Here is a 115,343-nt window from a genome sequence, read left to right on the forward strand (position 1 = left end):
TCAAATTGGAGCGCGAAGCGCATATCGCCAAACTCACGATTAGTAATCCGCCAGCGAACACTTGGACGCTTGAATCCCTAAATCAGCTCAAAGAGTTGGCGACTGAACTCAGTAATGATCGCTCTATTTATGCGTTGGTACTGACGGGCGAAGGCGAGAAATTCTTTTCTGCTGGAGCGGATCTCAACAACTTTGCATCGGGTGATAAATCACAAGCAGCAGACATGGCGTTCGCATTTGGTGAAACGTTTGAAGCGCTTTCTGCATTCGATGGGGTTTCTATCGCAGCGATTAATGGCTATGCGATGGGCGGCGGTCTGGAAGTGGCGATGGCGTGTGACATTCGTATCGCAGAAGAACAAGTACAAATGGCACTTCCTGAAGCATCGGTAGGTTTGTTGCCGTGTGCGGGAGGGACACAAAACCTGACCGCGTTGGTAGGTGAAGGTTGGGCGAAGCGTATGATTCTATGTGGCGAACGAGTGACGGCCGAGCGAGCGGAAAAAATTGGTTTAGTCGAAGAGGTGGTGGCGAAAGGTCAAGCACTCGAAGCGGCTATGGAACTAGCGCAGCGTGTTGCAGGTCAATCACCGAAATCTGTGTCAGCGTGCAAAACGCTCATTCAAGGTCGACGCAGCCAAACTCACGTGGCTGGATTGGTTTTAGAGCGTGAACTGTTCTTGCAGTTGTTCAATACACAAGATCAGACTGAGGGTGTAAACGCCTTCTTGCAAAAGCGTAAGCCACAATGGACAAACAGCTAGCGGAGGCCAAATGACAGGTACAGTAAATGTTTCAAAACTTGAGTGCGCTGATGGCTCTGTCATTGGTGTGTTGGAGCTTGATAATCCAGCCGCCCTTAACGCGCTGAGTTACGTAATGATTGAGAAGTTGTACAAACAGCTTAATGAATGGCAAACGGACGACAGCATCGTCGCGGTATTCTTGCATGCTCAAGGTGAAAAAGCGTTTTGTGCTGGTGGTGATATTCAAGCGATCTACCGTGCTTTAGAGAACAAAGAGCAAGACTTTGATTCTGCGTTTTCAGCGATGGAAACCTTCTTTGACCTCGAATATCGCTGTGATCATCTTATTCACACTTATCCAAAACCGATCATCGCGTGGGGGCATGGTTATCTGATGGGCGGCGGTGTGGGCTTATTTATGGGCGCAAGTCATCGCGTAGCAGAAACCACCACACGCTTTGCGATGCCAGAGATCAAGATCGGCCTTTACCCAGACGTAGGCGCGACGTACTTCCTAAATCAGCTGCCAAAACACTTGGCACTTTTCCTGAGTTTGACGGCTTGCCAAATCAACGCGACAGACATGAAAGCGTTGGGGTTAAGCCAATGGATTGCAAAGCCAGAAAGCAAACAAGCACTGTTGGATCTGCTCGCATCGGTAAGTTGGAAAGGTGAAGCGAACATCAACGAAAAAATCGCCACTACGCTACGTTCGGTACAAGTGGACGAGCCAAGCGAAGGGATGTTGATGCCATATGCGGGATTGATTGAGCAGCTTTGTTCGGGTGATTTAGATTCGATTGTTCGCGCAATCAGCAGTGCCGACGTTGATGATAAGTGGTTCATCAATGCGCAAAAAGCATTGAATTATGGCAGTCCGTTGTCGCTCAATATCACTTATCAGCAGCTAACGCAGTATCAAAACCTCTCTTTGAAAGCGTGTTTTGATATGGAATTTAATCTGACGTTACGTTGCGGCTTAGAAGGTGATTTTAGAGAAGGGGTTCGTGCGCTGATTATCGATAAAACCAATCAACCGACTTGGCAACATCGCACGGTTTCTGACGTAACGCCACAAGTTTTGGAACGCTTCTTCGCGCCAATTGATTCAGCAGAATACCCACTGACCGCATCCTCGGTTACCACTGTGGCACTTTAGACAAGGAAGAAATACGACATGGATAAAATTGCATTTATTGGCCTTGGCAACATGGGCGCGCCTATGGCTAAGAACCTACTCACAGCGGGCTTGAACGTCGAAGTGTATGATTTGAATCCAAACGCTGTAGCAGAACTTACCGCACTTGGTGCGTCGAGTGCAGATTCGGTAAAACAAGCCGTTCAAGGTGCGAGCGTGGTGGTCACCATGCTACCTGCTAGCCAACACGTTCAAAGTGTTTATCTTGGTCAAGACGGGATATTAGATAGCGTAGATTCTGGAACGCTGCTAATCGACTCTTCGACCATCGATCCAGCGACCGCTCGTTTGGTTGGCGAAAAGGCGCTGCAGCTTGGCATCAGCTTTGTTGATGCACCGGTGTCTGGCGGGGTTGCGGGCGCAGCAGCAGGCACGTTGACCTTTATTGTTGGCGGCTCACAAGAGAACTTTGTTCAAGCCAAGGTGGTGCTTAGCCGCATGGGCAAAAACATTTTCCATGCAGGGGATGCCGGAGCCGGTCAGGTGGCGAAGATCTGCAATAACATGATGTTGGGCATTTTGATGAGCGGCACTTGTGAAGCACTCAATTTAGGCATGGAAAACGGACTCGATCCCAAAGTGCTGTCTGACATCATGCTGCAAAGTTCAGGCCGTAACTGGGCGCTAGAGCTTTACAACCCGTGCCCAGGTGTGATGGAAAACACGCCTGCAAGCAATGGTTATCAGGGCGGCTTTATGAGTCACTTAATGGCGAAAGATCTCGGTCTTGCGATGGAAGCGGCGGTTGCCAGTCAAACATCAACACCAATGGGCAGCTTGGCTCGTAACCTGTTTAATTTTCACAACGGTCAGGGCAACGGACAAAAAGATTTTTCAAGCTTGTTTGAGTTCTACCAAAAGCAAAATCAGGCCTAAGGAGTGCTTATGGATCTAGCAAATAAGGTTATTGCGATCACAGGGGCCGGGCAGGGGCTTGGTAAACAAATGGCGCTGTCGCTAGCGGAAAGCGGTGTTCACCTTGCGCTTATAGACCTCAATTCAGACCAACTGGCTGAAACGAAAGCGGAGTGTGAATCTTTCGGCGTCACTACTCGTTTTTATGTAGCGAACGTGACGGAAGAACAAGAAGTGTGCGCTGCTTTTGAGCAAATTGAAGCGGATTTCAAACAGCTCAATGGCGTGATCAATAACGCAGGCATTATGCGCGATGGCATGTTCATCAAAGTTAAAGATGGTCAGGTTAACGCGATGTCGCTGGAACAATTTCGGTCTGTTATGGATGTGAATGTGACAGGCACTTTTCTTTGTGGCCGCGAAGCAAGCAAGGTAATGCTGAACACCGACAGTAAAGGCGTGTTGATCAACATATCGAGCGTCGCGCGTGCGGGGAATATTGGTCAAACTAACTATTCTGCATCCAAAGCGGCGGTAGCCACCATGGCGACGGTGTGGGCGAAAGAGTTAGGGCGTTTCGGAATTCGCTCAGTAGCGATTGCTCCGGGTGTCATCAAGACTGCCATGACGGACCAAATAAAACCTGAAGCGATGGAGCGTTTAGTCAAAATGATTCCTGTCGGACGCTTAGGTCTTGCTGATGAAATTTCTTCGACCATCAAATACGTGTTAACCAATGAGTTCGTGACTGGAAGAGTATTCGAAGTCGATGGCGGAATGCGAATGTAGCCCCTCCTCATATTAAAAAGGGGAGCGAGCTTGATTGTCCGCTTCCTTCCTCCTTTCTTATATTGTTTCTATCGATAATTTTTAATGGATGTTTTAGCAACGGCTGCTGTACCGATTACATTTACAACTCTTTTGTATTTTTGGTATGAATAAGTTCTCTCGTGTTAATTTTTATGTAAATGCATTAATTCACAATCAAGACAATTATTTGTCTCATTGATGAGATTTTGCTTCTTGGGGTATGAAAAACACTCTTATTGATTATATTGTGACCGAAAACCATTTCGACATCTAAAGATGGTGATTTATTATTCAGCGCAAAATACATGGGAATATGAGGCTGGCTGAATAACCTTCAGCTACCTTAATAATAAAATAACCAGAATTCTCTATTACACTGAAGTAACTACCCATTAGGGAAGAGCAATAATGTCACTATTTCATTCGCTTAGGACGATGCCACTACTATTGGGGTGTCTGTGTCTTTCTATTCAGGCATCCGCAGAAAAGGTTGAACAAGAAGGTAAGTTTTTACAGTCGCTAGAAGGCATTGAAAATCAAATTTACGCATTACCTCAGAGCTCTTTGGCTTTGATTGAGGCGTTAGAAGAAGACTCTCTACTACAAAATCAACCAACAGAGCTACTGGTACGTTATTGGCTTGCAAAGTCCACGGTTCTAGAGCTACTTGGGCGCGCGGAAGAGAGCCAAAACGTCGCACAAAAAGGGTTGGAACTTGTGCGTCCACAAAGCCATGAGTATCTCTTGTTTAAGTTGATTCTGATGCGAACTATGGTCGGAAAGAGCGATATCGATACCGCGCTGTCTTCGTTGGATAGTTTGTTGGAAACATCGCGTGAAAATGGCGATAAGCAGCTCGAGTCGGAGATCCTGTTGCTAAAAGGACGTTACTACGATGAGCAGGGCGAGTTTAAAAAATCCTATGCCGCAATTATGTCGTCAATGGATGCGGCTGAGTCCTCTGGCGTTCAAGGATTGGTCGAACGGGCGGCGCTAGAACTTGGTGACGTACTGGTCAAAATTCAGGGCTATGACCGTTCAGAAGCATTGTTGGAACAAGCGTACCGTTATTTTAGGGATAGACGCATGTCGTTCAATGAGCTGCTGAACGTCTTAACGATAGCAAAGCTTCATAAGGCACAGTTCCAATACGAAGAGGCGATTGTATCGTATCAGAGAGCGCTAAAGCTCGCGCAAATCATCGGTGGCGGGCGCTTTAGGTTTCGAGTTAACCTCGAGCTTGCTGCTTTATACCGTGAGACGAACCAAGAAAATAAGATGGTTCGCCACTTAAAGCTGGCGGAGAACTTACAATATAGAGAAACCTCTAGCGCCTACTTAGCGACATTTAAGCTGTTGCAAGCCGAATATATGCTAGAACAGAAGCAGTTTGAGACACTTCTAGCGATGATCGCGCCTATGTTGCCGGAAATTATCGAGAGCCGATATGTTAAGCAACAGCAAATGGAACTACTCAAAGTGGCTGCCATGGCCTACGCGGGAAGCAATGACTTTAAATTAGCGTATAAAACTTACGGCAACTATCACGATAAATTCATCCAATTTAGCAACCAAAGAGAAGTTGAAAATCTTGAGCGCCAGCAGACGTTATTTGAGTTGGAACGACTTGAATATGAGAACGAAGATCTCAACTGGAACAACGTGTTGCAGCGTATGGAACTGGAAAATAACCGTCGTACCTTTTATCTATTGGGTGAAGCGCTACTAGCACTCATTGGTGTTCTCTTTATGATGGCAGTGGTATTCCTTGTTGTGAATCGATCACGTTTAAGAATGCGCCGCCTAGCAAAGACAGATACGTTGACAGGGTTATTCAATCGCCGTTTTTTAGAAGATTGGTTCACTAAACCCGTAGAGACGAAACGTGAACGCAAAGAAAAGCCGACGCCTCAATCTAAGCAAGAAAAGGTGCAGCATTTTGTGTCTGAGCAAGTCGAGCAAGTTAAGTACGGCTACCTAGCTTTAAACAAATGGGTGGATAGCAAACTCGATAAACAGAAAATGGTGCCAAAGAAGCCGCAGTCGGGGCCGGTAAGTTTAGCGCTAATCGATGTAGATTATTTTAAACAGGTGAATGATACCTATGGGCATGTGTTCGGTGATGCCGTACTAACAGGCGTTGCCAAAGTGCTAGAAGAGACGGTGCGTGAAAATGACATTGTTGCACGCTTTGGTGGTGAGGAGTTTGTTGTTGTGATGCCCAATACCGATCATGAAGACTCTCTCATTACCGCTGAACGATTACGTAGCGCTTTATCCTTACATGGGTTCGTCACGGAACAGAATGAAGAAGTGAGAGTGACCTGTAGTTTTGGTGTTGTGACGACTGAAGATAGTGAGATGAATTTTAAATCACTCTGTGATCAGGCAGATAAATTACTTTATCAAGCTAAAGCGGATGGACGTAACTGCGTGAAAGGGAGCAAGCTGACCTAATAAAATCAAGAATGCAGGCTCATCAAACGGTGAGCCTGAACTCATCCTTCCTACTGATTACTTCAAAATCGCTTAGCTTAAGAGTATCGAATTACATACTCATAGCGTTCAGTATTTTCTACTCGTTTTATCTCCCACATTTTCAAAGTACTAATGTCACTTGTGTATACGAAGCTATAACACACGAGTATGTCTGTTTTTTATACAAACAAAGCCGATACAGGTGAAATGATTAGTGGTCGATGTAAAATTTTTCTGGTGTGGATTTTTGTGGCACGAAAAACAATTCTCTGAAAGGTGTGTTAAAAATTGATGCTTCAATAAGTTATTGGTTTGTTTGTGTTTTTATTTGGATTTTTAAACACATCTTTGACTTTTACGACAAGTTATCGCATAGAAATTTTGCGTACACCATCAACTTTCCTTCCTTTGTTAATAACCTTTTTCTTAAAAAATGATTTGAGTTCGAACTAATTTTCAGGCATTTTATATTTAACTAACCGTTCAATTAAAAATAACAAGGACGCAAAATGCCAAAGGTGGGGATGCCTGAAATCAGAAAACCACAGCTGGTGAAAGCGACAATGTCAGTGATTGATAGAGTCGGTTTACACGCTGCTAGTATTTCGTTGATCAGTAAAGAAGCAGGTGTATCAACGGGAATTATCAATCACTATTTTGGTGGTAAGCATGGGTTGTTGGAGGAAACGATGCGAGAGATCTTGCGTCAGCTTTCGTCCACTATCACACAGAAGTTACGTGAGCTGCCAAGCGATGCTCATCACCAAAGAATTAATGCCATCATTGACGGTAACTTTGTCGGCTATCAGGCAGAAAACCAAGTTGCGAAGACTTGGCTAGCGTTCTGGTCGTACTCAATGCATGACGAGCAGCTTAAGCGTTTGCAGCGTGTCAATGAACGACGTTTATTGTCCCACCTAAGAAAAGAACTCAAAGCATTATTAAATGCAGAGCAGGCCGAACTGGTTGCTCATGGTATTGCGTCACTTATCGATGGTATTTGGCTGCGCGGAACGCTCAACCCGCAAGGCATTGATGCAGAAAGAGCGAGAATCATCATCAACGATTATCTCGACAAACAACTTACGTTTTATTCTGAAAAAATATAAAAGTCACAGGTCTTCAAAATGGAAATGAAAGCACACTATATCAATGGTGCGATGTACAACGGGTGTTCAGATGAGCACTTCACCACTTACAATCCGGCGAATGGTGAGCCATTGGCCAACATTAAACAAGCGAACCAAGACGATCTCGAAGCGGCGATTGAGTCGGCAAAGAAAGGTTTTGCTGCATGGTCAGCAATGACTGCGATCGAGCGTAGCCGTATTTTACACAAAGCCGTTGCCATTTTACGTGAGCGTAATGACGAGCTGGCTGCATTGGAAGTGGCAGATACTGGTAAGCCAATTCAAGAAGCTATCGCGGTTGATATAACAACAGGTGCCGATGTTCTTGAGTACTATGCGGGTCTTGCTCCAAGCTTGCAAGGTGAACAGCAGCCACTCAGCGAAGACCAGTTTTTCTACACACGTCGCGAGCCATTGGGCATTTGCGCAGGTATTGGCGCTTGGAATTATCCAATCCAAATAGCGATGTGGAAATCGGCGCCAGCACTGGCTGCGGGCAACGCTATGATCTTCAAACCATCAGAAGAAACACCATTAACAGCGCTTAAGCTAGCAGAAATTTATTCAGAAGCGGGCATGCCAGATGGCGTATTTAATGTCGTACAAGGGGATTACCGAGTAGGGCAGATGCTAACGGCGCATCCTGACATCGCAAAAGTATCGTTCACGGGCGAATCAGGCACCGGTAAAGTCGTCATGAGTGACAGCGCTAAGACACTAAAACAAGTAACGATGGAGCTGGGTGGTAAGTCTCCACTGATTATTTTTGATGATGCAAAGTTAAACGATGCCGTTTCTGCGGCCATGGTGGCGAACTTCTACACGCAAGGTGAAGTTTGTACGCACGGTACACGCGTGTTTGTTCATGAAGGTATTTATGATGACTTTATCGCACAACTTAAAGCTCGAACTGAATTGTTAGTTGTCGGCGATCCGCTTGATGAGAACACGCAAATTGGCGCGCTGATCTCTAAAGATCATGAATCGAAAGTACTAGGAGCGATTGAAGCCGCGAAAGCGAGTGGCGCGACGTTACTGACTGGTGGCTACAAAGTAACAGAGAATGGCTTAGCCAATGGTAACTTTGTTGCTCCAACCGTATTTGTCGATTGCGATGATGACATGAGCCACGTTCAGCAAGAAATCTTTGGTCCGGTAATGTCAGTGCTGAAATTCCGTGATGAGTCGGAAGTGATTGCGCGTGCAAATGGCACCGATTATGGCTTGGCTGCAGGCGTATTTACTCAAAACCTATCTCGTGCCCACCGCGTGATTCATCAAATTCAAGCTGGTATTTGTTGGGTGAATACATGGGGCGACTCACCTGCGGAAATGCCAGTTGGTGGCTACAAACAATCAGGTGTTGGCCGTGAAAACGGTGTCGAAACCCTTAAACATTACACGCAAACGAAGAGTGTTCTGGTTCAGCTAAGCGACTTCGAAAGCCCTTACAAATGATACCAATCGTAGTAGATAACTGACCACTTTAGCTTGTTAAAATGCTCGATAACTGCGTTGTCAATTTTGATTGTAGGCTAACTACTTATCGAAAATTTCCGCCTTGTTCTCAAGCATTTTTCCTACGCTAATTTCGTTCACTTATCTACTGTGATTGGTATTAACTCCTAGGAGAATCAAATGCAACAACACTACGATTATATCATCGTCGGTGCGGGTTCGGCCGGCTGTGTGTTAGCGGATCGCTTAAGTGAAAGTGGTCAATATTCGGTCCTATTACTCGAAGCGGGTGGGTCGGATAAAAGTATTTTTATCCAAATGCCGACGGCGCTTTCTTACCCGATGAACACTGAAAAATACGCGTGGCAGTTTGAGACAGTTGAAGAGCAAGGGTTGGATGGCCGTCAACTTCATTGTCCTCGCGGGAAAGTTCTGGGCGGTAGTTCGTCGATCAACGGCATGGTTTACGTTCGTGGACACGCTTGTGACTTTGACCAGTGGGAAGAGGAAGGAGCTAAAGGCTGGAATTATCAATCGTGTTTGCCTTATTTCCGTAAAGCAGAGTCTTGGGTCGGTGGCGCAGATGAATACCGAGGCGATAATGGCCCAGTCGGCACATGTAACGGCAACGATATGAAGCTCAATCCGCTGTACCAAGCTTTTATTGATGCAGGTAAAGAAGCGGGCTACCCAGAAACAAAAGATTACAACGGTTATCAGCAAGAGGGCTTTGGCCCAATGCATATGACCGTTGACAAAGGCGTACGCGCTTCAACCTCTAATGCATACTTAAGCCGTGCTAAAAAACGCAAAAACTTCACCCTAATGAAGCGAGTGACGGTTCATCGCGTTTTACTAGAAGAAACAGGCGCAGAAGGCAAGAAAGCGGTTGGTGTTGAATTCGAAAAGTCAGGTTCAGTTCAGCAATGTTTTGCGAACCATGAAGTGGTTTCGAGTGCTGGCTCGGTAGGCTCGGTGCAGCTACTACAACTTTCAGGCATTGGCCCTAAAGCAGTATTAGAAAAAGCGGGCATTGAGGTGAAACATCCGTTGGAAGGGGTAGGTAAAAACCTGCAAGATCACTTAGAAGTGTACTTCCAATATCACTGTAAGCAACCTATCACACTCAACAGCAAATTAGGTTTGGTGAGCAAGGGCTTGATTGGCACTGAGTGGATATTAACTCGCAAAGGCCTTGGGGCTACTAACCACTTTGAATCATGTGCGTTTATCCGGTCTCGTGAGGGACTAAAGTGGCCAAATATTCAATATCACTTTTTGCCAGCGGCAATGCGTTATGACGGACAAGCTGCTTTTGACGGTCATGGTTTCCAAGTACATGTTGGACCTAACAAGCCCGAAAGTCGCGGTTCGGTCGAAGTTGTCTCTGCTAATCCGAATGATAAGCCGAAGATTGAGTTTAACTATATTTCCACTGAACAAGATAAGCAGGATTGGCGTGATTGTATTCGCCTTACTCGCGAGATCCTCAATCAGCCAGCCATGGATGAGTTTCGTGGTGATGAGATCCAGCCGGGTCTGAATATCACAACGGATGAGCAAATTGATGAATGGGTGAAGCAGAATGTCGAGAGTGCTTACCATCCATCTTGTACCTGCAAAATGGGCGCAGACAATGACCCATTAGCGGTTTTGAATGAGCGATGCCAAGTACGCGGTATTCAAGGCTTACGTGTGGTGGACTCTTCTATTTTCCCAACCATTCCGAACGGTAATTTAAATGCGCCAACTATTATGGTGGCAGAACGCGCCGCGGACATGATTTTGGATAACGCCCTGGAAACGTCGAACAACGCACCAGTTTGGATTGCACCGAACTGGCAAGAGATGCAACGAATGCATCCGCCAAAAAGAGATCTCGATTCGATCTCATAAAAACGAAAAAGTCAGTAATCATTACAAGGAATTCAATATGTCTAAGATGACAAAAATCTTCTCAACAATCGCACTAAGTACTTTAGCAACAGGCGCTTATGCCAACCAATGTGAAACGGTACGTTTTGCAGATGTAGGTTGGACCGACATTACGGCGACCACCGCCGTGACATCTGAGCTGCTAAAAGGGTTGGGGTACAAAACGAAGACCGATCTACTATCGGTACCTGTTACTTACTCTTCTATGGCCAATGGCGATATCGACATTTTCCTAGGTAACTGGATGCCAACGATGGAAGGTGACATCGCGAAATACCGTGATGCAGGTACCGTTGAAACCGTACGCGCGAACCTCGTCGGCGCAAAATACACACTCGCGGTTCCAAAGTACGTTTATGACGCAGGCGTGACCAACTTCGCTGACCTAGTAAAACATGCCGACAAATTTAAAGACCGCATTTACGGCATTGAACCAGGTAACGATGGTAACCGCTTAATTCAATCAATGATTGATAGCAACGCATTCGGCCTAAAAGACTTCAGCCTAGTTGAATCCAGTGAAGCTGGCATGGTGTCTCAAGTATCACGTGCTGCGCGCCGCAACCAATGGATTGTGTACCTAGGTTGGGCCCCGCACCCAATGAACAGCAACGTTGAAATGGAATACCTAGCGGGTGGTGACGACTTCTTCGGCCCTAACTACGGCGGTGCGAATGTGTACACAAACGTACGTAAAAACTACCTTGCTGAGTGTCCAAATGTAGGTCAGCTAGTGAAAAACCTAGAATTCAACCTAGAAATGGAAAACGAATTGATGGAAGCGATTCTCAACCAGAAGCAGAAACCGTCGAAAGCAGCGCAAGCATGGTTGAACGCAAACCAAGAACAAATTGAAGCGTGGCTAGAAGGCGTTAAGACGGTGGATGGTCAAGACGCAGTAACAGCAATTACAAACTATTTAAAAACTAACGCTTAATTAAGCAGTTTTTAAGCGCGTTTTTTTGAAAAAAAAGTGGGCAGTCATGCCCGCTTCATTAACACAAAGGTTTTATTTTGAATTTTATTACGGACAACAAACTACCGTTGGGCCAATGGATGGAAACTGGCGTCGATTGGTTAACCATCAATGCATCGGGTTTCTTCGATGCAATCTCTATTACACTTGAAACGATCATTCTTTTCGTGGTGGACATTTTTAAATGGATGCCACCTGCAGCGCCAATCATTATGACGGCGGCAATTGCTTGGTTCTTACACCGCAGCATTCCGCTTGTTGTATTCATCGTGTTGGCCTTGCTCGCAATTCTCAACCTTGGTTACTGGCAAGAAATGCTGGAAACCTTTGTCCTTGTGTTTGCAGCGACAACGATTTCCGTATTAATTGGCGTGCCGTTGGGCATTATGGCGGCACACCGTCCTTGGTTATACACCTTGTTGCGACCAATCCTCGATTTGATGCAGACCGTACCGACATTCGTTTACCTAATTCCAACTTTGGTTCTGTTTGGCTTAGGTATTGTCCCTGGCCTAATCTCGACCATCATTTTCGCTATCGCTGCGCCAATTCGATTGACGTACCTCGGTATTATTAAAGTGCCGGAGGAGCTACTTGAAGCGGGCAAAGCATTTGGTGCAAGCCGCATGAAGTTGCTGTTTAAGGTAGAGTTACCTGCGGCATTACCAAGTATTATGGCCGGTGTTACGCAATGTATTATGTTGTCTCTCTCTATGGTGGTCATTGCGGCACTTGTTGGTGCTGATGGACTTGGTAAGCCAGTCGTGCGTGCACTGAATACAGTAAACATCTCGCAAGGTTTTGAAGCGGGTTTAGCGATTGTACTGGTCGCCATCATTCTTGACCGCTTGTGTAAAGCACCAAACCAGAAGGAGGCTTAATCATGGACGCTATTACTATTCAAAATCTTGATGTGGTTTTCGGTCAGCAGCAGTCACAAGCGTTAGCACTACTAGACCAAGGCAAGTCTCGACAAGAAATCATCGACGAAACTGGCCAAGTGGTTGGGGTTGATAATGTTTCGCTGAACGTGAAACAGGGTGAGATCTGTGTTTTGATGGGGCTTTCAGGCTCGGGTAAATCAAGTTTGCTGCGAACAGTTAACGGGTTGAACGAAATTTCTCGTGGTTCTCTGAAAATTAAAGACGGCGACGACATGGTTGAGCTCTCTAACTGTGACGAACAGAAGTTGCGCCACCTTCGTACTCACCGCGTATCCATGGTGTTTCAGAAGTTTGCATTGATGCCATGGTTAACGGTATTAGATAACGTTGCGTTTGGTCTAGAAATGCAAGGCATTGGCAAAGCAGAGCGCCGTAAAAAAGCGCGTGAACAGCTCGAAATGGTCGGTTTGTCTGAGTGGGAAACGAAATTCCCGCACGAGCTCTCTGGTGGTATGCAGCAGCGTGTTGGCCTAGCGCGAGCGTTCGCGATGGACACAGATATCTTGTTAATGGATGAGCCGTTTTCAGCGCTTGACCCATTGATTCGTGCTCAGCTTCAAGATGAATTGATTCTGCTTCAAGAAAAGCTAAACAAAACCATTCTTTTTGTGAGCCACGACTTGGATGAAGCGCTTAAAATCGGTAACAACATCGCCATTATGGAATCAGGAAAGTTGATTCAACACGGCAAGCCAGAACAGATCATTCTTGCTCCAGAAAACGATTATGTGGCTGACTTTGTTGCCCACACTAATCCATTGAACGTACTTAAGGGACGCTCTTTGATGCGTGACGACTTAGTTCGTGAAGATGAGCGTGTTCTAATTTGCCCTGACAAAGATATTTGGGTGACCCAAGAGAGCAAAGGCTTAAGCTTAGCGGGTACAGATAAGTCGTTGGTTCAATGGAAGAGCGATTCTTCGAACCTTGATGAGGTAAACGAAAATTCGCTGGTTCAGGTTAGCCCGGAAATCAGTATGCGAGAAGCGATTGAGCTTAAGCAGCGCAGCAATCAGCCTCTGCTTATGGTGGAGGACAATCAGTTAGTTGGTGTGTTAAGCGACAACGAGCTTTACGATGCATTGCTTGGTAACTTTAAGTCCGAGCAAGTGGCATAAAGTTAGAGTAGAGTTGAAGCCAAGCTAAAAAAGAGCCGCACATTAGTGCGGCTCTTTTTGGTTTAAACAATGAGTTAAGTAGTTAAGCTAAGGAAACGGTCGACTATAGAGTCGTAATTACATCATCCATCGCAAGGCGAGCTTTTGGTAGACCATGATTATAATCTTCCCCGTCTTTGTGGTAGCCAATCGCCAGTGCAACTTCACAGACATGGCCTTCTAATTCTTCTTTGAATACTTCTCCAATCAGTGTTGGATCTACGCCTTCCATCGGCGTTGAGTCAATACCCAGACGAGCCAATGTGTGTAGTAGATTGCCTAGCGCTAAATAGACTTGTGCTTTTGTCCAGTTTCCGTTAAAGCCATTTTCGTCCGTATTTGCATCGGCAAAAGCGTAGGCGCCCATAAAGTTGTTGTACATTTCCTCCGGTAGGTGGCCAGACGTTACTTCGGCATCCACACGTTTCGCGAACTTCTCTTTGGTGAAGTTTGGATCGTACGCAAACAGAATCGTATGTGACGCGGCTTTAGCATGTGGCTGGTTAAATTGGTGCATATTTGCAAATGTATCGTGGAAACGTTGCTTGGCCTCATCACTTTCAATCACGATGAATTTCCACGGTTGCGAGTTAATCGAAGACGCTGAAAGACGGAGTGCTTCTTTGATGATTGCCATATCTTCTTGAGAAACGCGTTTAGTTTCGTCGTATTTTTTAGCAGTGTAGCGGCTGTTTAGATCAGTAATGATTTGATGAGACACGTTTGTATCCTTTTTATTTTTGTGACAAATGAGGATGCGCTTAGCATCGACAACCATGCGTACCTCGAATATGGATTCATAATACGGGATATTTTTTCATTGATAAGAGGGCGTTTATTTGAATCACTTTTTACTTTTTATTGAAAATTGGCGTGCTTCATAGGATTAGGCATCATCATTTAGATGCTTTTGATGATTATTAAATTACACTCATATTAAGAGAGTAATGGAGAGCAACATGAACGTGATTCAAGTTTTCAACGATAGTTATGAACGTTGTATCGCGAACCAAGGCTTTTTCGACTTGTTTTACAAGAATTTATGGTCAAAAAGTACAAGCTTCAGACAAAAGTTTGATGATGTCGACATGCACCAACAGGTGCGAATGCTTAGAGGATCTATCGTGTTTTTTATGATGGCCGATACCTCTAACGAGGCGCACAAGATGGTGGAGAAATATGGTAAGAAGCATGCGAGTTCCGATATTGGCATTGAACCACAGGATATTGATGTTTGGTTTGAAAGCCTTATCGAAACGGTTCAAGAGTGTGATTTTGAATACGACGATGATGTCGAAACAGCGTGGAGAGCTTGTTTTAACACAGGTTTGTCGGTAATGAAGCGGGAGTGCTCCAAACACTAAAAGAGAAACTAAATGCTCTTCGAAAACAAGCAAGTTAAAGCAAGGAAGTAACGTGTAAACAGCTTACTTCCTTGAGTATGGCTTTTATTTGTCTTGTGTCTCTTTATTCTTTTTTACCGCTTCGGCGATATCACTGACGGCTTCGACAAGATTGATCGGCATTGGGAAGATAATAGTCGATGTTTTGTCTGTCGTGATTTCCGTGAGTGTCTGCATGTAACGCAATTGCAGCGCATTCGGCGCTTCGTTGAGCATTTGAGCTGCCTCTTTTAATTTATTAGAAGCTTCTAACTCACCAGTAGCGTGAATGATTTTCGCACGACGGTTACGTTCTGCCTCAGCCTGACGCGCTAGCGCTCTGACCATGCTGTCATTTAAATCAACATGTTTGACTTCAACCGTGGCAATCTTGATGCCCCAGTCATCAGTCTGTTGATCGAGGATGGATTGTAAATCCTTATTGAGACGCTCGCGCTCTGATAGTAATTCATCCAGTTCATGTTGACCTAATACTGATCGCAGCGTGGTTTGCGCTAACTGGCTGGTGGCATCGCTGTAACTTTCGATGTTGTTAATTGCCATTTGAGGATCGACTACGCGAAAATAAACAACCGCATTGACGCGCACAGACACGTTATCTTTGGTTATCAAGTCTTGTGTCGGCACATCCAAAACGACAGTACGTAAATCCACCCGTACCATTTGTTGGATAAATGGGATAAGAATGATTAAGCCAGGGCCTTTTACTTCTTGAAAGCGACCAAGAAAGAATACAACCCCACGTTCATACTCTCTCAAAACCTTAAACATTTGGGTCGCAAGTGCGAACAACAGCACCACGATCACCGCAACAGTATAGAGCATCATAAAGCGCCTCCTATTTATTTTGGCGGTCATCAGGCATCACGGTTAAGGTCAGCCCTTTCACATTCACAATGGTGACATGATCACCTTGTTTGAGTTGTTGATGGTCTTTGGTTTTGGCTCGCCATAGCGCACCGTCAAGTTGAACGCGTCCTTCGCCATCGATAAAGTCATCGCTCACGACAGCGATTTTCCCAGGGTAAGTTTCTAAACCTGTTGTCACACGTCGTCGGCGTATTTTGAGCAGCAGGCCGACCGTCAACACGATCAGCGCGACAGAAAAGATGGAAATACCGAAAATTAAAGGAAGGGCGATCTGAAATCCTGGCAACTCACTGTCCATGAGGAAGATGGAACCGAGCACAAAGGCGACAACACCACCTAAGCCCAAAATGCCAAAGCTCGGGCTGAATGCTTCCGCGATCATCAGTGCAATTCCGAGTAACAGCAGACCAAGCCCAGCGTAGTTCACAGGCATCATTTGTAATGCGTACATGGCGAGGAGTAAACAAATACCACCCAACACGCCGGGTAAGCCAATGCCCGGGTTGTAAAACTCAAGAAGCAAACCGTAGATGCCAATGAGCATCAGGATGTAGGCGACGTTTGGGTTTGTGATAACGGCTAGCATTTCTGCTCGCCAATCGGGTGTTCTTTCAATCCATACGGGATTTTCCAGTGACAATGTCACATCACGATTGTTAACTTTAACTGTTTGTCCATCAATGGCTTTGACTAAATCCTCTGGTGAGTTGGCTATATAATCAATAACGTTTAATTCCAATGCCTCTGTGGCGTCCAAACTCGCTGCTTCGCTCACTGCTTTCTCTGCCCACTCTGAATTTCGGCCATGAAGCTTTGCTAAGCCTTTAATATAGGCTCTAGCATCATTAATCACCTTTTTCTCCATCGCGGTTTTCGCAGGAACTTTCTCTGAACTTTCGTTGGTTCCTTCTGACGTTTCTTCCGCGTTTTGATCTTTGCCATCATCCGATGAAGGGGGCTGAGGGGCACCACCTAACGCGACGGGTGTTGCCGCGCCAAGGTTGGTGGCTTCAGCCATGGCGGCAACGTGGCTGGCGAGTAAAATATATGTCCCTGCGCTAGCCGCTCTAGATCCTGACGGGCCAACCCAAGTCGCAATTGGAGTGGAGGAGGTGGTAATCGCGTGAATAATATCTCTCATTGCGCTGTCTAAGCCGCCAGGAGTGTCCATCTCTAAGATCACTAAACTGACACCGTTGAGTTGTGCCTCTTCTATCTCACGAGACAAATAGTCGCTGGTAGCAGGACCGATAGCGCCTTTGACGGGAACAATCCAGACAGTATTGGCCACTGCTTGACTAGCAAACAAAAGTAAAGGTAAGACCCATATCCATAGTCGTTTCATGCAGTCCTCCTTGTGCGGTCACAGGGACTTTTTGAAAACCTAATTCAAGTATATACGCAGTAATACTAGTGCAAATAAGTAATTGATCACTCGAATTAGTCATATCAGCATTTATCATGGCACATCTGAGGCTACGGGCCTTAATATGAATATCGGTAGTCACGAATCGTGGGGCGTCTGGTGTGAAGAGGTTCAACAAAAAGGCAAAGTGACGGTAATCACTTTGCCTTCCTAATGTGTTTTAGAGGAGAGAGACTAACTGTTTACGAGGCGAGAAAATTGAACGAGTGCTTGCTCGGCTGGCATCGGTTTGTGGAAGTAAAACCCTTGCAACTCATCAATATTCCAAACTTTAAGCTTGCGTACTTGGCTCGCGCTTTCAACACCTTCGGCGACAATAGTTAACCCTAATTCTTGAGACATGTTGGCAATGTTTCTTACCAGTGTTTTCGCTCTGTCATTGGTTTCAATCTCGTCGATATAAGATTTATCCAGCTTCACAATATCCAATGGAAAATTACATACGCTACTGAATGATGCGTATCCAGTACCAAAATCATCCAAAGCGAGTCCAACACCAAGTCGCTTGATGTCTTGAATGCTTTGGATAGATTCTACTTCTCCGCCCATCAACATACTTTCGGTAATTTCAAGCACAAGCTGGCCCGCAGAGAGGTTGTATTGAGCCATCACTTTTTTTAGGTAGGGTATCAGTCCTGCATGATAAAAGTGCTGCGCACTTAAGTTCACATGCACGCTTAACATCGACAGACCTTGCGCATGACGAACTCCGTTGAGCCGACTGATAAATTCGCACGATTGTTTGAGAATGGACTCTCCCAATTCGACGATAAGTTTTCCTTGTTCTGCCATCGGAATAAATACTTCTGGTGAAATCATCCCTAATGTTGGATGTTGCCAACGAGCAAGTGCTTCGAAGCTAATGACTTCAGTGGTTTTAGCATCCACGATAGGCTGGAAAAAAGGTTTAATCGCATCTTGTCTAATGGCATTTTCTAAATCGCGATTGATCACCATGGACGTTTCCGCCTGCTCTGATAGTTCTTCATCAATGACTAATACTTCGTGAGAGTGACGACCCTTAGCGGATTGCGATGAGAAACGTGCTGCAAGCAGTAAATGCTCGACAGACTGGTGAGTAATGTTTAGGTCCATCATCACCGCTTTACTGTCTAATGACATCATGATCCCGGAGAGCTGGACCTTATGTGACAAATGATTCAGTAATCGATTGGTAGCATCTATCGCTTTTTGGTGGTGCTCGATATCTGGAATCAAAACGATAAATTCATGCTCACTAATTCGGCCTATTTGGAATGCCCCTAATTGCTCGCGTATTGCGGATGCGATGTATTGAATCACTTCATCAAAAATGAGGTGACCGTATACCCCTGCAATTTGCTTGAGAGTTTTACTGTTAATGTACACAAACGAAAAATGGTTTGGCCGTGTCTCTACGAGCTCGTGCAGTGCATTGAGAATGACAGGACGATTACAGAAACCGGATACCGGATCAAAGTCGGTGAGTTTTTGGATCATTTCTGCTTGCTGTTTTGTCTCTCTCATATCCTGAAGCAACAACATCAGTGCACTCTGACCATGATGTTGAATGAGCGTGGCTTCTATCAAACAGTCGATTTCTTCGGTATTGCTATCGAGCACTTGCGCTTCGAATTGTGTTTTACCGTTTTTCAGCTCTCTGAACATGGCGTCAACTCGACATTCATCGTCCTCCGATGGGCACAAGGTGTCTAGAGGACGATCTATCAATTGCGATTTGCTGTAGCTCAACAGATCTAACGCTCGTTGATTTACATCGACAATTTTACGATCGATAACAATTAGCATGCCCAGTGAGGAGCTATGGTACAGAGCACCAAACTTTTCCATCGAGTCTTTCAATTGCAGTTGGGTTAACGATGTATTTTCAGAGAGCTTTTGTACCAGTTTTGTCGCTAACTCTAATTCGTCTACTTTTACAGAGTGTAAGCCTTCAAGCTGGTATTGAGAGGCGATTTCGCTTATTCCTTCAGCAAAATGATTAAAGCGAGTGGCGACCTTATTTTTAAACGTGATGTAGGTGCCGGCAGCGATGATTGATGCTACAACGCCAACCGTTGCAAACAGGTACATAAATAGCGTATTACCTTTCGCATAATGCTCTCGCTGTGTTTTCGTTTTTAGCCATGCGATTGGTTCACCAGATAAATCAGAGAGTGAGGCCCATTTTGTTATTGACCGCGAGGTCTTCTCTATATCCCGCATCTCACTACTGTTTGATCCACTTACCATCTGCGTCTCTAATGAGTTTTCCGCAGTTAAAATGGATTTAAAGTCTCCAGGAAAGCGCAAAGATAGGTTTCTTCCCCAAAGCATCCATCCGTTAGAAGGGCGGTCGCCTTCACTATTTCTAACTGGGCTGAGGCTAAGACCCCAAATAGTATCGTTGATTTTAAACAACCCTGAGATGCTCTCTCTATGGATATCAAGCTTGTGATTCATGGACTTGATGTAATCTTGAAGAGTAGGTTGATTCGCCATTTTAGCGGTGAGTTCTGAAGAAGTGTCGGGGTTATCCTCACGAGTTAAGGAGAGCAGGGTTTGCCCATTAGTCGTGATAAACGCCATCATATCGAGGTTTAACGCATCAATGCTCTCTGTGTAAAGGTTTCGCTCGGTATATTTCGCAATATCACGGTCAACAAACAGATCGTACGTTTCGTCCCAGTACGCCCAGTCGTATGAGGCGCTTTCTTGCTGGCTCACCATCATGTCTATGACAGCGAGTGCTTGCTGATTCGCATGGTTAATTTCCATGTCTTCGAGCTCATCTAAGCTATACAGGAAAAAATAACGGCTAATAAAAAGGAAGCTGATGACCATGCCCAGCAGTCCTAATGAAAAGTATAAGGCGGTTTTATAGCGAAGATTCAAGTTAAACAAGCGAAGTGTTTTCATTAAAAAATAGTTATAGATGTTAATTCACTGAAAGTGTACGACATGTTCTAACAGAAATTGTTGATATAGATTCAAATTATAGAGATAAAATGAAGGATTTGCTGAGCTGATATGGTAAGTGAAACGTTTGCTCTAATTACTAGATTTTCGTGTTTGCAATTAAAATGCTCAATAACGTACCGCGCATTCAAATTACGGTTTAATCGTTCAGCTAGTAAAGGTGTAAATCTTTTTATAAAACAGTCTATTAGTGTAACTAGTGCTTTTCTTCTGTATCTAAACTTCTTTTGTAATAGTAAACTGCGAAAAAATGATGGGTAATTATGATGTTTATTGTTCAACGCTTGGTCAAACTGGCCATTATCTGTGCCATTTTCTTTACTATCTTCGATCTCATCTCTTATGGTGAGATTACTTGGGTTCAAAGGTTGTTGGCTTCTATAAGCTAAATCTAGAATTCAATATGCACACATAACTCCACGAAGCGAGTCAATTCTTCGTTACTCGCCTTCGTCATTTGCTCCTTATCTGAGCTTTAAATAAAAGTCCCTCCGCGTGCAGTTCTGGTAACCGTTTTCCATTAATGGAAAAAACCTAAAAATGCAACTAACTTCATACTAATGGCAAGTGTAAGGTATGCAGTTGATGAGGCAATTCAGCATAATCACATTAGTTGTTGTGGCACTCATTTTGAGCCAAGCAACAATCGCAAGAAATGCTAAGGTGCTAGGTGATATTTCGTTAGTTCAGCCGATAGAAGGTGACCCTGTCGTAGATATTAAGCTGGCGAGAATTGGCTGGCATCTCTTTCGTGATCCTCAGCTATCTTCAAACGGTAGAGTCAGTTGTGCGACGTGCCACAACTTGCAAACCAATGGCGCTGAAAATACCCCCGTCTCTACAGGAGTGAAAGGTGATGGAACTCGAAACTCCATCACAGTGTTTAATGCAGCGTTAAATTATCGTTTTTTATGGGATGGTACCGAAAACACTTTGATGGCTCAGATTGATGGGCCAATCCACAATCCAATAGAAATGGACTCAAACTGGCAAACAATCGAGCAGTACGTGAAAGGAAACGAACGTTATCAAGCGCTATTTAGTCGTGATGGTGAGCTACCGATTAATATTAACAATATTAAGTCTGCCATTGTGGAGTTTGTCGAAGGGCTCCAAACTCCAGGTGCACCATTCGATGCCTACTTACTGGGTTACACCCATGTCCTCAGTGAGCAGCAAATTAGGGGGTGGAAAACATTTCAGTCTTCAGGTTGCGTACAGTGTCATCAGGGCAAAAATATTGGCGGAGCGATGATACAAAGGTTCGCCTATTTCAAAGATAAGCCAGTAGTAGAGGATTCGGGACGGCACCTGATTACGACGGAAAGTGAAGAACAATTCTATTTTAGAGTCGCCAGTTTACGTAATGTCGCCCTAACAAGCCCTTATTTTCATAACGGACGAGTTGACCAGTTATCTGAGGCGATACAGATTATGGCGAAAACGCAGCTCGGAATTACGATGAGCGATGAAAGTGTCGCTGATATTGAAGCGTTCTTACAGTCCTTGACAGCACCCAGACCCGTGATTTTAGAGGTGTTGGAAAATGAGTAAATTCAAACTGGTTAATCTCTGCTTTTTTATTGCCATGCTGACGTGTTGTGTATTGGCGTATATGTCACATGTGAATTCAAAAAGTGCACAAGAATTCCACGCGGAGTTGACGGATATTGGGCACAAGTTGATTGAAGAGCGCGATGTTATCGTGAATCGATATGCGGTTGAAGATAGGAAGAATTATGAACTGACGACATCTTTAGTAGATATAGAAGTCGCAGCTGAGAACTTGCTAAATTCATCAAGGGAGTCAGTTTGGTTCCCTGTGACGCCCAATCATAAAAAAGTTGAGGATACGCTCAATCTATTCAAAAACCGTGTGCTTGATACAACGCTGAAGCTCGATATGTTGATTGGCGTTCAGGTAGAGAATCAATACGCGTTATTAATGCTATTCAACTTATATCAGCAAGATATTTCTACCGATACCGGAAAGACGTTGAGTGGGCATCACTATTTTGAGTTTCTCAACCAACTGCTTTTGACACAAAACGTAGTTGAGAGTGAAAGTGAAGCCAATTTCTTAGATCGGCTTCAAGCGAGCGATAAAAGGATAGAACTACTCACGAATGAACTGCTTGATCATGGATACTTTGTTTTTATCGAGGATGCGGAGCATCGGCTACTCAATATTGCCCAAAGTGAAGCGCGTTTCACCTGGTTGTTTGTTTTTATTGCCGTGATGTTGTTAGTCAGTGCATTTTTGTATCAGTCGCAATATCGAATGTACAACTTGAAACAATTGAACCTCGAAATCGAGGAGGCTCGAAATAAAGCCGAGCGAGCAGCAAAAGCCAAATCAAGTTTTCTCGCCGCAATGAGTCACGAATTAAGAACGCCGATGAATGGTGTATTAGGCCTTTCTCAAATGATTGCAGAGGAAACCAAAGAGCCGACGACTAAAGAGTACGTGAAAGTCATTCTTGATTCTGGCCAACACTTGATGACGATTCTTAACGATATTTTGGATTTCTCTAAAGTTGAAGAAAACAAACTGGAATTTGAGCAGGCTAAGTTCAATTTAGACCAAGTCATTTCTCCTGTGTGTAGCGCAATAAAACCGCTCATCGATGAAAAAAATATCGAATTGATCGTGGAAAATGAAGTGCCTGAATACATTGAATTTACCGGAGACTGCGCACGGTTACGACAGATTTTGTTTAATCTTGCTGGCAACGCGGTGAAGTTTACCAGTGAAGGGCATGTGTTAATCAGAACGGAACTTGATAAGGTAAATCAGTGCTTGGTGATGATTGTGAGCGATACTGGTATTGGTATTGCGCTAGACAAGCAAGAACATGTTTTCAATTCGTTTGAGCAAGCCGATTCTTCAACTACCCGAAAATTTGGAGGCACAGGGCTTGGTTTGGCAATAGTTAAAAAATTAACTGGCTTGATGGATGGCAAGATTACATTGAAAAGTGTGGAGGGTGTCGGAAGTCAATTCATCGTCGAGCTGCCCATTCCTTGGGTTGAATGCGAACTTCCAAAGGCACAAGAGCCCCCAAAAACGCGCAAGAAAACACACAATTTGCAGATATTGCTTGCTGAAGATAATCGAGTGAACGCCATTGTGGCGAAAGGGTTTTGCGAAAAGTTGGGACATGAGGTCGATGTTGCTGAAAACGGATTGGTGGCGGTTAAAAAGGCGAGAGATAACGAATATGATCTGATTTTGATGGACAATCACATGCCTGAGATGAATGGTGTTGAAGCGACGCGTGTGATTCGACAAGAGTTAGGTATCAAAACATTACTCTTTGCCTATACGGCAGATGTCTTTCGTGAGGCGCATGATAGCTTTATTGAAGCCGGAGCGGATCATGTGCTTACAAAACCGCTACAGCAAGAGAGCTTTTCTGACGCTCTTAAACAGTTTGCGGCGAGGCTCGAACCAAAAGAGAATCTACCATTAACGAATGACAACAACGTTCTCCAGTTGCAGCGCAAGCCAATAGAGAAGTTACGGCTGACAGAAGAAGAGTTATCCAGTTCAGAGATGCTCATTTCTTTGCAAGAAGCGCCGGAAGCAATAGATGAGCTACTAAAAAGTATTATTGTCGATTTTGAATCATCGGTTGATGAACTTATTGATTATTTTATGGCTGAAGATTTCGCGTCTCTAGAAGACACGTTGCACAAAACAAAAGGTATGGCATTGAACCTTGGTTTGCCGATTTTAGCTGGACAAACGGAGGCGCTAGAAAACACGCTCAAAGCGAAGCAAACTCCTGAAATTGAGCGGTTACAGATGCTAATCAACCGATTACAAGTTAACATCCATCAGGCTAATCGACTTCTGGATGACATACAGAAAAAAAACGTCGATCCTCAACAAATTTTGTAACCTCTCTGAGTTCATGCGTTCCTTACCTTGTTTCGTTATGGTTTACTATGACGTGAATGGATGTGTTGATTCGTCAATGAGAAAATCAGGGAGTTAGAATGAGTAAGCATTCCGCTTTAATCGAATGGCATCGCGAAGCTGACGAAGTATTCAGTGATAACCAGTATAGTCGGGCGCACATTTGGAAGTTTGATGGCGGGTTGCAAGTCCCTGCGTCACCATCTCCACACGTAGTGCCGTTGCCATTATCTGTAGAAGAAAACGTTGATCCGGAAGAAGCATTTGTTGCGGCACTTTCCAGTTGTCACATGCTTGTTTTTCTTTCTATTGCGGCGAAACGACGTTACGTTGTGGATCGCTACCTAGATGAAGCAGTAGGGGAGCTGAAAAAAGGTGAAAATGGAAAAGAATGGGTGTCTAAGGTAACACTAAACCCTAAGATAACATTTGCTGGTGATAATCAACCGACACGATCTCAATTAGAAAAAATGCACCACATGGCTCATGAGAATTGTTTTATCGCCAATTCGGTTAAAACTGAAGTGACGACGCTTATTGCAGATTAAATGAAGCTCTTTGTCAAAGCGCAGTGTATCGCCGAATAGTGTTAAGCCAGCAGTCAGGCTGCTGGCTATTGTGAACTAAACGATGCCTTGCTCGATCATCGCATCAGCGACTCTTCTAAAGCCGGCAATGTTTGCGCCTAAAACTAAATTACCAGGTTGACCAAACTCTCGACTGGTTTCGTTTGCATTAATAAAGATGTTTTTCATGATGGTCTGTAACTGGCTATCGACTTGCTCAAAGGTCCAGTTTTGCATGCTGGCATTTTGTGCCATTTCAAGCTGACTGGTTGCAACGCCGCCTGCATTGGCTGCTTTCGCTGGCCCATAAGCCATTTCGGAATCCACGATGATATTGGCCGCATCACGAGTGGTTGGCATGTTTGCGCCTTCACTAATCAAAACACACCCATTATCGATAAGAGCAAGAGCATCGTTTGACGTTAGTTCATTTTGGGTCGCGCAAGGGAATGCGGCGTCAGCTTGATATCGCCATACAGCATGCCCTTCATTAGGATAGTCACCCAACGGCGTATACTCTGCTTCAGGGTAAGTGTCTAAATACTCTTCTAAACTTGCTCTTTTCACTTCTTTAAGTTGCTTGAGGAGCTGCAGGTCAATACCGTGCTCATGATAGATCGTGCCTCTAGAATCGCTGCATGTTACTGGGGTTGCTCCCATGTGGTATAGCTTTTCAATTGCATAGATAGCGACGTTACCTGCGCCAGAAACGAGGCAAGTTTTGCCTTTGAGTGAATCATTACGGTCATTGAGCATGCATTCCGCAAAATATACGGTTCCATATCCCGTTGCTTCTTTCCTAACAAGTGAGCCCCCCCCAAAGAAGGCTCTTGCCTGTAAGTACCCCTTCGTAGCGGCCCGTCAATCGCTTATATTGACCAAACATATAACCAATTTCACGCGCACCGACGCCGATATCGCCAGCAGGAACATCGGTAACAGGACCAATGTGGCGGTATAACTCGTTCATAAATGATTGGCAAAATCGCATGATTTCACCGTCAGATTTTCCTTTAGGATCGAAATTTGAACCGCCTTTTCCGCCACCAATTGGAAGGCCAGTAAGCGCGTTTTTAAAAATCTGTTCAAAGCCGAGGAACTTTATGATGCTCGCGTTCACTGAATGATGGAACCTCAGTCCGCCTTTGTATGGACCTAACGCGGAGTTAAACTCGACGCGGTAGCCTTTGTTTACTTGCACATTCCCTGCGTCATCGACCCAAGGAACTCGAAACATGATTTGACGTTCTGGTTCTACGATTCTTTGGATAATCGCTTGTTCTTTATATTTATTATTGCTTTCTATGACTGGAGCGAGAGAAGTTAATACTTCTTCTACGGCTTGGTAAAACTCTTTTTGAGCCGGGCTACTGTGTTGCAACGCAACAATAGTATCGTGTATGTGTGACATAGATCTCTTCCTTGATGTGAATAAACAATCAGTTTATATGAATTTATTTCCATTAAATAGTGATTTTGACCAATTCTCAATGGCGATAATGGTCTTTCCTGCGGATGAGAACGATCAATTTCCACCTTCTGTTCGTATTGATGAGGAAGATTAAGTGAGTGACATGAGTGGATAGTTGAGTGATCGGTTTCACATATAGCGAGCAGAAGCCAAATTAGTCGATATTGTTGTGCTGTCACGCAAACTGTTTTTGTTAACGTGGTGTTAACATCTGAGCGTGTTGACTCGAAAAAGATAAAAATATGCATGAGCTTAAGACTCTGGACTCGTTTATGCAGCAAGACGGTCTACCAGTGTTTGGCTATCTTGATGGGATTCCCACATCTTTACAGTTAGATAAGTTTACCTACCTTGATGAGATGGATAAGCCAGCGTCTAAGTGGCGCCGTTACTCTGATTATAAGCAGTTTCAGTTCGTTAATTTGGTCACACCTAACTACGTGATTGGGGTTGCGATTGCGGATATTAGGTATTTAGCATCTGGTTTTTGCTATTTGTTTGACATTCAAAATAATGAGTTAGTGGAGCAGCAGTGGTTAAAGCCTTTTAATATTGATTATCAAACTCAGCCTTCCAGTTGGTCTAGTCATGCCCATCTTGCTGACAAAAGTATTCAGTTTTCTATTCAGAATGGTATTTGGCACGTCCACTTTGTGACAAAGTCTGTCAATGCTGATCTCTACTTACGTCCAGAAAGTATGAGTTTGCCATTAATGTTATGTACACCAACCGGTTATGCGGGTTGGACTTATACGCAGAAGCACAATGCGTTAACGGTAGATGGCAATTTATTCATATTAGGAAAGGAACAAGATCTCTCAGAAGTGGCTGCTGGTTACGACTTTTCCGCTGGGTACATGCGACGGGAGACAAGCTGGCGGTGGGCGAGTATTAATTGCTTTGAAAGCGGCAGACGGTTGGGGCTGAACTTAGCTGCGGGTGTCAATGAAACGGGCTACTGTGAAAATGTATTCTGGATTAATGGTGAACGGCATTTTTTACAGCCTGTTCAGTTTCAATTTTCACGAAATGATGAAGGACAAAGGTGGCATATCACGTCGGAAGATAAACGGATTGACCTAGTATTCACGCCTTTAAATCGACGTTCAGAAAAGAAGAACTTTTGGTTTCTCAAAAGCAATTTTCGTCAATATATTGGCTATTTCTCTGGCTACATCGTTGATGGGAATGGTATCAAACATCAGTTAGAAGAAGTCATAGGTCTTACTGAAGATCACTATGCAAAATGGTAGAAACATAATGGATTGGACACAGTTGATGGAACGCCCTGAATTACTTCTGATGATTTTGGCGCCTGTTTTCTTTTTATGTATGGCTGCAGAGTACTGGTTTGGACAACGAAGGGGACGTTTGCCTGAAAGCGCGACGTATTATATTCCGGAAGTTGTATGTAATTTTGTGCTTGCGGGCTTACACCAAGCGACAGACATACTCACGGGTTTACTGATTGCTCAGTTATATTTGTGGTGGTTTGATTGGCGATTGTTTGATATCGAAATGAGCGTTTCAGCGTTTTTGTTACTTGTCGTTCTGCAAGACTTTTTCTATTACTGGTTTCATCGGGCTAGCCACCGTATTCGTTGGATGTGGGCTGCGCACGTGGTCCATCACAGCTCGGAGAGAATGAATTTCAGCACCGCGTTTCGTCAAAGCTTGATGTATCCGTTAGCGGGAATGTGGATTTTCTGGTTGCCTTTGGTGATTATTGGCTTTGATCCCAAGTGGGTCGTCTTCGTTGTGCTGTTTAATCTGGGCTTACAGTTTTTTGTTCATACTCAATCAATTCGCTCGCTTGGACCGCTAGAGTGGGTATTTAATACGCCATCTCATCATCGTGTTCATCATGGTATAAACCGTCAGTACATCGACAAAAATTACGCGGGAGTGTTGATTATCTGGGATCGGATGTTTGGAACGTTTGAACCAGAAGTGGAAACCGTTAGGTATGGAATTTCTAAACCTGTAAACAGCTTTAATCCCATTCGTGTGACGTTTGCAGAATGGAAAGATATGTTTTATGACGTAACACGACCAAATTTAACGTGGAAACAACGTTGGTGCTGTCTATTTGCTCCGCCATCGGATTCTTTTGAGTAGATTGAGATAAAAGAGATTGGAGCGGGCAGCGGGAATCGAACCCGCATCATCAGCTTGGAAGGCTGAGGTAATAGCCATTATACGATGCCCGCGCATCGATAGGACTCAGCTAATATGCCACACTGAACGAAAAAGAAAAGTCTTTTCTCATCAATTGTTTGTCAGGTGCCTAAAAAAGTAGCGTCTTGGTGTTAAAGTGTTCATTGTCTCTGTTTTTCAGGAGGGTCAGCGATTCCGCTTCTAAAATCGATGGCTGCTAATTAGGGGTAAACACACTGTCTACTAGCGTTTAGGCATTGATGATATTCAAGATTGTCAGTGTAAAGGTTAATCGCGTTTATTGAACAGTCAGGTTTCATGGTCAAGACTAGATATTGAAATGATTACTTTTTACTGCTGAAGCGTATGTATAGCACTACCGTAATTCCGCTGAAACAGTCAGCTTAACCAAAGGAGATTTAACATGTGGAAAGGTTTGATATTAGGGGCGGTGATGATGCTCGTGTCTGCTTGTACAACCGTAACGACGGATGTTGATAAGCAAGCCGATTTTTCAGCTTACAGAACGTTTGATTTCGGTGCCCAAGCAGAAGCCCCTACGAGTATTGATGGTCGACGTATTGAACAAGGATTGGCTGAACAGCTTGAAGACAAGGGCCTAATTAAAGTGAATAGTGGTGGGGACCTTTACGTTCATCATGATATCGTCGAAGAGTCCGAGCTTGTCTCTTCTGGGTCTTCGGTGAGTTTCGGTTATGGTTGGAATAGCTTTGGCGTGATCACTTCAAGCCCGGAACGATACAAAGAACGTAAGTATGGCAAACTGGTGGTAGAGCTTGTTGATGCAAAGGCTAATCAGGTTGTGTGGAAAGGTGTTTCAAGCAGGAAACTGTCTGAGTCTATGAGCTCTGAGAAAAGAGAATCTCTGATTGAAGAAGAAATTGCGAAAATGTTTGAAAACTACCCTTACGGTGAAAAATAATTAGTATTCTTAACGATTAAGAATACTAATTGCCAATCGTTACGCACAGGGTTAAAAGAACTTATTATTTTGGTTTTGGTTACCTTTGTGCGTACGACTCTGATTGCTTTACTCGGACTACTTTTCTGCTTGTTGGCTCCGAGCATGAGTCTGGCGCACTCATACCCAAATTTTCTTTCATTTCATAACCAGAATATTGCTGTTGACGCTAAGTCGAAGCACTTTTCAGAACACCCTGCCTCTCCAATACAACAAGACTATCCGAGTTTAAACAGCCGGAATATATTGAGGGTTAGCCATTCTAAGGAAACGAGCTCGAACGACGATGTAGAACTCGAATGGTTTGAAACGCTTGCTGTAGTTTGGTGGACACATCGTTCGGCAATTCACTCGATGGGGCTGCTAAAACGCATCGGCAATGAGGCTTTAGGTCGTTGTGTTGAAAGTATTTTTACTCATTCTAAATACAGAATCGGTGCGAGGAAAGAATCGAATCTCATATACCGCTTTATACATGCTCGCTAACACATTCCATGTTTTTACAATTTTTGGTTAGTTATGCTTAGGAGCGGTTTATGTTTGATTCGATAATTCAGGTCTTGAGTGCCTTTTGGCATCAAGATTTCACGGCGTTAATGGCGCCAGGCGGTGCAGGATTGGTTTATTTTGTTGTTGCTGCGCTTATCTTTTTGGAAAGTGGTTTTATTCCTGCTGCGCCATTCCCATGCGACAGTGTCGTCGTATTATCCGGTACGCTGGCGGCGGTTGGTGTCCTTGATCCAATAATGATCATGTTGGTGATAGCTGTTAGTGCGGGATTGGGAAGTTGGGCGGCTTACTTACAAGGCAAGTGGCTAAATCGCTTACCTAAGGTCCAAGGCTGGGTGAGCGCGGTTCCTCAAAAGCGTTTGGAACAGGTCGACGTATTACTCAGTAAACATGGATTGATCGCGCTTTTTTGTGCGCGGTTTATTCCGGTTGTTCGTTCCCTATTGCCATTAATGATGGGGTTGCGAGTGAAAGGTATTAGTAAATTCCATTACTTTGCGTGGCTGAGTGCGATTTTATGGACGCTGATATTATGCGGTTTTGGTTTATTGCTTCCCTTGTTACCAGAGAATATAAGCAAAACGATCACAATGCTATTAATGGCGGCCCCAATAATTACTCTCGTGATTGGGGGGCTTAGTTTCTTGTTTGTTAAAGCACGTCGAACGTTCTGTAAATCCAAGGATGTGTCAGAGTTTTCTCAGTAAGTTTACTTTGATTTGTACTTTTAAGCTTGTATACAGATTAGACATCTAATCGGCTGGTTTTTATCAGTAAAAAGAAAGGCGCAATGTATGCGCCTTTCTTTTTGAGTGTCGTTAGGGTTTCGAGTTTAATAGCCAATGCTATATAGGTACTCGCCAACCTCTTTACACTGAGACTTGTAGATAGTTTCTACTTCGGATTCATTCTTATCTGCTGCTTTAAATTCAAGCTCAGCAGAAGATAACTGGCTGAAACTATAGTTTCTTTCAGACATTAGGTAGTGTCTGAACATCGCTCTGTGTTCTGGAATCGCAATACGTGCATTAGAAACGTTGGCACACTCTAGCAGAGTCTCATTGCTCATTTCTTCTGGCTTTGCTTCTGTGTTAGCGAAGGCAGAGCCCGTTGCAAATAGTAATGCTAGTGCGATAGTCGTAGCGAATTTTGTCATTATATGGACCTCAAATTGGTTCTAGTAACAATGAGCGTATTGGTTCTCATCGTTACATTTCCGTGTTCTCTGTATGTCATAAAAAGTTAAACAACAGGGAAGGCGTTGCGACCATGAGTAAAGACGTACATCAAATTGGCTTCTTTTCTTCCTGAGAGTCGATAGAGAGAGCGTTTACTCATCAGCCCGCCATAACCATCAAGAGGTAAGCGAGATGCTTGTTTCGCCAATTCCAATAGTGGTGGGGAAGAGAAAGCAACAAGTAAAAAATAATCAGGAGTAAAATCAGATGATAAAACACCATCAGTGGCAGATGTTCGACGGCAGGAAACCAGCGCTAACAACTCGCGCTTTATGTGCAGATAATAACCTTCTGAGCCCCAAGAACTTGGAGAGGCAAATGTATGGAATTCGCTGTGTGCTAGTTCAAAATCGTCTTGTTGCGCGAGTTTAAGTAAGCGTTCAGAGGTGTAATGTTTAGTGTGGTGATACGTATGCGCATATGAGGCAGCGATGAACCCTGAAAATAGGGACAATGAAAGCATCAATAATATACGGTGTAGATAACGCAAGAAGTAACCCTAAACATATAACGTCATAGACTATCACTATACTATGACTATGGAATCTTAGTGACACTATGATAACAATGAAAATCGGTGTCTGACCAACTCAGCGTATACTAACGAGATGGAAGAGGGATGAACAGAGTTTTCTGATGTTATTTAGGTATAAGCTAATACCTAAATAATTTTAGCGTTGACGCAAGCGAAAACTGGAGAAACAGGTAAAGAAAGAGAGTCATGAGGCCTGGAAGCTTGAGTCAATCCGATTATTTGTTGGGGAAGAAATAGAGCATTCTTCCCCACATGAGTTGCACCCGTGTTATGCGCTTGCATAAATAACACTGCCGCCTTTTATGGTGTCAATGATCTCACGAGACAACTTCTTTGGCAGTGCAGGGCAACCCCAACTGCGCCCAAGGTAACCATTCTTCTTGATAAAAGAAGGGTTAGCATAGTCGGCACCGTGCACAACGATATAACGCTCGCGAGCTTTATCGTTCAACCCTGAGCTTAGACCATCTAATCGAAGTGAATAACCATTTGATCCGTAGTAGGTGGTGTCAGTCAAAAACGTACCCAGCGATGTTTTACGCGAGTTCACCACGTTTGAAAACTGCGTCGCTGTTTTCTTTCCACTGTTCACACCGTGAGAAACATAAGTATTGTAGATAAGCTTCTTTTTATCTAAATCAACCACATAAAAGCGTTTTTCAGTCGATGGTTTACTATAGTCGATGATGGTTAGTACTGATTTCTTTCTATCAGGTGTTTTTTGGTACGCGATGTAAGCGTCACGAAACAATTTAAAGTCTACTACGCCATCTAACTTTGCTTGTTTGAACACTTGTTCAATTTGATTCTGTGGTAGGTGACTTTTGACTTCGTTATCTGCTTGTTTTGCAAAGGCAAAAGGAGAGGCAGACAGAAATGTCCATATAAATAATAAAATTAACTTTTTCATCTTGGCTAAATAAAACTCTATGGTGTTACAAATTTACCGATTGCTTCATGCATTCGTTAAAACAACATGCACATCAATATAATTCTATTCCCAATGTTTCTTATTGTACGCTTAGGTACTTAATATTGGGTTAACGATAAGTTTTCAAGTTAAAAACTAACTGTTTGAAACTCAAATAAATTATGAGGTTAATCGATTGTTTCGATAAACTTCGGCATAAATAATATCTGATATGCGTAATTAATAAAACTGTGTTTAAGGATATTTGTGAGGTGGCGAATTTATAAAAACGACGTTTTATTTTTTCTAGATTAGAAACTCTTTTTATTTCAATATGTTTGTTTTTTGTACGTCTATTTAGCTTGCGTTTAGATTTGTGATTTGACTCGTAACAAATCGTAACGTCAACTCGTTATGTGTGTTAGTGCATTTTAAGTGAGTGGGTAAACAACAAGATGGATAAGAAAGGTAGATAAATACCGAGAAGAAGGGCATTTCCTGTTCACAAGTGATAAAGCTAAGTCTAAGTGGAGCCGACAAATGAGCTTCTACACGAATCATTTAAGCCGGTGATCAGCAGTACAAAAGTAAAGTTTGTCAGCTTTTACTTATTTCCTTATGTCTTCAATTAAAGAAGTAAAAACAGAACTAAACATACCAAAAAGTAATTCTATCGTTTTGATTAAATATTTAAATAACTGAGAGATTTCATCGAAAAATAATAATACCAAAAATTAACGTACGAACTTATGTGGTTGCTTATATTATTGAAACTAAGGGTAAAGTCTTGTTTCTATATTATATAAGTACAGCAGCCACATACATGGCTTCTGTACTTAATCTTTAATAAGGTGTCCCTTGAACAGTAATTGAACCTACTATGGAACCATCGAAGCGGCTATCGTCATTTGCGGATTGCCACCACAAATTCAGTTGTTCCTTACTCATTGGCTTACCAAATAAATAGCCTTGCATATAGTCACAGCGGTAGGCCGATAACCATTCATGCATAACATTGTGCTCAATACCTTCTGCGGTGACCGTTTTATTTTGAGCGTGGCATAGATCGATGATGGGTTTGATCACATGACCATTGTTGGTTTTCATCAATGTAACGAGGAACTCTCGGTCAAACTTGATCTTTTGAACTGGATATTGAACAAGTTGAGTCAGCGATGTATAGCCAGAGCCAAAGTCATCAATGGCGAGACGATAGCCACGCTTCGACAGCTCATCAAGTAACGCTGTACCTTGTTGTTCTGCGGCAAAGGTTTCTGTTATTTCTAACTCAATACATTCTGGTTTCACACCGTTTTTGCTTGCTTGGTCATGAATATAATTCGCCATTTCGATGGAGTTAAGTTCTGCTGAAGAGAGGTTAATCGAAAGGACAATGTCTTTGCCAAAAATATTTCTTAGCTGGTGATATTCTGCAGTTGCATTGGCGAAAACCCATCGATCAATTTTATCAAATAAGCCCGCCTGTTCCGCGATTGGGATAAACTCTTTCGGAGGCACGGGACCAATGCCTTCCGCTTCCCAGCGCAATAATACCTCTAGTCCTTCAATCTCGTTGTCCCGATTATTCATATAGGGTTGAAAAACGAGATGGAACTCTTCTTCCACGTTGCTTTTTCTGAGCGCTCGCTCAAGCTGACTGCGTCTTTGAGACTCAACATTGAGAGCAGCTGAGTAATAAGCGTACTGGTTTTTCCCGGCTCGTTTGGCTTGATACATTGCCGCATCGGCACTGGAGAGTAATTTCGCGACGTCTGTACCGTCTTGAGGGTACTGAGCGATACCTACGCTCGCAGTCACGGGGAATGAATTACTCCAAGATGGAATGAGATTGCTAATCGGTTTTAGCAACTCTGAGGCCAGCAAGTCAGGTAGGCGTTGTACATCCTGATTTGAGCTCAATAAAATAGCAAATTCGTCACCAGACAATCTTGCCGCAAAACAGGGACTATCGTAGTCGTGCGAGAATTTTTGACAGACATTTTTGATGTGTGATGAAAACACCTTTAATAAGTTGTCTCCCAGTTCATGCCCGTATTTGTCATTAACGTACTTAAAGTTATCGAGATCGACATAAATGACCCACAAATGCTGCGAAGGGGAGATGAGTTCACGAGTTGCAAGTTCATGGAAACGATGGCGATTAGCGAGTTGCGTTAGGTGATCCGTTTCAGCCAGGCGTTTTGTCTTCTTATATATGACGTTGAGCTCTTCATACATATCAAAAAAGCGTGAGGATAAGCGTCCTATTTCATCGTTTGTTTCTAGCTTTTCAATGTTGCCGCGTTGATTTGTTTCCAGCTCTTGTAGCTGTTTATCGAGGCGAGAAACGGGGTGTAATACATAACGATACAAAACCAAAACAATTAAGGTGATGGTGCAAAACGCCGCCACACCAAAGGAAAGGGCCAGTTCTAGCCACACTTTATCGACTTTATTCCACATCAAATATTCAGCGGGGGAGAGTACTGCATAAAAGTGTGGCAATAGTTCAATCGTCTGAGCGAGAGGAATATCGAGATAAATAGGCTTGTCGGCAAAAGTTATCACGCTATGCGTGTCGAACTCGATTTCGTGCTTGATCTCATTGAAGGCTTCGAGCGATACCGATACCACCACGAAAAAGACATTTTGCGGATCAAAACTTAGAGGTTGTGTCCCTGTTCGTTTGTCGATGAGTTCGTATTGCAGAAGAATACTTTGCCCGCTGGAATTGTAAATAAAGCCAGTATGGTTAAACGCTTCTCTCGTACTAAAGCTTCGCGAGATGTAATCCAATACCTTAGGGTCGACTACACCTGATGATTCGTAGTATTTATTTTCTGTGTAATAAAGAAGGTTTTGTTTCCCGTCGAGAATCGCCATGCTTGCATCGCCTGTATAGCCATGGCTTAACACATCTGCGGTTTCATCGAGTCGGTTAAATAACACGCGCTCACGATACGGATTGTTATGATTCACCAAGTAGTCTTGCAATACATCACTTTTGCTTAATGTGTATGCATAACTATTGAGGAATATGTTGGCTTGTCGGAACTGCCCTGCGAGCTTTTCCATTTGCAATTGGATATAGCTGTCTTCTCGCTTGATGAGCGTTACTTTTTGAATGCTGTAAATAATATAACTTGATACCAGCGCGCTTAATAAGATCACTGGCGCGACAAGCAAGATGACTCGATTGCTTAACTTCATTATGGCTTTTAGTTTCCGTTTGTGTCCCTACAAACGTCGCATACCATATAAGGTACTGAACGGATGATGTGTTTTGCAAATTGTAACCAGATTGTAAGGTGAGCGTTCTCCAAAATCAGACAACCATCCAAGAACTGTGATGATGTGTAAGGTTTCCATCTCATTAACTAGAGTGTTTCTCAGTAATGGGACGTATCTCTTTTTCAACTGTCTTTAAAAACCTCACTTCAAGTGTAGATTAAGCCAGCTATCGAAACGTTTCGATGGTAAAGTGTGACTCATGTACCTTTTTACTATTCGATGACCCGTTAATTACGGATCATTCTCACACCTTATCGATCTCACTCTGGTCAAATTACCACAACGAATTATTATTTCATCGAAACGTTTCGATGAGTTTTCTGTTAATAACGAAAACACTTTAAAACAGGCGCTCATGGTTGTATGAACGTGTAACCGAAAGGTCGATGAGATGAAAAAAAGTACCCTAATTAACTCAGATATTTCTTACTTGGTGGCGACGCTAGGCCACACCGATGAGATCACGATATGTGACGCTGGCCTGCCAATCCCTGAGCATGTACAGCGAATTGATTTGGCGCTAACGCATGGCGTACCAAGTTTTCTTGATACTGTTCGCGTGATTCTATCTGAGTCGCAAATCGAAGGGGTCATTATTGCGGAAGAGTTTTCTGATGTAAGCCCAGTTTTGCATCAAGCATTGCTTAACGAACTGAGCAAAGAGAGCGAAGAAACGGGTAAATCTATCGAGATCAGCTACGTGTCACATGAAGCATTTAAAGCACGCACGGCACAAAGCCGCGCTGTCGTTCGAACTGGCGAATGCTCGCCATACGCGAACGTTATCTTTCAAGCGGGCGTGGTTTTTTAAGCCAGAGATATTGAGGACAGATTATGACTCAAGCCATTCTACAACTGAGCGACATTGAGAAAGCGTTCCCGGGCGTGAAAGCACTGGACAAAGCGAGCCTGAATGTTTACCCAGGCCGTGTCATGGCGCTCATGGGAGAAAATGGAGCAGGCAAGTCAACATTGATGAAGGTGCTGACGGGCATCTATCACATGGATGCGGGTAGCATCCAATATCAAGGCCAACCTGCCGCGTTTAAAGGTCCGCGTGACTCACAGGAAGCGGGCATCAGTATTATTCACCAAGAATTGAACTTGATCCCTGAACTGACGATTGCTGAAAACATCTATCTAGGTCGTGAATTTACCGGCACGATGGGGCGTATTCAGTGGGGCAAAATGTACGACGAAGCGGATAAGCTTTTAAAGCGCCTCAATGTTAAACACTCATCGAAAACGTTGCTTGGTGATTTGAGCCTAGGTGAACAGCAAATGGTGGAGATCGCGAAAGCGCTTTCGTTTGAATCGAAAGTCATCATTATGGATGAGCCAACTGACGCGCTGACCGATACCGAGACGGAGTCACTATTTAAAGTGATCAACGAGCTTCGAGAGCAGGGCTGCGGCATCGTTTACATCTCACACCGTCTTAAAGAAATCTTTGAAATCTGTGACGACATTACGGTGCTTCGTGACGGTAAATTTATCGGTGAATGCAAAGTAGCAGACACTGATGAAGACGGCCTGATTGAAATGATGGTTGGTCGTAAGTTAGAAGAGCAATACCCACGTATTGATGTGCGGCATGGCGAAACTTGCCTTGAAGTGATTGGCCTGACAGGCTCTGGCGTTCACGATGTGAGCTTCACGCTGAAACGCGGTGAAATTTTGGGTATTTCTGGTTTGATGGGGGCAGGCCGCACCGAACTGATGAAAGTGATTTACGGCGCGTTGCCAAGTGAGCATGGTGTTATCAACCTCGATAACAAAACCATTAACCCGGTTAGCCCACAAGATGGCTTAGCAAATGGCATCGCTTATATCTCTGAAGACCGCAAAGGCGATGGCTTGGTGTTAGGTCTCTCGGTTAAGGAGAATATGTCACTTTGTTCGCTCAATCAGTTGACTAAAGGCTTCCAAATCCAACATAGCGATGAAGTGATTGCCGTGGAAGATTTTATCAAGCTATTTAATATCAAAACCCCTACGCGCGACCAAATCATTGGTAACTTATCCGGCGGTAACCAGCAAAAAGTGGCGATCGCGAAAGGGTTAATGACCAAACCTAAAGTTCTGATTCTCGATGAGCCAACACGTGGCGTCGATGTCGGTGCGAAAAAAGAAATTTATCAACTCATCAACAAGTTCAAAGCCGAAGGCATGAGCATCATCTTGGTGTCTTCCGAGATGCCAGAAGTGCTTGGTATGAGTGACCGCATTCTGGTTATGCATGAAGGTCGTATTACTGGCGAATTCGATGCGAAAGACGCCGATCAAGAAAAATTACTCGCCTGTGCCGTAGGCAAAAAGATCAATGAGGAAGCAGCATGAGTACTAATACCATGAGCAAACCAACCGAAGCTAGCAGCAAGAAGTTGTTCACAAAAGAGTGGTTGATTGAGCAAAAATCACTGATAGCACTGATTTTTTTGATTGTTGTTGTGTCATTTTTGAACCCGAACTTCTTTACGGTCGACAACATTCTCAACATTCTTCGTCAAACCTCAGTGAATGCCATTATCGCGGTAGGTATGACACTGGTTATTTTAACCGCAGGCATCGACTTGAGTGTTGGTTCCGTACTGGCGTTATGTGGTGCCTTTGCGGCAAGCATGATTGCGCTTGAAGTCCCGGTGCTGGTGGCGGTTCCGACTGCTTTAGTCGCAGGTGCAGCGTTAGGTGCAATTAGCGGCATCATCATTGCGAAGGGCAAAGTACAGGCTTTTATCGCTACGCTGGTTACCATGACGTTACTACGCGGTGTGACTATGGTGTACACCGAAGGCCGTCCAATCTCGACAGGTTTTACTGACACAGCTGATGCGTTTGCATGGTTTGGTACCGGCTACGCGCTAGGTATTCCAGTACCTGTTTGGTTAATGGTGGTTGTATTCGCTGCGGCTTGGTACCTACTTAACCACACTCGCTTTGGTCGCTACGTTTACGCACTAGGTGGCAACGAATCAGCGACTCGTCTATCTGGTATCAATGTAGACCGAGTGAAGATTGGTGTATACGCAATCTGCGGTATGCTGGCAGCGCTTGCAGGTATTATCGTAACTTCTCGTCTATCTTCCGCTCAGCCAACTGCAGGTATGGGTTACGAGTTAGATGCGATTGCTGCAGTTGTACTTGGCGGTACCAGCTTGATGGGCGGTAAAGGCCGCATCATGGGTACGCTAATTGGTGCGCTGATCATCGGTTTCTTAAACAACGCTCTTAACCTACTAGACGTTTCCTCATACTACCAAATGATTGCCAAAGCAGTGGTTATCTTGCTCGCAGTACTGGTAGACAACAAAAACAAATAATCCATAACCATTAAATCCTGAATACAAACCGAGCCAGTGGGCGTGTGCTGGCTCACCCTACACAAAGGACTAGAACGATGAAAAAACTTGCAACTCTTATCTCTGCTGCACTTCTTTCTTCCACTGTATCAGTAGCGGCACAAGCCCAAGATACGATGGCGATTGTGGTTTCGACGCTAAACAACCCGTTCTTCGTAACGATGAAAGACGGTGCGGAAGCTAAAGCGAAAGAATTGGGGTACGACTTAATTGTACTGGACTCGCAAAATGACCCGAGCAAAGAATTGTCGAACATCGAGGATTTAAGTATTCGCGGCGTAAAAGCTATTCTTATCAACCCAACGGATTCTGATGCTGTGTCTAATGCGATTCGTATGGCGAACCGTTCTAAGATCCCTGTATTGACACTAGACCGTGGCGCAAGCCGTGGTGAAGTCGTGAGTCACATCGCGTCCGACAACGTGATCGGTGGTGAAATGGCAGGCCACTACATCATGGAAAAAGTTGGCGAAAAAGCAAAAGTAATTCAGCTTGAAGGTATTGCGGGCACATCGGCGGCGCGCGAGCGTGGTGAAGGTTTCATGAATGCCGTGAAGGGGAGCGATATGGATCTTCTTGCCAGCCAGCCAGCAGACTTTGACCGTACTAAAGGCCTAAACGTGATGGAAAACCTACTCGCGGCTAACCCTGATGTACAAGCGGTGTTCGCACAGAATGATGAAATGGCGCTAGGTGCACTTCGCGCCGTTCAAGCTTCTGGTAAAGACGTCGTTATCGTTGGTTTTGATGGCACGGAAGACGGCATTGCCGCAGTTAACCGTGGCAAACTAGCAGCAACCATCGCACAGCAACCAGATCTTATCGGTGCTTTAGGTGTTGAAACGGCTGACAAAGTCTTGAAAGGTGAAAAAGTAGAAGAATACATTCCGGTACCACTAAAAGTAGTGACTAAATAAGTTTGACGTTCAATAAAGCGTCCTAATTTTTGCTCTCTCCTCCGTTTATATCTGTCGTTTAGGAGGAGAGGGCAAACATACCCAAGAGACTTAAAAATGCAGGGTATAGATGCCTTTGACTTTTTATCGTGACTCCTTCGTTAGGAAGAGAAGTTAAAGTCATCTAATGTATTTTCCAAAATAGTTTTTCAAAAAAAGGGTTCATTCAGAACCGAGGATAACCGTATGAATAAGTTAGTGGTGTTAGGTAGTGTAAACGCTGACCATGTTCTTCAAGTGCCTTCTTTCCCTCGCCCTGGCGAAACGCTACATGGTCGCAACTATCAAGTTATCCCAGGTGGCAAAGGTGCCAACCAAGCCGTCGCGGCGGCGCGATTAAATGCAGACATTGGTTTTATTGCTTGTGTAGGCGATGACTCTTTCGGCATCAATATTCGTGAAAACTTCAATATGGACGGCATCGACATCACAGGTGTGAAGATGCAACCAAACTGCCCAACTGGCATTGCGATGATTCAAGTGTCGGATAGTGGTGAAAACAGCATTTGTATTTCAGCAGAAGCGAATGCAAAATTGACAGCAGAAGCGATTGAGCCAGATTTAGATCGCATTCGCCAAGCGGATTACCTGCTGATGCAATTGGAAACGCCGATGTGCGGCATTGAGAAAGCCGCGCGAGTGGCGAAAGATGCAAAAACTAACGTCATTTTAAACCCTGCCCCTGCTCGTGAACTGTCAGACGAACTGCTTGCTTGTATTGATGTCATTACACCAAATGAAACCGAAGCTGAAGTGTTGACGGGGGTAACGGTAACGGATAATGACAGCGCGCAAGAAGCGGCGAATGTGCTTCATAGCAAAGGTATCGAAATTGTCATGATCACTCTCGGTGCGAAGGGTGTTTGGTTAAGTCAAAATGGTAGAGGTGAGCTCATCCCGGGGTTCCGTGTTGACGCGACCGATACCACCGCAGCAGGGGATACGTTTAATGGGGCATTCGTCACTGGTCTCTTAGAAGATTTACCTTTAGAATCAGCGATTAAGTTTGCACATGCGGCGGCTGCAATTTCTGTGACCCGCTTTGGCGCGCAGACGTCGATCCCAACTCGCGAAGAGGTGGACGCGTTTCTCGCCACACAATAGGGCTTAAACGCCTCATCAATTAGGAGTAATAACATGGCGACGATGAAAGACATCGCAAAACTGGCAGGGGTTTCCACTTCAACAGTGAGCCATGTTATTAACAAGACGCGTTTTGTGAGTGAAGAGATCTCCGAACGCGTCAATAATGCCGCAAAAGAACTCAACTACTATGCGCCATCAGCTTTGGCGCGTAGCCTCAAAGTCAATCGTACCAAAACCATTGGTATGCTAGTGACAACTTCAACCAACCCATTCTTTGGCGAAGTCGTAAAAGGCGTCGAACGCAGTTGCTATCACAAAGGTTATAGCCTCATTTTATGCAATACCGAAGGTGATAACGAACGCATGCGCCAATCCATTAATACGCTTTTGCAAAAGCGTGTCGATGGTTTGATCTTGATGTGCTCCTCGCTAGAGGGAGAGCGTATTGATGTATTTGAGCGTTATCCTGATATCCCTGTCGTGGTGATGGATTGGGGGCCGATGCTGTTTACGAGCGACAAAATTCAAGATAACTCGCTTCGTGGCGGTTACCTAGCGGCGAAATACCTGATTGATTGCGGCCACACAGAAATAGGATGTATCACCGGCCCTTTGATTAAACACCAAGCACAAATGCGATACGAAGGTTACAAACGTGCGATGAACGAAGCTGGCTTGGAATTTAATGCTAACTGGATAATTGAATCGGACTTCGAATGTGAAGGCGGATATCAAGCATTTATGAAAATGGCGCAGCGAGGCACCTTACCCAGCTCGATTTTCGTTTCCAATGATATGATGGCGATGGGTGTGATTAACGCCGCAAATGAGCTCAATATTAAAGTCCCGGAACAGATTTCAATCATCGGTTACGATGACATACATATCGCGAAGTTCATGTCGCCATCACTCACCACAATTCACCAGCCTAAATACCGTCTTGGGCAAGCTGCCGTGGAAACGCTTGTCCGAAAATTGGATGATAAATCAACAGAAGCGCAAGTCGTGCAATTAGAACCTACCTTAGTTGAACGAAAAAGTGTCAAGATATTAAAGTCAAGCAGCACTAGATGACCTGTGATGTTGAGCTAAAAAATCAAAAAAGTCGTTTCTCTTTATACTATAAAGCCTTACTATCACCATTGATTATAAATAAAAATATTAATTGTTGTCTGGCGGATTAGTTAAATGTTATCAAAAGGTTACGCTAAGTTCTCCGTAAAGCATCCTTGGTTTCACCGAGTTAATGTTATTGCGGTCATACTGATTTTTTTTGTGAGCTGTTATCAGCTCTTGGTGAATGAAGCATTCGAGTACGCAATTGGGTTTGTTATTACACTTTTGGCGTCAGCTTTATTTGCATCAGCTTCCGCATTCAAAAAGCGCTATTTAGGTTTGGATTCTTAGGCGTGTTAATTTCCAAGCGGTTCAATTGAGTCATTTATTGCTTTCAAGCAAATATTGAACTGAATTATGATCGAGTGCATCAAGAGGGGGACAAATGTCCTCCTTTTTGTTAGATGTCACGCCCTAATATAGGCATATTCCCAAACAAAATAATAAAGGACATCGACATGGACCTACTTGCCTTACTCGATATAAACAACACCCTGGTTAACATTCCAATTGGCGGCGGTTACGCAATGAGTTGGATCGAAGCTTTCGGTACGGTTTTTGGATTGCTTTGCATTTGGTTTGCTAGCCAAGAAAAAACCATCAACTACTTATTCGGTTTGCTGAATGTCACTCTTTTTGCCGTTATCTTTTTCCAAATTCAGTTATACGGATTATTACTTCTTCAACTGTTTTTCTTCTGTGCGAACATTTACGGTTGGTATGCGTGGACTCGTCCAAACGCGGAAGGTGAAACGCTGGAAGTACGCTGGTTAAACAAACAGAAACTCATCGCCACTGCTTCTATTAGCGTTGTGTCTATCGCGTTGTTAACCATCTACATCGACCCTTTTTTCTTTGCATTAGCAAACATTGCTGTTGATAGCTTGAATCTCTTTGGTGCAGGTTTGGCTGATCCGGTACTTGAACCTGATGCGTTCCCGTTTTGGGATGCAATCATGACAGTACTTTCTGTTGTTGCACAAATTCTGATGACACGTAAATATGTGGAAAACTGGATTCTTTGGGTTGTGATTAACATCATCAGTGTTGGCATCTACGCGACACAGGGTGTTTATGCGATGTCCGTTCAGTATGCGATTTTGATGTTCATTGCTGCCAATGGTACGCGTGAATGGGCCCGTAGCGCTAAGCGCAATGGCGATAAAACCTTAGCTCAAGCTGCAGCATAAGGAACGAAAAATGACGAAACAACCTCATATTGGTGTTGATGAAACACAAATCGCTCCTCTCGTCATTGTATGTGGTGAGCCAGACCGAGCTAATCGTATTGCCGCATTATTGGATGATGCAGAAATGATCTCGGAAAATCGCGAGTACCGAGTTTTTACTGGCAAATACAAAGACCAGCCTGTTTCAGTATGCAGCACAGGCATCGGCGCGCCATCGATGATCATCGCAGTTGAAGAGCTAAAACAGTGCGGTGTGACTCATGTGGTACGTGTCGGATCGGCAGGTGCGATGCAATCTGGGATTCAGCTTGGCGAGCTAATCACTGCCGAAGGAGCGGTAAGAGATGAAGGCGGCTCCAAAGCGTATGTGGATTCGGCTTATCCGGCGTACGCAAGCTTTTCCTTATTAAAGGAAGTTGAGCGTTACCTGTCAGTACAAGAGGCGCGTTATCATTTTGGTGTGGTACGTTCTCACGACAGTTTCTATACCGATGACGAAGATGCGATATGCCAATACTGGAACAAGAAGGGCGTCTTAGGTGCCGATATGGAAACCTCAGCTTTGTTTGCCGTTGGCCGATTACGTGGTCTTCATGTGGCTTCGATCTTAAATAACGTCGTTTTGTATCAACAAGATGTGAAAGAAGGGGTTGGCCAGTACGTGGATGAAGCGAAAGTAATGATGCAAGGTGAGAAGCTTGCTGCAACGACGGCGCTAGAAGCGTTGATTGCTCAGAGCTAGTCCGTACGAACTTCAGTCACTCTTATAAATCAATGAATGTAAAGCGACAGGCCACTGTCGCTTTTTTATTTGGTGTTACGGGGTACAATCCACCTGAGATAGTTATCAGTAACTTTTCTGAGAGAGCAGAGAATGAAAATCAGCCCGTATCCAACTGGCCGCTTCAAAACATACCTTGAAAAAAAGAGCGTTGCCTTTCGTGAGATGATCTATCAGTGTCAAATTAGTACGCGTTACTTTGATGCTGGGGAAGAAATTCTCCGTCAAGGTGAGCAACTTCAGTACTTATATGTTGTGCCAGTAGGTCGAGTGTCAATGAGCATATTGGCCGCGAATGGGCGACGCTTTCAATTAGGAGAGGCAAACTGCGACTACCATATCTATGGTGAAATGGAGTACTTCACTCAGACTCCTTGCCAATGGAATGTGATTGCAGATGAGCACATGCAGGTTGATGTCATCTGCATCCAAAAACTAACTGAAGCGCTACAAAAGCATCCAGAAATGATGGTGTTCTTTGCTTCAGCGTTGGCCGAAGATTATCAAGACTCTATGGATATCTATACCAATCGGTTATTGCATCCCATTACTTATAATATTGCGTATGATCTTTTCGTCCGTAATCAAACCAACACATTGCTCGGTGGCTTTGACAAAGTAAATCAAGAAGCTGAGCGATTTGGTACTTCTGGCCGTGTTTATCGACGTGCAGTTAAAGATTTGATTGAAAAGGGATTGATTGCAAAAACGGAAAACGGGTTGGAGATTATTGATGAGCTTGCACTCAAAGCATTTATCGAAGCGCATGAATGATACACCTAGATATTGCAATGAATGGTTTTTATAAGTCTTTGATATAGTTGAAGCTCGAATAAGCGTAACTAATGTAAAGTACCTTAAATTTTGTTGAATGCAGTAAAGAGTAACGCTATATTGCGAACGCGCATGATAATAGATCTCATTAAGGCTTAACAAAATGAAAAAATTCGTCGGTGCGGCTATGCTGTCGCTATTTACTGTTTCTCCTTCTTTCGCTGCTAAGGTTGTGATTGACCATTACATGGGTCAAACCGAGCTAGAACAATCACCAGAACGCGTGGTTGTGATTGGCTTTGGACCGCTAGATGCGCTGGACAACTTTGGTATCGATCCTGTTGCAGTTTCTAACTCTTCTAATCTGCCTAGCTACCTTTCAAAATACAGCAAAGATAACTACACCTCTGCGGGTAGCTTGTTTGAACCTGACTTTGAAACCATTTACATGCAAAAACCAGATTTGATATTGGTTGGTCCGCGAGCGTCTGCGAAATATGAAGAGCTGAGTGAAATTGCTCCTACGGTCGTTTTTGCTGCGAAAGAGAATCAAGGTTACTGGGAAGGTACGCAAGCACAGTGGCGCAATATTGGTAAAATCTTCAATATCGAAGAAAAAGTAGAGCAGAAAATTGAAGCGCTAGATGCTCAATTCAAAGCAATCCGTGACTACAATCAATCAAATAACAATGATGCGTTAACGATTTTAAGCATGGGTGACAACATCAGTGCGTTTGGAGCTCAGTCGCGATTTGGTGTGATTTATAACGATTTCGGTTTCTTGGAAACGGTTGAACACGTGAAAACGGGCACTCACGGAGATGTTATTTCTTATGAATTTATTCGTGAAGCTAACCCGAAAAATATACTCGTAGTTGACCGCAATTCGCTGAAAGGCACGCCAGATAACGATATTCGTAAGTCCATGGATAACGACTTAGTCAAAGCAACCGCTGCATATAAGAATCACAAAATCACTTATTTAGATGTGGACGCGTGGTACTTGTCGATGTCTGGTGTGACTGCAACAGAAAAAATGGTCAGTGAGATCAAGCAAACCGTTGAACTGTAATCCAAGATAGCAGAGGTTAACTTTGAAAAAGTTATTGCTAACCCTTGTGGTTTTAAGCACGGTTTCGTTATTTGTTGGGGTGGCAAACATGACGCCCCAACAGTTATTTTCGGGTGATGAGAAAGCGTTAGAGCTTTTCTTTACCAGCCGTATACCACGTTTATTCGCCATACTGCTTGCTGGTGCAGGCTTAAGTATTGCAGGCCTTATTATGCAGCAAATTAGCCAGAACCGATTTGCTGCACCTTCTACAACCGGTACGATCGAATGTGCCATGCTGGGCTACGTACTGAGCGTGGTTTTCTTTGGTAACGACAATCACCTTTGGCTCGTATTCGGCATCTCGGTATTTGGGACGTTAGCATTTATTTTCTTTATTCAACGCATTCAGTTTAAGAGTGTGGTCTTTGTGCCACTTGTCGGAATTATTTTCGGCAATGTCATCCAATCCATGACCACGTTTATCGCTTACAAATACGATGCACTTCAAAGTCTGAATGCTTGGACAGTCGCAAACTTCGCCAACATCTTGCGTGGTGATTTTGAACTGCTGTACATCGCGGTACCAATGGCTATTCTCAGCTATCTTTTTGCCGCACGGATTTCAGCCGTGGGTATCGGAAAAGATTTTGCGGTTAACTTGGGGTTAAATTATCAGCAGGTTGTCACGATTGGTGTGCTGTTGGTGTCCATCATGTCGGCAAGTGTCGTGATGATTGTGGGGCAGCTGCCATTCCTTGGCCTGATTGTGCCGAACCTCGTTAGTCACTTTTATGGTGATAACCTCAAAAAGAACATTCCGCTTACGGCCATGTATGGGGCGACTTTAGTGCTGTGTTGCGACTTGGTGAGTCGTTTGATTATCTTCCCTCATGAAATGCCAATCTCTATCGTGATCAGCATATTGGGTGGCGTGGTATTCATCGCGATGTTGTTGCGAGGTAAGCAACATGCGTGATTCAACGAAAATCCTACTGCTAGGTGGCATTGCGGTACTTTTTGCATGTTTGTTTATTGGTATTGGGCTAACGGCTGACAACTACCAGTATTTTTTATCTCGTAGAGTTCCTAAAGTATTGGCGATAGTGCTAGCGGGTGTGGCTATTGCTCAGTCTTCACTTGTATTTCAAACCATTACGCACAACCGAATTTTAACGCCAAGTATCATGGGGTTTGATGCGCTGTATGTGTTGACGCAAATTTTGATCGTGCTGATTTTTGGTGGTTTGAGTACTTTAGTTCTTAACTTGTACGTCAATTTCGCGATTGCCGTAATTGTAATGGTGTCGTTTTCGTTATTGTTGTTTGGTTTTTACTTTTCTAAAGGAAGCAAGAACTTGATTACGTTGCTATTGGTCGGCTTGATCTTTGGTCAGCTATTTTCCAATGCGGCGTCATTTTTCTCTTTGCTGATGGACCCAAATACGTTTGCAATCGTTCAATCGAAACTTTACGCCAGCTTTAATAATGTCAAAGTGAATTTGGTTTACTTTAGTGCACCAGCTTTGGTGTTTGCATGTTGGTTGCTATTTAATATGCATCGCACTCTAGATGTGTTTTGGCTCGACCAAGACAATGCGAAAAGTTTGGGCGTCGACGTACCTAAGGTGACGCGAAATGTATTCATTATCTCGGCGGTTCTGATTGCTATTTCTACGGCTCTAGTGGGACCAATTATGTTCTTTGGTTTGCTGGTGACCAACTTAAGCCGAGAAATGTTCCGAAGTTACCAACACAAAACGCTACTGGTTGGTTGTTCGTTTCTCTCCATCAGCTCGTTACTGGCTGGGCAATGGATTATCGAGAACGTGTTCAGTTTTGAGACGACGTTGAGTGTCGTTATTAACTTTATTGGTGGTGCGTATTTCTTATACCTACTACTGAAAAACAAAGTTGTATAAATATGATAGTGATAGACAAATTAACGAAGGCCTTCGGTTCAAACAAAGTAGTTGATGAGGCCAATACTCAGTTTGAAAAGGGCAAGGTAACATCGATTATTGGCCCGAATGGTGCGGGAAAGAGCACGCTGTTATCTATGGCTTCGCGCTTAACGGAGCGGGATGGTGGTAGTGTTATCATTGATTGCAAGGAAATTGCGGAATGGGACACTAAAGAGTTAGCGAAAAAGCTGGCGGTACTTCGTCAAGCCAACTCTATTACCATGCGATTTACCGTGAAGGAGTTGGTCTCTTTTGGCCGTTTCCCATACTCCAAAGGAAATCTGACCAAAGAAGATCATGCGGTGATTGAACAAGCGATCGACTATCTAGATTTACAAGGTATACAAGACAAATATTTGGATGAATTAAGTGGTGGTCAGCGACAGCTTGCGTTTATTGCCATGGTGATTGCACAAGATACAGACTACGTTTTTCTTGATGAACCACTTAACAATCTAGATATCAAACACTCTCTTCAGATCATGAAAGTCGTGCAGCGGTTAGCTCATGACATGAACAAAGCCATGGTGGTGGTTATTCATGATATTAATTTCGCAGCGTGCTACTCGGATGTCATATTGGCGCTTAAGCAAGGCAAAGTTGTGGCAAGTGGTGCGGTGGAAGAGGTGATTCAGGCGTCTACGCTAGAGGATATCTACGAAACGCCGTTTAATATTATCGAATTAAACGGCAAGCGCATGTGTACGTACCACTAATCCAACCTCAGGGCTTAATGAAAGCGATTCTTCAATGAGGATAGATAGGCGAGTTTACTTGGTGAGCTCGTCTATGATTGGGCATCGGCTTTCAGCGTCTCCCGGACAAGAAGAAACCCAACCCTCAAGTTGCGTTTTGATCTCCATGAGGTGCGCGATTTTTTCTTCAACCTCTCTCAGCTTATCCATGGTTCTTGCTTTTACTTCGCTGCTTTTTCGGTTGGGATTATGGGCAAGTTGCACAAACTCTTTGCATTCTTGCAATGAAAAGCCTGCGTTTTTTGCGCGTGATACTAAGTTAAGCTCTTGAATATGATTATCTGAATATTCGCGATAGCCAGAGTCGCTGCGCGCTGGTGGAGATATGATCCCTTTGTCTTCATACAATCGAATCGACTTAGATGAAAGCCCAGTAAGCTTTGCAACAGCACCAATATTCATGTTTAACCTCCATAACGTTTAAGGCGAGTATATACCGATGTTGCGGATAAGACACTCCTAAATAACAGTCAGTTACCTGGGGCCGCTTTACTCTTTTATCACTTCATGCGGTGGTACACCAAATACCTTTTTGAAAGCGCAGGTGAAGTTGGAAGGGTGGTGGTATCCGGCTTCATAAGCAGCTTCCGTGATCGTCACTAGGCCACGTTCCAAGTGCTGCCTCGCAATCTCAAGGCGACGAAAGCGAATATAACCATTTACGGTCATATTCAGTGATTGTTTAAATCGGCGCTGCAGGTTTGAAACGCTCATTGAAAACACGCTTGCCAACTTTTCTAAGCCTAGTTCTTGCTCAAGGTGAGTTTCTATATAGCTAACAATATCCTCTATTCGACCATCTGTGTGCCGTTCAAGGTTATTTTTATTAGCACTGAAATTCTTGGGGATTTGCTTAGTCGCTTGATGCAAAATTTGATAGATCAAGCTTTCAACTTCCAACTTATCTTGGAATTCTTGTGGTGTTTCTCGGCTTGTCAGCGTTTCAGCTAGTTCGCATAACGCCTGGTTAAGCTCTAGTGGATGAAACGCCTGATGAGAGTTAAAAAAGGACCAATGACGACAGGTTTGGTCAAGGCGAGCCTCTAGCCACTGGGGCTTAACCAATATGTTGATCTTATTAATGAGGTTATCTTTGAGCAGTGAGCGACGAAAGTTTGCAGGTTTGAGTAGGTTCACCACGACACCTTTAGGGCCGTCGCCTGCGTCTAAATCAAATTGCAAATCGTCATAGCCAAACGAGAGCTTACCTTCTAAAAGAATAGTGACCAACAGTGAGGCGTGGGCAGTAGAAACAATATGTGAATCAACAAGCTCTAGGCAACGTCCACCATGAACAAAGATTTGATCATTGTACTGATATGATAGGAATTTGCCTTCTGCCAGTTGAGTTTGACAAGGTTGACCTTGAGTGACGATCCACTGTTTTTCTGTGGCTTCCAGTTTTTGGGTTAAAGCGATCTTGGCAATTCTAGTTCGTTTTGGTGTGACTTCCTGCATTTGACACTTCCTCATAACACTTGTGCGATTTCGCATAATCAAATCGCCTTTGTATTTATAAAACTCATGCTTATTATACCTGAGAATTATTATCATTAATATTTAGGAATGAAGTTATGGAAAGCCCTGCTTGTTCATCTATCAAGCTTTCAAGCCTTTGCCTTGCAGTGGGAATGGCGCTATCAAACCCTGTTTTAGCTCAAGATACCGAGTCACATTTTGAAGAAGTCGTTGTATGGGGAACAAAAGTTTCTAGCAATACTGAGTCGATGTTTGCGGACGACATGTCACTGAAGCAAGCGGATCATATGTCTGATTTACTGCGCGATATTCCCGGTGTTGATGTTGGTGGAACACACTCTGTGAATCAACGTATTACCATTCGTGGTTTGAGCGAAACCGATTTGGACATTCGTCTTGATGGTGCTTCTCAGCATGCGAGCATGTTCCATCACATTGGTAACTTGACGCTAAACCCTGACATTCTCAAATCTGCCGATATCCAGGTAGGTAATAACTCTGTGACTCAAAATGGCTTAGGCGGCTCGGTTTATTTTGAAACGAAAGACGCTCGCGATTTACTTCGTTACGATGAAAAGTTTGGCGCTCGTGTTTATGGCGGTTATGCATCCAACGACAACCAACAAGGCTCGTTGACACTGTACGGGCTTTTGTCCGAAAACATTGATGCGATGGTTTATGGCCATTACGTTACGCGCGATGACTTTGAAGATGGTGACGGCAACAAAACCTATGGCGCTGCGGGTGATGTTTACAACATTCTGGCTAAGTTGGGGTATGAACTAAACGACATCCATCGTTTTGAGCTCTCTTATGACATGTACCGAGACAGTGGTGATTACAGTCCGCGTCCTGATATGTCGGGGAGTGCGAACAATGGCTTATCGAGCACGTTACTTATTCCTACGGATTATGACCGAGATACCGTTACCTTGAGTTACGAGCTGCGAGGCGAACAACATCAAGGTAACGTCACACTTTATAATACCGAGACGGAAATTAAACGGGATGAGAGCGTTATGGCTCCTCGCTGGCCTTCGAACCGTTTATCGAAGAACACCGCTAAAAACCAAAACTTTGGTTTGAATGGTAAGTTCCAGTCGGATGTTATGTTAGGTGAGTTTGATAATCGAATCACCTATGGTTTCGACTACATGGATAAGACATCTTCAAGTTACTACGGTAGTCGTAAGTTCATGGATGAATCGGCCATTTCAACCGCATTGTTTGTAGAAGACCAGTTCTTCTTCTCTGATGCTTTCTTTGTTACCGCAGGTATGCGTTTTGATGATTACAAACGTGAAGCTGAAACGGGGACGAGTAACTATGATGATGTGACCTGGGCCCTAGCAGCAGAATGGGCAGTCACTCAGGATTGGACGTTGTTTGCGAGCGCACGCTCTCTATTCAAAGGCCCTGAGCTGATGGAAACCTTTATTGCTTACCAAGACGTTGCATTTTTAGAGGATGGACTAAAGCCAGAAACGGGGTTGAACACACAGGGTGGTGTCCGTTTTGATAAAACCTTTGATAAGCATTTCTTTGGAGCGAATATTACGGCATTCCAAACGGAAATTGATGATTACATTGCAGACCAGTACCAAAACGCGACTCAAACTTACCTGATTTACAACTTAGGTGATGTCGAGATTAAAGGCTTTGAGGCAAGTGCTTCTTATGGCTACGACAAGTTTAACAGCAAACTTTCTTACTCTAAGTCGGACACCAAAAACAAGAATACTGGTGGCCCTGTTGCTGGGGGTAATGGGCGTAGCATTGATATGGGTGATAGTATTGCTCTAACTTTGGATTACCAGTCAGACGCTTTAGAAACGATCTTCGGGTGGAACTCAATGTTTGTTCTAGAGGAAGACAACGTCTTTGATGGTCAGCCAAAGAAAGCAAGTTATGATGTACATAATCTATATGCTCAATGGGTGCCGTCTGATATTGATGGACTGTCGGTGACCTTTGGTATTGATAATGTATTTGACGAGTTGTACAGCTCTCATGCGTCTCGTTCCGGTACTGCACGTGGCTTCACGCTTGATGACTACGAGCCGGGTCGCAACTTCAAACTTTCTGCTGCTTATCAATTCTAATAGGGCTCCCGAGAGGGGGCGCTTCAAAACACGAGTAAATTCATGATTAAAGAAAGCACCCGAATAGATAGCGAACACGCTGACAAATACTTAGTGACACTTTGTCGGCATTTTGGACGAAAGGTTCCTGCTACTTGGAATGAAAACAGCGGTTTGGTGACATTTCCGACGGGAAAAGCGGAGTTTGCTCTTTGCGAGTCTAGCTTGACCATTATTTGTGAGGCGGATTCCGAAGAGAAACTGAGCACAGTGAAGGCGATAATCTCATCGCATGTAGACATGTTCTCTCGTCGAGAAACATTAGCACTTAACTGGGTTCGCTAGAGCTATTGATGAATGTGCAGAAAATGAGAGCGCATTAAAAGCAAAAAGCCCGCGCTCTTATCATTCGCGGGCTTTTATTGTTCGAATGCTATTGCTTTTTAGGCTCTAGATTCTAGGCTTTTTTTTTCCTGTTGCATTTTTGCTAGGAAGTAGATATTAACGCAAGCAATAAAGCCGTTAGTTAATACTACAGGCCAAGAATCAATCATTAGTCCGTAAGCAGTAAATAGCGCACAACCAATAAAGTTAAGGATACGAAGCTTAACAATATCTTTCATAGTTAGCGAAATTGCGACCATGATTGAAGCTGCATAACCTAAAATCTCAACCATATTCATGTCCATTTTTTGACCCTCTTAAAATCTGCCGAATTTTGTCGGTACCAATTCTTCTCATCTTGAGATTAATGAGGAAGCTCCATGCCTCGAATGGTCTTTTTTGTTGTATGGACGCACTATATCAATGGAAAAACCGTGATAAAAGCCTCAAATCAAGGTTAAGAGAAGGTTAGCGATTACGCAAACGTTTAGGACGGGAATTACTGATAATTTTACTTATTGTGTTGATTGATAATAACGATGGTATTAATAGCTCTCACATCATTGAAAGTGGGGGAATATTTACATATGATTGAAAATGATAATTATTTTCAAGCGTGATGTTTATGTATTTTCTTATTAGCTTGCTCGTATTTTTTTTACTGTATATCAGGACAAAGCCGAATTCGTGGTGCTCGGGAATTCATATTGTGAGCCACATTTTTATGGTTATATTTTGTCCAACGACTTATGTCATTCAATATTTAATCGTCACGTTTTTCTCGTCACCAATATTGATTAAGTTGTCATCACGTTCAGGTGTATACAACATTCTTATTACTTTTCTTCCATTATTAATTGCAACCGGTAGTTTGGCGTTTAGCTGAGCGTTTTCATCTATCTTCTTTTTTAAAACGACTACACTTATACGGAATAAGATATCAATTTCATATAATTAATCGATATTGCGGCGTTAGGACATGTGTCACATTTCTGTGACTACTAGTAAGTTTTACTTACTTTGCTCATTAGTGCGCCATTTATCGATTGTTTAATGAGTTGATACTTAGTCTAATCGTCTAAAGGTGTGCAGTATGCCGCACTAAATCATTTAAAAACTATCTAAAAAGGTTAATGGGAAACGTAGGCCATTAGCGGAGGTCAGATGAGTACGCAAACCGTGCCGCAGAACGCGATTGTAAATGCTGTCAAAGGTGAAGTCTTGGTTTTAGGTCTGGATGGAAAAGTCAGGTCTATAAAAGCGGGGGATGAGTTAATATCTGGCGAAGTGATCATTACTGAAAATAACGCTTCTCTTGATGTACAGATACATAATGAGCTGTATCTGATTGATGCTAATTGTGTCGCGTGCCTTCCAGAACCTTCTTTTGAACAACCAGAAACCTTGCTGCAATCTCCAGTTAATGGCCAGGTTACTTTCGATCCAACAGCTATCGAAGGTGCTAACTTTGACGCTAATGATGTCGCGGCTATCCAACAGGTCATTTTAGATGGTGCTGACCCGACTGCTATTTTGGAAGCAACGGCTGCTGGTGCTGGCGCTGAAGGCTCAGCCAATGCTGGCTATGTGACCGTTGAATATAATAATCCGGAAGTACTTGCCTCCACCTTTTTTGAGACGTCAGCGACTCGTAGCGGTGTAGAAGAACGCGATGAAGCTGATGATTTAGATGTCACTATCTTTGCCGATGGCGGACAATCATTGCAATCTAGCGTAACAGAAGGCTCAATTTCTCTATCAAGCTATCCGCAAACCATTTCTTCTAGTGTGCTGGTTGAAGCAGGGGATCTCGCACTTGATACCGCTTCATTTGTACCTGAAACGTCCTCATTAGAGTCTCTGTTAACCGAGCTAAATAGTGATATTACCTCTGCTGGTCAGCCAGTGGCGTTCGTTTATGACGAAGCGCAAAATGCCATTATCGGCACTCAAGAAGGTAACGAAGTGCTTCGTATAGAGATCGAAGCGACATCTTTAGGCCGTGATTTAGAGTTAGAGGTCGTTACCACGATTAGCCAGGGCATTGACCATGTCGCTTCTGTTGCTGATGGTCAAGTTTCCATCTCCGGTGATCAAATCAATATCGCTTTTGACATTACAGGCGCAGATATTGGTGGTAACAGTATTCAAGCACCTATCGATTTCACGACAACCGTTATTGATGGCGATGATCCGGCGCCGCAAAACGTTACTTTCGAAAACGTTGAATCTTCTTCTACTCCGATTACTGGCACCTTTGTTGATATTGGTAGTGATCAATTGGCAACGGTCACATTTAATCAAGAAGGACTTAGTCAATTTGATGGCCTATTGAGTGATAATCAGGCAACAGAGGCGGTACTCTCTGAAGACGGCAGCACTATCACCTTGTCCATTGCTGGCTCGAATGAAACCGTTTTAACTATCAATCTTAACACTGATGGTACCTACCAATTTGAGCAATTTAAGCCGTTAGAACAAACAAATGGTGAAGATACGATTGAGCTCTCTTTGCCAACCACAATCGTCGATTTCGACCAAGATACGGCAAGCAACACCTTTACGTTAACCATCCTTGATGGCGATAATCCAGTGATTGAAAACGTGACGGGATTGTCTTTAGACGAAGCGGGTGTTGACCAAGGTTCACAGGAAGGCGCGGTAGTAACAAGTGGCACTGGGTCGATCACGACAGCGGTCGGTAGTGACATCATTGACCATTATGAGTTGGAACCTACAGAGTTTAATGTTGGTGGAGAACTCCAATCTCAAGGGCAGGTTGTTCAACTAGAATTAGCGTCCGAGAGTAACGGCGTGCGCACTTACGAGGGTTTCATCGAGCTGGATGGCGTGCGTATCACAGTATTTGATGTGGCGATTGATGTCCCTGTATTGGGCGAATACCAATTCAACTTGTATGAACAACTCGACCATACGGGTGCTAACGATGACTCGCTCACTTTCTCACTGCCAGTTTACGCGGTAGATGCGGATGGCGACCGCTCCTCGATTACTGAAGGTTCGAACACACCAGAAGCGGCGCAAATTGTCATTCAAGTTCAAGATGACGTTCCTTCGATTGATGGCGTTGATGCGCTGGCAGTCGATGAAGATGATTTAAGTTCGGTAGGCTCTGACCAATCACAGCCAACATTAGTTGAAGGCCAGTTCACGACAACTCAGGGCTCAGACCGAGTTGTAAGTTATCAATTAGAGAGCGGCACTGATCCACTCAATGGGTTGGAATCACAGGGTCGATCTATCTCTCTGACGGAAACTGTCAACTCAGATGGCAGCTTTACCTATTCTGCAACGGCAGAAGGGGACGCTATCTTCACCTTACAAGTGAACCCTGATGGTTCTTATTCATTTAGTCTTGAAGGCCCAATCGATCATGCTGTGGGTAGCGATAGCTTAACTCTAGACTTCACTATTGTCGCAACGGACTTTGACGGTGACACCAGTTCACTTGTTCTACCGGTAACCATTGCTGATGATGTGCCAACCATTAACGACGTTGTTGCTCTTACCGTCGATGAAGATGACTTAAGTTCGGTAGGCTCTGACCAATCACAGCCAACGCTGGTTGAAGGTCAGTTCACGACGACTCAGGGTTCTGATGGCGTCGTACAGTATCAGTTGGATGTAAACGCTGATCCTTTAAATGGCCTGCAATCTCAAGGGCAAACCGTCTCCATTGCCGAAACGCAAAATGCAGACGGCAGTTACACCTACAGCGCAACGGCAAATGGCAGTGCAGTTTTCACATTGATTTTGAATACCGACGGCTCGTACAGTTTTGAGTTGCAAGGTCCAATCGACCATGCGGCAAATAGCGACAGTTTAACTCTTGATTTTAGCGTTATTGCGACAGACTTCGATGGTGATACAAGCCAAATCGTGTTGCCAGTTACCATCGTGGATGATAAGCCAACCATTACCGATGTCGATGCGATTACCGTTGATGAAGATGACTTAGCAACAATTGGCTCAGACCAGACTGATCCGATTTCAATTGATGGCAACTTCACCACCACACAAGGCTCGGACCGAGTGGTGAGCTATCAGCTCGATGCTTCTGCAACACCAGTTGACGGCCTTACATCACAAGGCGTTGCAGTCACGCTAACTGAAACCGCAAACGGCGATGGCAGTTTTACCTACCAAGCAACAGCAGGTACTGAGTCGGTCTTTACACTGACAGTGAACACTGATGGCTCTTATAACTTCACGCTAGAAGGGCCAATTGATCATGCTGTCGATAGCGACGAGTTGACGCTCAACTTCCCAATCATCGTGACCGACTTTGATGGTGATACCACAAACGCCACGATCCCTGTGACGATCGTGGACGATAAGCCAGTGATTACTGACGTAGATGCCATTACGGTTGATGAAGATGATCTAGCGTCAATTGGTTCAGACCAAAGCAATCCAATTTCTATTGATGGCAGCTTCACCACCACGCAAGGCTCAGACCGTGTGGTGAGCTACCAGTTAGATGCCTCTGCAACACCAGTTGACGGTTTAACATCGCAAGGTGTGGCTGTCACACTGACAGAAACCGCAAACGCTGACGGCAGTTTCACTTATGAAGCGAAAGCGGGTGGCAACCCAGTATTTACTCTGACAGTAGATACTGATGGCTCTTACAACTTCACGCTTGAAGGACCAATTGATCATGCGGTTGATAGTGATGAGTTGACACTGAACTTCCCAATTATAGCCACTGACTTTGATGGCGACACAGTAACTGAAATCATTCCAGTCACGATTGTTGATGATGTACCGACTATTACAGCGGTTGATGCGCTGAATGTTGATGAGGATGACCTTAACGTTGTAGGTTCCGACCCAGGCGGCGATCTGTTCGTTAAAGGCGCGTTTACCACCACACAAGGCTCTGACCGAGTGGTGAGCTACCAACTGGATTCAACCTCTGATCCTGTCGCGGGCCTGACATCTCAAGGTGAGGCGATTACCTTGGTCGAAACGGCTAATGGTGATGGCAGCTTTACCTATGTTGCGACCGCAGATGGCAATCCAGTATTCACGTTAAACGTCGCAACAGATGGTACTTACGACTTTACGCTTCAAGGACCAATCGACCATGCGGCCAACAGCGACAGCCTAACCATTGATTTCCCGATTATTGCCACCGATTTTGATGGTGATACGGCCACGGCAACTATTCCAGTCACGATCACGGATGATGCACCAGTCATCGATAACGTTGTGCCGCTGGCTGTGGATGAAGATGATCTCTCAGGTATTGGCTCAGACCAAAGCGACGCTGTTTATGTAGAAGGTGCGTTCACGACCACTCAAGGGTCAGACCGTGTGGTGAGCTACCAACTTGACTCAACGGCTGATCCTGTTTTGGGGTTAACTTCGCAAGGTGAGCCTGTTACCTTGGTAGAGACTGCGAATGCCGATGGCAGCTTTACTTACGTTGCTACCGCGGATGGTAACCCTGTCTTCACCATGAATGTGAATGCAGACGGTACATACAACTTCCGTCTGGAAGGTCCGGTCGACCATGCGTTAAACAGCGATGAGTTAGTACTGAACTTCCCAATCATTGCGACGGATTTTGATGGTGACACGACTACAGCGACCATTCCAGTCACCATTACTGATGACGTTCCAAGCATCGACAACGTTGTTCCACTGACAGTAGACGAAGATGATCTCGCCACAATTGGCTCAGACCAAAACGATGATGCGTTTATGTCTGGTTCGTTTAGTACGACAGAAGGCTCGGACAGCGTTGTTAAATACCAGCTTGATGCAACCGCGGATCCTCTAGCAGGGTTAACTTCTCAAGGTGAACCTGTTGTGCTTGCTGAGACGGCAAACGGTGATGGTAGCTTTACTTACACTGCCACAGCAGATGGCAATGCCGTATTTGAATTAGTGCTGAAGCCAGATGGCAGCTACACCTTTACTCTGCAAGGTCCACTAGACCATGCGATGAATAGCGACAGCCTACAAATCGATTTCCCGATTATCGCAACAGACTTTGATGGCGACACTTCAACTAAAATACTGCCTGTCACTATTGTTGATGATCAGCCAAGCATCACTAATGTTGATGCGATCAGCGTGGATGAAGATGACTTGGCGACGATTGGCTCTGATCAAAACGAGTCCGTGTCGATTGATGGTTACTTTGTCACGATGGGCTCTGATCATGTTGTGCGTTATCAGTTAGACGCGTCCTCTAACCCTGTTGATGGCTTAACCTCACACGGGGTTGTGGTGACAATTACGGAAAGCGCGAATGCGGATGGCAGTTTCACCTATACCGCTACCGCAGGATCAGAAGCCGTATTTACCTTGACGGTGAACAGCGACGGCAGTTACAACTTCACGCTTGAAGGTGCAATTGACCATGCAACAGGTAGTGATGATCTGACGCTGAACTTCCCAATCATCGCGACAGATTTTGATGGTGATACCACCACAGAAACGATCCCAGTCACCATCGTCGATGACAAGCCGACTATTACTGATGTCGATGCGATTACCGTTGATGAAGATGATTTAGCCACGATTGGCTCGGATCAAAACGATCCAATATCAATCGATGGCAACTTCACCACAACGCAAGGCTCTGACCGAGTGGTAAGCTATCAGCTCGACGCTTCTGCAACACCAGTGGATGGTCTGACATCACAAGGCGTGGCGGTCACGCTGACTGAAACCGCAAATGGCGACGGCAGCTTTACCTACAAAGCAACGGCAGGAACAGAAGCAGTCTTTACGCTGACGGTGAATACCGATGGTAGTTACAACTTTACGCTTGAAGGTCCAATCGACCACTCGGTAGATAGCGATGAGTTGACACTCAACTTCCCAATAATCGCAACAGATTTTGATGGCGACACGTCAGTTGAGACAATTCCTGTCAAGATTGTTGATGACAAGCCAACACTTGGTGGCATCGAAGCAACAAGTGTGCAAACGGTTGATGAGGACGATATCCCAACGGTAGGATCTGATGGTACGCAGGCGAACAGCATTGCCGGTAACTTCATCGCGACTGATGGCTCTGATGGCATTGTGGAGTACGGCGTTTCTGACCTAACGACGCCAGTACAAGGCCTGACCTCTGGTGGTCAATCATTGGTTATGGTTGAAGTATCAAACGCAGGTGGCGTTTCAGTTTACGAAGCTCGTATTGATGGCACGACGACACCAGTATTCCGTGTGACACTCGATGCCTCTAATGACAGCTACACGTTCGATTTGCTTGCTCCTCTCGATCATCCAAATGCTGATGGCCAAAATGAACTGGTCATCAATTTGCCGATAAACGCGACGGACTTTGATGGAGACGTGTCGAACAACATCACCTTACCAATTACGGTTGTGGATGATGTTCCGACCATTGATGGTTTACTAGCAGGCAGTGAACAAACCGTTGATGAAGATGACCTACCAGCAGGTACTGATGCTGCAAGTGCAGAAGATACTGTTATTTCAGGTACTTTTGATATCACCGAAGGTGCTGACCAAGTTGCTTCTATTCAGCTGAGTGACCTGACCACGCCTGTTGCGTCACTGACTTCAGATGGTGAAGCTATCACCTTAGTTCTGTCTTCTAACGCAAACGGTGTGAACGTATACCAAGGTGTTGCTGGCAATCCTGCTGAAGTGGTTTTCGAACTGACGTTGGATGCAACGAACAACACCTACGAGTTCGATTTACAGAAGCCGCTTGATCATCCAGATGGTAATCAACAAAACGAGATTGTTATTAACCTCCCTGTGACGGCGACAGATAATGATGGTGATACTTCACCAGCCTTCACATTGCCAATTACCGTTGTGGACGATGTTCCAGTTGTTACCAATATTGAAAGTCTACGTGTAGACGAAGATGACTTACCTCTTGGTTCTGATGGCACTAAAGAGCCATTAACGGTATCGGGTGAATTTGAAGTAACCAGCGCAGATGGTATTGATGCTTTCGAATTGGATCTGAGCTCAAATCCTATCCCGAATCTGAAATCGGGTGGAGAAGAGGTAACGCTTTCTCAAGACGCTAGTGCCTCAACTGCTGACGCACTTGTTTACGTAGGGCAAACTCCGGGTGGAGTGACGGTGTTCACGTTGACACTTCATCAAGATGGTAAATACGACTTTGAGTTATCTGGTCAGTTAGATCACGCGGTTAACTCTGATGAGATTTTGTTGAATCTACCTGTGAAGATCACGGATGGCGACAACGATACCATCACTGCGACCTTGCCAGTGACGATCGTAGATGACAAGCCAACCATTGATGCTATTAGCTCTGGTAGTACCTTGTCTGTGGATGAGGATGATATTCCAAGCCAAGGTTCAGACGATACGCCAGAATCCAATATCATTGGCGGCAACTTTGACGTTACGGATGGTGCTGATTCTATCGTTAGCTTCCAGTTGGATAGCTTGACGTCACCTGTATCAGGACTTACCTCAGGCGGTCAGCCGCTTGAATTGGTTGAGTTTTCAAATTCAAACGGTGTGATTGAGTACCGAGCTTATGTACAAGGTACGACGGATACCGTCTTTAAACTGACGCTAAATGGTTCAGTAGACAGTTATGAATTTGAACTGTTGGGTGCACTTGATCATCCTGCGGGTAACGATGAAAACTCGTTAGTCATCAACTTCCCGGTCAATGCGACCGATTTTGACGGCGATGTGTCCAATAACATCACCTTGCCGATCACTGTGGTGGACGATGTTCCAGCGATTGTGAAAGTGACAGACTCTAGCCAACAAACCGTTGATGAAGATGATCTTGCTGGTGGCTCAGACACGACAAGTGGCGATTCAACGGTATTAACTGGTGGATTTGAAGTCGTTGATGGCGCGGATGAGATAGTCAGCTACCAAGTTTCTGACCTCAATGCGGTTGTGTCTGGCTTAACTTCAAACGGCAACAGCATCGAGTTGAATGTGGTGAGCTCGGTTGGTGGTGTAACCAGTTACCAAGCGGTCATTGCTGGCACCTCAACTAAGATCTTCACGCTGTCTCTTGATGCGAATAACGACAGTTACCAATTTGAACTTTTGGGACCAATCGACCATGACGCTGTTCAAGGTGAAAACAACCTTGTCATTGATATCCCAATTACAGTTACAGATTTTGATGGTGATACGTCATCATCATTGAACCTTCCAATTACCGTGGTTGATGACATTCCCGAAATTAAATCAGCAGATGCTTTGGCTGTTGATGAGGACGACCTCACCAATGGCTCTCAGGCAACCAACAAAGACAGCCTTGAAGCAACGGGTAATTTCGATACGGTGGAAGGGGCAGATACCGTTGTCTCTTACCAACTGGACCTGACATCTAACCCAATCCCTGGAGTAACTTCAGGTGGGTTAGCGGTGACACTTGTTCAAACTGCAGTAAGCAACAACAACTACACTTATCAAGGGCAGACTCCGGATGGAAACTCAGTATTCACGCTAGTCTTGAACGCTGACGGCTCTTACAAGTTTACGCTTGAGGGTGTGCTAGACCACTCAATCCAAGGCGAAGATACACTTATACTTGATCTCCCAGTCTTCGCGACCGATGTTGATGGCGATACGGCTGATATCAACTTACCAGTGACGATTACCGATGATGTTCCAACCTTGTACGATGCATCTATTTCGCGTGTTGAGGGACAAGGCAGCCGCACGGTTCACTTATTCCAAGACCCTGTAGAAGGTGATGACGATCTTGGTGCTGACGGCGCACAAGTGACTTCATTTTCGGCTGATGATTCAGGCATTTACTTTAAGCAAAACGGTGTTGATTCCGATTCTGTCGATTTGAACGGCAGTGACCAAGTCGTATTTGTTCACAAGGTTCTTGACGGAGTGGATACTGAAATCGGTCGTCTGATTGTTCGAACCGATGGCCGTGTGTCATTCCGTCCGAATGACGATCTTGACCATACAGAAACCGACTCGATTGATTTCACCATCAACGTTGTTGCAACCGATGGTGATGGCGACATTGCTGATGCCGATGTGGATATCTCGATAAGAGACCGTAATGCGCAAATTGACACGTCTACCGTTACTGCGTTCGAGGACCAAGGGCGTGATGGCGTCGTTGTGGGCGTTGACTCTGCAAATACTCAGGATAACTTGTCGACGCTGGATGTGACGCCGGCGAAAGTCGATTTGGTTATCGATTTGCATGATATCGATCGTAACGAAAGCTTAGGTGACATCACGATTCGAGATGCAAGCACGCACAACGGTACTTTCTATTACCGAGATGGCAGCGGTAACTTCATTGAACTGACACCAGTAGGCGATACGGTTGTTCTCGATGCCTCGAATGTCGAGCAATCATTTAGTGGCGAGCTTGTCTCGTTAGATAACTTGTACTTCGTACCAGATCGTCATACCTCGACCGATGCTTCTGGTATCGATCCTCGTATCCGTGTGGAAATTCTTAACAATGGTACGCCAGATCATACGATTAATGGTCGTTTAGACATTGAAGTTGCTGCCGTTGCAGATATTGCGACTTGGACGACGAGCAGCGAGTTTAACTATTCTGTCGATGAAGACGGAAACAACGTCGCACTTAATATCACGGCGGAAACTCAGGATACTAGTAATCCTGAAGATATAGTGTACGAGCTCGTCTTTACACAAGGGGAAGGTAACGCAGAGTTAGTATATTCGGATGGTAGTGCGATTCCACAAACTGGTGGTGTTTATCTCGTAGATGCCAGCCGAATTGGTGACGTTCAAATTGACCCAATCGATAATTTCTCGGGCGAAATCAAGATTGATGTAACCGCGATTACAACAGAAAACAATAATCCGTTATCAGGGAAGGAAACGGCACGTTCAGAGACAGAAACTATCATCATTGATGTTAACCCAATCGCGGACCCAGGTAGTTTTACAGTCAACCGAATCAATGTCTTTGAGGATAACGCTCGAACTCAAGACACCGTCAATCCTGTCACGGATCATGACCCACTTCAGTTAAGTGAAGTGATTACCATGAAGCTGTCTGCGGATTTAGATGGTTCTGAAGCACTGTTTGTGCGTATTTCTGACTTCTCAATTGATGGCGTTACGTTAGTGTGGCTTGATTCAGCAAACCCAAGCCAAATCGTGGAAGTGACCGATTCAAGTGGCAATGTACTCTATTACGAAGTGCCAGAATCTGAGTTAGCCAAGGTCGAAGTGCTTCCTCCGTTGCACAGCAATGATGACTTTACTTTCAACGTTGAAGGTATCGTCAAAGACACGGCATCGTTATCTAATGGGGTTGCCGAAGATATGTTGTCACTAGGCAACAAAACAGTGATCGTCGGTGTGAAAGGCGTAGCTGACATACCATTTATTGAGCTGAATGATAAATCAGGGATCTGGCATGAGTTTAATGACGGCAATGTAAGAGGTATTGAGACTAATATCGATGAGAATGGTCAAGTAGAGTTGGGCTTTAGTGTCATCTCTGGCGAGTTACCAGATAACTCGAATGATCACTCAGAGTCGGTTACGGTTCTGCTGTCCAATATTCCGGCAGGTGTCGAGGTATTTGATAGCGATGGTGCATCCGTCGATCTGACCTTTGTAGGCTATGACGCGCAAAATCAGCCAATCTATGAAGCCAATATCACCACGGCGAATATTAATTCTGGAATTGTTATTAAACCGGAAGCGTCATCGACGGAGAACATTCATATTACAGCGACGACGATCGTCACAGAGAATGATGGTCACAGTCGAACCTCATCGGGTGAGATCCGAATTATTGTCGCTCCTGTCATTGATGCGCAAGATAACTACACGGTTCAATCAGAAGGTGATGAAGATACACGCTTTAATATTGATTGGAAGCCAACGTTGGCTCAAAGCCCTGATACAGACGAGTTCTTTAGTGAGGTGACGATTTCTGGATTTCCTCCAGGCAGCACGGTTTATGTCGATGGCGTAGCACAAACATTGGTTTCTGGAACATTAACACTTTCGCCACTAGCGAACGAGTCGGAGCAAGACTTTTCTGCTCGAATCTCTCAAAGCGGGTATGTCCAGGTGCAATTAAAGCAAGACTCTAGTACTGACTTTGATTTGAATACTACGGTGACGGTGAAAGAGATTGACCACGAATATGTCGATGCTTCTAATCCCGGGCAGGGAATTGCAGAAAAAACCATCAATGGCATGGTGCATGTCCAAGTCAATCCAATCGTTGAGCCAGAAAATACAACAGGATCGCTAGACGCCCAGACACGTTTGCTTGTTACTGAAAGCACTGGCGTTGTCACTGACATCGTGAAGTCAGACGGTCAAGGGAACATTGATTTTACGATCAATACTTCAACGGGTGGGGAGTCTGGTGCGAATATCATCAAATACCAAGAGTTTGACGCCTCTTCAGATGAAGTGGTGACTCAGCTTGTTGTTCAGTTCCACAATGTCGACCCTGAGATTCTCAATCAATTGGTCATTGTTGGTGCATTGAACGAAGGCGGCGGTCGATGGACAGTCATTGACGAAGAAAACTTCTCAATTAAAGCGCCTTCAGGTCTTGATTTAACGCCAAACGACGACAGCGATGATGGTGACAACGGCGGTCTATCTCAAATTGGGTTAACCATCTATGCCGAGGTCAACGATTTAGGTGAAGATGCCGTTGAAAAAGACGCAACAGTGGCAAGAGAAACTGACGTGACACTTGAGTTTCCGACGGTTCTCACGCCGCAAACAAGTGTTGCCGCTGAAATTCAGGTGGCTGATGACGTCCAAATTGAAGCATCGGAAGATAATGCGATCGACCTTGGCACTCAATTGACGTCGAAAGTCGATGCGATTAATGCGGATGGTGTGGAAGATGTTTTGACTGTTGTTATTGATCCATCTGCACCCGGTATTCCTCCAGGCTTGGTGATAACAGGCACTGATATCGATTTTGTCAATGGTAAATACGTTTTCCAAGCAGATATTGATGCTAGTGGCAATATCACAGGTTTGGACGGTTTAACGATGCACTTGGCGGAAGATTACGCTGGTGATTTCGAATTGCCTGTGAGGTTTGTCACCAAAGACACAGAGTCTGGCGACGAAAAAGAAAACAACGTGCGAATTCCAGTTCAGGTTTTACCGATTGCAGATGTTCCGAGTTCGGCGGGTGATCAGCCACTAGATGGTGATGTTACACCAAATGTGACAGTGGATATCACAGGTACTCTCGGTTTAGACGCGAACAAACAACCCGTTGATGACCTAAATAACGATGTACCAACGGCGGATGGTGTGGGTTATGAAGATGGTTTAATCCAACTTAATCTGAATGTCGATTTTGCCGACCGTTATAACAATATCCAAGGTGGTCAGGAAACGCTAACGAATATCAAGTTAGAGCTCGATGACACAACACTGGGGGAGTTTGTTGACGCAAATGGCAATAGCTTAGGGACAAGTATTGAGTTTAATGAAGCAGAGATTTTAGCGGGTGCGCTTGATAATGTTCTGTTTAAGCCGAAAGAAAATTATCCCGTAGGTGGGGGACAAAACACCGTCAAGATTAATATCGAAGGAGAGATCACGGACGAGGCTGTATTTGATCAGTCTATCCTAAATAACCCTGGCGATAATATCGACATAAGAACTTTTACTGATGACGTGACATTCGAAGTTACGCCAGTGGTGGACGATATTACGATTACAGGTGCCGATCCTACGAAGCCAATTACCGTGGTTGGTGACGAAGATACTTTAATTTCGTTGAATCAATCGGGCTCTGGGGTTTCGATCAGCTTAAACGATAATGATGGCTCTGAAAGTTTCGTTTCACTCAAGTTAATAGGGATCCCTGATGACTTTGTCGTGCAATCCAATTCCTCTGATTATGTTGTTAAGAACAACGGCGGAGGAGAATGGAGTATTCAGCTAAAAGACCTTACTCAGACATCCGTTGATTTGAGTGACATCCAAATCAAACCGCCGAAAAACTTCAGTGGTGAGGCAGAGATTGGAATTACCGTGTTCATCCAAGAAGAATTGTTACAAGTACCAACTGAGCGAACTAATAACTTTACGCTGGTTGTGAATCCTATTGGCGATGATGTTGATGTGAATCCTGATACTTCAGCTGCGGGGAATGAGGGAGAAGATATTGTTATCAACGTCAATGCGTTGGTGGTTGATAACAAAGAGTCTATCGGAGATGGCGCAACCTACCAGGAAAATGATCCAGAAACGCTGAGAGTTGAGATTTCAAATGTCCCTGATGGGGCGAGTGTTTCATTACCTGATGGAACGGTGTTTACTGACCAAGGAAATGGCGTCTTCGTATTAGAAATCGATGCTCAAGATTTGGATCAAGTGGTCTTTAATTCTGGTGATCGAAACGATAACTCATGGGGAGGGTCACTGCATTTCAAAGTGCAAGCCGTTGATACCGGGCTCGATGGTCGCCAAAATTTAGGTTCAGCCGAGGAGTTTGACGTAGCTGTTGATGTTGAAGCGGTGAATGATCGACCGGACTTCGTGAATGTCATTGACGTTGAAACACCAGAAGACAACGCTATCCTGCTGGATACATTTGGTATTTCGGATGTGGATGCGGTACTTGATGATCCTACCGCAGAGTATGTCTTGAATATTGCTGTCGATAGCGGTTACTTGGCGCTCAATCCATCGATTATTGCCAATTACGGATTGACGGTTTCAGGAGACGGCACGGGTTCAATTGAACTGAAAGGAACCGTATCTGACCTTAACGCCGCTATCGCTGATGGTTTAGTGGAGTTTAACCCAGCGCTTAACTTCTTTGGTAACGTCAATGTCGACATCTCTGTCGATGACCAAGGCAACGAAGGTATCGTGATTAGCGGTGTCGATGAAACACTCAATTCAAATAGCAGCCAATTTGTAATTGAAGTCACAGAGGTGAATGATGCGCCAACAACATCGGAAGTGACGCTGACAAGTATTGATGAAGACAGCGGCGCTGTTATTGTTACCGCAGCGGACTTGCTGGTTAATGCGGTTGATATTGAGTCGGACAATTTAACCGTTAGCAATGTTACGCTTGTCGACCCTGCAGCAGGGACGCTTACTCAACTGAGCTCAACGGAGTGGAGCTTTGAACCTGCTCCTGATTTTTACGGGGATGTAAGCTTTAATTACGATATTACGGATGATGGCATGACCAATGGCGTCTCGGATCCGAAGACCGTCAGTGGCTCAGCCGTGATGACAGTGCAGGCGATTAACGATGCTCCGGAGATTGATGGCTCAATGGTCACAAATACGATTGTGGAGTCATCGGATCAAAAAATCTCAGGTATCGAAATTACCGATGTTGATTTTGCAGGTGTTCATGAGAATGAAATCATGACGGTGTCACTCAGCATCGATGAGGGTGATATAAGTGTCGTTGTCCCGGCGGGGAGTGGCATTACTCAAGGCGTTGGTTTAGCAGGTGAAACTGTACTGATGGGGACTTTGTCTCAGCTTAATAGTCTTTTCGCTTCGACGGATCCGGATGTCGGTGTATTTATTGATGCCAGTGACGTGAACAGCAATTCTATTGCGCTTACCGTTACCGCTGATGACAACGGTATCTTCTATGACAACTTAACGGGTACCTCATTACAAACATCAGAAACGTTTGATATTAACGTAACGCCTGTCGCTGATGTACCAAACTTGGCCATTGATCAGAACTTTAGTTACATTCAAAGAATTAGTGCGAGTCAAAGTGCAAGCCGTCAAGGCATCGCGCTGGTGGGTATTATGGCGGCGTTGACCGATGTCGATGAAGTACTGGCCTTAGAGCTCACAGGCGTGCCAAGAGGAGCCACTATCACGAGTGAAGCTACAACATCGAATATCAGCTTTGATGGTACAACATGGACTGTTCCAGAAGATGAAATTGATACGCTACATATCAATAATGCGATCCCGGGAGATTACGATATTACATTGACTGCGGTTTCTACTGCATCAAATGGTGACCAAGCGTATTCAACGCCATTAGAGATTAATCTAAACGTTACGCTAAATAGTCAAGATATTGATCAGTCTGCTGAAAGTGAAGACAGCTATCTTATTGGTAGTGATGCAGGCATTACTTTAGCAGCAGGTACGGGAGATGATTATATCCTAGGAGGAGATGGAGACGACGTGCTTATCGGCGGACTAGGCTCTGATATTCTGACTGGTGGTGCGGGTAGCGATATCTTTAAATGGACAGAAGACACGGTGGATAATGGTGCGATTGACACCATCACTGACTTTAGCGTCAATGAGGACACCATTGACCTCAAAGACGTGATCGCTGATTTGAATGATCCAACGGCAGGTATTGATGATTTACTTGCGCACATTCAAGCCGATTACGACGCATCAACAGAAAATGTTTCTCTGAACATTACGACGGATGCAAATGTCCAGCAAACCATTGTTGTGGAAAACTTAGGTACATCGATAGACTTCAACGGTCTTAGCTCCAATGAGATTGTAGAGTCATTGCTGAATCATGGTGTTATTGATAACGGATAAATCTGGATTCAACATAAAACGGGCGGCTTTAACAAGGCGTCCGTCTTTTTTTGGGAGTTATTGATTTTTATCGAGACTTATTGAATCGAAATAGCACAACATTAGGTAGCAAAAGAGGGCTTGTTACGGATTTGTAGTGACAGGTCGGAACTAAGAAGTTTTAGACGTGAATATCGAGTAAGCTGCCAATGACTTCATTGTTTTTCTCAATGACGGACGCACCCACTCGGTTGTAACCTGCAGCTTGCGTAAGGTTGATGAGTGATTCAACTTTTTGAGAGGGGAGGCTAGGAGTTGAAGCGGTTATTGCGACATCTGCCACTTTAGCCAAATCGATGTTGTGAGAAGCGATCTCTTCTTTCACTTTACCTAAATTATCATTAATGCCATGCGCGGCTTTTTCAGCCATCTGCTGTGACATCTGAACAATTTGGTGCCCAGATTGAATTCCTGATACAGACATATCACCACTCCCAATACTATGCTAATGAGAGCATAGGTGGAGTTTATAAAACGTTCAAGTGTTTTATATCAATGATTTGATTAAGCAAACAGTTTAGAAAGCATTTCTCGCTCTTCAACAGAAAGTACTGGGTTTTGCGTTTTGTTTAACTTTACGCTTATCTCACCCTGTAATGATTTCAACTGACTCGCCGTTAAATCACTGAGCTTTTGTTTAAGTTCATTAAATTGTTGTGCGTTCATCTCAATACCCTCGTTGTAATTCGGTTTATCCTTCATTTCCCGAAATTCTTCGTCCTTTGGATACAACATATTTATTCAACCTAGATAGATTAGAATTTGATCGATTGCTTTTTGTCCGAACATTGTCAAGGTGTGTTAAGTGATACGTCAGATTTTTCCTATGAAGGTACATAATTACCCACTTTGGGGTAGATAGAAAAGTAGAAAGAAAAAAGGAAGGGACAATTCGCTTCCCTTTTATATGCGTGTGTTACTAGTTCACCCTCACTGCAAACTTACTGGCAAGTGAATGTAGCTCTGGGAGCATGCGATAGATAAGGTGAAGTTGCTGCAATACCATGCGAGCGGAACTATCATCTTCATCTCGCCACTCATTTAAGCGTTGCTCAAGTCCCGCGTCGTCAATATTAGATAAATCGCACTCTTCGCAATGCTGGTGAAGCTGTTTATGGAGGACGTCTAAATGCTGATGAATACAGCGGTGTGCATCTAAAACGAGTTTATGAATCGACTCATCTTCAATGCGAGTTCGGTGCGCACCAAGAGCAGAAATATAGTTCAGCATTGCGTGATTTAACGTTAAGAAGCGGAAGCTCTCATCAACGGCAGCACGATATTTACCAGGTTCCGCAAGCATTGTACTGATAGCAGAAGAAAGTGAGGCATCACTGTTATGGGCCTGACGACGAGCAATTCGATAGCTCAAGTTGTCCTTTTTACCAATTCGATACTGACCAATGATCTGATCGAGATACTGTTTGTTAGCATCTATCGCATCCGACATGACTTTGTGCAGCCTTCTCGATTGCCAATCTGGCAAAATAACCAGCACGGCTCCTACAGCAAGCACACACCCGATGAGTGTATCGGCCAGTCGAGGAAGCACAACCGCATAACCTTCACCTAACTGGTTGAATAAGAAGAGGACCAGTAGTGTGATAAAACCAGTTGCGTATCCGTAATTGTTCATCCGAAAGGCGAAAAACATCACGCCAGAAATAACGATGAATACTAACTGGCTTTCTTGAGAAGGGAAGAAAGTCAGTAATGGTACGCCAATTAACAAACCAGCTAATGTGCCTATGACTCGCGCTGTCAGTTTTTGACGTGTTGCGCTGTAGTTCGGCTGACACACGAAGAGAGTGGTTAAGAGTATCCAGTAACCTCGGTCGATGTTGAATACTTGAATGATTCCATAACCAATCGTCAAGGCAATCGACATACGCAATGCGTGTCGAAACAGCATCGAATCTTTGTGTAAATTCGCGGATATACGTTGCCACATGGCTTTTAATGTGTGCGGGTTAGTATCGGCGAGCGTATCTTCCTCTAGGCCCTCAACATCTGGATTGTTAATGTTATTCAGTTGCTTTTCTACCGTCGCTAAGTTATTGAATAAATATGTTAACTGCATTAGCAGACGTTTCCAGTGTCCTTGCTTTTGTTCTTCTAAGTAAGCAAGTGAATTTTGCACTTCAGCTAAGGCCAAGATGGACTGATCGGTATGTGAGTATTCATTCCCTAGCTGAATCGCTAATGCAATATCGCGACACGCTTGGGCTTGAGATTCCAAAAGATATTTAAAACGAAACAGCACATCAGAACGTTCAAATTCAGTTGCTAAATCTTGATAGCGGTAATGGCTAGAGCTGACTCGTTCGTGGATGTCTTGAGCGATGAAGTAGATATTTAAGAATCGGTCACTAGGGCCATCAATGTGGCCGCGTTTCGAGCGATTTAGTAATGTGGCTTTGCAAGCGTTTAGCGCCATCACCGTCGCTGCGTTGCACTTGGCGGCTTCAATTCGAAGTGGCTGTGGCGTTAGGTTGGTGACAGGGTGAAAAAGCTTGGCTTTCGCATCGAGATAATTTGCCATTTGAAAGAACACATTGGCTAAGCTTTGTTGCACAGGCTGAAGAGGCCAAAATATCTGCCAAATCATCGACATGAAGTAATACCAAGCCGCACCAGTTAAAAGCAGCAGTGGCTGAAACCAAATGTTAGTACTCTCATGTGCGCCAAGCATGGTGTAAATGGCGATCAGCAAAGAGCCAAAAGCAATGCTCGCGTATTTAGGACCTATCGCTCCAAGAATGATAAAACCAAAGGTTGAGATAAATAACCCTAATGCAAATGCCCAAGGGGTGTCGAACAAGATTTCAATTGAGAAAGCGGCGAGCGCAAAACAGAGAAAGGTCAGAATCAGCGCCTTGATTCGCCCTGTGAAACTATCATCACTCTCTGCCAAAGCAGCAGCAATAACGCCCAATATTAGCGGCGTGATCAGCGTGTTTTGCTCGAAGTACCAAGTCGGGATAACCACACCCAGTAAGGTGATTAGGATAAGAACGCTGTAATTTATGGTCTTGTTTGCCCAATAGGGCCGAAATTTAGAAGTTGCTTGCACAATGCGCCTTATGTTTCCGATGAAAAACGGGGGAATACTACCAAACCCACTATAGCGCGTTTATGATTTACTTTAAGAAAAATTCGTTGTTGCTGATAAAATCAACAGGGATGTCATTGACTTATACTAAAGCAGCCATGCAATGTGTCTATAATTGTAAAGTCAGCTTCAAATAGAATGAGCTTTAGGTTACTAAATCGACAGTAATGTGAATTTTATTAAAGAATAAAAGAAGATGCTTACTTAGGTGCTCGCCATTGCTACAATTTGGCGCCTTAAAATGATATAAATCGACAACTTCTAAATTAAAAGGCGCACGTTTTATGCAGCTCACTGCCACTAGCAAAGCACAGTTTTTTATTCAAAATGAGTACCATCACGTCGAAATAAAAGAGAACAGTGTTTTATTAAGCTCAATAGGCAGTGAAGAACATATTCCTTTTACGATCTGGAATGGCAAAGTTAGCGTAAAGCGTGGGTTGTTATGGAGCTCTTTGCAGTTTTTTGCTCACGAGCACGAAGGCAAACAACAAAGCTGGCTAGTACAAGGGCTACCGTGGCCACAATGCCGTAAGTTTGCTCTTGAAGCTGTTCGTCAGTATCAAGAATGGCACAATACTCAGTGCCGAAAACTGGCTGAGTATCTACCTAAGTGGGAAGAAGAGCTCTACAAACTTAAGCATCTTCCTGCCTATCTATCGCACTCTCAAGTGGTCTCCTGGGTGGAAAGTCTTAACCAAGAGTTAAGCGAAATGAAAACCACTCTAGAAGAAGCCAAAATGCGGATGCCGAATCGCATGGCGGAAATAGAGCCTTGGCTTATTGATACGTCTGCGACGCTTGGTGAGCGTAATCGTGATTGGCTTGAGGAAGAACGTCCGAATTGGGAAGTGCTGTTTAATCGCATAGAATCTTCGCCTTTAAACTTATCCCAGCAATATGCGGTGTTGCTCAACGATGATCACAACTTAGTCCTTGCTGGCGCAGGCTCTGGCAAAACCAGTGTTTTAACGGCTCGAGTTGCATACTTGTTGCAAAGCCACCAGGCTCAAGCAGAAGAGTTGCTTATGCTGGCTTTCGGTCGTGATGCCGCGACTGAAATGAAAGAGCGTTTAGTGGATAAAGTAGGCATGGCCGCAGACGGTGTGCGTGTGAATACGTTCCATCAACTAGGCTTATATATACTCAATCAAGTTGAGCAACAGCCTGTTGAGATCAGTCCGTTGGCGTTAGATGACAACCAGCGAACAGCATGGTGTGTAGATTGGCTGAAAAAGCATTGGATGACGCCTACTAACTTTAAACGTTGGCAAAAACATTTAGACAAATGGCCGATTGCCTATTTAAAAGGGGACGATGAGTTAGGAAGTCACTCAGAAAACCCAAAACTGATCGCGTGGCTAGACTCTCAGTTGTCTCACTTAGCTGCGGTAGGGCTAACCAAAAAGCAAGTGCAAGAAAAGTTGGTAAATCACCAAGACTATACTCGTTTAAACAGCGAACTCGCCTTGTGTTGGCCATGTTTTACGGCGTGGCAGAAAATGCTTAAAGAAAGCAATCAAGTGGATTTCCCTACCATGATCAGTCGTGCAACAGATTATGTAAATAAAGGGAAATTTGTCTCCCCATGGCGCTTCATTATGGTCGATGAGTACCAAGATATCTCTCCAGACCGTTTAGCACTGATTGAAGCACTGTGCGAATCCACACCGAAACAAGCGGGTGCGACGTTGTTTGCGGTTGGTGATGACTGGCAGGCCATCTATCAGTTTGCTGGTGCGGACGTCGATCTTATCACTGGGTTTAAAGACCGCTTTGCTCACTCTACCGTTCATCATCTAGATACGACTTATCGTTTCAACAATCAGATTGGTGATGTGGCAAACACTTTTGTGCAGCAAAACCCATCGCAATTGCCGAAAACACTAAATAGCCACAAGCAACGTAAGCAGAAGAGTGTGCATACCGCACCGAGCAACCAAGTTGAAAAAATCTTGGATCAATTGAATCAACAAGCCAAGCAAACCAAGTCAGTCTTATTGTTAGGACGTAATCATTATCACAAGCCCGATTTGTATGACGATTGGTTGCGACGTTTTCCTAATCTCGATATTCGTTTTATGACTTGCCATGCGAGTAAAGGGCGAGAGGCTGATTTTGTCATTATCCTTTCTGTGGATGAGGGGCAGTTCCCTGCGAAGAAGAAGCAAATTCACATTGATGGCGCACTGACCGAGTCTAAAGACAAATTCCCTCACGCAGAAGAGCGCAGGCTGTTTTACGTGGCGATTACGCGTGCGAAAGAGAAAGTTTGGATTACGCACACTGGCGCTGGGTCCGCATTTGTTCAAGAGCTCGTCAATGGCGATTATCCGATCATCACTTCGCGTTGAAGGCAGAGTTCTGAATTTTAGAAATAATAAAGGCGATACTCAGTATCGCCTTTACGTTATTCGGTTGGCATCAAAGCTTACATGCGTTCAGCAAGATACGCTTCGTAATCCGGTACTTCAATATCCACTTCTTGCTCAAGAAGAGGGGAGTTAAACAGGAACTTAGCGGTGGCTCGGTTCGTTGCCACAGGAATATTCCAAACGCTAGCAATACGAAGAAGCGCTTTAACGTCTGGGTCGTGAGGTACGGCGTTGAGCGGATCCCAGAAGAAAACGAGAACGTCGATTTTGCCTTCTGAAATGAGCGCGCCAAGTTGTTGGTCACCGCCCATTGGGCCACTGATCATGCTCTTAATCGCCAGTCCAGTTTCTTTGCTCAACATGTGCCCGGTTGTGCCTGTCGCGTAAAGAAAGTGACTCTGCAGTTTTTCTTTGTTTTCTTTTACCCAGCGAAGTAGCTCAGGTTTGCAGTTGTCATGGGCAACCAAAGCCACGTGTTTGTGGGTTGGCATGGTACGAATGGTTTTTTGCATCAAGATGTTTCCGTTTGTATGATTTTAAAATTGTTGTTATTCAATAGAACACGTTTTTTGTCTTTCAATCAACAGCCTTAACACGGAATGTCGGCCTATATTCTGACGGAGATAACGATTCTTCGATCGTATCGTCATGAAGTGTCTTCGGAGTCAGTGGCTTGATCGTTGGTGAGGCATGTTTGTCATACTCTTCACCCCTCAAGTAATGCGCTGCTTGCATGACGGAAAGCCTGCCTTGCTGCACCATTTTATCTGTTGGTGCGAAGAGCACTTTGTTACGCAATAGTCCTCGGTAAACACCATGACTTAAGTACACAGAAACCAAACCGATCTCCTCAGCTTTGCCTGCGCTACGCAGTTCACTGATAGCGGCTTCAATCGCAACCGCGCTGCCAACGATATAATCTATATTTCCCATATCAATCACACGTTGAACCAGGTTACGCTGTAACTCTTTGTCGTTGTCTGCCCAAAACGAGTCAACGATGTTGATATCACTTCCTTGGATCGCTTCATAAAATCCGGCAGTCACGGGCTTCGTACCTCCACGAGTACGCGGCCCCAAAAGTAAGGCAATGTTTGTTTTTCCTGATCCCTTTGGATGACGAGCAGCCAGATATTTTCCTGCTTCGTATCCCATCCAGTGCCAGTCAACACCGACCGTACCTTTTAACAGCTCACTTTGCTCTTCATCCAGATCGAGTTGGTTCACAGTAGCAAAGACAGGAATGTTTCCGACCCAATTCTTAAGCGAATGTTCATAGGCCTGTGGGTCCACTGTCCCAAGGACAATCGCATCTGCTCCCCATTGGCTGCACAGTGCGAGTTGTTGCTCTTGACGCGTTTTGTTTGGGTAGCCACCCGCTTCAAGGACTCTCAGCTCGACGCCTTCTTTTTTCGCTTCGGACACCATTCCATAGTTTACTGATAACCAGTATGAATCCTTTAGGTGAGGGTAAATGGCACATACTTTTTCTGCTGCAACCACTGGTAAAGAAGCGACAAGGGCTAATGTGACTGCAGAATGTTTGAAAATTGTGCGAAATGCGTGTTGATTTTTAACCATGAAATGAAGTTCGTTGGCATAGATTAAGTAAACACTGCAAAATATAACGTAATATGTCGCTGAACACGAACATTAAGGTCATGAAAATATGTTGCTAGCAACCGCAAGCATCGGTCGTAAACTCTTGTTGTCTTTCATTGCGATGGCAATGCTGGTTATGTTATCGGCACTTATTGGTGTGTCTGGATTTTCTTTAGTTGCCAAGACGGAAAGAAATGTCGTGGATTCTGCAATTCCCGCCATGATTGAAGCGAGGCAAGTCTCTGAGTTGAGTACTCGCATCATTTCGTCTGTACAACTGTTATCGAACGCAAGAAACGAGCAGGAAAGAAAAGAGTCTGGGCGTGTGCTTTTCGAACAGCTCGAATCATTGCTTACTCATATCAAAGAGCTGGGGAGTGAGTCGTTTGATTCTCAATTGCTAGAAGATCTCGAGAATAACGTCCAGAACGTTATCGACAACTTGGCAGAACTTGGTGTTTCGGTTGAAAGAAAGCTGTGGCTGGCAAAAGAGATTGATACTCGTGTCGAAGAGATGCGCTTACTGAGTGAAGAGTTGGAACAGCTAACTCGGACGCAAGTTCAGAACACGAGCACCATTGCCGTTGCTAACGTCACACATATCTATGACTTATTAGAATCGAATAAAAAATCGCAAGTTTATCAGGCACTAGATGCGCTGGTGGAAGTGGATCTAGATCTGACAGAGCGATTGCATGAGCTGCACTTATTGGCTTTTAAAATGCTGAATCAAATTGAAGAAGCTCGCACATTAACCAATATTGAGCGCATCCAGCAGGTGCAAAGTGATTTTGAAAGTAATCTCAAAATCATGAAGCGCCGTGTGCTTGCCGTGGAAGATCCCACTCGCTCTAAACAAATGAGCCAACTACTAACAGAGCTCGGTAAGCGTCAGGTCGTGTTCACTATTTTGATGCAGCAGTATGAGAATAACGAACAATCTCAACAACTGATGCAAAAGACACTGGAATTGTTTTCGGAGCTGAATGGTACCGTAAACAAATTGGTTGATGATTCAAACAAAACGACAACCGTCGCTGTGGATGAATTGACGAGCACGCTGAAATTCGCTCAGTGGTCTCTAACGGTGATTTCAATTGTTGGTTTGATTGTGTTGGTGCTGATTTTATGGCGTGTTGTATACCTTTCTGTGGTTAAGCGATTGGCAGAGTACTCTGCTGCGTTGCTTTCTGTGGCGCAGGGTAACTTAGCCGTCGAGCTGGAGGTAAAAGGCAAAGATGAGCTAGCGCATATGGGGCAAGCTATCATCACGGCTCGAAATACAGCGCAAGCGCTAAAAGTGGTCGCAGAGGGAGAAGCTCAAGCCAAGCGAGAGCTCGAAGAGCACAAAGAGCATTTGGAAGAGCTCGTTGAGCAACGCACTTCGCAGTTAAAACAAGCGAACCGCCGTTTGAATGAAGAGGTTTTGAATCACGCGAAAGCTCGTAAGCAAGCAGAGCAAGCGAGTCGAGCTAAATCAGCATTCTTGGCGACCATGAGCCATGAGATCAGAACGCCGATGAATGGGGTGCTCGGAACGGCACGTCTGTTGATTGACTCCGGCCTCAATCCTATTCAAAAGCGTTATGCGGAAATCATCAACCGCAGTGGTAAAACGTTGCTCGCGATTCTGAATGATGTGCTGGACTACTCCAAGATTGAAGCTGGGCATTTAGAGATTCGCCACATGGGCTTCGATTTACACCAAATGGTTGAAGACACTTTCCAGTTGATGAACAGTCGAGCTCAAGAGAAGAGGCTGTTGTTTTCCTATCATATCGAAAGTGATGTAAGTCGCTATTGGAAAGGGGATGTCACCAGAATCAGTCAGGTGCTGAACAACCTCGTCGGAAACGCGATTAAATTTACTGACGAAGGTGAAATTGATATCTATGTTAGCCTCAACCCAGAGGATGAGTCGCAAGTCCTATTCGAAGTATCAGATACCGGGATAGGTATTGCCAAAAAAGATCAGAGAACGTTGTTTGATGCCTTCACGCAAGCCGAAGGTGGGATGAGTCAAACTGGAGGAACGGGGCTTGGCCTTGCCATCAGTAAACGAATCATTGAAGCGATGGGCGGTATTTTAGAAGTCGATTCTGAAGAAGGACATGGCAGTCGATTCTGGTTCTCCATTCCATTAGAGGAAAGTGAGCCTGTTGAAACCGGTGCAGTGGCAACCGCGCGCTGCAAAGTGAAAGCGAAAGTCTTGTTGGTAGAAGACAATGAAGTAAACCGAGTGGTTGCGGAAGGCTTTTTAGAAAGCATGGGCCACCAGGTCGTGATGGCAGAAAACGGCTCACAGGCAGAGCAACTGATCAGCACGCAGGATTTTGATATCGCTTTAGTCGACATCAACTTGCCAGACTGTGATGGAACCGAGTTAATCCAACGTTTAAAACAAATTGAATGTAACAAACCAGCCAATAAAGCCCTTGCTGCTACGCCTATGATCGCAGTGTCTGCGCACGTTTTTGCCGAAGAAGTTGAGCGCTATTTAGCTGCAGGTTTTGACGGGTATTTACCTAAACCATTGGCAAAAGAAGCTCTAGCGGCATTGATTCAGGACGTGCTGGATGGAAAACCGCTGTTGTTGCCACAAAATGCCGACTGTACCTCGTTTGATCAAACTTCGTCTCAAGAACAAGCGATACAATCAAAGGTTGTTCAAGTCCCTAAAACAGAGGAATCAGATGTGGTCATCATTAACCCGAGCGTGATTGAGTCCGATATGAAAATCTTGGGCAGAGAGAAGATGTTGCACATCATTAATCTGTTTAGAACGACCAGTGCCGATGTACTAAGTAAGCTGCAAGCGTCTGCTGGTGGTAATGACAGTAAAGAAGTGAAGAACCTTGCTCACAAACTAAAAGGCAGCGCAGGGAGTTTAGGGCTTACGGCATTAATGAACTCATGCCAAGAAATTGAAGCTGCGCCTCAACCTTTAGATACCTACATGGCGAGTAAAGATCAATTGGCGTCTCAAGTGTCTGAATCAATTCAAGCTCTTGATGAGTTGATGGCGAAGTAAATCAATTGCATCCCAAAAACAAAAACCTCCGGCAAGCCGGAGGTTTTTTCTATTCGGTCATGTCATCTTCCCACTCGAATCGAGTGTCTAGGGCATAAGGGTCGTCATCAAAAGGATGCTCCACTTTGCCACGCAAGTATTCGAGTTGATGCTCAAGCATGTTGACCGTTTCGTAGTCTCCCTCAGAACAAGCAACGTAAATCTGTTGTTCAAGAGCGGCAATGTTATCTCGGATACCCATGAGAACCCCCTTAAATCATCATCGATTCTCAAAACGATTATAGTCAAGTAATCCAAATTCGATCGGTTGTTTTGTACGGTACCAATTGTGCAGACGATCGCTAAACGGCCAGAATTTTTCTGAGCTTCTGCGAATCGCAAAATTATCCAACAACTTAACGTAATCGGATTCATTTTGGATGGCACTAAATTGATCGACAAATTCTTTTACTTGATTTTCGTTGATCGAGAAAAATGCCGCTGGGTAGCTTCCCACAACGCCACGTACGATGGTCATATCATCGTTAGCAAAGTCGCGGTTGCTTTCTTCATCAAACAAGCTAGAAATATTCGTGTGTGCATTATTGTGAAGTAGGGTGAATAACTCATCTTTTCCAGACTGGCTTCTCACCATAAGCATGGTGATTTGCGGAACGGTTTTCAGGCCTTCTCCACGAACTTGGCCAATACGTTGGAGCTGTTTTTCACTTTGAGCAGAAAGCTCAGTATCTTTAATCTCGTAGCGCGGAAGAAGAACATCTGAGACTCGTTCTCTAAGCAACTCGACTAACTCTGTTTTTGGATCGTCAGTTTTGTACTCGACGCTGGTTGGTTGGTTAAATGGCTTCACGTTGCGTTGTAAAAAGTCACTTAACTGTGGACTTTGATCTTTATACCAGCTTGATTGCAGTTCATGACGCATGTCGGTTGGCAGCAAAGATATAAAATTACTTTCGCCTTCCAGACGCAAGAAGTCCATGAACATTCGTGTCATGAGTTGGTGGCCGAAGTTGCCGTACACATCAAACCCAGCAACGAGCAAATAGTGGATGCGTTCTAGCAACGCGTAGTCAAGAATCCATACCGTTTTCGGCTGCTCGCCAACTAACCCTTGTACGACAGATGCGCTGTCAAAGTGGCGGAAAATCGTTAATGCCGCATTGTGGTTGGTGCCATTACCGTCCCAAATTACGTCGGTGGATAGGTTTTCGCCTTCCTTAAACCAGTTATTGGTAAATTCAGACTTGGCTTCTAGGTAGCGAGCTTGCTGACGCGCGTATTTAACCCAGTTGGTAACAGGTAGCGTGTTGCTTTCCTGCTCTGCTGGCAGTCTTAGGTTATCAGCCTGAGAGCGGTAAAACTCATTTACTTCAGGGATATCTGCTTTATCTGGATCTAGAAAGAATATCCAAAAGCGATCATTGATAACATTCAGTGCAAGTTGGCCACGACAAACAGGCCCTTTAATGTAAGCCATGATCGTGTTTTGCGCATTGTCCAACATAAACTTGAAGCGTGATTTAACCGGAAGATCGATAAATGATGTCATCGGGTTTGCAGCAACTTCAGGTTCATAACTCGGTAGTTGATTAACTGTGTAATCAGCATCGATAAACCATGTGTTCCAGTTTTCAATACGTTGCTTGTTTAACGCGAACGGCATGTGTGTTTTATCTACAATCGTCCCTTGTTCTGGAATAATTCGATAAAACACGCGCTCAACCCCGGGATCATCGTACGGGCGACGTGTTGAAATACGTTTTACTGGTTGCCCCGGTGGAGTAGAAGAACGAACTAATGTAAAGAATCGAGGATCTTCAGTGAGCTCTGAAAAGTAGAGGTGAGACAAAAACAAATGCTCGTAAATGTAGCGAGCCATCAGTTGATTTTTTAGATCAGCGCGATTGAGCAAAGTTTCATACTTGTCGATTTGAGCTTGCTCTTGTTCACTAATTGGTTGGTGAACGTTCATTATCGCGCCGTTTTCCAGCCAAGTCATCAGTGTGTGGTATTCACTGTTTGATAGGTTTGGCATACCAAAAGGCATTCCCCAAGTTGGGTTATCTATTTCGTATTGTTCGTACTCTTCAATTGTTGGACAGGTTTGTTCTCGGTCTATCGAAAAATCAAAACCTTCTAACTGGACTTGATCAGGCAGCGGGTGGCGTTCTTTTTGTTGTAGCAAACGTGCAATGAGGCCTGCATCAATGTTGGCCGCCATGCTCTGATCACGTTCGTTAAGTACCGGATGAAAACCCGCATCACGCCACTCTTGGGTTGTTTCTGCATCTTCGAATAAGCGTGTTGGCGCGGCGGCAGTAAGTCTTGTTCCTTCATATACCAGTGCTTTGCTCGCGCCACGGTCAATACCCTCAACGGAAGAAAGCTTAAGCTGACATGGTGCATCGTAGCAAGCATGACAGACGACACAGCGGTTATCCATAATGGGTTTGACTTCGCTTTGGAAAAAGTTTGCTTGAGGTGTAGCTACGTCCGCCGTACGTTCACGAACGAGCTGTGGACCAAACAGTTGGTCATAGTTAAGGCCCGCATAGGTTGCACAGCCAGCAAACAATGTAGCAATGCAAAGTATAAAAATTAAGCGCAAATTCATTGAGTTATTTTACGTGATTAGAATTTGCATTAATTAAAGCAAAATAAGCGGTCAATTACCAAAAGTTGGAGCAGTTCGCCGCGATTTCTTTACTTTTTCGCATGCTTAAATACATAACCTTGTCGATGAACGGTCTGAATTCGATCCGCGTTAATCCCTTCGCTAACCAGTCGTTTTCTTATTCTACTAATGTGCATATCGAGTGCGCGGTCATGCTCTGAGAACGTGCGCTTCAGTACCGTTTCATAAAGGAAAGGTTTGCTAAGCACTTGATCTTGATAATGAGTCAGAGTACGGAGCAGCTCGAATTGAACGCTTGTAAGCTGAACTAACTTTTTGTCTGGCGGACGATTTATCATCACAGTATGGCTGTGCTTATCCAGTACGAGCTCATATTCATTATTGAGACCGTTATCGGAAGCTGCCGTCTTAGGTGCAGACGAAAGGGTAGACTCAAACATATTGGCATCTTAATTATTAATGATAGTAAAAATTATTATCATTAATGTTGGCGTGAAATCAATGCTGTATTTTATTTGTAATGCAATATGTCGGAGTCATATCAAAATTCTGATATGGAAGAAATAACTCTACGAGGGAACGAGTACCAATTTAAATCGCCAAATCAATAAGTACTACCACAATTTCTAAAGTAAATAATCAGCTATTTTGGGGACTAGAGCAGCTGTTAATGTCTCTAAAGTTCTTATTTCTAAGATTCGCTTATCCACTATTTCTAGACTATACATTCTGTTGCAGGAAGCTCTTTTCTAATACACACAGAGGTTTATATGACAGCGAAATATGGCGTAAAACGTCGATTAGCGATTCTTGCCGCCGCCTTAATTGGCGCGACAAGTAGCAGTATCGCGGCAGAAAAACCTAACATTCTCGTCATTTGGGGTGATGATATTGGCCAGTCCAATCTCAGTGCTTACACCTTTGGCTTGATGGGATACAAAACACCAAACATAGACAGCATTGCGAAAGAGGGCATGATGTTCACGGATTATTACGGTGAACAATCTTGTACTGCGGGCCGTTCTACTTTTATCACCGGCCAGACCGTCCTGAGAACGGGTTTAAGTAAAGTAGGGCTTCCTGGCGCAGATCTTGGCTTGAAGGAAGAAGATGCCACCATTGCCGAAATGTTGAAGCCGATGGGCTATATGACGGGTCAATTTGGTAAAAATCATTTAGGCGACAAAGACGAGCACCTGCCTACTAACCACGGCTTCGATGAATTTTTTGGCAACCTTTATCACTTGAACGCCGAGGAAGAACCAGAAAACGTCGATTACCCTAAAGATCCAGAATTTCGTAAAAAATTTGGTCCACGAGGCGTTATTCGCTCATACGCTGACGGCAAAATCGAGGACACCGGGCCTCTGACTCGCAAGCGTATGGAAACCGTGGATGAAGAGACGTTGGATGCGGCACTCGATTTTATGGATCGTGCCGTCAAAGCTGAAAAACCTTTCTTCGTCTGGTGGAACGCAACGCGTATGCATTTCCGCACCCACGTGAAAGAAGAAAATTCGGGAAAAACAGGCATCAGTGAGTATGCTGATGGCATGGTTGAGCATGATAATCATGTCGGCCAACTACTGAAAAAAGTGGACGATTTGGGCATAAAAGACAACACGATAGTCTTTTATTCAACCGATAATGGTCCACACATGAACTCATGGCCAGATGCAGGTACAACGCCATTCCGTGGAGAGAAAAACACCAACTGGGAAGGTGCATATCGAGTCCCTGCGATGGTACGTTGGCCGGGTAAAATTAAAGCCGGCTCTGTCTCGAATGATATCATGCACCATATGGACTGGATGCCAACTTTCGTTGCTGCCGCGGGTGATGACAGTATCAAAGAGAAATTACTCAAAGGCTATAGTGCGAATGGTAAGAAATTCAAAGTGCATCTCGATGGTTACAACTTCCTGCCATATTTAACTGGCAAAGAAGAGAAAGCACCGCGTGAAGAGATTTTTTACTTCTCGGATGATGGAGACTTAACTGCACTTCGTTATAACAAGTGGAAACTGGTTTTCATGGAGCAACGAGCAAAAGGTACGCTGCGCATTTGGGCGGAACCATTCACCACACTTCGTGTTCCTAAGATCTTCAACTTACGTATGGACCCTTACGAAGTGGCTGATATCACTTCCAACACCTACTATGATTGGATGCTAGACCGTGCTTACATGCTGGTTCCTGCCCAAGCTTACGTAGGCAGATTCCTCGAAACGTTTAAAGAGTTCCCACCAAGGCAAAAAGCAGCAAGCTTCTCGCTCGATCAGGTGATGGAGAAATTAAAAGAGAACCCAAATAAGTAGGCTAGTGCTACGTAAGCAATACGATGCAACCATATAGAAAAGAGGCTCATATGAGCCTCTTTTTTCCGTCTAATAAAAGCTTTCAGAGCAACGAATGGCAAAGAAAATGCGAATCAACAAGGCCTACAAGGAAACTGGCTCGTAGTGGGCTGCCGTTAAGTTCGCTTTAATTTTTTCACGTAGCGCAATATGAGCAGGGTTGTTCATCTCTCGCTTATGGTAAACAAACTTGTAAGGGATAGCGCATATAGAAATAGGGCATTGCAGAACTTGAAGCTTAAGGGCTTTACTCCATTTGTTTGCAAAAGATTGAGACACTAAGCCTAAACAATCGCGTTGCGCGACGTACAACGCCATACCAGCAAGCGAAGATGTGATCAAATCGACTTTTCTCTCTTGAATAGTTTCTTGGGATAGCTGTTCAAAACCGCTCATGTTGTTCCATTTCCCTGAAAACAAACAGTGAGTTTCCTCATAAAACTGCTCTTTTGAGAGCGAGCCTTGCACGCGGGGATGATTCTCACGACAGATAATCACCGCCTCTTCTTCGTAGGCATCTTCAATAATAAACGCCGCATCTTTTGTGATAACAGTATCAATGACAAGATCGACTTTTTGTTGTCTTAGAAGCTCAAATAATAAGAACTTTTCGGGTGGTGATTCATAAAAAATAGTGTTCTTTATCGGGTCCATAATGTGCAATAAAATTTCGGAACAACACACTTCAAAATGATTCTTATCGGATATCGCATTGTCAATGATATTAACCGCTTGCTGGAATTGCGGTAGCAGTTGATAGGCGGTGGATGTTAGTGCGATACCTCGCCCTTTTTTGACAAATAATTGCTTATCGACCACTTGTTCTAAACGCTTTATTGCAGCGCTCACAGCAGGTTGCGTAAGCCCCAATTGTTCCGCGGCTTTTGTATAAGATTGGAACTCCGCGACAACAAGAAAAGTTTGGATCAAATTCAAGTCCATAACGTCACTCATAAATTTAATTTATAGGTTAACTAATTCTGACTGCATTTATCGCCTGAAATTAGTGCTTTATCTTATATCAACAATGGTATTGAAAAGCGAATACCATTTTTACGCACTAGCGAACTCTTGGAGATAATATGAAAAATGCGACCAAAACGAGCAGTAAAAAACTCGTACTTAACGCATGTACGTTAGCATTAGGCGCTGCATCTGCAGTTGCACACGCAGCGGACAAACCCAACATTCTTGTCATCTTTGGTGATGATGTTGGTTACTGGAACCTTAGTACCTACAACCAAGGCATGATGGCGTACAACACGCCGAACATCGATAGCATTGCTAAAGAAGGTGCGAAGTTCACTAACTTCTATGCACAGCAAAGTTCGACAGCAGGCCGTTCTGCATTCATTACTGGTCAAATGCCAAAACGTACTGGTCTATCAAAAGTGGGCTTACCAGGCGCTCCGCAAGGTATCTCGGAAAAAGATCCAACGATTGCAACCGTGCTCAAGCAAATGGGTTACGCAACCGGACAATTTGGTAAGAACCATTTAGGTGACCGAGACGAACACCTTCCTACTAACCACGGTTTTGATGAGTTTTTCGGCAACCTATATCACTTGAACGCGGAAGAAGAGCCAGAGAACGTGGATTATCCTAAAGATCCAGAGTTCAAGAAGAAATTTGGCCCTCGTGGCGTAATCCACTCTTACGCTGACGGCAAAATTGAAGATACCGGTCCACTTACGCGTAAGCGTATGGAAAATGTTGACGGTGAATTCCTTGATGCTGCGGAAACCTTCATAGAAAAACAAGTAAAAGCGGATAAGCCGTTCTTTACTTGGTTTAACACCACTCGCATGCACAACTTCACGCATGTTCCTGAAGAATACCAAGGTAAAACAGGTGCTGGTTTCTACGCGGATGGTGTTAAGCAGCACGATGATCAAATCGGTCAGCTACTTAACAAGATCAAAGAGTTGGGTGTGGATGACAATACAATCATTGTTTACACCACTGACAACGGTCCTATGGTTGATTTGTGGCCGGATGCAGGGATGACACCGTTCCGATCAGAGAAAAACACTGGTTGGGAAGGGAGCTTCCGTGTGCCAATGTTGATTAAATGGCCTGGAAAAATTGAGGCAGGTAAAACGTTCAACGGCATGATGTCATTAGAGGATTTCTTCCCGACATTGGTTGCTGCAGCGGGTGACACCAAAGTTAAAGATGAATTACTAAAAGGTAAGAAAGTTGGTGATATGGACTACAAAGTTCACCTAGATGGTTACAACCAACTGCCATATCTAACGGGTAAATCAGACAAATCTGCTCGTAACGAATTCGTTTACTGGAGCGATGACGGCGATCTTGTGGCATTACGTCAAGGAAAGTACAAGTTCCACTTTATGATTCAAGAGAATGAAACGGGCATGGATGTATGGCGTAAGCCTTTCACTAAACTTCGTGTTCCATTGATCTTCGACTTGAGCATCGACCCATTCGAACGTGGTGACCAAGGTATGGGTTACTCTCGTTGGATGTACGAGCGTTCATTCCTAATGATGCCAGCGGTAGAGAAAGTGAAAGAGGTAATGGGTACGTTTAAAGAGTTCCCACCTCGTATGGAAGCAGGTTCGTTCGTACCTAAGTCTTCTAAGTAATTAATATTATATAGCGCTTTTCGGAGCGCTATATACCCAAATAGCTTTAATTCTTGCTGAAATGTGATTACGAGGTTATTTGGGTATATTAAATAGTGAGAAACGTATGAGTAAGATTTCCCCTCGCCATTCTACTACCATGCCTATTGTTCCTCTTAAAACGGCGTCTAAAGCACCGGTTCCGGGTGCGTACGATCGTCGATTACATGTGATGGCAAAGCCAGGCGGAGCAAAATGCAATATCGATTGTCAGTACTGCTTTTATCTGCATAAAGAAAATCTACTGCACCAAGAAAAGCAGCCAAAAATGGACGACGCAACATTGGAAGCGTTCGTGAAAAGCTACATCGAAAGTCAGGATGGCGAAGAAATTGTATTCTCATGGCAGGGCGGGGAGCCAACGCTACTTGGGTTGGACTATTTCCGCAATGTTGTAGCTCTGCAAAAGAAACATCAGCCGAAAGGCGTTCGCATTGAAAACGACCTTCAGACCAACGGCATTTTGCTAAACGATGAGTGGTGCGCGTTTTTAAAAGAGCACAACTTCCTAGTTGGCTTGTCGATTGATGGGCCACGAGAGCTGCACGACAAATATCGCAAAACCCGCAGCGGTAAGCCGACGTTTGATCTGGTGATGAAAGCGGTAGATAAGCTCAAAGCGCATGGCGTGAAATTCAATGCGTTGGTGACGGTCAATCGGCACAATGCGAAATACCCGCTCGAAGTGTATCGATTTGTAACCCAAGAACTGGGTGTGACTTACATTCAGTTTGCACCGGTGGTTGAAGCGAACGACTTCCAAACAACCGCACCGCAGTTTTGGAACGAACAGATGATCCCAACCAAAGGCAGTGATCTGGCGAAACCGGGTCATCCAATGTCTGTTGTGACGGATTGGTCGGTTGATCCTGAAGACTGGGGACGCTTCTTAATGACCACCTTTGAAGAGTGGGTGAATAACGATCTTGGCCGTGTACTGGTTAACCTGTTTGAAACCGCGGTAGCGCAAGTAATGGGGAAACCGTCTCAGCTTTGCGTGACAGCTGAGTTTTGTGGCAAAGGCTTGGCGATTGAGCACAATGGCGACGTGTTCAGTTGCGACCACTATGTATACCCAGAATACAAACTCGCCAACATTCATGAACACTCATTGAATGACATGGCATTCTCTACACGACAATACACCTTTGGCATGGCAAAACGCGAATCTTTGCCGACGTATTGTAAGCAGTGTCCCTACTTGCCTTATTGCTGGGGCGAGTGTCCGAAAAACCGTTTGATCAAAACGCCGAATGGCGAGGCTGGACTAAACTATCTGTGTTCGGGAATCAAAATGTTCTTTGATTACGCATTACCGATGTTGGTTGGTCTTGAACAGCTTCTCCAATCTGAAGAACCGCAAAGATAACATAGTGAATATAACCTTAAGTTATTTCATTTGTTCTTATACTTAACTATTGAAAAGACGGCTTAAACCACTGAAAAGGTACCCTATGAACCACGCACAACAAGCGATAAAAGAACTCATCGAACAAACAGAAAAAAGCGTCATTGGACAAAGCCACGTGGTTCGAGCTTTAGTCATCGGGTTATTAACGAACGGGCACATTCTTCTAGAAGGTTTGCCGGGAACGGCAAAAACACGTTCTGTAAAATCGTTGGCCAACTTGTTAAACACCAGTTTTGGTCGAATCCAGTTTACGCCGGACCTTTTGCCATCGGACGTGACGGGAACCGAGGTTTATCAAGAGTTGGATGGCAAGCCGCAACTTCATTTTCAACCAGGGCCAATTTTTAACAGCATAGTGCTTGCCGATGAGGTCAACCGTGCGCCAGCCAAAGTACAAGCGGCACTGCTTGAAGCCATGGCCGAAGGCACAATTACGGTAGGCGATAAAACTCACGTATTGCCAGACTTATTTATGGTGCTTGCAACGCAAAACCCAGTAGAGCAAGAGGGCACGTACCCGCTGCCAGAAGCGCAAATGGACCGTTTTATCATGAAGGTTACTGTCGACTATCCAGAAGATGAAGCCGAACGTGACATCATTCGTTTGGTACGCAGTGAAGAATTAGGTGCGGAAACCAGCAGCGAAATTATTACGCCAAAACACATCGAGCCAGATGTGGTGCTAGAAGCACGTCGTCAACTACCTGATATTGTTGTGTCAGATCTAGTGGAAAACTACATTGTCGCGTTAGTGATGGCGACTCGTAAGCCAGAGCGTTATGCCGATTCAAACTTAGCAAAATGGATTGAGATTGGCTCTAGTCCTCGTGCTTCCATCGCACTAGACAAATGCGCTCGTGCGTATGCGTGGATGCAAGGACGTGACCATGTCACTCCTGACGATGTGCGAGCCATGATTCCGTCTGTACTGGGCCACCGTTTTTCTTTGACCTACGATGCATTAGCAGACGGGGTCGATCACCAACGCGTCGTGCAAGAGCTGCTAGATTGTGTAGAAATTGGGTAAGCGGGAGGCATTATGGCTAAGCCAACTCTTGCGCCAAAATCACAGGGGATGGATCCCCGTTTGTACTGCGATTACGCTCGCTTAGTACGTCTGCAAGCACAAGCAGAATCATTCAGTTTACTTCCTCACCTAAAAGCGGGCAGCGTACTCTCTGGCCGCCACAATTCGCTGTTTCGCGGTCGTGGATTGAATTTTGAAGAGCTGCGTCATTACCAACTGGGTGACGACATTCGTAACCTGGATTGGAAAGTCACGATGCGCACAGGCAAACCGCACGTGCGAAGCTACACCGAAGAAAAAGATCGCAACGTGATCGTGTGTGTCGACCAGCGCAGCGCAATGTTTTTTGCTTCGACGCAAGTAATGAAATCGGTCGTCGCGGCAGAAATCGCGGCCATGTGCGGGTGGCGCGTGTTAAAAGATGGCGACCGAGTCGGTTTTGTCATCGCATCCCAACAGGCGTTGTTTCACAGCAAGGCGCAGCGTTCGCAAAACGATCTTCTGGCTCAACTTAAGCGTCTCGCTAAAGCCAATCAATCGCTCAATGTGGACTCCCGCAATTCCGAAAAAGTGACGTTCAGTCAATGGATTGATCTCATTAAACGCATGAAGCTCAAACAATCCACATTGATTTTTATCAGCGACTGGAGCGACTGCGAGGAGCACCACCTTGATCACCTTAAACAGCTACAACAGCACAACGATGTTCTCGCAGTGATGGTCAGTGACCCATTAGAACAAGCGCTACCAGACGATTTGGCAAAATCGAAATGGGTGGTTGGTGATGGGCAGTATCAACTCAATTTAGACAGCAAAGCAAAGGTAGAAGCCGCGAGCGCAAAGCTTGAAGCTCGAACTAGCATACAGCGACAATCACTCTCTCAACTTATGGCGATGAAACACCTTCCGCATATCGAACTCGATACGACAGGCGAGCACATTAAACAATTTCAAAAACTGGTAGGGGGGCGTTAAATGAGTGGTCTTCCTACGCCTCCGAGTACTTACATACTCAGAGAGCTACATGATGTGGCCGTGCCACCAAGCGTGAGTTGGTATCCGCAAACTATTGGCTGGAAGATTTTAGCGGCGGTTGCGCTCATTGCATTGGTGTATGTCGCGTATCGTTTGGCTCAACAGTGGTGGTGTAACCGCTACCGACAAGAAGCTCTGTTGGCGATTTCGCAAATCAAACTGAGCGACAAAGGCATGCCTAAAGCATTGTTCTCTGTGCTTAAAATTGTGTTGATTCATGTTGATAGCCGTAACGCAAAATTGTTTGATACCGCCTTTTTGCGCAAGCTCGATGCGCTATATCTGCAAACCGGAGATTCTCAAGCAAACTCGACGGTGGTCTTTAACGATGAGCTTTCAAAGCGCTGGCTACAAAGTATTGTTGACCCCAGCGTTACGCTAACCAATGAAGAACGAGTAACGCTTATTGCTCGTGCGAAAAACTGGGTGAGTGAACACCGTTGTGATGCTCAAAAAAGCGCGGTAAAGAAATCTCCATTATTGAAACGCAAAGCAAATCAGGGAGGTCAACATGAATGATCTTCTTGTATCGCTAAATGGTTTGTCTGGTTTTGAATTTGCTCACCCAATGTGGTTTCTGATTTTACCGCTGCCATTGGTGGTGTACTACTTGGTGCCTGCATATCGCACTAAGCAAATGGCGATCAAAGTGCCGTTTTTTAGTCAGTTGGTGGAAGCGATTGGCGAGACGCCATCAGAAGGTGCAAGCCAGTTAACCCCAAGCTGGTGGCAACGAGCAACGTTAATTCTCTCATGGCTTTTGGTGGTGTGTGCGATGGCCAAACCCACCGTGTTAGGCGAGCCTCAAGTTCGCGAGAGTTTAGGGCGCGATGTGATGGTGGTGGTGGATCTTTCGGGTTCAATGGCCGAGCCAGATTTCACCTCACGTACAGGCGAAAAAATTTCTCGTCTTGATGCGGCAAAAGAAGTGCTGTCGGAGTTTGTTCAGTCTCGTAAAGGTGACCGATTAGGCTTGGTTCTTTTTGGTGATGCCGCTTTTGTACAAACGCCATTTACCGCAGACCAAAAAGTGTGGCTCGAACTGCTTATCCAAACCGATGTGGCGATGGCAGGGCAGAGTACCCATCTTGGTGATGCGATTGGCTTGGCGATTAAAGTTTTTGAGCAAAGCGATAAGTCGCGTGGTGCTTTAGAACAAGACCAAAACCGTGAAAAAGTCGCGATTGTATTAACCGATGGTAACGACACGGGCAGCTTTGTCGAACCGATTGATGCGGCGAAAGTTGCGAAAGCCAAAGGCGTGAGAGTGCACGTCATTGCGATGGGCGATCCGGAAACGATAGGTGAAACTGCGTTGGATATGGACACGATTCATCGCATTTCGAAAGAATCCGGTGGTGAAGCGTTTGAAGCTCTCAACCGTGATGAACTATCGGCTGCCTACGCCGAAATTGGCAAACTGGAACCTCAACTTTACGAAAGCACTATATACCGCCCAAAACAAAGCCTTCACCATTACTTGATGGCGTTAGTGGTCATCATGCATTTACTCGCGTTCAGCGTCGCGACACTCAAAAGAAGGGCTACAACACGATCATCATTAGGAGAGAGCGATGTTTGATTCTCTTAGTTGGACGCAATTCTTTACGCAGTTTCATTTTATTCGACCGCTGTGGTTAATGGCTTTGATCCCCATGTTTTTCTTGGTGTGGTTGCGCTGGCGAGAAGAAAGCAAACCAAGCTGGAAGGATATTCTGCCCGAACATTTACGCAATGCTTTGACGATAGGCGAGCGAGGTTGGCGCAAGCAACTGCCGCTTAAGCTCTTGATGCTGATTGTGCTAATTGCCATTGTGATTTGTGCAGGCCCAACGTGGCAACGTGAATCTTCCCCCTTTGGCGAAGATAAAGCCTCTCTGCTTGTGGTGCTTGATAACAGCGACTCGATGCTGCAAAAAGATCTCCCACCAAGCCGCCTTGAGCGTTCCAAACAGAAAATACGCGATTTGTTAGTTGCGCGAAAAGGCGGAAAAACGGGTTTAGTCGTGTTTGCGGGCAGTGCTCATGTGGCGATGCCTGTGACTCAAGACAGCAAAGTATTTGACCCATTCTTGGCGGCCATTACGCCAGAAATCATGCCCGTGCAAGGTAAGCTTGCTGAAAAAGCCTTGCCGTTAATTGATCAACAATTGCAAGGTCAACCAGGCTCCACCGTTTTGTTGGTGAGCGATGGCGTGACCCCGGCCACGATTAAGCAATACCAAGCGTATTTTGAAGGTAAACCTTATCAACTGTTAATTCTTGCTGCGGGGAATACAGACATCGTGAGTAACAACCCGATGGATTTGGATTCTCTGCAAAAACTGGCCAGCCAGACCAACGGTCGATTGGTGGAAGTGACGGTCGATAACAGTGATATCGAACAACTGAATCGATACGTTGAGCGCAATATGCAGCTTAATGGCGAATCTTCAATGCCTTGGAAAGACATGGGTTATCAACTGCTGTTCCCAATCGCGTTGATCATGATGCTGTGGTTTAGAAAAGGGTGGTTAGTGCAGTGGTGCGTGATCGTAATGGTGAGCGGTACACTGTTGATGCCGACCAGTGTAATGGCGGAGAACATTTCTGTTAAAGCCGAGCAGCCACAAGTTGTGCAAAAAGTGACGACCTTCGACAAGGTGGCACAATGGTGGTGGGATTTGTGGCTGACGCCAGACCAACAAGGACAGCGTTTGTTCAACCAACAAGCGTATTTAGAAGCTGCAAAACACTTTGTCGATCCATTACGCAAAGGCACGGCGTACTACTACGCTAGCGAGTTTGAGCTCGCGCACAGTGCGTTTTTGGAAATGCAAAACGACCCGTCCGAAGAGGTTCGAGATTACGGTCTTTACAATGCGGCGAGCGCATTGGCGCGCCAGCGTGAATATTTGGCTGCTCGTGACTTGTTAAAATCCTTAGCCAGCAAGCCAACGTTGAACGAGTCGTTAAGACCTGATGTTGAGCACAACTTGAAAGTGATTGCTGGCATCGTCGATGAGATAAATCAGATGAGTGAAAGTCAAGCCGGAACAGAGCAAGAGGCGTCAACCGAGCTAGGCGACAACCCTCAAACCGCAGAAGGAGCGGATGAACAAACGTCAGCAGAGTTGATGATTAAAGAGACGTTTAGCGCAGACGACATTTTAGGTAGCCAAGAATTAGCCGACAAGTGGCTAAAGCGAGTCGAAGCGGATCCGAAGTATTTCTTACGCGCTAAATTCCAAATTCAATTACGCTCGCCAACAACGGGTAGCTCAACTACGACAACGGAACACAATACAGAGGAGGCTGCTCAATGATGATGAATGCCCATCGCGTTACCTCTTTTACACTTCCTGCACGGATAGTGGCATGGTTAGTGGTTTGTTTGAGTCTGTTCGTAAGTCGTCACGTTTTCGCTCAGGATATTTACGATCTTCAACGCAATCATGGTGTTGAGTTGCAAGCGTGGGTTGGTCAACAACCAACGGCTGGAGAAAAGCGTAAAACGCCAAGTTTTAGTGTCAACGAGCAAGTCATTTTAACCATCGAAGTGGCAACGCCGCGCTGGTTTACGGGGGGGACGCGAATTGCCAGTATTGAAATGCCCAATGTTATCGCCAAACAGCGTAATCAGTTAGCCACTAACTTCACGGAGCGCAAGGGCGGACAAACTTGGTCGCGTCAACGCTGGGAAGTGACTTTGTATCCGCAAGCATCTGGTGATTTTGTGATTCCACCTGTCGCAGTGGGCGTTCAGGTGTCGGCGCCGGACGGCGAGAAGGTGTCAGGCACACTTTACACGCAGCCGATTAAGTTCAAAACCGCCTTGCCATCGGGATTGTTAAGCGGTGACACGCCTTGGTTTTCGGCAACGCACGTAGACGTAAAACAAGAGTGGGAAACCTCCACTGAGTCACTCAAAGTTGGGGATGCAATCACGCGTAAAATCACCATCTCAGCTCAAGATTCGCTATCTGTGTTGCTACCAGACTTGTTGAAAGGAGAATCAACAACCCGTTACCAAGCGTATCCTCAACCGCACCGTCTGACAGATACGCAAACACGTGGTGATTACCAGTCAACACGCACGGAAGAGAGCGTGTACGTGATTCAACAAGGTGGTGAATTAACCCTGCCAGATTATGAGTTCCGTTGGTGGAACAGTAAGACTCAACAAGTGGAAACGGTGGTGTTAGAGGGCAAAACATTTGCCGCGAAGCACACGTTGAAATCCTTCATCAAAACGTACTTTGCATGGATTGTTTCCACGCTTGTATTGCTAGGCTTTGTGACTGTTTCATTGGTAGCCATTAAACGTTACTACCGCAACAGACCCACACCAGCATGGTTGACGTTCCACCGTTTGTTAAAGGCTAAACGTTGGTCTGAAGCAAGGACCGTATTGTACAAACAATTGCGTTTAAATACGACAGAGCTGGAAATGACCAAAGCCGATATGAGTGAATCGTGGCAAAAAAGTGCGTCGCGAATGCAAAATGGTGAAAATAGCGCTCATTTAATGAAGTCGATGTGGCGCAAGATCCAGACCAAACAACAACGTTTTAAATTCTGTATTCCGCGAGCGTTACCAGAACTGGACAAAGTCATTGGAAGAGATGGCAATGAATAAAACGGGGCGCTAATATAGCGCCTCGTTTTTATTAGAGAATAGAGTTCAAATGAGCCAAGAGTTTATGCTCCGCGCATTGGAAGTGTCCAAAAATGCGCTTCCTGAATGTCAACCCAACCCGCCGGTTGGCTGCGTGTTAGTGAAAGACAATCAAATCGTTTCAGAAGGTCATACTCAAGCTATTGGTGGCAACCACGCGGAAGTAGAAGCGCTGAATGCATATCAAGGCTCGTTAGAATCGGTGACGGCATACGTTACGCTCGAACCGTGTTCGTTTGTTGGTCGCACGCCAGCGTGCGCGGTGACATTAGTAAAATCCGGTATTGGCAAAGTCGTCGTAGCCATGTTGGATCCAGATCCGCGCAACAGTGGTCGAGGTATCGAGATTCTAAAACAAGCCGGTATTGAGGTAGAAATTGGTTTATGCGGCGAGGAAGTCAGCGAGTTTCTTACCCCATATTTAGGCAAATCTTAATGTAAGTTTTGGCTTGCACGTTAGCTACTCACTTATGCGGTGAGTGGAGTACGTCAAAATTGAGTTAAAACTCATTAAAACAGGTCGTACCGCCCATTTCTTGTACTTGGCTACGTTAACTATCATGCTGTTAGATTAAAATAGAAAAAGTGATTTTCGAAAAACTTAATAGCATGAAACCGACCGATCTTAATCTCATCCCCATTTTTATTGCCATTTATGAAGAGGGGAACTTATCTAAAGCGGCAGCACGTCTCAGCATCACGCAGCCCGCAGTCAGCAAAGCGTTGGCACGCCTTCGTGATATTTATGACGAACCTTTATTTCATCGCTGTACCAAGGGGGTAGAACCTACCTCTTTTGCTATGGATATTTACCCTGCGCTGCTTACTTCGGTGCAAAACTTTACTTCAACTCTGGCGGCTTCTAGCGAATTTGACCCTAAAGTGTCGAATCGAGTGTTTTCCATTGCTTGTGTCTCTGTTGCAAGTTTTGAGTTGCTCCCTCAAGTCATGAAACAGATCCGTGAGTTAGCACCACATATTGCTTTAGAGGTTCATCCACTCTTTACGGAAGATTTTGAAAGCGATCTACGTTTGCAACGTTACGACTTGATCATTGATATCGCGCCAAGAGCAAGAACAGTTTTAAAAGTTGAAACTGTACTTACTGAGTGCTTGGTGGTGGTGTGTAGCGAGGAGCACCCACGCTTAAAGAACCAGATTACGGCTGAACAATTTTTTGAAGAAGAACATGTGGTGGTTTCGCAGTGGCAAAGTCGTAAGAGCTTGTTAAACGCCGATGATATTGTCGACTTGGACAAAAGAAAGATAAAGTATCGAGCTTCTGGCGTGTTGGAAATGCTACCTGTTATCTGCGGTAGTGAATATATTGGTTTAATGCCCGAGTCGATGATCAAATTGTTCAACCACACCTATCATGTTAAATCTTTATCTATGCCATTTGATGAACAAACCTATGAGCTCTGCACAATATGGCATCCTAGTCGGACAAACGACAGTGCCCATCAATGGTTGCGATCACAGATTAAACAAGCAGGGAAAACCATCAACCAATAGGAAGTGCAATGAAGAAGACAATACGTGCCATCCTTAACGGCAAAAAAGCTGGGAACCCAGAGTTAAGAGATGCAATCATGAAAATGAGAGACAAGGGCGTCGATGTGCAAGTGCGAGTGACTTGGGAATCTCAAGACATGCCGCGCTTGGTGAAAGAAGCGGTTGATGAAGGGATTGAACGTATTGTTGTCGCTGGTGGCGATGGGACCGTCAATGAGGCGGCTTCTGCGATTATCCAAATTGAAGAAGAAAAACGCCCTGAGTTAGCCATTATCCCTCTTGGTACCGCAAATGATTTTGCCACCGCGATTCAAGTGCCAGCTTCTATCAAGGCGTCTTTATCTCTCGCCGTAGAAGGGCAGTCTGCTTTGGTCGATTGTGTCAAGGCTAACGATCGCTACTTTATTAACGTGGCAACAGCAGGGTTTGGCGCAGAAGTTACGGCAGAAACGCCTGTTGAACTTAAAAACTTTCTTGGTGGCGGCGCTTATACACTAACCGGTGTTGTAAAAGCGCTCGGCTTTAAACCTTATGACGGAACAATAACAATTGAAGGTGGGGCTTATCAGGGAGAAATGTTGCTTGGCGCTTTCTGCAATGGTCGCTTAGCTGGAGGTGGGCAAGAGTTAGCGTCGAAAGCGATGATTAATGATGGCTTGATGGATCTAACACTGGTGCGTCCATTCTTACCTCATGAGCTGCCAAAAGTTATCGAAGAGATCAATAATCCTAGCGAGAAAGGTGAGTTTGTAAAACACACAAGAGCAAGCTGGTTGGAGATAGACTTCCCAAATCCACTACCGCTTAATTTAGATGGTGAGCCATATCATTCGAGAACAATACGGTTTGATGTTCAGCCTAAGAGTATACGATTAGTTTTGCCGCAAGATTGCCCTTGCTTGACCAGCTAAACGAGTAGTTTCACGGTTCATAAACAACACAGCCTCCAATATGTGGCTGTGTTGTTTGTGTTGAGGTGTCAGGCGAATTAAAGCTTTTGAATGGTCTCTACGTCAATCTGCGTGGTGGTCCACTCTGAGTCAACTTCGCCTCGAATCGTCACTTTATCGTTTGGACCAACGTCTAGCCCCATCCAATCTTCATTGTCGATTTCCACTTCGATTTCACCAGTCTCATCTTTGAACAAGTAAGTCTCGTTACCAAGAGATTGAACAATGTGCCCGGTTAACATGACGGCGCTGTCGTCGGTTGCGTTGTGCGCCTCTTTTACCGAATTAATTACGCTTATTTCTGGACCATTAAACGCGGCGAAAGCTGAGCTTGAAAGTAGGGCAAACATGGATGCTAAAATCATTTTTTTCATTATCGTCTCCTTAAATTAGAAGTAGTAAGTTGTGCCTACGTTAAAGGATGCAGTGTTTGCGTAGCTGTCTAGTTGATATTTTGCGTTTGCACCAATGGTGAGCTGCGGGAAAATTCTGTATTCCGCACCCACTGAGAACATTGCGCCTAGCTCGTTGTTTTTCTCTGTGTTGTGGAAAAGCGTGTTGTTCATTTCTACATCATCATTCGCGACAAGCTCATATTCTTGATGTTTCGAAACTTTGGTGTCGTATTGCGTGTACGTTAGACCCGCTTTGAATTTTGTTGTCCATTTATCATTTAATGTATAGTTAAACACAGGTGCCAACGACACTTGCTTGGCTTTGATTGACGCATCCCAATCCATTTCATGATGGTAATCTTTGCCATCAATTTGTTTGATACCAAGGTTCTTTGAACGATTATCATCAAGGTCAAATTGGCTGTAGCCCAACTCTAGCGCCCAGTTGTCATTGAACGCGTAACCGACAAAACCTGAGTAAATACCGTCTTCAAGCTCAGGGTTGAGTGTTACGTTGTCAGTTGAAAAGTGAGGTTCCAAATCATGGTCAGTGGTGCCTAGTCCATATTCCAGACCTACATAAGGAGCCGCAGATACCGAAACTGAGCAGGTAACAAGTAACGCAAGAAGTGTTTTGTTCATTTTATTTTGCCTCTTCAAATCAACTTAGTGAGTAGAAGCGCATTTTGTGTGAAGAAGCGTGAAGCGATCGTGAAGAAACGAAAAAATTTTTAGAAAAAAGAGCAAGGAGCGATAACCGAGGGGCGGTTTGAGTGAACAAACACCAAGCTCTTTATATAGAGTAAGTTAAGTTGCTGCGACGTAACACACCGCAAACGGGACAGTAAGGCGAATAAACTCTTTGATCCAACGCCATTGGTTATCCTGGAGTTTATCGCCAGGACCTTTCACTTCAATCCACTCGAACTCATTTTCTTTAAAAGCAATGAGATCCGGCATCCCATTACGGTAAAGCTTAAGGTCGCTCAATTGTATTTTGAACAGCGCCATCAGCATATTGGTTGGGATAGTGTTGAGCGCTGTTTCGAGTAGCTCTTTACTTATTAAATTCCAATGTACAAATGGATTACTGATGCCAAACTTCTCATCGTATTTTGTCAATAACGTCTGGGTGTTGCCCGCTTCTAGTTCGGCAAAAGCGGTGTCTATCAAAACTTGGCGCTTGGTAACAAAATCCGAGTGATATAAATCTAAAGGACGGTGTTGATAAGCGTTAATGAATGACCCTTCAATAGGAGCAAAAATCGCATCCCAGAATGTGAGCCCCAGTAGCGAGTTGAGCAACGCATTTTCAGCGTAAAACACATTCCAGCCTAAGGACTCAAAATACGCTTTACTGGCAAGCTCGACTCGTTGTTGAGATAAATCCAGTTCAATATGGTATTCGGAGCAGAGTGGCTTTGCCACTCTTGGTACTTTCGTGCCTTGTTTTCGCTTCAACCGTTGCTCAAGTTTTTGTGCGACTTCGAGCTCAGACACATCAATTGGCGACTGCAGCATCTCTATGACAATGTCACTAAATAAATCATCATGGTTCAGTTTGTCATAGATACGTGCACGTCGTTCTCGGCTCGGAGCGAGCTGAGTTTGGCTAAATAGAGATAGGGCGGTCTCTAGCTCATTAATACGCTCATAGTCTCGCGCAATGTCATTCAACATGTGTTCGCGTTTACGATCTACGTAATGGTGACTAACTGGATGAGGCATTGCCTCAATTAATAAGTCGAGGTTCGCTTTGTCTTTTCGATCAAATTGCCAGTACAGGTTGGCCAGTTGGCTCAGTTCAATTAAGCGGTCTATTTGCTCACGTGAATCAAAGAAACGGCGCACTTTACTCAATTGGTATTGCTCGAACTGATGTAGACCTAAGTCATCAAGCACAAACTGACTTAAGTCTTGATGAGTGTTGGCAAAAAAACAGGGTGAGTAATACGTCGATCATGTGAGCTGAATTGAGTTTGATGATCGTAAACTCAAGCTGCTCAAAACGATCAAATTCCGTGTTGCTTAAACGCTCTACAAGGGCATCTTTCTTTAATGACTTCGGTAGCTCTGGGTAAAGTGCAGAGATCTCCGGTTTCGTCAGTAAGTTAGACGCTAACTCTTGATGAGAGAGTGTTGGGGAAAGGGCCACAAACTCATGTTGACTCAATTCTGCCAGTGCTTCATTGATAGAAGGTATTTCTTGATAACTCAGCTTATCACTTCGAAACCAACACCCTTTTCGGCTGTATAAACGCACCAACAGGCATTGGGCGTGTTTGCTCAAGGAATCAAACGAGCAAAGCCAAGCGTGTTCTTCCTCAGCCAGTAAATCGCTGTACCAGGTTACTGCGTGGTGAGTCAGCTTAAAGAAGTTTTCTAGATAGTAGTCTGGTGCAAGTTCGATAGGGCTTTCCATAAACGACCGATAACAAAAAAGGCTTAACCCATAGGTTAAGCCTTTTCGCTATCAAATCAATTCGCAATTATGCGTTTTTTAGCTGCGCTACTTTCGCTTCAGACAGTGGCTTAGTGATGAACGCAAGTACGATACATACTGCCATCATTGCTGAAGAAATAGTGTAAGCCAAGGTGTAGCCTTCGCCGTTCGTCATAGAGAAGCCAACAACTGCTGCGCCGATTGCACCACCGATACCCCATGCAGTGTAAAGCACGCCGTAGTTAGTACCGTAGTTTTTCAAACCGTAGAACTCGGCCGTTAGAGTAGGGAATACCGCTAGAAGTGTACCGTAACCTACCGCTGCGATCGCAGTACCAATGATCAGAGTGAACTCAGAGTCGAACGTTGCGAACAACACCATGTTTACGCCTTGTAAGACGAACGCAAGTAGAAGCGTACGAACACCGCCGATTTTATCTGCAAGCATACCCGCAGCAACACGGCCGCCTGAGTTAAATACAGCAAGAATAGACGCTAGGTAAACCGCGTTTGGTAAGTTTGCTTGAACGCTTGCGATTGTCGTGATGTTGCCGATGATCATTAGACCAACAGAAGCTGCGAATGCGTACATGATCCATAGAGAGTAGAACTGTGGCGTCTTCAGCATTGCTTTCCAAGTTAGATCATCTGACTTTTTAACCGCTTTAGGTGCTTGACCTTCTTTTACTTTCGGTTCTGCAGGCGTGTAGTCTGCTGGTGGGTTATTGATGGTTGCTGCAAGAGGAACTGCAATTGCCAGGATACCAACACCAAGAACCATAAAGCTCGTTTGAATGCCCATGCTGTCGATCAATGATGATGTTACTGGTGCTAGGTAGATAGCCGCTAGACCAAAACCTGCCGCAATAATGCCGTTAACCATACCTTTCTTCGAAGCGTGGAACCACTTCATCGCAGAAGGTGATAGGCATGCGTAGCCAAAACCGATACCTGCACCTGTGATCACACCGAAGGTAATGTTCAGCATGAGTGGAGTGTCAACAAAGCCAGACGCGATCATGCCTAGACCTGTAAGAACAGTACCTAGGATAAGGATCATACGCGGACCCATGCGGTCTTGCAGAATACCTGCAACAAGAAGACAGATAGAGAAAGTGATGGTTGCAGTTGCGTAAGGTGCAGAAGCTTCTGCAGCACTCCAGCCTGATTCAGTTACCAGTGCCTTGTTGAATACACTCCAAGCATACAGGATGCCAAGACAAAGGTTGATACAGAACCCTGCTAACAGGATGCGCATAGCTTTATCAATCTTGCTCATTTTTATTCTCAGTTTTTCCTCTTGTTGGCAATGCCGCAAAGAGGGTTGGTTTAAAGATGTTTTTTCTCAAAATTAGTTTGCGTTTTTCAACGATTAACGCAATGAGCGCGGATTATAACCAATAAATATGTGATTGGAATCTCTTTTTGCCGTTACTGATAAAATAATTTGAAACATTAAAAGCGGATGTGAATTCATGGTTTTGTATGTGGTTGGAGTGTTATCAAAAAGTGATGGTTTTTGTTGTGAGGAACGAGGAACTAGTCAAAACAGAGAATTCAGTGCGCAGTTGGGTGCACAGCTCACATTTCATATAAAAAATTTCAAAATGTTACCGTGTTAACTCCCTGTAACAAAAATGACTGAAATATCGTCTTGTCGCCGTAAGTATTGGATGTAAAGGGTTTCTTAAATTTAAATTGTTAACCTTTTGTAATAACTAGAGCTGATTAGGTTTTTTGTGCATTAAGTGAACAAAAAAGTCACTTGTAATTGCAGATTATAGGAGCAGAATATAGCGAAAAATGAGATTTCATTTATGAAGGGATGCTTTTTTAGACTTGTTGTGAGGTGACTTATGAAACTGTTCCTATTACTCATGGCTTCGGTATCTGCTGGTGTCGCATCTGCAGACCACATCCATTCATTTATGTTGGGTCTATCTATTGCTTCTCTAGCGGTAGGGGGCTGTTATTTCTTTGCATTCCGTAGCTCGCGCTTTCCGCAGCTTGCCTTATTCTTACTAATTTGCGGCATGCTTTCTAAGTTGACGATAACGGTTGTTGGTGTGATGTGGGGAATGTCGGCTGAATTAATTACATCTCCAATCGTCTTCGCACTTTCGTATTTATTCTTCTCTCTCGCCGTGACCTACTTATGGTTTAGTTATCGAGAAAGTATCACTAAGATCCCTGATCGATTTAAGTCAGCGTAAATCGTCAAATAAGAAAACATAATGAAAAAACGCCAGCAAAAGTGCTGGCGTTTTTGTTTAAAGCTAAGTCAGTTAGCTTGTTGTGTTTGGCTCGGTAGGGTTTGTCCTGTATTGACTGATACTGTTAGTGGCGGCTCTGGAACTTCTAAGAAGCAGGCGATTACCCTATAGAGTTCTCCTTCCGCAACGGTGACCTTTCCATCCGATTCAATCGCTAATCGACACGCTTTTACGAACAAGCGACGACTTTTCGGTTTTAGCTGCAGTAGGAGCTCTAAAGCGGCGCGATTTAGGCCCCAGTTCTTATTTGCGGGTTGTAACTCTGCATCATTAAAGCCCAAACAGGTTAGGGCGCTGCTAAATGCACGTTGAGCGTCTTCCGGTTGAGAGTGACTAACCCAAGCCAATTCGCGCAGTAGCCAAAAAACACTCTCTTTTAATTGCTTTAAAGATTGGATCTGTTTTGTACATCCATACGATTCGAGTAGTTGCTTCTCCAATAAGTTGATGACACACCATTCTGCGAGTGAGTAGTGATCATCAGTTTGAGAGAGTTCACGTAGCACCTGGCACAGTCTGTTTTTCTGACCCTCACTCAGCGATTTCAAGGCAGGGATGGAGAGTTCGAGTAATGGAAAGCGTAGATGAAGAGGCAAATCATAATCTAGCCATGGTAATAATTGTGCTTGAGACACATTTGGGATATGACTTTTTATCATCTCTCGCTGGAGTTCACTGCCATCAAATATCAAGGCAAAAGCAATAAAGCGCGCACTGTATGGTTCACGAGCGATGTCGATAAGTTCGGAAGGAAGTTGGTTAAGTAGTTGTTGGCCTACTTCGCTGAGTTCTGCGGTGGTTGGTTTCTCCGGTTGTGTCGATGTCCCTGATGAGAATCCACTAACGTTATCATTCTCAAAGCTTGTCGTTGGACGATGCGAACTTTGAGCAAAACTTCCATTCCAACCAGGTTCAATTCGGCGAATCCGCTCTTCTAGTGGAGGGTGAGTAGCAAATAGGCCAGAAAAGCCGGAGATTTTGCTTTGACCAAACATCATATGGCTCATCTCATCGCTTGCTTTTGTATTCAATGAAGAACCCGCCATATGACTACCAATTTTCTTGAGTGCACCAGCAATGCCTTGATCGTTTCGAGTAAATTGAACGGCACTGGCATCAGCGAGAAATTCACGTTGACGAGAGATTGCAGCTTTGATCATCGAGCCAAACAAGGTGCCAATCCAGCCCAGAACCAAACAGATAATCGCAATCAGCATGATAACCGCAAAGCCTTTATCGGAATCGGAAGAACTTCTTGATACGCGGCTCGTATGATGAGTGTTATCTAAGACCAAGTGTCCAAAATGTGCAATGCAAGTGATGCCAAACAGTACGCCGATAAGACGCGTATTCAAACGCATATCTCCGTTTAAGATATGGCTGAATTCATGAGCAATGACACCTTGTAGTTCATCTCGCGTGAAGCTATCCAGTGCGCCTTGTGTGACGCCGATGACGGCATCATCAACGCTCATGCCTGCTGCGAAAGCATTGATACCGCGCTCTTCCTGCATCACATAGACGGGAGGAACCGGAATACCAGATGCAATTGCCATCTCTTCCACAACGTTGAGTAGTTGTCTATGTTTTGCATCTAAGGTGTTTGAGGAAATCAGCTTGCCACCTATGCTCTCAGCAACCCCTCGACCTCCATTTGAGGTGAGGGCGGATAAGCGAACCATTGAACTTATCGCAACAACCAGCAATACGCCAGCAAAGCACAACAAGACGTAGGTAAGTGCGGTTTCTTGATCAAAGTGTTCGCCTGTTACTCCGTAATAGATACCAATCGATAATACGCTTACCAAACCAGTGATGGTGACAACTGCTAAGGAAAACAGGAACACCAAAAGCCCAGTGCGTTGACGCGCGGTATCTTGATGGTCAAAGAAATCCATTAGAACTCAACCTTCGGGGCAGCTTGTATTTCAGCACTGTCAGAAAACTCTAACAGTTTGCCATCTTGGAATCCGAATGCGTTGGAAAACAACACGGGCGGGAACGTTTGTTTGTATGTGTTGTAGCTGGTTACCGCATCATTAAATGCTTGGCGAGCAAACGCAACTTTGTTTTCAGTGCTGGTTAATTCTTCTTGAAGCTGACTCATGGTTTCATTTGCTTTAAGCTCAGGGTAGGCTTCCACTACAACATTAAGTTTGCCCAACGCACTTTGCAGCATGCCTTCCGCTTGGTTTAGTTGGCTAATTGCCGCATCACTACCAGGCGCGTCACTGGCTGCTTTCAGGCCAGCAATTGCTTGATTACGAGCTTGGATGACACGTTCAAATGTTTCTTTTTCGTGCACCATATAGCCTTTTGCAGTATTAACTAAGTTCGGAATCAAATCGTATCGACGTTTTAATTGAACCTCTATTTGAGCAAAGCTGTTTTTGAAACGGTTTTGTAGAGTAACGAGCTTGTTGTAGATACTGACGGCGTACACCACAATGAGCAGGACAATAACGATAAAGACAATAAATGCAGTCATAATAAATCCCATTTTCTTAATGTATTCAGTTCTTATATAAACTGTTGAGATATTAAGCAAATGCTTCTGAAGAAGCGATGTAATAACCGAGAAATATGTCACGAGTTGAGTAACAATTAAAATGCATTTACAAAGCAATACAGAAAGAATAATGGCACTGGCGAGATGAAAGAAATAGGCCCAGCTAGAAGCCGGGCCTTGTCGATAAGCAATATTGGCGATGCCGTTAGGCACTCATTGGAACAAGCACCATAGTACCAATTATAACTGTGATAAGACCTGCAAGAACCGGAACGGATGTACGTTTTACAACCTCAAACGGGCTGATGTTCGCCATGCCGGATGTCGCAACGATTACGCCAGACACTGGTGAGATAGTACGACCTAGATTTGATGCTTGAAGCATCGGGATAATTAGGAACGCTGGGTTTAGTCCCATTTTCGCAGCCAAAGATGGTGCCAACTCTACAAATGCATAGAAAGGCGCGTTACCAGACCCCGTTGCAATTGCTGCTGCAACTGTCAATGCAGTAAGGATAAGCATTAAAGCAACACCGCCTGCACCTGCATTGTCTGCAAGGTGAAGTAGGTTATCGATAGCGCCGATAGACATTAGACCTTGCGCAAAAACCCCCGCTGCAACCAAAAGCATCACAACGCCTTTGAACGCGTCAGCCATGCCAGCGTAACAAGAATCTAAATCTTCCAGTGATTTCTTACCATCAAACTTATTTACAACGTAATGGATCAGAGCGCCAAGGAAAATCGAACCGACCACAATAGTGTAAATGTCTAGGCTAAGTCCTGGAATGGTACGACCGTTGAATAGGAACACGCCGATGATAGGTAGAAATGGCAGTGCCGCATAAAACGCTGGTGCATCGGCTTTGATCTCTGATACGTCAATTTTTTCCATTGGCGTATTTTCTTTCTTATCTAAGTATTTGTTCCAGAAGAAAGCCGCGGCAGCCATCACGATGATTGCGCAGATAGAAACAGGCAACACTGTTTGTACCGCAAACACATCAAGCGCCAAGCCAGATTTTTCGGCGGCGATCACCACATCACCAGAGGTTGGAGAAAGAATGATTGCCGCAGGAGAGGCACAAACTGCAACCGCTGCTGGACGAGAGATCCCCATCGCGACCATCATTGGGAACAATGTCGCCATTAATAGTACGCCAAGGCCAGTTGCAGAACTTACCGCAAGAGACATCAAACACGCCACAATGTAAGCCGCTACCAAAAGGACATAAGGAGACTTGATAACAGAAAGCGGTTTAGAGAACTGTTTCACTACAACGTTATTCGCGCCGATGTGAGTCATATAGGAAGCGAAGCCACATAGCAACATGATTTGCATACCAAGGCCGCCGCCGCGGTATTGTAGCATGTATTTCACGTATTCTAGCGCGTCTGTCACCATGTTACCGGTTGAGGTGATTTTTGAGGGCAGCACGTCATGCCCCAATACGCCAGTCATAAGAAGTAAAGCAATACCAGCCGTCAGTAACACGCCCGCTGCTTTATAGCCTTTGACGATAAAGTAACCCACAGCAATGGTGACAACTAAGCCAATTAAGAGCTCTAACATAGGGATCTCCGAATGTTATGAAAAAAAGAAAGAAACTGTTTCAGTTTATGACAAGGAATTTACAGAATTCTTAACTGTGGCACGAGACAAATATGGGGCTTGCATGATCTGAGACAAATAATAATTTAATAATTAATTTCGTTAGATTGTATTGTTGGAATTTGGTTTTCTAAGTGTTATGTGCTGGTTTGAAGCTGTTTGCAGGAAGGAAAGTATGACCAGAAATTTGAATAAATAGTGAGGGAATTGATTCAAAATGAGAAAAAGAAACAACTCAGTGAGTTGGGATAGGGTAATAATCCTTGCAACAAAAAAGCTTCGCCGAAGCGAAGCTAAATCGTAAGGATGGGTTAAGTTAAGCGTATCGGCGCACCATCAGGTTCCAACTGCGTTGTTGCCGCTCGAACTCCGCTTTGATTTGCTGATACTTTATCTTTGTCACAGAACACTCGTATTTTTTTACCACACTGGCTGTTTTTGCACCGAGTACTTCCTTTCGCATCTCATAATATTCCTGCATGTGATGAACTAGCGCATCAAACTCGTGTTGTAACTGATCGAGAATCGTCTGCGTATTCGGTTTTGCTCCCAGTTTTTCTTTTGCTTTCTTCAAGAGTTGAGTTGCGCGAGCTTTTTCAATTCTAAATGTAGGCGTTGTGCGCAACTTAGATGTGAGTCCAAGCCAAGAACAAGACTTAATCAACCACTTGGTCGGGTCGTAATGCCACCAATACACACCATTACGATAGTCATTCTCGAAGATATGATGGAAATTGTGGTAGCCCTCACCAAATGTGAAAAACGCTAACACGCCGTTGTCGCGAGCGGTGTTTTTGTCCGTGAAAGTCTGCTTTCCCCAAACATGCGCAAGTGAGTTAATGAAAAAGGTCGTGTGGTGGCTCATAAATAGTCGAGCGGCACCAACTACTAATAACATACCCCAAATATCGCCGTAGATAATTCCAAGAGCGACCGGAAAGCCAATATTGGTGAGTAGAGCAAGTGGAACATAGTACTTATGTTGCCACATGACGATTTTGTCACGTTTTAAATCGCGGCAGTTGGTGTATTCGTTTTCCTGCGATTTGTTGTAGTCGCGTAACATCCAACCAATATGAGAATACCAAAAGCCACGTTTCGCTGAGTAAGGATCTTTGTCGTTATTGTCGACATGCTTGTGGTGTACACGATGATCAGAAGACCAGTGTAATGCACTATTTTGCAAAGAAAATGCTCCTCCAATCGCAAAAATAGCACGTAAAATTGGATGAGCTTCGTATGTTTTGTGGCTCCAGAGTCGGTGATAGCCTGCTGTAATAGAAAGATTCGTAAAACTGAATGCCATCACTCCCCAAACTAGATGCTCCCAACCCAGTCCAAAGTGATATGCATACCAAGGCATTACAATAAAAGTCAGAACAAAACTGGAAGAAAATATCAACGTATTCAACCAGATAATGGGTGGTTTGTTTTGAGTCACAGGTGTATTCCTAACTTTGAGCTAACAACTGTTCGCCAGAATATCAGCGTACACGTGTAAGTCAAATTAAAGTTAGACAAATGTGACTGTTCCTTTGGATGTACATTAAGGAACTTGATGGGATATTTTGCTTTTAATTGAATAATGAGTAGTATTAAAAAATGAGCTCTGGCTTAAGGTGTATAAAATCTGCCAAGAAACAAGTGTTATAAAGGTGGAATATGCCGAGACTCTATAAAGAAGTAAAAAATGTAAGAAAATAGGAATACGTAATGGATTTACGATTAGCGGAATATAAGGACTACGAGCGCATTGCGCATCTTCATGCGGATAGTTGGAAGCGTCATTACCGTGGCATTCTTAGTGATAACTATCTTGATAAAGAGGCGATTGACGACAAACTACTGATCTGGCAAACCCGTCTGACCAACCCACCATTCAACCAGCACATTGTCTTGGCGGAAGAGGGTGGTTTGTTGCTCGGCTTCGTTTGTGTGTTTGGCAACCATGACTTCGAGCGTGGAACCTTTATTGACGCACTGCATGTTGATGACAGCTACCGTGGTCGTGGTATTGGCAAACAGCTATTACTTGCTGTCGCAGAATGGCAGCAACAGTACTTTAAAGACACTGGTCTTTATCTAGAAGTCGTATCGCAAAACATTTCTGCAATTGAATTCTACCGCCATATTGGAGGTCAAGAATGTCAAGAGCGAACTTGGCGTGCGCCAGGTGGTACAGAAGTATTGGAGAAGGTATTCCGTTGGAAGAATGCTCAGTCATTAGTTAGTGGGATAGAAGAAAACGTTATTTACTCCTAGTCTGACGTTTTAGCTTAGCAATAAGAGCAGCATCAACGCTGCTCTTTTTTGTGCCTGTCCTAAAGTTTAGTGTTTCAGTGGGCGACTTAAAAGCAAAGCCCCATGGCTTTTAGCTCTGACTCGCATTGCTGAGCATTTTCAAATTGAATGGCTTCCATGCCTACCGCTCGGGCCCCTTCGACGTTGTATGGCATATCATCAAGAAATACCGTTTCCTTATCCTGAAGCTGATATGTTGAAAGTAGGGCTTGGTAGATCTCAGCTTGTGGCTTTAGTAACTGCACTTCAGAAGAGATGATTGCACCGTCAAACAGCGGCCAGAATTCATAGGTAGCACGAAGATGCTCAACAATTTCGTTGACGTTGTCTGTGAGCGCATAAACGCTATATCCTGCACTTTTTATTCTTTTTAGCAGTTCGACACTGCCGTAAAGTAATATTTGTGTATGTTTTACGTAGTAAAAAAAGCGGTCCATTTCTTCCGCTGTCACTTTGTGCTCACGTTGATAGCACAGTTTGGCTTCCTCTTCGGAAATGATTCCTTTGTTTAAGTCTTTCCAGATTTGTGATGAAAACAGCAACTGGGCCATTTTTTTCGCTTCTACTGCGTGACCAAATGTTAAGCGAACAATCTCTACCGGAGACCAGCGTACTAATACATTTCCCACATCAAAAATTACGTTTTTTATTTGTAAAGGTTCCATAACACACCTCGAGCCAATTGTTCATCACCGCGTTACATCCACAGTGAGTGCTGTCGTTAAATCTTTGGAAGTTCGAGCCAAAGGCGCTGTTTAAATGTCTCGAACGTACATGAGATTAACATCCCTTAGGATACAACGCGATTATCGCAAAATTACACTAAACTATATGCAACTTCATTTATTTGGTTGTAAATCAAGTGTCTCTATCTTAAAAGATTGAAATTAAAGACAAGCGTCGCGAAATATTTGCGCCATTTCGCGCTGCTTATAAGCGTTAAGTAATATATAATTACTTAATAATAAAACGATAAGAATGAATGCAAATCACACTATTGGGACGTCAGGCGGAGTAGGCAAAATAGATAATATGGACTCGATACGTAAGGTTTATCAATATGCAGAACCCAACCTGACTCTCGTTGGTTGGATGGGGTTTCTTGGCTTTCCGCTGTACTACTTTGTTTGGGATTTTGTTTTCCCACAGGCTTATGAAAACTTGCCGCTCAGATTGTTTTGTTCACTATTGTTCTTTGGCATCATTTTTAGAAATCGCCTGTCGTCAACGTGGCGAAAATATATCCATATTTACTACCAAGTGACGATAACGATCTGTTTACCGTTTTTCTTTTTCTATATGTTACTGATGAATGATTGGTCCAATGTTTGGGTCATGTCATTTATGTCCGCGATTTTCTTGCACATTCTATTGGTTCATGTCACAAGAGTTATGTTCGCTCAAACTTTTGCCGGAATAGGTTTAGCGACGTTCTTTGCTTGGGTGGCGAAAGGGTTTCATCTCGATTTAACAATGGATTGGACGCATGTGCCAATCTTTCTCTTTATTTATGTCTTTGGCAATTTATTCTACTTTCGGAACCAAGTAGAGCACGAAGCGAAAGTGTCGTTGGCCAAGTCATTCGGGGCCGGAATTGCGCATGAAATGCGTAACCCTTTAAGTGGCCTTTGCACGTCAATCGATGTTATCCAATCAGTCTTACCCAATAAAAAAGAAGCAGAGAAAGACCAATATCTAATGAGCGGAGAGGATGTCACCCTGCTGCGTGAAGTTAGTGAGGATGCGATGAACATCATCCAGTCGGGCAACGAGACGATAGATTTACTTCTGACATCGATAGACGAAAACCGTGTCTCGCGATCCAGTTTTCAAAAGCATTCTGCTCACTCAGTGGTTGAAAAAGCGATTGAAAGCTTTAGTTATAAGCGTGCGACGGATCGCTTTGCTATATCCCTAGATGCGAGAAGTGAGTTTGATTTTCTTGGTAGCGATACCTTACTCAAATACGTTATGTATAACCTTTTCAAGAACGCCTTCCATCATCGCACATCTGAAGATTTCCACATACATGTGTCCATGACGAGCACGGAGCACTCAAACCAAATCGTTGTAACCGATAATGGTGCTGGTATTGCTCCTGATGTTCTACGTAATATATTTCAGGACTTTTACACAACTGGTAAGTCAGGCAGCTATGGTTTGGGTTTGCCATTTTGTAAAAAAGTGATGCGTTCTTTTGGAGGTAACATTGAATGCCAGTCTCAGCTAGGTGAGTGGTCTCAGTTCACGTTAACTTTCCCGCCGATCACATCTGATATCGTGACTGAAATTAAAAACGATTTGACCAAACTCAAAACCATCCTAACGGTGACTAATCAAGATATTCTTGTGTCGAAAGTGACGGACATTAGCCGTTTTATGGGTTTTGAATCAACGATCTTAGATGTTAATCAAGTGCTCAAAAAGAAAGAGTATGAGTTCGAATTCGACCTAATTTTTATCGACCTTGAGAGCTTGGACGCAAGAGCAAACCAATTAGATAGATTAGAATCTCTTTTGTCCTTCACGGAAGCTCGTATCGTTTATCTTTTTGAGCATCACCCGACACAGAGAGCATGCAAAGCGGCATATGAGCCTATTTGGGTCGAGACTCAAGCCTGGTTATTGAATACTAAGCCAACCATTGACCGTCTCTTGTATGATTCAAGCTATGTGTCGACACCAACGGCCTCAGTGGCTTTGGATACGTCAAATAAGCGGACAATTATGGTCGTGGATGATAACGAATCTTTGCGAAAGTTTACCGCGATGTTACTCGAAAAGCAGGGCTTTGAAGTTATTCAGAAAGAAGACGGGCAGCAAGCACTGGATACATTAGAGCAAGAGAACGTTGACCTCATTCTTATGGATATCGAGATGCCCATCATGGATGGTGTAGAAGCTTCAAGGCGAATTCGAAGCTCGGATAAAAACTATGCGTCGGTACCTATTATTGCGCATACTGGGGATAGCTCACCTGTTACGCTGGACAAAATAGGCTCTTCTGGCATGTCTGACTTTATCGTGAAACCAGCGGATAAAAATCGCTTATTCGACAAAATCGCAAACTGGATTTAATCACTCGCAACTGTGTTATCTTGACACGAGTTGCTCATAACGACGAATACGAATAAAGAGCTCAGCAAAACTGCTGAACTCTTTATTTTTACCTACACTCTAGCTTATACAAACTCTAGATCGGGATGAACAAACGCTTCTTGGCAGGTGGAAAGAACGTGATCGACTTCGGCGGCAGTCATGTCCGCATTGACAGAAAAACGAATGATGTTCTTGTTTCTTCCTGTTGCAGGGCGACAGAAAACTGCGCCAAAGACATCTCTTTCTTCTAAAAAGTCGCGAACTCGCTCAGTGTTTCTTTCGTTGCCACATTCTAGCGCGATAATTTGCGACTCACTGCGAATAGCAAACCCAATACGTTTTAAACCAACGGCTAGAGACTTCGCTCTTTTAAACAAAATCTCCCGTTTGTCATCGGCTTTTTTTATGACGTCCAGTGTTTTTTCTAACCGAATGATCTCTTGCGGTAACACGGTAGAACTGAAAATGGCAGGATACGCGACAAATGGAAGCGTCTTCGCCAGCTTTTCTGCCCCTAAAATCGCGCCAGCACGATAAGCAAATGTCTTTGCAAGACTTACGGTTACAAAATCCACCATATGAGTCAACTCCAGCTCTTGCAGTAGCCCCGCACCTTGCGGACCGTGCGTACCTAACGAGTGCGATTCATCCACAACTAAGCCGCAGTCAAACTCTTGTGCTATTTCGTAGATATCACGTAGAGGAGCAATGGTTCCGATAGTGCTGTAAACCGAATCCACAACAATAATTCCCGAACCATGGCGTGAAATCTGTTTTCGCAAGTGGTTGGTGTTGTTATGCATGAACGGATGAATTTGTGCTCCTGCGATACGTGCGCCTTCCCATAAAGACATATGAGCAAAGAAGTCGATATACACAGGTATGTTCGGTGCACAAATAGTCTGTAATAAACCGATATTCGCAGCCCATCCCGATTGAGAAAGCAGACAGCTAGGCATGCCGACAAAACTGGCTAGTTGAGTTTCAAATGCAGGTTTCGACTCATCATCTTGCAAGAAAATCGCGGACATCACGACGTTGTCATCGTATTGAGAAATCGCATCACGATGCGCGTTTTGAATCTCCTTGTTATGAGACAGTGCCAGGTAATCATTGCTTTGCATAACAATGGCATTACATGGTGGACGTTTACCAAGAACAAGGTGTTTCTTGTTCTCGTTCGGTTCAATTAGATCTTGAATATGAAAATCTAGGCGTTCCTCAATAAAGGGAGGAAGTGGTTTGCTTTGTATAGTTTCACTCATAATAAATCTCTTCTTCATATGGAAAAACGCCAGCGCTGACACTTATTCATATTGCGGATTTTGGGGAGAGTGTCACTAACCAGGTTGCATAAGTTTGCAGACCCTTGCAAACTCGACATTTGAGGGTTGGATGGTGGCTGTAACTCTATAGGGGCCCGGGGTCTAAACTAGTTTGTGCTTAAAGTTTATACGGCGATTTTGCGGTATTTTTTCGTGCTTCATGTCTGGATTTTGTATGAGGAATATAAAGTTTGAAAAGTGAAAAAATGGGCGCATTCGATAACAAAAAAGGCGCGAAAATCGCGCCTTAAAATATGATTGGGAAAAGATAATATCAGTTTATCGCTTATTACGCAGATAGCGCTTGCGGCGCTCTTCTTTACGCTTCGCTTTTTCTTCTTCTTTACGAGCGGTTTCAATCTCGACTTCAATCAGCTCTTGAGTGATCATTTCTGGGCGCTCTAGTGTAATTTGGCCTAGTGTGCCTTGGCGAAGTTCGTGCAACAAAATCTCGGATACTTTGTGCAAGTCCACACGTCCACCTGCGCGTAGTGCACCACGACGGCGACCAATCTCTTCCATGATCTCGATATCTGATTCAGGAAGCTCTTCGATTTGGTAACGCTCTTTAAGCTTGTCTGCATAGTGGGCTGCTAGGTACTCAATGGTGTAAAACGCAACCTCGTCGTATTCCATCGCAGTATCTTTTACAGCGCCAGTAGCAGCTAAACGGAAGCCACTGTGTGGGTTTTCCACTTTTGGCCACAGAATCCCTGGAGTATCGGATAAAACGATGCCATTTTGCAGGTTGATGCGCTGTTGACGACGTGTTACCGCTGGCTGGTTACCTGTCACCGCGATCGTTCGACCAGCTAGAGTATTGATGATTGTCGATTTCCCAACGTTTGGGATCCCCATGATCATGGTACGAATGTTTTTACCGATCTCTTCACGGTGTGGGGCAAGTTTACGGCAAAGCTCCATGATTCGATGCACTTCTTGCGGTTCTGACGTCGTGATCGCCATTGCTTTTACGTGTTGCTCTTGCTCCAAGTGCTCAATCCATAATTGAGTTAACTCAGGATCGGCCAAATCACGCTTGTTCAAGACTTTAACGACCGGCTTGTCACCACGGATTTGAGAAATCAAAGGGTTTTCACTACTGAAAGGAATACGAGCATCCAGTACTTCGATGATCACATCCACTTGTGGGATTGCTTCTTCGATCTCTTTGCGTGCTTTGTGCATGTGGCCAGGAAACCACTGGATTGAGTTATTAACCATTTGAATTTAATACCTTAATTTTCTTACTGCTCCAACGGGCGTACGAGTAGTAATTTGAGCTTCGAGCAGCATAGTTTTAGACAGAGTGTGTTAAAACCGCACTTACTTTTGTGGCTCTGTACCGCAAAGTTGAGCGTTTCTTTCGTGTTAATGAGCTAGTTTATCACGGAATGAAGGCGAAGCATTCAAGATGGAGACAAAAAGCCACGGTTTACAGACGAGCAAGCAAACATTTGTTGAGTATGCTCGCCAACGGACCTACAACAAGTATTCACTTTGGTGAGATATTAAGCGCAAATATTGTGTAGTCAAAGGTGGATTGTTTTGTCG

At 44.4% G+C, this 115,343-nt stretch carries 82 protein-coding genes, 1 tRNA gene and 2 pseudogenes (1 of these 85 only partly in view); 52 read left to right on the forward strand and 33 right to left on the reverse strand.

Annotated features, from left to right (window positions below; translation table 11 throughout):
- The 11 genes from EX191_RS04390 to choV form a co-directional block, all read left to right on the forward strand.
- On the forward strand, positions 1 to 764 hold the 3' portion of the coding sequence (locus EX191_RS04390; RefSeq protein ID WP_193447213.1) for an enoyl-CoA hydratase. 13 nt of this gene lie to the left of the window's left edge; 764 of the gene's 777 nt are visible here — the last part of the coding sequence; the start codon falls outside the window, past its left edge; its stop codon occupies positions 762 to 764.
- A 10-nt stretch (positions 765 to 774) separates the two neighbouring features.
- A complete protein-coding gene (locus EX191_RS04395; RefSeq protein ID WP_193447214.1) occupies positions 775 to 1,905 on the forward strand; it encodes an enoyl-CoA hydratase/isomerase family protein in 1,131 nt (376 codons plus the stop codon).
- A gap of 18 nt (positions 1,906 to 1,923) precedes the next feature.
- On the forward strand, positions 1,924 to 2,820 hold the full coding sequence (gene mmsB, locus EX191_RS04400) for a 3-hydroxyisobutyrate dehydrogenase (RefSeq protein WP_047008234.1): 897 nt from the start codon (positions 1,924 to 1,926) through the stop codon (positions 2,818 to 2,820).
- A 9-nt stretch (positions 2,821 to 2,829) separates the two neighbouring features.
- Positions 2,830 to 3,588, forward strand: coding sequence for an SDR family oxidoreductase (locus tag EX191_RS04405; RefSeq protein ID WP_085344422.1), 759 nt, complete (start codon positions 2,830 to 2,832; stop codon positions 3,586 to 3,588).
- Positions 3,589 to 4,044: 456 nt separating this feature from the next.
- The gene (locus EX191_RS04410; protein WP_414718282.1) at positions 4,045 to 6,066 is read left to right on the forward strand and encodes a diguanylate cyclase; all 2,022 of its coding nucleotides are present in this window, start codon (positions 4,045 to 4,047) and stop codon (positions 6,064 to 6,066) included.
- 530 nt (positions 6,067 to 6,596) lie between these two features.
- On the forward strand, positions 6,597 to 7,196 hold the full coding sequence (gene betI / locus EX191_RS04415) for a transcriptional regulator BetI (RefSeq protein WP_005392557.1): 600 nt from the start codon (positions 6,597 to 6,599) through the stop codon (positions 7,194 to 7,196).
- Between the two features lie 18 nt (positions 7,197 to 7,214).
- Entirely contained in the window at positions 7,215 to 8,675 is a 1,461-nt protein-coding gene (betB, locus tag EX191_RS04420; protein ID WP_170892909.1) for a betaine-aldehyde dehydrogenase, read from the forward strand.
- 180 nt (positions 8,676 to 8,855) lie between these two features.
- Positions 8,856 to 10,571, forward strand: coding sequence for a choline dehydrogenase (gene betA, locus EX191_RS04425; protein ID WP_109169863.1), 1,716 nt, complete (start codon positions 8,856 to 8,858; stop codon positions 10,569 to 10,571).
- Between the two features lie 37 nt (positions 10,572 to 10,608).
- Entirely contained in the window at positions 10,609 to 11,547 is a 939-nt protein-coding gene (locus EX191_RS04430) for a choline ABC transporter substrate-binding protein (RefSeq protein WP_005392553.1), read from the forward strand.
- Between the two features lie 77 nt (positions 11,548 to 11,624).
- Complete coding sequence (gene choW / locus EX191_RS04435) at positions 11,625 to 12,467, forward strand: choline ABC transporter permease subunit (protein ID WP_005392552.1); 843 nt, start codon at positions 11,625 to 11,627, stop codon at positions 12,465 to 12,467.
- Between the two features lie 2 nt (positions 12,468 to 12,469).
- Positions 12,470 to 13,648 carry a choline ABC transporter ATP-binding protein gene (choV, locus tag EX191_RS04440; protein ID WP_005392551.1) on the forward strand — a complete coding sequence of 393 codons (1,179 nt, stop codon included), beginning with the start codon at positions 12,470 to 12,472 and terminating at the stop codon, positions 13,646 to 13,648.
- Positions 13,649 to 13,751: 103 nt separating this feature from the next.
- On the opposite strand, the gene EX191_RS04445 is transcribed toward choV, so the two are convergent.
- Positions 13,752 to 14,408, reverse strand: a complete 657-nt coding sequence (locus EX191_RS04445) for an NAD(P)H-dependent oxidoreductase (protein WP_048625165.1) — start codon at positions 14,406 to 14,408, stop codon at positions 13,752 to 13,754.
- A gap of 238 nt (positions 14,409 to 14,646) precedes the next feature.
- Between EX191_RS04445 and EX191_RS04450 the strand changes: the two genes are divergently transcribed.
- Complete coding sequence (locus EX191_RS04450; RefSeq protein WP_193447216.1) at positions 14,647 to 15,051, forward strand: globin; 405 nt, start codon at positions 14,647 to 14,649, stop codon at positions 15,049 to 15,051.
- A gap of 84 nt (positions 15,052 to 15,135) precedes the next feature.
- On the opposite strand, the gene EX191_RS04455 is transcribed toward EX191_RS04450, so the two are convergent.
- The 3 genes from EX191_RS04455 to EX191_RS04465 all read right to left on the reverse strand — a co-directional run bounded on the left by EX191_RS04455 (position 15,136) and on the right by EX191_RS04465 (position 20,284).
- Positions 15,136 to 15,918 carry a slipin family protein gene (locus EX191_RS04455; RefSeq protein WP_005373196.1) on the reverse strand — a complete coding sequence of 261 codons (783 nt, stop codon included), beginning with the start codon at positions 15,916 to 15,918 and terminating at the stop codon, positions 15,136 to 15,138.
- Between the two features lie 10 nt (positions 15,919 to 15,928).
- Complete coding sequence (locus tag EX191_RS04460; protein ID WP_193447217.1) at positions 15,929 to 17,305, reverse strand: NfeD family protein; 1,377 nt, start codon at positions 17,303 to 17,305, stop codon at positions 15,929 to 15,931.
- 255 nt (positions 17,306 to 17,560) lie between these two features.
- Complete coding sequence (locus EX191_RS04465; protein WP_414718281.1) at positions 17,561 to 20,284, reverse strand: EAL domain-containing protein; 2,724 nt, start codon at positions 20,282 to 20,284, stop codon at positions 17,561 to 17,563.
- Positions 20,285 to 20,929: 645 nt separating this feature from the next.
- Here EX191_RS04465 and EX191_RS04470 point away from each other — a divergent pair.
- The 3 genes from EX191_RS04470 (at position 20,930) to EX191_RS04480 (ending at position 24,814) form a co-directional block, all read left to right on the forward strand.
- Entirely contained in the window at positions 20,930 to 21,898 is a 969-nt protein-coding gene (locus tag EX191_RS04470; RefSeq protein ID WP_170901782.1) for a cytochrome-c peroxidase, read from the forward strand.
- Positions 21,891 to 24,248, forward strand: a complete 2,358-nt coding sequence (locus EX191_RS04475) for an ATP-binding protein (protein WP_182036107.1) — start codon at positions 21,891 to 21,893, stop codon at positions 24,246 to 24,248. The genes EX191_RS04470 and EX191_RS04475 overlap by 8 nt, the downstream gene beginning before the upstream one ends.
- Before the next feature lie 98 nt (positions 24,249 to 24,346).
- Positions 24,347 to 24,814 (forward strand): OsmC family protein, encoded by a 468-nt coding sequence (locus tag EX191_RS04480; RefSeq protein ID WP_005392541.1) that lies wholly within the window; start codon positions 24,347 to 24,349, stop codon positions 24,812 to 24,814.
- A gap of 75 nt (positions 24,815 to 24,889) precedes the next feature.
- Here the strand turns inward: EX191_RS04480 and gdhA are convergent.
- Positions 24,890 to 26,243 (reverse strand): annotated as a pseudogene (gene gdhA / locus EX191_RS04485) (NADP-specific glutamate dehydrogenase).
- 302 nt (positions 26,244 to 26,545) lie between these two features.
- On the opposite strand from gdhA, the gene EX191_RS04490 reads away from it, so the two are divergent.
- The gene (locus EX191_RS04490) at positions 26,546 to 27,556 is read left to right on the forward strand and encodes a DUF2804 domain-containing protein (protein ID WP_193447219.1); all 1,011 of its coding nucleotides are present in this window, start codon (positions 26,546 to 26,548) and stop codon (positions 27,554 to 27,556) included.
- A gap of 7 nt (positions 27,557 to 27,563) precedes the next feature.
- On the forward strand, positions 27,564 to 28,421 hold the full coding sequence (locus EX191_RS04495; protein WP_193447220.1) for a sterol desaturase family protein: 858 nt from the start codon (positions 27,564 to 27,566) through the stop codon (positions 28,419 to 28,421).
- A 17-nt stretch (positions 28,422 to 28,438) separates the two neighbouring features.
- On the opposite strand, the gene EX191_RS04500 is transcribed toward EX191_RS04495, so the two are convergent.
- Positions 28,439 to 28,513, reverse strand: a tRNA-Gly gene (locus EX191_RS04500).
- Positions 28,514 to 28,884: 371 nt separating this feature from the next.
- On the opposite strand from EX191_RS04500, the gene EX191_RS04505 reads away from it, so the two are divergent.
- Together EX191_RS04505 and EX191_RS04510 are read left to right on the forward strand one after the other, a co-directional pair.
- Positions 28,885 to 29,403 carry a DUF4136 domain-containing protein gene (locus EX191_RS04505; protein ID WP_005397138.1) on the forward strand — a complete coding sequence of 173 codons (519 nt, stop codon included), beginning with the start codon at positions 28,885 to 28,887 and terminating at the stop codon, positions 29,401 to 29,403.
- A 575-nt stretch (positions 29,404 to 29,978) separates the two neighbouring features.
- The gene (locus EX191_RS04510; protein WP_065645895.1) at positions 29,979 to 30,659 is read left to right on the forward strand and encodes a DedA family protein; all 681 of its coding nucleotides are present in this window, start codon (positions 29,979 to 29,981) and stop codon (positions 30,657 to 30,659) included.
- Between the two features lie 125 nt (positions 30,660 to 30,784).
- On the opposite strand, the gene EX191_RS04515 is transcribed toward EX191_RS04510, so the two are convergent.
- The 4 genes from EX191_RS04515 to EX191_RS04530 form a co-directional block, all read right to left on the reverse strand.
- Positions 30,785 to 31,108, reverse strand: coding sequence for a hypothetical protein (locus EX191_RS04515; RefSeq protein WP_182032857.1), 324 nt, complete (start codon positions 31,106 to 31,108; stop codon positions 30,785 to 30,787).
- Between the two features lie 86 nt (positions 31,109 to 31,194).
- Positions 31,195 to 31,653, reverse strand: a complete 459-nt coding sequence (locus EX191_RS04520) for a hypothetical protein (RefSeq protein ID WP_005397143.1) — start codon at positions 31,651 to 31,653, stop codon at positions 31,195 to 31,197.
- Between the two features lie 340 nt (positions 31,654 to 31,993).
- A complete protein-coding gene (locus tag EX191_RS04525; RefSeq protein ID WP_193447221.1) occupies positions 31,994 to 32,635 on the reverse strand; it encodes a murein L,D-transpeptidase catalytic domain family protein in 642 nt (213 codons plus the stop codon).
- Between the two features lie 843 nt (positions 32,636 to 33,478).
- Positions 33,479 to 35,845 carry an EAL domain-containing protein gene (locus EX191_RS04530; RefSeq protein WP_193447222.1) on the reverse strand — a complete coding sequence of 789 codons (2,367 nt, stop codon included), beginning with the start codon at positions 35,843 to 35,845 and terminating at the stop codon, positions 33,479 to 33,481.
- A gap of 472 nt (positions 35,846 to 36,317) precedes the next feature.
- On the opposite strand from EX191_RS04530, the gene rbsD reads away from it, so the two are divergent.
- The 13 genes from rbsD to vctC all read left to right on the forward strand — a co-directional run bounded on the left by rbsD (position 36,318) and on the right by vctC (position 48,919).
- A complete protein-coding gene (gene rbsD, locus EX191_RS04535; RefSeq protein ID WP_005397153.1) occupies positions 36,318 to 36,737 on the forward strand; it encodes a D-ribose pyranase in 420 nt (139 codons plus the stop codon).
- Between the two features lie 23 nt (positions 36,738 to 36,760).
- Positions 36,761 to 38,266 carry a ribose ABC transporter ATP-binding protein RbsA gene (gene rbsA / locus EX191_RS04540; protein ID WP_193447223.1) on the forward strand — a complete coding sequence of 502 codons (1,506 nt, stop codon included), beginning with the start codon at positions 36,761 to 36,763 and terminating at the stop codon, positions 38,264 to 38,266.
- On the forward strand, positions 38,263 to 39,246 hold the full coding sequence (gene rbsC / locus EX191_RS04545; RefSeq protein ID WP_005397158.1) for a ribose ABC transporter permease: 984 nt from the start codon (positions 38,263 to 38,265) through the stop codon (positions 39,244 to 39,246). The genes rbsA and rbsC overlap by 4 nt, the downstream gene beginning before the upstream one ends.
- A 77-nt stretch (positions 39,247 to 39,323) precedes the next feature.
- Entirely contained in the window at positions 39,324 to 40,202 is an 879-nt protein-coding gene (gene rbsB, locus EX191_RS04550; RefSeq protein WP_005397160.1) for a ribose ABC transporter substrate-binding protein RbsB, read from the forward strand.
- Positions 40,203 to 40,427: 225 nt separating this feature from the next.
- Entirely contained in the window at positions 40,428 to 41,345 is a 918-nt protein-coding gene (gene rbsK, locus EX191_RS04555; protein ID WP_193447224.1) for a ribokinase, read from the forward strand.
- A 33-nt stretch (positions 41,346 to 41,378) separates the two neighbouring features.
- The gene (locus EX191_RS04560) at positions 41,379 to 42,401 is read left to right on the forward strand and encodes a substrate-binding domain-containing protein (RefSeq protein WP_005397164.1); all 1,023 of its coding nucleotides are present in this window, start codon (positions 41,379 to 41,381) and stop codon (positions 42,399 to 42,401) included.
- A gap of 500 nt (positions 42,402 to 42,901) precedes the next feature.
- The gene (pnuC, locus tag EX191_RS04565) at positions 42,902 to 43,633 is read left to right on the forward strand and encodes a nicotinamide riboside transporter PnuC (RefSeq protein WP_193447225.1); all 732 of its coding nucleotides are present in this window, start codon (positions 42,902 to 42,904) and stop codon (positions 43,631 to 43,633) included.
- 10 nt (positions 43,634 to 43,643) lie between these two features.
- Entirely contained in the window at positions 43,644 to 44,375 is a 732-nt protein-coding gene (locus tag EX191_RS04570; RefSeq protein ID WP_193447226.1) for a nucleoside phosphorylase, read from the forward strand.
- A 132-nt stretch (positions 44,376 to 44,507) separates the two neighbouring features.
- Positions 44,508 to 45,188, forward strand: coding sequence for a Crp/Fnr family transcriptional regulator (locus EX191_RS04575; RefSeq protein WP_006741007.1), 681 nt, complete (start codon positions 44,508 to 44,510; stop codon positions 45,186 to 45,188).
- A 163-nt stretch (positions 45,189 to 45,351) separates the two neighbouring features.
- Positions 45,352 to 46,260 carry a siderophore ABC transporter substrate-binding protein gene (locus EX191_RS04580; RefSeq protein WP_005397174.1) on the forward strand — a complete coding sequence of 303 codons (909 nt, stop codon included), beginning with the start codon at positions 45,352 to 45,354 and terminating at the stop codon, positions 46,258 to 46,260.
- Positions 46,261 to 46,282: 22 nt separating this feature from the next.
- Positions 46,283 to 47,218 (forward strand): iron chelate uptake ABC transporter permease subunit VctD, encoded by a 936-nt coding sequence (gene vctD / locus EX191_RS04585; protein ID WP_041853077.1) that lies wholly within the window; start codon positions 46,283 to 46,285, stop codon positions 47,216 to 47,218.
- Entirely contained in the window at positions 47,211 to 48,161 is a 951-nt protein-coding gene (vctG, locus tag EX191_RS04590; protein ID WP_109169878.1) for an iron chelate uptake ABC transporter permease subunit VctG, read from the forward strand. Before vctD ends, vctG begins: the two co-directional genes overlap by 8 nt.
- Before the next feature lie 2 nt (positions 48,162 to 48,163).
- Positions 48,164 to 48,919, forward strand: a complete 756-nt coding sequence (gene vctC, locus EX191_RS04595) for an iron chelate ABC transporter ATP-binding protein VctC (RefSeq protein WP_005397181.1) — start codon at positions 48,164 to 48,166, stop codon at positions 48,917 to 48,919.
- Between the two features lie 54 nt (positions 48,920 to 48,973).
- Here vctC and cueR read toward each other — a convergent pair whose 3' ends face one another.
- On the reverse strand, positions 48,974 to 49,360 hold the full coding sequence (gene cueR / locus EX191_RS04600; RefSeq protein WP_012842332.1) for a Cu(I)-responsive transcriptional regulator: 387 nt from the start codon (positions 49,358 to 49,360) through the stop codon (positions 48,974 to 48,976).
- Between the two features lie 87 nt (positions 49,361 to 49,447).
- Positions 49,448 to 50,416: a helix-turn-helix domain-containing protein gene (locus EX191_RS04605; RefSeq protein ID WP_193447227.1), complete on the reverse strand. Its 969-nt coding sequence runs from the start codon at positions 50,414 to 50,416 to the stop codon at positions 49,448 to 49,450.
- Positions 50,417 to 50,532: 116 nt separating this feature from the next.
- On the opposite strand from EX191_RS04605, the gene EX191_RS04610 reads away from it, so the two are divergent.
- Both EX191_RS04610 and EX191_RS04615 read left to right on the forward strand, forming a co-directional pair.
- Positions 50,533 to 52,539 carry a TonB-dependent siderophore receptor gene (locus EX191_RS04610; protein WP_193447228.1) on the forward strand — a complete coding sequence of 669 codons (2,007 nt, stop codon included), beginning with the start codon at positions 50,533 to 50,535 and terminating at the stop codon, positions 52,537 to 52,539.
- A gap of 42 nt (positions 52,540 to 52,581) precedes the next feature.
- A complete protein-coding gene (locus EX191_RS04615) occupies positions 52,582 to 52,863 on the forward strand; it encodes a DUF2218 domain-containing protein (RefSeq protein ID WP_046875989.1) in 282 nt (93 codons plus the stop codon).
- A gap of 98 nt (positions 52,864 to 52,961) precedes the next feature.
- Here EX191_RS04615 and EX191_RS04620 read toward each other — a convergent pair whose 3' ends face one another.
- Positions 52,962 to 53,207, reverse strand: coding sequence for a YgjV family protein (locus EX191_RS04620; RefSeq protein ID WP_005397186.1), 246 nt, complete (start codon positions 53,205 to 53,207; stop codon positions 52,962 to 52,964).
- An 859-nt stretch (positions 53,208 to 54,066) separates the two neighbouring features.
- Here EX191_RS04620 and EX191_RS04625 point away from each other — a divergent pair.
- Positions 54,067 to 69,438 (forward strand): retention module-containing protein, encoded by a 15,372-nt coding sequence (locus EX191_RS04625; RefSeq protein ID WP_193447229.1) that lies wholly within the window; start codon positions 54,067 to 54,069, stop codon positions 69,436 to 69,438.
- 160 nt (positions 69,439 to 69,598) lie between these two features.
- On the opposite strand, the gene EX191_RS04630 is transcribed toward EX191_RS04625, so the two are convergent.
- The 3 genes from EX191_RS04630 to yccS all read right to left on the reverse strand — a co-directional run bounded on the left by EX191_RS04630 (position 69,599) and on the right by yccS (position 72,550).
- The gene (locus EX191_RS04630; protein WP_193447230.1) at positions 69,599 to 69,901 is read right to left on the reverse strand and encodes a hypothetical protein; all 303 of its coding nucleotides are present in this window, start codon (positions 69,899 to 69,901) and stop codon (positions 69,599 to 69,601) included.
- Positions 69,902 to 69,981: 80 nt separating this feature from the next.
- Complete coding sequence (locus EX191_RS04635; protein WP_041853076.1) at positions 69,982 to 70,212, reverse strand: hypothetical protein; 231 nt, start codon at positions 70,210 to 70,212, stop codon at positions 69,982 to 69,984.
- 184 nt (positions 70,213 to 70,396) lie between these two features.
- Complete coding sequence (gene yccS / locus EX191_RS04640) at positions 70,397 to 72,550, reverse strand: YccS family putative transporter (protein ID WP_193447231.1); 2,154 nt, start codon at positions 72,548 to 72,550, stop codon at positions 70,397 to 70,399.
- 323 nt (positions 72,551 to 72,873) lie between these two features.
- On the opposite strand from yccS, the gene helD reads away from it, so the two are divergent.
- Positions 72,874 to 74,943 (forward strand): DNA helicase IV, encoded by a 2,070-nt coding sequence (gene helD / locus EX191_RS04645; protein ID WP_005396667.1) that lies wholly within the window; start codon positions 72,874 to 72,876, stop codon positions 74,941 to 74,943.
- Positions 74,944 to 75,020: 77 nt separating this feature from the next.
- On the opposite strand, the gene EX191_RS04650 is transcribed toward helD, so the two are convergent.
- Both EX191_RS04650 and torT read right to left on the reverse strand, forming a co-directional pair.
- Positions 75,021 to 75,476 (reverse strand): methylglyoxal synthase, encoded by a 456-nt coding sequence (locus EX191_RS04650; protein WP_005376571.1) that lies wholly within the window; start codon positions 75,474 to 75,476, stop codon positions 75,021 to 75,023.
- 64 nt (positions 75,477 to 75,540) lie between these two features.
- Positions 75,541 to 76,590 carry a TMAO reductase system periplasmic protein TorT gene (gene torT, locus EX191_RS04655; protein ID WP_080936816.1) on the reverse strand — a complete coding sequence of 350 codons (1,050 nt, stop codon included), beginning with the start codon at positions 76,588 to 76,590 and terminating at the stop codon, positions 75,541 to 75,543.
- 43 nt (positions 76,591 to 76,633) lie between these two features.
- On the opposite strand from torT, the gene torS reads away from it, so the two are divergent.
- Positions 76,634 to 79,597 carry a TMAO reductase system sensor histidine kinase/response regulator TorS gene (gene torS, locus EX191_RS04660; RefSeq protein ID WP_193447232.1) on the forward strand — a complete coding sequence of 988 codons (2,964 nt, stop codon included), beginning with the start codon at positions 76,634 to 76,636 and terminating at the stop codon, positions 79,595 to 79,597.
- Between the two features lie 49 nt (positions 79,598 to 79,646).
- On the opposite strand, the gene EX191_RS04665 is transcribed toward torS, so the two are convergent.
- The 3 genes from EX191_RS04665 to EX191_RS04675 all read right to left on the reverse strand — a co-directional run bounded on the left by EX191_RS04665 (position 79,647) and on the right by EX191_RS04675 (position 82,672).
- Complete coding sequence (locus EX191_RS04665) at positions 79,647 to 79,838, reverse strand: hypothetical protein (RefSeq protein WP_005376565.1); 192 nt, start codon at positions 79,836 to 79,838, stop codon at positions 79,647 to 79,649.
- Between the two features lie 18 nt (positions 79,839 to 79,856).
- Entirely contained in the window at positions 79,857 to 82,211 is a 2,355-nt protein-coding gene (locus EX191_RS04670) for a fatty acid cis/trans isomerase (RefSeq protein ID WP_193447233.1), read from the reverse strand.
- Positions 82,212 to 82,300: 89 nt separating this feature from the next.
- Positions 82,301 to 82,672: a winged helix-turn-helix domain-containing protein gene (locus tag EX191_RS04675; RefSeq protein ID WP_227483998.1), complete on the reverse strand. Its 372-nt coding sequence runs from the start codon at positions 82,670 to 82,672 to the stop codon at positions 82,301 to 82,303.
- 330 nt (positions 82,673 to 83,002) lie between these two features.
- Between EX191_RS04675 and EX191_RS04680 the strand changes: the two genes are divergently transcribed.
- On the forward strand, positions 83,003 to 84,550 hold the full coding sequence (locus EX191_RS04680) for an arylsulfatase (RefSeq protein ID WP_046875994.1): 1,548 nt from the start codon (positions 83,003 to 83,005) through the stop codon (positions 84,548 to 84,550).
- A gap of 123 nt (positions 84,551 to 84,673) precedes the next feature.
- Here the strand turns inward: EX191_RS04680 and EX191_RS04685 are convergent, their stop codons facing one another.
- Positions 84,674 to 85,531, reverse strand: a complete 858-nt coding sequence (locus EX191_RS04685) for a LysR family transcriptional regulator (RefSeq protein ID WP_005396661.1) — start codon at positions 85,529 to 85,531, stop codon at positions 84,674 to 84,676.
- Between the two features lie 140 nt (positions 85,532 to 85,671).
- Here EX191_RS04685 and EX191_RS04690 point away from each other — a divergent pair, with 140 nt between their 5' ends.
- The 11 genes from EX191_RS04690 (at position 85,672) to yegS (ending at position 97,793) form a co-directional block, all read left to right on the forward strand.
- The gene (locus EX191_RS04690; RefSeq protein WP_193447234.1) at positions 85,672 to 87,198 is read left to right on the forward strand and encodes an arylsulfatase; all 1,527 of its coding nucleotides are present in this window, start codon (positions 85,672 to 85,674) and stop codon (positions 87,196 to 87,198) included.
- Positions 87,199 to 87,304: 106 nt separating this feature from the next.
- Positions 87,305 to 88,606, forward strand: a complete 1,302-nt coding sequence (locus EX191_RS04695; protein WP_193447235.1) for an anaerobic sulfatase maturase — start codon at positions 87,305 to 87,307, stop codon at positions 88,604 to 88,606.
- An 85-nt stretch (positions 88,607 to 88,691) separates the two neighbouring features.
- A complete protein-coding gene (locus tag EX191_RS04700; RefSeq protein WP_048624957.1) occupies positions 88,692 to 89,675 on the forward strand; it encodes an AAA family ATPase in 984 nt (327 codons plus the stop codon).
- 12 nt (positions 89,676 to 89,687) lie between these two features.
- Complete coding sequence (locus EX191_RS04705) at positions 89,688 to 90,650, forward strand: DUF58 domain-containing protein (protein WP_193292099.1); 963 nt, start codon at positions 89,688 to 89,690, stop codon at positions 90,648 to 90,650.
- Positions 90,651 to 91,229, forward strand: coding sequence for a DUF4381 domain-containing protein (locus tag EX191_RS04710; protein ID WP_193447236.1), 579 nt, complete (start codon positions 90,651 to 90,653; stop codon positions 91,227 to 91,229). It begins immediately after the preceding gene.
- Positions 91,222 to 92,292, forward strand: a complete 1,071-nt coding sequence (locus tag EX191_RS04715) for a vWA domain-containing protein (RefSeq protein WP_193447237.1) — start codon at positions 91,222 to 91,224, stop codon at positions 92,290 to 92,292. Before EX191_RS04710 ends, EX191_RS04715 begins: the two co-directional genes overlap by 8 nt.
- Positions 92,285 to 94,015, forward strand: coding sequence for a vWA domain-containing protein (locus tag EX191_RS04720; protein ID WP_193447238.1), 1,731 nt, complete (start codon positions 92,285 to 92,287; stop codon positions 94,013 to 94,015). The genes EX191_RS04715 and EX191_RS04720 overlap by 8 nt, the downstream gene beginning before the upstream one ends.
- Entirely contained in the window at positions 94,012 to 95,328 is a 1,317-nt protein-coding gene (locus EX191_RS04725) for a BatD family protein (RefSeq protein WP_193447239.1), read from the forward strand. Before EX191_RS04720 ends, EX191_RS04725 begins: the two co-directional genes overlap by 4 nt.
- Before the next feature lie 49 nt (positions 95,329 to 95,377).
- The gene (locus EX191_RS04730; RefSeq protein WP_193447240.1) at positions 95,378 to 95,803 is read left to right on the forward strand and encodes a bifunctional diaminohydroxyphosphoribosylaminopyrimidine deaminase/5-amino-6-(5-phosphoribosylamino)uracil reductase RibD; all 426 of its coding nucleotides are present in this window, start codon (positions 95,378 to 95,380) and stop codon (positions 95,801 to 95,803) included.
- Positions 95,804 to 95,976: 173 nt separating this feature from the next.
- Positions 95,977 to 96,882, forward strand: coding sequence for a LysR family transcriptional regulator (locus EX191_RS04735; RefSeq protein WP_193447241.1), 906 nt, complete (start codon positions 95,977 to 95,979; stop codon positions 96,880 to 96,882).
- An 8-nt stretch (positions 96,883 to 96,890) separates the two neighbouring features.
- Entirely contained in the window at positions 96,891 to 97,793 is a 903-nt protein-coding gene (gene yegS, locus EX191_RS04740) for a lipid kinase YegS (protein ID WP_048624961.1), read from the forward strand.
- A 77-nt stretch (positions 97,794 to 97,870) separates the two neighbouring features.
- Here the strand turns inward: yegS and EX191_RS04745 are convergent, their stop codons facing one another.
- The 4 genes and pseudogenes from EX191_RS04745 to EX191_RS04760 form a co-directional block, all read right to left on the reverse strand.
- Positions 97,871 to 98,206: a NirD/YgiW/YdeI family stress tolerance protein gene (locus tag EX191_RS04745; RefSeq protein ID WP_104973619.1), complete on the reverse strand. Its 336-nt coding sequence runs from the start codon at positions 98,204 to 98,206 to the stop codon at positions 97,871 to 97,873.
- 15 nt (positions 98,207 to 98,221) lie between these two features.
- A complete protein-coding gene (locus EX191_RS04750) occupies positions 98,222 to 98,869 on the reverse strand; it encodes an AcfA family outer membrane beta-barrel protein (RefSeq protein ID WP_193447242.1) in 648 nt (215 codons plus the stop codon).
- A gap of 165 nt (positions 98,870 to 99,034) precedes the next feature.
- Positions 99,035 to 100,649: pseudogene (locus tag EX191_RS04755) on the reverse strand (VRR-NUC domain-containing protein).
- 67 nt (positions 100,650 to 100,716) lie between these two features.
- Positions 100,717 to 101,949 (reverse strand): L-lactate MFS transporter, encoded by a 1,233-nt coding sequence (locus EX191_RS04760; RefSeq protein WP_031780690.1) that lies wholly within the window; start codon positions 101,947 to 101,949, stop codon positions 100,717 to 100,719.
- Positions 101,950 to 102,526: 577 nt separating this feature from the next.
- On the opposite strand from EX191_RS04760, the gene EX191_RS04765 reads away from it, so the two are divergent.
- Entirely contained in the window at positions 102,527 to 102,883 is a 357-nt protein-coding gene (locus tag EX191_RS04765) for an NADH:ubiquinone oxidoreductase (RefSeq protein WP_193447243.1), read from the forward strand.
- Positions 102,884 to 102,951: 68 nt separating this feature from the next.
- Here the strand turns inward: EX191_RS04765 and EX191_RS04770 are convergent, their stop codons facing one another.
- From EX191_RS04770 to EX191_RS04785, 4 genes are all read right to left on the reverse strand, one after another.
- Positions 102,952 to 104,841 (reverse strand): M48 family metallopeptidase, encoded by a 1,890-nt coding sequence (locus tag EX191_RS04770; RefSeq protein WP_193447244.1) that lies wholly within the window; start codon positions 104,839 to 104,841, stop codon positions 102,952 to 102,954.
- Complete coding sequence (locus tag EX191_RS04775) at positions 104,841 to 105,431, reverse strand: LemA family protein (protein WP_193447245.1); 591 nt, start codon at positions 105,429 to 105,431, stop codon at positions 104,841 to 104,843. Before EX191_RS04775 ends, EX191_RS04770 begins: the two co-directional genes overlap by 1 nt.
- 226 nt (positions 105,432 to 105,657) lie before the next feature.
- Complete coding sequence (gene dcuC, locus EX191_RS04780) at positions 105,658 to 107,025, reverse strand: anaerobic C4-dicarboxylate transporter DcuC (protein WP_005398199.1); 1,368 nt, start codon at positions 107,023 to 107,025, stop codon at positions 105,658 to 105,660.
- 355 nt (positions 107,026 to 107,380) lie between these two features.
- Entirely contained in the window at positions 107,381 to 108,505 is a 1,125-nt protein-coding gene (locus tag EX191_RS04785) for an acyl-CoA desaturase (RefSeq protein WP_005398197.1), read from the reverse strand.
- Positions 108,506 to 108,777: 272 nt separating this feature from the next.
- On the opposite strand from EX191_RS04785, the gene EX191_RS04790 reads away from it, so the two are divergent.
- On the forward strand, positions 108,778 to 109,326 hold the full coding sequence (locus EX191_RS04790) for a GNAT family N-acetyltransferase (protein WP_005398196.1): 549 nt from the start codon (positions 108,778 to 108,780) through the stop codon (positions 109,324 to 109,326).
- A gap of 86 nt (positions 109,327 to 109,412) precedes the next feature.
- On the opposite strand, the gene EX191_RS04795 is transcribed toward EX191_RS04790, so the two are convergent.
- On the reverse strand, positions 109,413 to 110,030 hold the full coding sequence (locus EX191_RS04795; RefSeq protein WP_193447246.1) for an HAD family hydrolase: 618 nt from the start codon (positions 110,028 to 110,030) through the stop codon (positions 109,413 to 109,415).
- 367 nt (positions 110,031 to 110,397) lie between these two features.
- Between EX191_RS04795 and EX191_RS04800 the strand changes: the two genes are divergently transcribed.
- Positions 110,398 to 112,443 carry a hybrid sensor histidine kinase/response regulator gene (locus tag EX191_RS04800; RefSeq protein ID WP_074190596.1) on the forward strand — a complete coding sequence of 682 codons (2,046 nt, stop codon included), beginning with the start codon at positions 110,398 to 110,400 and terminating at the stop codon, positions 112,441 to 112,443.
- 104 nt (positions 112,444 to 112,547) lie between these two features.
- Here EX191_RS04800 and cqsA read toward each other — a convergent pair whose 3' ends face one another.
- Together cqsA and ylqF are read right to left on the reverse strand one after the other, a co-directional pair.
- Positions 112,548 to 113,729, reverse strand: coding sequence for an alpha-hydroxyketone-type quorum-sensing autoinducer synthase (gene cqsA, locus EX191_RS04805; protein WP_193447247.1), 1,182 nt, complete (start codon positions 113,727 to 113,729; stop codon positions 112,548 to 112,550).
- 339 nt (positions 113,730 to 114,068) lie between these two features.
- Positions 114,069 to 115,013, reverse strand: a complete 945-nt coding sequence (ylqF, locus tag EX191_RS04810; protein ID WP_005376521.1) for a ribosome biogenesis GTPase YlqF — start codon at positions 115,011 to 115,013, stop codon at positions 114,069 to 114,071.
- Between the last annotated feature and the right edge of the window lie 330 nt (positions 115,014 to 115,343).

The sequence above is a fragment of the Vibrio chemaguriensis genome (genome assembly GCF_012275705.1).
Classification (GTDB): domain Bacteria; phylum Pseudomonadota; class Gammaproteobacteria; order Enterobacterales; family Vibrionaceae; genus Vibrio; species Vibrio diabolicus.

Coding starts and splice junctions, on each gene's coding strand:
- rbsD (WP_005397153.1), top strand. CDS start 36,318: ATGAAAAAAAGTACCCTAATTAACTCAGATATTTCTTACTTGGTGGCG.
- EX191_RS04715 (WP_193447237.1), top strand. CDS start 91,222: ATGAATGATCTTCTTGTATCGCTAAATGGTTTGTCTGGTTTTGAATTT.
- EX191_RS04575 (WP_006741007.1), top strand. CDS start 44,508: ATGAAAATCAGCCCGTATCCAACTGGCCGCTTCAAAACATACCTTGAA.
- EX191_RS04460 (WP_193447217.1), bottom strand. CDS start 17,305: ATGAAACGACTATGGATATGGGTCTTACCTTTACTTTTGTTTGCTAGT.
- EX191_RS04635 (WP_041853076.1), bottom strand. CDS start 70,212: ATGTTGTATCCAAAGGACGAAGAATTTCGGGAAATGAAGGATAAACCG.
- EX191_RS04680 (WP_046875994.1), top strand. CDS start 83,003: ATGACAGCGAAATATGGCGTAAAACGTCGATTAGCGATTCTTGCCGCC.
- EX191_RS04670 (WP_193447233.1), bottom strand. CDS start 82,211: ATGAATTTGCGCTTAATTTTTATACTTTGCATTGCTACATTGTTTGCT.
- cueR (WP_012842332.1), bottom strand. CDS start 49,360: ATGAATATTGGTGCTGTTGCAAAGCTTACTGGGCTTTCATCTAAGTCG.
- dcuC (WP_005398199.1), bottom strand. CDS start 107,025: ATGTTAGAGCTCTTAATTGGCTTAGTTGTCACCATTGCTGTGGGTTAC.
- EX191_RS04570 (WP_193447226.1), top strand. CDS start 43,644: ATGACGAAACAACCTCATATTGGTGTTGATGAAACACAAATCGCTCCT.
- EX191_RS04560 (WP_005397164.1), top strand. CDS start 41,379: ATGGCGACGATGAAAGACATCGCAAAACTGGCAGGGGTTTCCACTTCA.
- EX191_RS04730 (WP_193447240.1), top strand. CDS start 95,378: ATGAGCCAAGAGTTTATGCTCCGCGCATTGGAAGTGTCCAAAAATGCG.
- EX191_RS04480 (WP_005392541.1), top strand. CDS start 24,347: ATGAGTAAGCATTCCGCTTTAATCGAATGGCATCGCGAAGCTGACGAA.
- choV (WP_005392551.1), top strand. CDS start 12,470: ATGGACGCTATTACTATTCAAAATCTTGATGTGGTTTTCGGTCAGCAG.
- EX191_RS04795 (WP_193447246.1), bottom strand. CDS start 110,030: ATGGAACCTTTACAAATAAAAAACGTAATTTTTGATGTGGGAAATGTA.
- EX191_RS04455 (WP_005373196.1), bottom strand. CDS start 15,918: ATGATGCTCTATACTGTTGCGGTGATCGTGGTGCTGTTGTTCGCACTT.
- yegS (WP_048624961.1), top strand. CDS start 96,891: ATGAAGAAGACAATACGTGCCATCCTTAACGGCAAAAAAGCTGGGAAC.
- betA (WP_109169863.1), top strand. CDS start 8,856: ATGCAACAACACTACGATTATATCATCGTCGGTGCGGGTTCGGCCGGC.
- EX191_RS04395 (WP_193447214.1), top strand. CDS start 775: ATGACAGGTACAGTAAATGTTTCAAAACTTGAGTGCGCTGATGGCTCT.
- EX191_RS04765 (WP_193447243.1), top strand. CDS start 102,527: ATGAAACTGTTCCTATTACTCATGGCTTCGGTATCTGCTGGTGTCGCA.
- EX191_RS04735 (WP_193447241.1), top strand. CDS start 95,977: ATGAAACCGACCGATCTTAATCTCATCCCCATTTTTATTGCCATTTAT.
- EX191_RS04490 (WP_193447219.1), top strand. CDS start 26,546: ATGCATGAGCTTAAGACTCTGGACTCGTTTATGCAGCAAGACGGTCTA.
- EX191_RS04750 (WP_193447242.1), bottom strand. CDS start 98,869: ATGAACAAAACACTTCTTGCGTTACTTGTTACCTGCTCAGTTTCGGTA.
- betB (WP_170892909.1), top strand. CDS start 7,215: ATGGAAATGAAAGCACACTATATCAATGGTGCGATGTACAACGGGTGT.
- EX191_RS04665 (WP_005376565.1), bottom strand. CDS start 79,838: ATGGGTATCCGAGATAACATTGCCGCTCTTGAACAACAGATTTACGTT.
- EX191_RS04775 (WP_193447245.1), bottom strand. CDS start 105,431: ATGACTGCATTTATTGTCTTTATCGTTATTGTCCTGCTCATTGTGGTG.
- EX191_RS04630 (WP_193447230.1), bottom strand. CDS start 69,901: ATGTCTGTATCAGGAATTCAATCTGGGCACCAAATTGTTCAGATGTCA.
- vctC (WP_005397181.1), top strand. CDS start 48,164: ATGATAGTGATAGACAAATTAACGAAGGCCTTCGGTTCAAACAAAGTA.
- pnuC (WP_193447225.1), top strand. CDS start 42,902: ATGGACCTACTTGCCTTACTCGATATAAACAACACCCTGGTTAACATT.
- EX191_RS04530 (WP_193447222.1), bottom strand. CDS start 35,845: ATGAAGTTAAGCAATCGAGTCATCTTGCTTGTCGCGCCAGTGATCTTA.
- EX191_RS04580 (WP_005397174.1), top strand. CDS start 45,352: ATGAAAAAATTCGTCGGTGCGGCTATGCTGTCGCTATTTACTGTTTCT.
- EX191_RS04800 (WP_074190596.1), top strand. CDS start 110,398: ATGGACTCGATACGTAAGGTTTATCAATATGCAGAACCCAACCTGACT.
- EX191_RS04605 (WP_193447227.1), bottom strand. CDS start 50,416: ATGCAGGAAGTCACACCAAAACGAACTAGAATTGCCAAGATCGCTTTA.
- mmsB (WP_047008234.1), top strand. CDS start 1,924: ATGGATAAAATTGCATTTATTGGCCTTGGCAACATGGGCGCGCCTATG.
- EX191_RS04720 (WP_193447238.1), top strand. CDS start 92,285: ATGTTTGATTCTCTTAGTTGGACGCAATTCTTTACGCAGTTTCATTTT.
- rbsB (WP_005397160.1), top strand. CDS start 39,324: ATGAAAAAACTTGCAACTCTTATCTCTGCTGCACTTCTTTCTTCCACT.
- EX191_RS04410 (WP_414718282.1), top strand. CDS start 4,045: ATGCCACTACTATTGGGGTGTCTGTGTCTTTCTATTCAGGCATCCGCA.
- EX191_RS04695 (WP_193447235.1), top strand. CDS start 87,305: ATGAGTAAGATTTCCCCTCGCCATTCTACTACCATGCCTATTGTTCCT.
- helD (WP_005396667.1), top strand. CDS start 72,874: ATGCAGCTCACTGCCACTAGCAAAGCACAGTTTTTTATTCAAAATGAG.
- EX191_RS04650 (WP_005376571.1), bottom strand. CDS start 75,476: ATGCAAAAAACCATTCGTACCATGCCAACCCACAAACACGTGGCTTTG.
- torS (WP_193447232.1), top strand. CDS start 76,634: ATGTTGCTAGCAACCGCAAGCATCGGTCGTAAACTCTTGTTGTCTTTC.
- EX191_RS04745 (WP_104973619.1), bottom strand. CDS start 98,206: ATGAAAAAAATGATTTTAGCATCCATGTTTGCCCTACTTTCAAGCTCA.
- EX191_RS04475 (WP_182036107.1), top strand. CDS start 21,891: ATGAGTAAATTCAAACTGGTTAATCTCTGCTTTTTTATTGCCATGCTG.
- EX191_RS04615 (WP_046875989.1), top strand. CDS start 52,582: ATGATTAAAGAAAGCACCCGAATAGATAGCGAACACGCTGACAAATAC.
- vctG (WP_109169878.1), top strand. CDS start 47,211: ATGCGTGATTCAACGAAAATCCTACTGCTAGGTGGCATTGCGGTACTT.
- cqsA (WP_193447247.1), bottom strand. CDS start 113,729: ATGAGTGAAACTATACAAAGCAAACCACTTCCTCCCTTTATTGAGGAA.
- EX191_RS04705 (WP_193292099.1), top strand. CDS start 89,688: ATGGCTAAGCCAACTCTTGCGCCAAAATCACAGGGGATGGATCCCCGT.
- EX191_RS04675 (WP_227483998.1), bottom strand. CDS start 82,672: ATGTTTGAGTCTACCCTTTCGTCTGCACCTAAGACGGCAGCTTCCGAT.
- EX191_RS04515 (WP_182032857.1), bottom strand. CDS start 31,108: ATGACAAAATTCGCTACGACTATCGCACTAGCATTACTATTTGCAACG.
- EX191_RS04770 (WP_193447244.1), bottom strand. CDS start 104,841: ATGGATTTCTTTGACCATCAAGATACCGCGCGTCAACGCACTGGGCTT.
- EX191_RS04710 (WP_193447236.1), top strand. CDS start 90,651: ATGAGTGGTCTTCCTACGCCTCCGAGTACTTACATACTCAGAGAGCTA.
- EX191_RS04465 (WP_414718281.1), bottom strand. CDS start 20,284: ATGAAAACACTTCGCTTGTTTAACTTGAATCTTCGCTATAAAACCGCC.
- EX191_RS04610 (WP_193447228.1), top strand. CDS start 50,533: ATGGAAAGCCCTGCTTGTTCATCTATCAAGCTTTCAAGCCTTTGCCTT.
- EX191_RS04725 (WP_193447239.1), top strand. CDS start 94,012: ATGATGATGAATGCCCATCGCGTTACCTCTTTTACACTTCCTGCACGG.
- rbsK (WP_193447224.1), top strand. CDS start 40,428: ATGAATAAGTTAGTGGTGTTAGGTAGTGTAAACGCTGACCATGTTCTT.
- EX191_RS04690 (WP_193447234.1), top strand. CDS start 85,672: ATGAAAAATGCGACCAAAACGAGCAGTAAAAAACTCGTACTTAACGCA.
- betI (WP_005392557.1), top strand. CDS start 6,597: ATGCCAAAGGTGGGGATGCCTGAAATCAGAAAACCACAGCTGGTGAAA.
- ylqF (WP_005376521.1), bottom strand. CDS start 115,013: ATGGTTAATAACTCAATCCAGTGGTTTCCTGGCCACATGCACAAAGCA.
- EX191_RS04430 (WP_005392553.1), top strand. CDS start 10,609: ATGTCTAAGATGACAAAAATCTTCTCAACAATCGCACTAAGTACTTTA.
- EX191_RS04450 (WP_193447216.1), top strand. CDS start 14,647: ATGAACGTGATTCAAGTTTTCAACGATAGTTATGAACGTTGTATCGCG.
- EX191_RS04525 (WP_193447221.1), bottom strand. CDS start 32,635: ATGAAAAAGTTAATTTTATTATTTATATGGACATTTCTGTCTGCCTCT.
- EX191_RS04760 (WP_031780690.1), bottom strand. CDS start 101,949: ATGAGCAAGATTGATAAAGCTATGCGCATCCTGTTAGCAGGGTTCTGT.
- rbsC (WP_005397158.1), top strand. CDS start 38,263: ATGAGTACTAATACCATGAGCAAACCAACCGAAGCTAGCAGCAAGAAG.
- EX191_RS04700 (WP_048624957.1), top strand. CDS start 88,692: ATGAACCACGCACAACAAGCGATAAAAGAACTCATCGAACAAACAGAA.
- rbsA (WP_193447223.1), top strand. CDS start 36,761: ATGACTCAAGCCATTCTACAACTGAGCGACATTGAGAAAGCGTTCCCG.
- EX191_RS04685 (WP_005396661.1), bottom strand. CDS start 85,531: ATGGACTTGAATTTGATCCAAACTTTTCTTGTTGTCGCGGAGTTCCAA.
- EX191_RS04470 (WP_170901782.1), top strand. CDS start 20,930: ATGAGGCAATTCAGCATAATCACATTAGTTGTTGTGGCACTCATTTTG.
- EX191_RS04495 (WP_193447220.1), top strand. CDS start 27,564: ATGGATTGGACACAGTTGATGGAACGCCCTGAATTACTTCTGATGATT.
- EX191_RS04520 (WP_005397143.1), bottom strand. CDS start 31,653: ATGCTTTCATTGTCCCTATTTTCAGGGTTCATCGCTGCCTCATATGCG.
- EX191_RS04620 (WP_005397186.1), bottom strand. CDS start 53,207: ATGGACATGAATATGGTTGAGATTTTAGGTTATGCAGCTTCAATCATG.
- EX191_RS04505 (WP_005397138.1), top strand. CDS start 28,885: ATGTGGAAAGGTTTGATATTAGGGGCGGTGATGATGCTCGTGTCTGCT.
- EX191_RS04790 (WP_005398196.1), top strand. CDS start 108,778: ATGGATTTACGATTAGCGGAATATAAGGACTACGAGCGCATTGCGCAT.
- EX191_RS04510 (WP_065645895.1), top strand. CDS start 29,979: ATGTTTGATTCGATAATTCAGGTCTTGAGTGCCTTTTGGCATCAAGAT.
- EX191_RS04405 (WP_085344422.1), top strand. CDS start 2,830: ATGGATCTAGCAAATAAGGTTATTGCGATCACAGGGGCCGGGCAGGGG.
- EX191_RS04625 (WP_193447229.1), top strand. CDS start 54,067: ATGAGTACGCAAACCGTGCCGCAGAACGCGATTGTAAATGCTGTCAAA.